Origin of the sequence: Corynebacterium sp. USCH3 (assembly GCF_037619475.1) — a bacterium.
GTDB lineage: Bacteria > Actinomycetota > Actinomycetes > Mycobacteriales > Mycobacteriaceae > Corynebacterium.
Window position 1 is genome coordinate 227,394 of record NZ_JAQPZT010000003.1, and the last position, 114,138, is coordinate 341,531.

Genomic DNA, 114,138 nt, shown 5'->3' on the forward strand with positions numbered 1-114,138 from the left:
CGGTCGTGTTCTCCCGCTACGGCGGCACCGAGCTCAAGTACGACGGTGAAGAGTACCTGCTGCTCAACCAGCGCGACATCCTCGCCGTCGTCGACTCCGCGAAGTAGGTCGGTGACGCATGGCTAAACTCATCGCATTCGACGAGGAGGCCCGCAAGGGGCTCCAGCGCGGTGTGGACACGCTGGCGGACTCGGTGCGCGTCACCCTCGGCCCCAAGGGCCGTAACGTCGTCCTCGACAAGGCCTTCGGCGGTCCGACCGTGACCAACGACGGTGTGACCATCGCCCGCGACATCGACCTCGAGGACCCCTTCGAGAACCTCGGTGCGCAGCTGGTCAAGTCCGTCGCCGTGAAGACCAACGACATCGCCGGCGACGGCACCACCACCGCGACGCTGCTCGCCCAGGCGCTCATCGCCGAGGGCATGCGTATCGTCGCCGCCGGTGGCAACCCCATCGCCGTCAACGAGGGCATCTCGGCAGCCGCCGAGAAGGTCATCGAGGCCCTGCAGAAGCGTGCGGAGCCGGTCGCCGACTCCGCCGCGATCGCCAACGTCGCCACCGTCTCCTCGCGGGACGAGGGCATCGGCGCGAAGGTCGCCGAGGCCATGGACAAGGTCGGCAAGGACGGTGTCCTCACCGTCGAGGAGTCCCAGTCCCTGGTGGACGAGCTCGTCGTCACCGAGGGCGTCTCCTTCGACAAGGGCTACCTGTCGCCGTACTTCGTCACCGACGAGGAGTCGGCCCAGGCTGTCCTGGAGAACCCGGCCATCCTGCTGGTGCGTGACAAGATCAGCTCCCTGCCCGACTTCCTGCCCGTCCTGGAGCAGGTCGCCAAGGCAGGCAAGGAACTGTTCATCGTCGCCGAGGACGTCGACGGCGAGCCGCTGCAGATGCTCGTGGTCAACTCCATCCGCAAGTCCATCAAGGCCGTCGCCGTGAAGTCCCCGTACTTCGGTGACCGTCGCAAGGCGTTCATGGACGACCTCGCCGTCGTCACCGGTGCCACGGTCGTGGACAAGGAAGTCGGCCAGTCGCTGTCCGAGATGACGCTGGAGCAGATGGGCACCGCCCGACGCATCACCGTCACCAAGGACGAGACCGTCATCGTCGACGGTGCCGGTACCGCCGAGGACCTGGAGGCACGACGCACCCAGATCCGCACGGACATCGAACGCACCGACTCCACCTGGGACCGTGAGAAGCTCGAGGAGCGTCTGGCGAAGCTCTCCGGCGGTGTCGCCGTCATCCGTGCCGGTGGCGCGACCGAGACCGAGGTCAACGAGCGCAAGCTGCGCGTCGAGGACGCCATCAACGCCGCCCGTGCCGCCGCACAGGAAGGCGTGATCGCCGGTGGCGGATCCGTCCTGGTGCAGATCGCCGCCGAGCTCGACGAGTTCGCCTCCGGGTTCGAGGGCGACCAGGCCGTCGGGGTGAAGGCCCTGGCACGCGCGCTGCGTCGTCCGGCCTACTGGATCGCCGACAACGCCGGACTCGACGGTGCCGTCGTCGTCTCGAAGATCGCCGAGATGGGCAACGGTGAAGGCTACAACGCCGCCACCGGTGTCTACGGGAACCTGCTGGAGCAGGGGATCATCGACCCGGTGAAGGTCACCCACTCCGCTGTCGTCAACGCGACCTCCGTGGCACGCATGGTGCTGACCACCGAGACCGCCGTCGTCGACAAGCCCGCCGAAGCGGCGGCAGCCGCCGGACACGGACACCACCACTAGGAGTCCGTGGGCACGTCTGAGGCCCCCGTCCCCGGTCAGTCAACTGGCTGGGGACGGGGGCCTTCGTCTGTCTTCCAGCCCGGGGCGCTCAGGACGCCAGCCGGCGGCTCTCCCGGGCGGAACGTCGGGCCGGGGGCAGTCGACGGGCCCGTCCGTTCTGGGCGGCCGCCCGCTCGGACTCGCCCATGCCGCCCCAGATCCCGTAGACCTCGCCGACACTGAGCGCATGCTCCTTGCACTGCGCCAGCACCGGGCACTCGTTGCAGATCGCCTTGGCACGGTGCTCCCGGAGCGAGCGGGCGCGGCCTCGTTCCCCGTCGGGGTGGAAGAAGACGGCGGACTCGGCGCCACGGCATGACCCGTGGAGCTGCCAGTCCCAGAAGGCGGTGGCGGGGCCGGGGAGGTCGCTCGTCTGCGGCATGGCTGTTCTCCTGTACGTCGGTGGTTCTCGTGTCCTTCACTGTTCTCCAGCAGGCCCCAGGGTCGTCCCCGTGTGTGAACAACAGGTGTCCGGCAGCTGTTCATGATGTGACATTTTCCGGGAGGGTAGTCCCGGGTAAGTCCCGGGCGCCTGGCCCGCTGTGGTAATTTCAGCCCACAGGCAGGCGAGCTTGACCCGCGACCCGACGGCCTGCCCTGACCGTGGTTTCACGAGGACTATGACAGCGACTGACGACATCGACGAGGCTCTGCCCCGTCTCGTGCCCTCCGCAGTGGAGGGGGACGGGCGGGCGCTCCAGCGCATCATCGACCTCATCCACACGCCGGTCGTCAGGTACTGCCGTGCCCGCGTCCCGTCGACGAAGTACCCCACCCCCGAAGACCTGGCGCAGGAGATCTGCCTCGCTGTGGCCCGCGCGATACCAGGGTACGAGGACCAGGGCAAACCGTTCATGGCGTTCGTGTACCGTATCGCCGCGAACAAGATCGTGGATGCACGGCGTTCACAGTCCCGTGACCTCGCTGTTCCCACCGACGAGGTGCCGGACCAGGAAGTGACGGGAAACACCCCTGAGTCGGTGGCGATCGACCTGAGTTCCTGTAACGAAGTCGCACAGTTGCTCGATACGCTCAGTGACAAGGCACGGCAGATCGTGACTCTCAGGGTCTTCGGCGGGTACTCCGCCGAGGAGACCGCGGACATCGTCGGGTCGACGGCAGGAGCGGTGCGGGTCGCACAGTTCAGGGCGTTGGCCAAGATGCGGGAGACCCTGGAATCCCGCGAGACCTCGAGGACGGAATGATGGACAAGCACAGGTGGGACCCGCAGGGTTTCGACGACGACACCGTGAATGGTGCCGACGTCGACGCCGTGCGCGCTGCCGACCGCATGCTGGACGCCATCGCCGCCGGAGGGAAGCTGGAAGGGGAGGCGGGGACGGACCCGCTGTACCGGCTGCTCGCGGACGCCCGTGCCGAGACCGACCGGGATATGCCGGACGCACCGTCCGTCGGCCCGGCGGACACGCAGGACGGGGCGGCGCCGGTGGTGCCGCTGTCGGGTCATCGCCGTCGTCGCGCGGTGCGCCGTGCCGGCGGGGTGGCTGCCCTGGGTGGTGTCTCGTTGACGTCGCTGGTGGTGGGCAGCGGTGTCGCGGCCGCACTCGTCGTCGGTGGCTTCACCGTCAACGCCCTGATCCCGGGTGGTTCCGGTGGCTCCGGTGGGTCGGACTCGATCGTCGCCGAGTCCGGGCAGCAGGGCGGCGAGGGTGCCGCGGACTCCTCCGCCCGTCCGGGTGACGCTGACCCGGAGCGGGAGACCTCCCGGGCGTCGGACGACGGTGCGCCGTCGGAGTCGGACACGGAGTCCGTGGACCGCGGCGCTGACGCCGGCGGCATGGTGCTTGCCGACCCGCAGTCGGGGAGCGGGGCGGACTCCGCCGAACCGACCGACACCACCGGCGACGGTGGTGCAGCGGTCGACGAGGGCGAGTCCGCGGGTGACGCGGAGGCGTCCGAGGCCCCCGTCGAGACCGCCGTCCCGGGTGGGCCGATGGTCATGGCCGAGCCACAGCGGGGAGCCGCCGCGCCGGCGAAGACCCCCTCCTCGACCTCGTCGACGAGTTCGACGACCCCGAGCAGCTCGCCGAAGGCGCAGCGCGACGGTGACGACGCGGACTCCCCCGCGGAGCCCACGCCCGGCCAGGCGCGTTAAGTCGCCGGCTCGGCGTCAGCGCCCCCACTTACGGAACGTCCGCGGTCCCCGGCTCAGCGTCAGCGCCCCCACTTACGGAACGTCCGCGGTCCCCGGCTCAGCCAGTCCGCGGCGTCGGCGTATCCCGCGCAGTAGTCCCAGGGGACGTAGAAGTCCGGGTCGGGGTCGGCGCCGGGCTCGTGGACCGGCACCGGCCCGTCGTTGAGCATCGTCGTGAGGTTGGACACCAGGATCGGCCAGTCGTAGTAGTGCAGTTCCCGGCAGTCGTCACAGGTCATCGACACACCCAGCACACCCCGGGGTTCCAGGAGCTCACGGAAACGGCGGACGTTGGCCAGGTCCTCGCGCAGGGCGGCACGCTCCTCGTCGGACAGGGGTTCGTCCACCTCGTCGTCGAACAGGGCCGCAGGGTCCTCCGGATCATCGGCGAACGGGTCCGGGGGCATCAGAGAATCGTCGAAGTCCACGCAGACGAGACTACCCGGTGGGCGCGGTGAGGGGAACAGCGCCGGTGCGCCACGGCGACCCCGGCGGACCCTCCGGGTACTGATGCCGGACAACCGCCGGTGACGGGTTATCCTGTCTGGTAGTACCCGACGGATGTCTTAGGATGCAGGAGGCCTGACCGGCATGACCGATGCCCAGCTTGTGACCACTGGTGGCGACGACCCGAGGAAGGTGGAGCTGGTCGGTCTGACCTTCGACGACGTCCTGCTGCTGCCCGCGGCGTCCGACATCATCCCCTCCGAGGTCGCGACGACCACGCAGCTGACCCGCAACATCACGCTGAACGTCCCGGTGATCTCCGCGGCGATGGACACCGTCACCGAGGCACGTATGGCCATCGGCATGGCACGGCAGGGCGGCATGGGCGTGCTGCACCGCAACCTGTCGATCGAGGACCAGGCCGAGCAGGTCGAGATCGTCAAGCGCAGTGAGGCGGGCATGGTCACCGACCCGGTGACCTGCTCGCCGGAGATGACGATCGGCGAGGTCGACGAGATGTGCGCGCGCTACCGCATCTCCGGACTGCCCGTCGTCGACGGTGCCGGACGACTCGTGGGCATCTGCACCAACCGTGACATGCGCTTCGAGGAGGACTTCTCCGCGAAGGTCGCCGACGTGATGACCCCGATGCCGCTCATCGTCGCGGAGAAGGGTGTCTCCGCCGACGCCGCCCTGCGCCTGCTGCGCGAGAACAAGGTCGAGAAGCTGCCGATCGTCGACGGTGAAGGTGTGCTCACCGGGCTCATCACCGTCAAGGACTTCGCCAAGCGGGAGAAGTTCCCCAACGCGGCGAAGGACGCCTCGGGACGTCTGCTCGCCGGTGCCTCCATCGGCACCGGCGAGGACTCCTGGCGTCGGGCCGGGGCGCTCGTCGAGGCTGGTGTGGACGCCCTGGTCGTCGACACCGCCCACGCCCACAACACCGGTGTGCTGGAGATGGTCTCCCGGGTGAAGAGGGAGTTCGGTGACCGGGTCGACGTCATCGGCGGAAACCTCGCCACCCGCGGTGCGGCCGAGGCGATGATCGAGGCCGGCGCGGACGCCATCAAGGTCGGTATCGGCCCCGGCTCGATCTGCACCACCCGCGTCGTCGCCGGTGTGGGCGCCCCCCAGATCACGGCGATCCTGGAGGCCGCTGTCCCGGCACGCAAGGCCGGCGTCCCGATCATCGCCGACGGCGGCATGCAGTACTCCGGTGACATCGCCAAGGCCCTGGCCGCCGGTGCGTCCTCGGTGATGCTGGGGTCCCTGCTCGCCGGCACCACCGAGGCGCCGGGTGAGATCACCGTGATCAACGGCAAGCAGTACAAGATGTACCGCGGCATGGGGTCGCTGGGCGCGATGAAGGGCCGCGGCCTGCACGGCGAACAGCGCTCCTACTCCAAGGACCGCTACTTCCAGGCGGACGTGACCAGCGAGGAGAAGCTCGTCCCCGAGGGCATCGAGGGGCGCATCCCCTTCCGCGGCAACGTCGACTCGATCATCTACCAGATGGTCGGCGGGCTGCGTGCCGCCATGGGGTACACCGGGTCACGCACTGTCGCGGACCTCAACGACGCCCACTTCGTCCGTATCACCGGTGCGGGCCTGCGGGAGTCGCACCCGCACGACATCCAGATGACCGTCGAAGCCCCGAACTACTACCAGCGTTAGGAAACCAGGCACCCATGCAGGAACAGGTGAACATCGGGATGGGACGGACGGCGCGCCGTGTCGTCGGATTCGACCAGATCAACATCGTGCCGTCGCGGCGGACGCGGTCGTCCCACGACGTCGACACGACCTGGCGCATCGACGCCTACCGCTTCGACATCCCGTTCATGGCGCACCCCTCGGACGCCGTGGTGACCCCGGAGTTCGCCGTCGAGTTCGGCCGTCTCGGCGGGCTGCCGGTCATCAACGCCGAAGGGCTGTGGGGACGCCACCGCGATCTCGACGGTGCGTTGGCGAAGGTCCGCGCAGCGGCCGGCGACTCTGACCCGCTCGGTCTTCCTGCACCGGACAACGCGGCACAGCGCGTGCTCCAGGAACTGCATGCGGCGCCGGTGGACCACGGTCTGCTGGCGGAGCGTCTGGCGGAGGTCCGCGACTCCGGGGTGACCTTCGGCGTGCGCGTGTCCCCGCAGAACGCCCGTGACTTCGCGCCGGCGCTGATCAAGGCGGGTATCGACCTGCTGGTGATCCAGGGGACGCTGGTGTCGGCCGAGCACGTGTACTCCAACGGTGAGCCGTTGAACCTCAAGGAGTTCATCGGTTCGGTGGACGTCCCGGTCATCGCCGGTGGGGTGGTGGACTACACCACCGCGATGCACCTCATGCGCACCGGCGCTGCCGGCGTGATCGTCGGTTCGGGTACCACGACGAACAGCCAGGCGCTGGGCATCGACGTCCCCATGGCCTCCGCGGTCGCCGACGCCGCCGCGGCCCGGCTGGACTACCTGGACGAGACCGGTGGCCGCTACGTCCACGTCATCGCCGACTCCCACCTGGAGGTCGCCGGTGACATCGCCAAGGCCATCGCCTGTGGCGCGGACGCGGTGTCCCTGGGTGCTCCGCTGGCGATGGCGGACAGCTCCGGCGGGCGCGGCCATTTCTGGCCCTCGGTCGCGGCGCACCCCAGTCTCCCGCGTGGCGAGGCGGAGGCGGTCTACGGCACCTTCGGTTCGCGTGAGACCCTGCCGCTGGAGAAGCTGTTGTTCGGGCCGACGGACAACCCCTACGGCGAGGAGAACCTCGTCGGCGGACTGCGGCGTTCGATGGCCAAGTGCGGGTACACCGACCTGAAGAGCTTCCAGAAGGTCCCGCTCGCGGTGCGCTGAGCCCGCACCCCGCCGTTTGTCAGGTGGCAGAGGTGACGGCCTTCTGTCAGAGGCACCGGTCGGTTTTCCCCGGAGAACCGACCGGTGCCTCTGCCGTTCAGCCGGTACCTCTGCCGTCGCCGTCCGCGGTGGTGTCACCGGGCTGGCGGTTCGCCCGCAGCTCCTCCACGAGGTCGTCGAGGAAGAGTCGCACATTCCCCCACTTCTCCGAGGAGGCGTTGAGCAGGTGGGGGAGTTGTTCGACGGCGTCGTGCTGTTCCCGCAGCCGACGGTGTTCGGCGAGTTCCTCACGCAGTGCCTGCAGGGCGCCTTCCGTGTCGACGAGGATGCGCTCGAGCTGGGCTTCGGTGGGGCCGGGCGGGCGGGTGTTCTCGGGGTCGGTCACAGGAGCACCGTCAGCAGGATCAGTGAGGCGGGCAGGACGAGGAAGACGCCGATGACCCAGCCGGCCACGTACAGCTTGTTCCTGGCGCCGAGGCGGGCCAGCGTGGTGGCACCGGCGAGGGGGATCCACCGCAGGAAGGGCAGTCCGTAGATCACGAGCAGCGCGAAGACGTTGTAGAGGACGTGGACCAGGGCGGCCTGCAGGGCGAACTGTGCGTCCGGACCGGTGAAGGCGAAGGCGGCGATCAGGGCGGTGAGCGTGGTACCGACGTTGGCCCCGAGGGTGAAGGGGTAGACCTGTCGGAGGGAGAAGGTGCCGGAACCGGCGAGGGGGACGATCAGTGAGGTGGTCGTCGAGGAGGACTGGACCATCACGGTGATCAGTGTGCCGGAGGTGATGCCGGAGATCGGGCCACGTCCGATGGCCGTGTGGAGGATCTGTTTCGCCCGCCCGACCATCACGACCTTCAGCAGCTTGCCGATGATGTTGATGACCGTCAGGATCATGGCGATACCCAGGATGATGAGGACGATGCCGTCCCAGGGACCGGGCACGGGGCCGACGGCTGCGGCGATGAGGTTTCCCAGCGGGTCCGTCACACCGGTGACGGCGTCGCCGAGGCCACCGAAGACGGCGGCGAGGACGCCTCCGTCACTGCCTGCCATGTGGCTGGACAGCCAGCGGGAGGTCTTCTCGAGGACGCCGAAGGCGAGTTCCAGCGGGAGGAAGATCACCACGGCGAGCAGGTTGTAGACGTCGTGGATGGAGGCGGCGGCGAAGGCCCGGCGGAAGGACTCCCGGTCGCGGACCATTCCCAGACTCACCAGGGTGCTGGTGACAGTGGTGCCGACGTTGGCGCCGATCAGCATGGGGATGGCCGTCGCCATCGGCAGTCCGCCGGCGCACAGTCCGACGATGATGGCGGTGACCGTGGTGGACGACTGGATCAGCGCGGTCGCCAGCAGTCCGATCATGAGGGCGACCAGGGGGTTGGACGCGAAGGCGAAGAGCTCCTCGGCCTGGCCTCCGGTGGCGGCCTTGAATCCTCCGCCGACCACGGAGACCGCGGTGATCAGGAGGTAGATGCCCAGCGCCACGCAGAACCAGTTCGCCCAGGCGAGGGGACGCCCGCGGAGTCCGAGGCGGGTGAGGGGGCTGTGTACCGGTTCGGGTGGGGTGGTGCTGGTGACCTCTCCGGCCTCCGTGGCGGTGGTGGTGGAGGCGGGTGAGCGGTCGGTGACCTCTGCCGGCACGTTGGGCTCCATTCATGGTCGACGACGTGTCGTTGGGGGTACTCCCTGAAAGTGTATGGGGTTCACCTCGACTCGTGAAGTCCGGAGGTGAACGGAGGGTGAATTCTCCGGACGCCGTGGATCCGAGGTGTCGGCGGGTTGTTCGCGACCGGCGGTAACGGCTGGTGGGGCGTTCGGTAGAGTGGGCGTCGTGACACATCAGCAGCAGGCCGGCGCAGGCGCCGGCAGTCCCCGTCCTGAACCCCGGCCCGTCCTCGTCGTCGACTTCGGTGCCCAGTACGCGCAGCTCATCGCACGTCGTGTGCGTGAGGCCCGGCTGTACTCCGAGGTTATTCCCCACTCCATGCCTGTCGAGGAGGTGGCCGCGAAGAACCCGGCGGCCCTGATCCTCTCCGGTGGGCCCTCCTCCGTCTACGCTGACGGCGCCCCGGCCCTGCAGAAGGAACTGCTGGAGCTCGGCGTGCCGGTCCTCGGTATCTGCTACGGCTTCCAGGCGATGACCCACGCCCTCGGCGGCACGGTCTCGCACACCGGTGACCGTGAGTACGGCCGTACCGAGATCTCGGTCGACGGCGGTTCACTGCACGACGGCTTCGAGGCCACCCACCAGGCGTGGATGAGCCACGGCGACGCGGTGAGCGAGGCCCCGGAGGGGTTCACCGTCACCGCGCACTCCGACGGTGCCCCGGTCGCCGCCTTCGAGTGCCTGGACAAGCGCATGGCGGGCGTCCAGTACCACCCGGAGGTCCAGCACTCCCCGCACGGCCAGGAGGTGCTGACCCGCTTCCTCTACGATGTCGCGGGCCTGGAGCCCACCTGGACCGCCGGCAACATCGCCGAGCAGCTCGTCGCCGCGGTGCGCGAGCAGGTCGGCCCCGAGGGGCGTGCGATCTGCGGGCTCTCCGGCGGTGTGGACTCCGCGGTGGCTGCCGCCATCGTGCAGGAGGCCATCGGTGACCGGCTGACCTGTGTCTTCGTCGACCACGGTCTGCTGCGTGCCGGCGAGCGTGAGCAGGTCGAGCACGACTTCGTCTCCGCGACCGGGGCGAAGCTGGTCACCCTGGATGAGCGGGCGGCGTTCCTGGACAAGCTGTCCGGGCTCACCGACCCGGAGGCCAAGCGGAAGGCCATCGGTGCGGAGTTCATCCGGTCCTTCGAGCGCGCCGTCGCCGGGGTGCTGGAGGATGCGCCGGAGGGCTCGTCGGTGGACTTCCTCGTCCAGGGCACCCTGTACCCGGATGTCGTGGAGTCCGGCGGGGGGACGGGGACCGCCAACATCAAGAGCCACCACAATGTCGGTGGTCTGCCGGACGACGTGGAGTTCACTCTCGTCGAGCCGCTGCGGCTGCTGTTCAAGGACGAGGTCCGTGCGGTGGGTCGGGAGCTGGGGCTGCCGGAGGTCATCGTGGGACGTCAGCCGTTCCCGGGACCGGGCCTGGGTATCCGGATCATCGGTGAGGTCACCGAGGACCGGTTGGAGACCCTGCGCGCCGCGGACGCCATCGCCCGCGCCGAGCTGACCGCCGCCGGACTGGACAACACGATCTGGCAGTGCCCGGTCGTCCTGCTCGCCGACGTGCGTTCGGTGGGGGTGCAGGGTGACCACCGTACCTACGGTCACCCGGTCGTCCTGCGCCCGGTGACCAGTGAGGACGCCATGACGGCGGACTGGACGCGGGTGCCCTACGAGACCCTGGAGCGGATCTCGACGCGGATCACCAACGAGGTCGAGGAGGTCAACCGGGTGGTGCTCGACGTCACGAGCAAGCCGCCGGGAACCATCGAGTGGGAGTGACCTTACACAGGTGACCCCCTTTCCCCGGCCGGTGCGCGGACGGGGAAAGGGGGTTCTGTGTTTCTCTGCCGGGTGTCGGCCAGTCGGTCCAGTCGGCCCAGTCGGCTCAGACGTCTCTGGCGTCGACCGCGGCGAGATCCTCGAGCTCGCGGGTTCCGTCGAGCCGCGGCACGATCTGCCAGGTGTACACGCCGGCGACGGCCCAGACGATGACGGCGATGGCCCAGTTGTCGAACTGGAAGGCGGGGATCAGCATCAACGCGAGCCAGACAGGGAACAGGGGGACGACCTGTTTGATGCGGGTGGTGTAGCGGTCCCCACGGGCTTCGACGGCGGCGCGGACGTCACGGCGGTAGGGGTGGCTGAAGAGCCAGAGCAGCCCGGCGGCGAGGAAGACCAGCATCAGTACCACGCGGACACCGGTCGAGGTGGGCGTCGCCAGTGCACCCACTCCGGCACCGATGAGGGCTGCGACACCGGCACGCAGGGGGCGTGGGGTGACGGGGGTGGGGTGGACGGGGTGGGTACCGGTGGGGTCCGTGCTGCGTGCCATGGCTGTCCATCGTAGCCGGAGGGCGGGGTTTGACGGTCACCCGAGGGAGGAATAACCTGACTTAACAAGAACAGGTGTTCTAATGGGTGTGGTCATCGGACGGCGCATGTCACGGCGCTCCCGTAGTGTTGCCGTGGCTGGAATGGTCGTGGAGTGCTGTGAGGGTAAGGAGGTGAGGGTCGTGGAGCAGCCGCAGGGAACGGGTGTGCGAGACCGGGGGGCGATCGTCGCTGAACTCCGGAGCAGGATCGCGACAATCGGTGACGGCGGCAGGGGCACCACCGGTGACCTGCCTGAGGTTGACCATGCCTCGCGCGTCCCGGTGCCCGGGTGGCTGTCGGATGCCCTGGTGGCCGGTGGCCTCCCGCGGGGGGCGGTGACTGCCGTGGACGACTGTCCCGCAGCCCTCGTGGATCTGCTGACCACCCTGACCGCGGACGGTGGGTGTGCGGCGGTCGTCGGGTATCCGCGTCTGGCGTTGGCGGCGGTGGCCGCCGGTGGTGGGGATCTGGAGCGGTTGATCCTCGTCCCGGATCCGACGCCGCATGCGACGGCTGTCGTGGGCACCCTGGTCGAGGGGGTGGACATGGTCGTGTACGCGGCTCCGGCGGCGGTGTCCCCGTCCGCTGCGCGTCCGGTGGAGGCACATCTGCGCAGGAGCCGGTGTGCCCTGGTCGTGTGTGCCGGTGTCCGCTCCTGGCCGGGGTCACGTCTCCACCTGTCCTGGCGTACCGACGGGGTCACCGGTCTCGGTGTGGGGTCAGGCCGGGTACGGGGTGTGTCGGTGGTCGGCCAGGCGTGGGGTCAGGCTCAGCCGCCGCAGATGTTCCGGGGCACTGTCGGGACGGATGATGCGGCAGTCGGTCTGCGACGGGCCCAGCTTCCGGAGGGGAAGGCACTGTGAGCGCGCATCGGGTGGTCGTCCTCTGGTTCCCCGACTGGCCGGTGTACACCGTGGCTCTGCGCCGGGGGTGGGACCTGCTTGCGCCGGCTGCGGTGGTGGATAATCACCGTGTTCACGCGGCGAACGCCGCGGCGCGTCGGGCCGGGGTGCACCAGGGCATGAAAGAGAGACACGCGGTGGGGACGTGCCCGTCCCTGCAGGTCGGTGAGGTGGAGGAGTCTGCGGAGGCGGAGGCGCACGAGGAGGTGCTCCTTGCCCTGGAGGCCGTCGCCGCCGGGGTGGAGACACTGCGGCCGGGCTTGCTCGCGTTCTCCGCTTCTTCCCTGGTGCGCTATTACGGTGACGAGGCCACGGCCGTGGAGTTACTGGTGGACGCCGCGGCCCGCGTCGGGGCGGACTGCCTGGCAGGGGCAGCCGACGAGGTGGTCACCGCGGTGTGGGCTGCCCGGCAGGGGCGGCAGGTGCCCACGGGAGAATCGAAAGGCTACCTGGCGCGCCTGCCGTTGCAGATCCTGGCTGCTGAAGGATCAGTGGGGCCTCCGCAGGACATGGTGTCGGTGCTGGCGCAGCTGGGTATCCGCACCCTGGGCGACTTCACCGCGTTGCCGGTCACCGATGTCGCGGGACGGTTCGGTGAGGAGGGGGTGCGGTGGCACCGGATCGCCTCCGGTGAGCCGGAACGCCCGGTATCCCCGGAGCGCACCGCGGTGCCGTTGGAGGTCCGGGTGGAACCGGACGAGCCGGTGGCGGACACCGGGACGGCGGCGTTCCTCGCACGCCAGGCGGCCGTCCGCCTGCATGAACGGTTGGCGGAGATGGGTCAGGTCTGTCTCCGGCTGGCGGTGCGCGCCCACCTGGACCCGCCTGCGGGATACCACGGACCTGTGGTGGTCGAACGTCTGTGGCGATGCCGGGAACCCTTGGCGGAGGAGGACACCGCCCAGCGGGTGCGGTGGCAGTTGGACGGATGGCTCACCCGGGTGCGGGTCCACCTCCCGGAGACACCGGACGGCGTCGGAGGGATCAGTGCGATCGACCTGGTGCCGGTGGAGTGTGTGCCGGCCGGCGAGGTGGCTGAGGCCCTCTGGGGAGGGCCGGACGTCGGGATCCGGGCGGCGCGGGCTGCTGCGGCGCGCGCCCAGGCATTGATCGGCACCCGTGGGGTGCTGCGTCCGGTGCACCGTGGTGGACGTGCCGTGGCCGGCCGGGTGGTGACGGTGCCCTACGGTGAACAGGACCCGGAGGAGGTCACCGCCGTGCACGACCGTGCCTGGGACGGGGAACTCCCTGCGCCGTTGCCTGCCCTCATCGGGGCGCCGGAGACGGTGGGCTCTGCGCAGTCTTCCGCCACTGACCGGCTCCGGGCGCCGGGGCCGCGTCATCCCGCGTCCTCTGTCCAGCTTCTGGACGACACCGGCGAACCGGTGTGGGTCACCGGTCGAGGGGTGATGAGCAGCCCACCGGCGGCGCTGCGGTGGGGTGGCAGGGTCCACCGTCTGACGGGGTGGGCCGGCCCCTGGCCGGTTGATGAGATGTGGTGGTCCGAGAGCGGTGCTGCCCGCAGGTACGCCAGGCTCCAGGTCACGACCGACGAGCCGGCGGCGTTCCTGCTGGTGTGTCGCGGCAGGGCATGGCGGATCGAGGCGACGTACTGAGCGCCCGGCGTACTAGAATCGGTGTCATGCCCACCACACGGAACCCCCGGTCGGGACTGTGTTCCGACATCACCCGGGAGCCTCTGCCCGGAACAGCGAAGACGGGACGGCTGATCGTCGCCGTCGAGTACCCGCAGGGGTGGGGGAAAGACATCCTGGACGGGGAGGCGTTGGGGAAGGACCTCGCGGGCCAGGTGAAACGCTGGCTCAAGAAGTACCGTGCGCAACTGCAGTTCATCCGACGCCCCGGCCGTGCCGGGCAGGGCGCTGCGGGGCAGGACGGTGCCGCCGTCGCCTTCATCGCCGATGCGGCCGCCACCCCACCGACCCTCGAACGTCTGGAACTGTCCGGTGGGGTGAAGGGGCTGCTGGACGTGGACCTGTCGACACCGGGGTCGGTGCCCGGTGCCACCCGGGTGGACCACCCCCTGTTGCTCGTCTGCACCCACGGCAAGCGCGACACCTGCTGTGCGGTGAAGGGGCGCCCCATGGCTGCGGCGCTCGCCGACCGTCACGGCGGGGAGACCGGTGAGAACGTCTGGGAGTCCTCGCACACCAAGGGACACCGGTTCGCCCCGTCGATGATCCTGCTGCCCCACAACTACTCCTTCGGGGACCTGGACGTGCCCGCTGCCTCGGCGATGATGGAGACCGTCGGGAGGGGGCGGGTACCGGTCGAGGGCAACCGGGGGAGGGGGACCTTCGACTCCCACGGACAGGTCGCCGAACTCGCCGTGGCGCGGCTGCTCACCACGCAGGGTGAGCCACCGGCGTTCGGTGAGCTGACTGTGGAGAAGTACGGGGAGAAGTACGGGGAGAAGTACGGGGAGAAGGACGCGGCACCGGAGATCGGCAGCTCCCGCAGTGAGGCCTACGCCGCCGTCTCCGAGGCGGTGGACCCGGAGCTGCGGCGGCGGGCGGGGGAACTGATCACCGAACGTATCGAGATGAAGGCCACGGGACGCTACCCGGAGCTCAAGGAGCTGTACCGCAGCGGGCACTTCCAGCCGGTCCGCGACTACGAACGTGCGGTGAAGGACGCGGCGGCGGCCCAGGGGCTCGGCAAGAAACACGACAGGAAAGACAGGAAGGACAAGCATGCGCGACGTAGCCCCGTGGTCCGGGTCCGCCGGGGAGGGGAGTCCTGGCTGGTGACCCTGGAGTCACAGACCTGCCACCCGGTCGTCTCGTCCTGCGGTGACCGTCCGAAGGACGGGAGATCCTGGGTCGCGGTGGAGGTACGCCGGGAGGTCAGCCCGGCCGGATGACGTCCACCACGATGCGCGTCGGCGAGTCCAGCAGGGTGACGTTGTAGGTGGGGGCGGCGCCGTCGAGTCCGATGACGATGCGCTGGGTCCCCTCGAACACGTTCTGGACGTCGACGGACCGCACGACCCCCTCAGCGGTGTCGTGGACCGGGGTGGGGTCCTCGGCAGAGTCGGACGGCAGCTCCACACCACGGACGTCGATCACCAGGGCGGTGTCCCCCTCGTAGCTGAGCGGGAGACCGGAGCCGTCGGCTGTGGGGTCGTCGTCGGTGGAGACGAACCACCCGGGCGCTCCGTCCCCGCTGAGCTCGACGACGATCCGGTCGAAGGCCTCGTAGCTGCCCGTCCGGACCTCGGAGACGGTCATCCTGGTCTCGTCCGCGGGGAGGACGTCCAGCGGCTGTGACCCGGTCAACGGGCCGGACTCGCTGGACGCCCGGGGGACCGGGGAACCGAGTTCCGCCCCGGGGGCGTCGAACTCGGCGGTGTCGGGGGCGGTGCCGGTGGCGGCGCTGACCGCTGTGACGTCTTCGGCGCGGGGGGCCCGGTCGGCGTCGGAACACGCCACCAGTGACACGCAGAGACACCCGCCGACCAGGGCGGTGCCGACGGTGGCGGCGCGGCGTCTGGTCCGGCGGGTGTCTGCGGGTGTACTCACGACGTCAGAGACTACAGGGAGCCCCAGTGAAAATCACCGCTTATGGCAGAGACTTCACGGATTGTGACCGGATTGTTACCGGCGCATGATCCTGCGCGCCAGCCAGTTACCGAACAGCTGCGCGGCCTGCACGATCACGATGATGGTGATCAGGGCGACGTAGGTGACGTTGTTGTCGAAGGCGCGGTAGCCGTACTGGATCGCGAAGTCGCCCAACCCGCCGGCGCCGATGTAGCCGGCCATGGCGGACATATCGATGATGGCGATGAACATGAACGTCGCACCCAGGATCAACGGGCCGAGGGCCTCCGGGATGATGACCGTGAAGATGATCCGGAGTGGACCGGCCCCCATCGACCGGGCGGCCTCGATGACACCGGGGTCGATGGACACGAGGTTCTGCTCCACGATGCGGGCGGCACCGAAGGAGGCGGCGATGATGATCGCGAAGGTCGCGGCGTTGATGCCCAGGATCGACCCCGTCACGATCTTCGTCAACGGTCCCAGGGCCGTGATCAGGATGATGAACGGGATCGGCCGGACCACGTTGACCAGGACGTTGAGTACCCAGAAGACCGGACGGTTGGCCAGTACCCCGCCGCCGCGGGTGGTGTACAGCAGGATACCGAGAACCAGTCCGACGAGACCGCCGATGACCAGGCCCCAGATCGCCATGTAGAGCGTCTCGACGATGGCGTCCTGGTAGATGGGGGTCAGGAACTCCCAGTTGGTGTCCTTGGCGAGGAGGAGGGTGTCTGCGCTGGTGGAGCTCATCGGATCTCCTCGATCTCGGTCGTGGCGGACAGGGTGCGGTAGAACGTCTCGACGGCGTCCTCACCCTCGGAGGTGGTGGCGGTCATGCGCACCGTGAGTCGGCCGAAGGAGTGGTTCTGCAGTGTGGTCACACCGCCGTGGACGATGTTCACGCTGACGTCGGCGCGCTCCACCTCGGAGATCGCGTGGAAGAACCCCGCGCCCTCCTTCATGGTCACGGTGAACAGGCGCCCGTTCTGGTTCTGCAGCGCCTCGGACTCCACCATGTCGGGGGTGTTGCGCAGGGAGGTGGCCACGAAGTTCGCCGCGGTGTCGGTCTGCGGTCGGGAGAAGACCTCGTACACCGACCCCTGCTCGACCACGTGCCCGTTCTCCATGACGACCACCCGGTCGCCGATGGTGCGCACGACCTCCATCTCGTGGGTGATGACCACGATGGTGATGCCGAGGTCCTCGTTGACCTTGCGCAGGAGTTCCAGGACCTCGCGGGTGGTGGTGGGGTCCAGTGCGGACGTCGCCTCGTCGGCCAGCAGCAGGGACGGGTTGGTCGCCAGTGCGCGGGCGATCCCCACACGCTGCTTCTGGCCGCCGGACAGCTGCTCGGGGTAGGAGCGGCCCTTGTCGGAGAGTCCGACGAAGTCGAGCAGCTCCGTCACCCGTGCCTCACGGTCGGCCTTGCCCATGCCCTGCAGCTTCAGCGGGTAGGCGATGTTGGCGGCGACGGTGCGCGAGCTCAGCAGGTTGAACTGCTGGAAGATCATGCCGATGTTGCGGCGGATCCCGCGCAGTTCCCGTTCGCTGAGCGGGACGATGTCCTGCCCGTCGAGCAGGACCTGGCCGCTGGTGGGCTTGTCCAGTCCGTTGATCTGGCGGACCAGCGTGGACTTGCCGGCACCGGAGTAGCCGATGATGCCCACGATCGATCCGGACGGGACGGTGATCGACACGTCCTCCAGGGCGGTGACGGACTTCTTCCCCTGGGTGAAGACCTTTCCGACGTTGCGGAACTCGACGGCGGTGCCGCTGGTTCCACTACTCATCCGAGCCCTCCGTGTCGTCCGGGTCACCCTGCTCGCGGATCTGGTCCTCGGTGGTGGAGAGGATCTCCTCGAGTTCCTCGGGGGTGAACTCAGCCTTGACCGCGCTTCCGCCGGTGTCGTTGGCGACGGCCTCCTGGACCTCGTCGGAGTGCCAGATCTCGACGAGCTTCTGGAAGTCCTCGTTGTCCTTGTTCTCCTGGGTGGTCACCCAGACGTTGATGTACGGCTGGGCGGCAGGATCGTCCGGGTCGTCCTTGTAGACGGCGTCGTCGGCGGTGACGTCCGCGTTGGCGAGGTAGTTGTTGTTGATGACCGACGGGGTGCCGTCGTTGTAGGCGACGGCGGTCTGGGCCGCCTCGACCGGGGTGACCGTGACGTCGGACTCGTCGGCGACGATGTCGGTGGGCCCCGGGGTCAGCAGGTTGTCGTCCCGCAGGGTGACGAGGCCCGCTGCGGCGAGGACCTTGATGGCGCGGCCCTGGTTGGTGGTGTCGTTGGGGATCACGACTTCCCCTGCTTCGGCGATCTCCTCGACGGTGCTGGCGTCCTTGGCGTAGACGCCCATCGGGAAGGTCTGGGAGGAACCGAAGGGGACGAGGTCGTCGTCGGCGTTCACGTTGTACTGGGCGAGGTAGAGGATGTGCTGGAACTGGTTGACGTCCAGCTCACCCTCCGACAGGGCGGGGTTCTGCCGGTTGTAGTCGGTGATCGACTCGATCTCGACGGAGAGGCCCTCCTCCTCGGCCTTCTCCTGGAACACCTGCCACTGGCTTTCATTGGCTTCGGTGGAGCCGATGCGGATGGTGTCTCCGTCGCCGTCGCTGCCGTCGCTCATGCAGGCGGTCAGGCCGGCGGCGGAGACAGCGGCGACGGCGCCGACGACGGCAGCCTTCTTCAGACGCGTGATCAAGGGGTCCTCCTGGGACGTCATGGGAGTAGCGGGGTTTCGCGCAATGGTAGTAGTAGTACAGGAGGATGAACCGCTCTGTCTAGTTGGTTTTCGGTGTCAGGTGCACCTTCTCCCCGCCGGGACTGCTGAGGCCGAGATACTCCACGGCGGTCTCCCCGCCGGCGCCGAACCAGTGGGGGACCGTGCACTCGAACTCGGCGACCTCCCCGGGGTTGATCAGGTACTCCCGCCCGTCGAGGACCAGGCGCAGTGTCCCCGCCAGGACGAACACCCACTCCCGTCCCGGATGACTGTGCTGCCGCGGTGCCGTGTCCGGACGGCGGTCGGCCGCGACGCCGGGGATCACGTGTTTGAATGCGGTGACGCCCTCGTCGCCGCCGAGGCGCAGGTGCACCGCACCGCCGCGGTAGAGCGGCCGGATGTCGATCCTGGGGTCGCCGGTCTGTGGGGCGCCGACCAGGTCGTCGAGTGCGACACGGTACAGCCGGGCCAGCGGCATGAGCAGTTCCAGGGTGGGACGACGTCCACCGTTCTCCAGTCGTGACAGGGTGCTCCGGGAGATGCCGGTCGCCTCGGCGGCGTCGGCGAGGGTCATCGAGAGCTGCTGGCGTGTGGCGCGCAGCCGGGCGCCGACCTGGTCGAGATCCTCTGCCGTGCTGTCCATGCCTACAGAGTCTGCCACGGTGCGCCGTGTCCGGCACCTGCGCTAGTATCGAACATGTGTTCAGTAACGGGAAAGCGCTCAGCTGGTCGCGCCTGGAACGTATCCTCTCCGGGATCGACGTGGGCCCGCTGCGGATCGTCGGGGAGGGACGCGGGCCGGACGCTGCGGCCACTATGGCCACCGCGCCGGAGGCCGGTGCCACGGTCCCTTTCGCCGAGCTCCACGCCGCCGGATCCTACAACTTCCTCCACGGTGCCGGCGACCCCGACGAGTACGTCGCCGCCGCCGTCGGTCTCGGCCTCACCGCCCTCGCCGTGGTGGACCGGGACGGGCTCTACGGGGCGGCCCGCCTGGCCACCGCCGCCGCAGAGGTCGCCTTGCCGACGGTCTTCGGCGCCGAACTCTCCGTCTTCGGCACGGATGCGGCACCGTTGACCGTCCTGTGCCGGGGGCAGGACGGCTACCGTCGGCTCTCCCGTGCCGTCACCGGTGCACGCATGGCCCGCCGGGACAAGGACGCGGCCGACTACCCGTCGTTGCCGGAGCTCGCGGACGCTGCCGGGGGACACTGGTACGTCCTGATCGACCACCACCACCTGCACCGGGCGCAGGAGGTGCTCGCCGCTTTCGGTACGGACACCTGCCTGGTGGAACTGGCGCAGACCGGGAGCCCGGCCGAGGTCGACCGGAACCAGGCCCTGCACGACCTCGCCCGGGACCACGGGCTCACCGAGATCGTCTCCACCGCCGCCACCTGCGCCACCCCGTCCCAGGCACGCCTCGCCGGGGCGAAGGCGGCGTTGCACGGCCGGGAGGACGTGCAGACCGCCATGCCGCGCACCCACCCGCTGGGTGGCTCCTGGCTGCGCTCGGGCGAGGAGATGGTGGCGTTGGCCGGTGACTGCGACTGGCTCACCGACGCCGTCGCCACCAGTGTGCGCGTCGCCGGGGAATGTGCCTTCACCCTCAACCTCATCGCACCGCAACTGCCGCACTTCCCCGTGGGGGAGGGGCACACCGAGATGAGCTGGCTGCGGGTGTTGACGGACGAGGGCGCGGAGAAGCGCTACGGCACCCGGGACGAGAACCCGAAGGCCTGGGCGACGATCGAGCATGAACTGGGGATCATCGAGACCCTCGGTTTCCCCGGCTACTTCCTCATCGTCCACGAGATCGTCGACTTCTGTCACCGGAACGACATCTTCTGCCAGGGGCGGGGCTCGGCGGCGAACTCGGCGGTCTGCTTCGCCCTGGGCATCACCAACGTCGACGCCGTCGGGGCCGACCTGCTCTTCGAACGGTTCCTCTCCCCGGAACGGGACGGGCCGCCGGACATCGACCTCGACATCGAGTCCGGACGGAGGGAGGAGGCGATCCAGCACGTCTACGCACGCTACGGACGGGAGAACGCCGCCCAGGTCGCCAACGTCATCAGCTACCGGAGGAAGGGGGCGTTGCGTGACGCGGCCCGTGCCCTCGGGTACGACCCGGGACGTGTCGACGCATGGACCCGCCGGCTGGAGGACCCGCCGGAGCCGGTGACGGCCCTGGCGAATTCCCTGAAGGGACAGCCCCGCCACCTGGGCATCCACCCCGGGGGCATGGTCATCTGCGACCGGGCCATCGCCGACGTCGTCCCCACCGAATGGGCCCGCATGGACGACCGTTCCGTGCTGCAGTGGGACAAGGACGACTGCGAGGCCGTCGGCCTGGTGAAGTTCGACCTGCTCGGTCTCGGCATGCTCGAGGCGCTGCACCACATCGTCGACCTCATCGAGGAGACCACGGGTGACTGTATCGAGCTGTGGAAACTCCAGCCCACCGAGCCGGAGGTCTTCGCCATGCTGGCTCGTGCGGACGCCGTCGGTGTCTTCCAGGTCGAGTCCCGCGCCCAGCTCACCACCCTGCCGCGGCTGAAGCCCAGGGAGTTCTACGACCTGGTCGTCGAGGTTGCGCTGATCCGCCCGGGGCCGATCCAGGGTGGTTCCGTGCACCCCTACATCCGCCGACGTAACGGGGTGGAGGAGGTCACCTACGACCCTCCCGAGCTCGGGCACGTCCTGGAACCCGTCCTGGGGCGCACCTACGGTATCCCGCTGTTCCAGGAACAGCTGATGCAGATGGCCGTCGCCGTCGCCGGTTTCACCCCCGCCGAGGCCGACACGCTCCGGCGATCCATGGGGTCGAAACGCTCCCCGGAGAAGATGGAGCGGCTGCGCGAGCGGTTCATCGGCGGTGCCTGCGACCTACACGGCATCGACCGGTCGGCGGGTGAACGGCTCTGGCGCAAGGTCATCGCCTTCGCGTCCTACGGCTTCCCGGAGTCGCACGCGCAGTCCTTCGCCTCCCTGGTGTACTTCTCCGCCTGGTTCAAGTACCACTACCCGGCGGAGTTCTGTGTGGGGCTGCTGCGCGCCCAGCCGATGGGGTTCTACTCCCCGCAGTCCCTGGTCTCCGACGCCCGCCGGCACGGTGTCGGTGTCCGCCCGGTGGACGTCAACGCCTCGCGGGTCGAGGCCACCGTGGAGGACGGTGACATCCGGCTCGGCCTGGGGTCGGTGAAGGGGATCGGCGCAGAGTCGGCGGGGCGGGTCGTGACAGCGCGTACGGACCGCGGGGGACCCTTCACCGCGATCGCCGACCTCTCCCGGGAGGCCGGCCTCACCGTGGACGAGGTCTCCGCCCTGGCCCGGGCCGGAGCATGCGACAGCATGGGGCTCACCCGCAGGCAGGCACTGTGGGCGGCCGGGGTCGCCGCCACCGAGCGCGCCGGGATGCTGCCGGGGACGTCGACGGTCTCCACACCTGCCCTGCCGGGGATGAGCGCCTTCGAACTCGCCGCGGCGGACGTCGCAGCCACCGGTGTCACCTCGGACGGTCACCCCGTCCGCCTGCTGCGTGCGCGGTTGGACGCCTGGCCGGGGAACTTCCCGGTCGTCCCGGCGTCGGACCTGCTGTCGGTGGAGAACGGCCGACGCATCATCGTCGCCGGTGTGGTCACCCACCGGCAACGCCCCATGACCGCCGGCGGGGTGACCTTCCTGGGCATGGAGGACGAGACGGGGCTGGTCAACGTCATGGTCTCCCCGGGACTGTGGCAGGCCCGGCGGAAGGTCGCGACCACGGCACGCATGCTGATGGTCCGGGGTATCGCCCAGAACGCCGACGGGGCGGTGACCGTCACCGCCGACGCACTGGAGCCGCTGGAGACGGCGGACGCCCTGGCCACCGCCTCGCGGGACTTCCGGTGAGTGTCACACCGCCGCGTGCCGGTGCCAACTGCCGAAATCCTCGGCCACCGTCGCCGCCAACTCCCGGTACGCCTGGGACGTCGTCGGGGCCAACCGGTCCAGGTCGACCACGCCGCCCTCCGACAGGTGCCGGTCGAACGGGACACCACGCACAGCCCGGGTCCGCGCGGAGAAGTGCGAGGTCAATACCTCCGGGTCCACCGCCGCCTGCCCCGGGTGCGCCCCGGACACCACGACCACCGCATTGGCCACCAGGTCGCCGTGACCGTGGTGGTCGAGCCAGTCGAGGGTGGCCTCCGCTGATCTCGCCCCGTCCAATGCCGGCGAGGTGACCAGCACCAGCATGTGCGCCAGGTCCAGCACCCCTGTCATCGCCGAGTGCATCAGGCCGGTTCCGCAGTCGGTGAGGATGATGTTGTAGTGGTGCTGGAGGACGTCCACCGCCCGTCGGTAGTCAGATTCGCTGAACGCCTCGGAGACCGCCGGGTCGCGGTCGGAACCGATGACCTCCAGGCGGCTCGACGCCTGACTCGTACATGACCTGACCTGTGGGTAGCGGGATGCATCGGGGAGGTCCAGCAGGTCGCGCACCGTCGGGGCGGCGATGGTGGAGTCGTCCACGACCCGCCTCGCCAGTGTCCCGAGGTCGGGGTTGGCGTCCACGGCGATGACCCGGTCGCCGCGTAGCGAGGCGAACATGCCGCCGAGGGCGACGGTGGTCGTCGTCTTGCCCACCCCACCCTTGAGGCTGAGTACCGCGATCCGGTAGTCGCCGCGCAACGGGGTGCGGATGCGCTCCCGGAGCTCACGCTCGGCACTCTGACCTGTGGTCTCCCCCGGATTCACCCGACCACCGGACATTCGGTGGACCAGCCGTCGCCACCCGGACGGCGGTGCGGCCTCCACGGCGCCGACCATCGTCGACGCGTGGAGACCGGTGGTGTGAGCAGGTTGTGCTGGTGCGGTCATGAATGAGTTCCCCCTGTGTGTCGTGTGTCCCGGGGTCCCCTTCTGATGTCCCCGGCCCAGCGTCGAGCGTAGCCGGTCATGTCCGTGGACGTGGAAGGTTCTGCGGGATATCGCACCCCATAAGTGCATCAAACATACAAAAAGCCAGGTCAGATTCCCTTCATGAGGTGAAGGGGTGCGAAATCTGACCTGGCGGCGGCGGGGAGTGGCGAGCTGAACCTAGAACCGTCCGCAGTTGCTCGGCGCCGGTGCGTCGTTGAAGCGGTCGACCAGGTAGCTCAGCGCCGGACCGGCGTTGGTGAGCATCGGTACCGCGTGGTTGACCGCGGACTTCGGCAGGATCGACGGCAGGGGGTCGGTGGTGAACTGGACGGTCCCGCCGGCCTTGCAGTACCGGTCGGCGGTGTCACGGGCCTGCTGCCAGGGGATCGTGTCGTCGTTCCGGCCGTTGGTGATCATGATCGGTGCGTTGAGGTCGGTGTAGGCGGTGGCGAGCTTGTAGCGCTCCAGGACGGTGCGCAGCCGGTCGTCGTCGCGGGCGAGCTCCCCGAAGGACCGGCCGTCCTTCGTCATCGTGCGGGTGTCGCTCAGACCCCAGCGCACCACCGAGTCGCCGATGCAGCGGTCCTTCGTGTCCGCGAGGAACTGCTTGCCGCGGTCGTTGAAGTACTCGTCCTCCAGTGGTGCGAGCTCCGGGTGCCGTTCCAGGGCTCCGTTGAGGGCGTACCCGAGGACACCGGTGATGGCGTGCCGGTCGACGGCGTCGACGACCTCCAGCAGGTCGGCGGGCGGTGCGCCGGCGAACGTGCCCTTGACGTTGAGTTCGGGGGCGTAGGACGACGCCATCTCGGCGGCCGCAGCCGCCGAGCCGCCACCCTGGGAGTAGCCGAAGAAGCCCACGGGGGAGTCGGACGGCAGCCCGAGCTGTGACAGTCCGGCGCGGGCGGCGTCGAGGGTGGCCTGCCCCTGCTCCGGGTTGTTGACGTAGGTGTGCTGGCCGGGTGTGCCGAGGCCGATGAGGTCGACGACGACCACGTTCATGCCGAGTGCACTGGCGGCGGCGTGGAAGGGGTACTCGTAGTTGAGGTTGACGGCGGCGTTGCCGGCGTCGAACCCGAAGAGCTGGTAGGAGCTGCGGGACGGTGCGCAGATGTCGCCGGAACCGCGGGTGCCCGGGGCGTACACGAGTGTCGGTGCCTCGCCTTTGCCGTGCCAGGCGCCGGCCGCCTTCAGCACGACGCCGCTGGTGGCGACCCGGTCCCCGTCCTCGGTGGTGGAGGTGTACAGGATCTTCTCGGCACTGCCGGGGCCGTCTGTGCCGGCGAGGTCGAGCAGTTGCGGGGCGTCCTGGCTCCGGATGACCTCGCCAGGGTCTGCGGGCAGGGTCTCCGGCGGTTGGTAGAAGGGGTCGGTGTCCGCCGACGGGGAGCCGGCGGGCGGCGGCCAGGAGACGCCCGGCACGCCGAGGGAGCTCTGGGCGTCGGCGGTGCCGATGCCTGGGACGGCCGCCGTGACGGCGATGAGTGCTGCGGTGGAGAGTGTCGCGGCCCGGGTCAGGATCCGCCTCGTGAAGTACGTCATAGAAGGTGAGCTTATCGGCACCGACGGTCGGTGTTGTCGTGTTCAATACAATTGAACGAAAGAACACGGAAATACGAGGGTGACCTGCGCGGCACGGTTGATTCTGAGGCTTCTGACCAGTAGAAATGGGAGGGTGCAACAGTCCACTCCGCAAGAGCTCCGAGACCTTCCCCCGGTTCGGCGGACATCGGCCCCCGTCCCTGATCCGCTCCCGGACCAGACCGACGACATCGCGCCTGACATGCCCGACAGGCCGGGCCACCGGCCGCTGCGCCGACGGCTCGGCCGGTCGTTGGCCGTGCTCACGGCCACGGTGATGGTCGGGGCACTGGTGTGGGTGGGTCATTCTCCGGCGGGGGAGAACGCCGCCGCGCTCGAGGAGTACCGGGAGCAGACGGTCCGTGAGAACGCGGTCGCCGCCTCGGAGAGCATCGTGCCGACCGCGGCGGAGGCGGAACTCGGCACCGGCCCGAAGCTCGACGGCCCCGCTCCGGGACAGTCGAAGAAGATCTCGCTGCGCAGCGGAGACCGGACCCGGGAGGGCGTCCTGTCGGTGCCGGCGGGGTACGACCCGGAGAAGGCCTACCCGGTCGTGCTGACCTACCACGGTTACCGCGAGACCGCCCAGGGCTTCCACGACTACGCGGGGTTCGACGAGAAGCCGGCGATCACGGTGTCGATGCAGGGCATCGGGGATGCGTGGGAGGGTGCGCCGTACTCACGGACGAAGGACGGCGAGGACGTGCGCTTCACCCGCGACATGCTCGCCGCGTTGAACTCGACGTACAACGTCGACCGGTCCCGGATCTACGCGGCAGGGATGTCGAACGGTGGTGGCATGGTCGCCAAACTGGCCTGCCGTGAACCGCGCCTGTTCGCCGCGGTCGCCGCGGTCGCCGGCGCGTACTACAGCGGGACGCGCACCAACTGCGTGGAGGACGCCGGTCGTGCCCCGTCCTTCCTGGAGATCCACGGGACCGAGGACGAGACGATCAACTACGGGGGCGGGTCGCGTCACGGCGGGACCTACATGGCCGCCCGTGACCTGGTGGAGGACGTCGCCAGCCGGAACCACTGCCAGAGCACCCCGGTGACCACGGCCCTGGCCGGCGACGTCCGCCGTCAGCAGTGGCCGATGTGTTCCCCGGGGACGTCGGTGGTGCATCTGCGTGTCGGCGACGGCGGGCACACCTGGCCCGGCGACGCCTCCGGGAAGTCGGGCGCGGCGTCGGACTCCGCCGAGGCGACGTCCTACTCGCTGGACGCCACCACGGAGGTGTGGGCCTTCCTCTCCGGCCACCACCTCACGTAACCGCTCAACGCGCCAGGGCGCCCATCGGGTCCCAGGCAGGCAGGACGTGCGGCTCGGTGGAGAGCGCCGCATGGTACTGCCGCGGCAGCCGGTCGCGGTGCACGGCGATCTCGAAGACGTACTGGTCGAACCAGTTGTCGTTCATCGTCCAGAAGCCCTTCTCCGCGGCCTTGGGGCCCCAGGAGTTCTCCACACGCCAGCGCAGGGGACGCCCGGAGTCGTCGACGTCGACACCGGTGAACACCATGGCGTGGGTCATCTGGGACTCCCCGGTGAGCAGGCGCTGTTCTTTGGACAGGTCCAGGTCCACACCGTAGAAGCCCTCGTAGTCGTGCAGTCGGGCGTCCCACACCCCGCGGTCACGGTGCGACTGTGCGGCGGTGTCGCACCCGAACCACACGGGGTGGCCGTCCTGCAGCGACTCCAGGACCGCGGCCTTGATGACCTCGACCGGGGCGTTGAGGTAGGTCACCGGGGCGCCGCCGACGACGTTGCCGAGGTGCTCGACGGTGAACAGCTCACCCTTGGGCGAGGACGTGCGCGGGTCGTCGACGACGCAGACGTGGTCGCCCAGGTCGTCGGGCAGGTACTGCGCGGCGAACTCGAGGGGGGTCATCTCCCCGGCGCGGTGGAACTCGTCCTTCCTGTCTCGGTACTGCCAGACGAACCGCTCCGGCGGGGTGCCGAGGTGCACGGTGAGGATCCGGTGGACGTCGGCGAGGGTCCGCCGGTGTACGGCCGTGATCTCCGCACCGGAATCCGCGGCCCGCATCCGGGACGCCCCGGCGCGCAGGGTGGTCGACAGGTCCCGGTTCATCGCCCGGGTGTCGGAGGACGAGCGGGTCTCCGGCATCGCGTACTGCGGCACGGCACCGTACTTCTCGACCAGCGCGACGAACATGTTCCACTGGCCGCCGTCCTCCACCGGGTCGGCGAGCAGGTGCTGGACGGTGCGGTCGTCGATGTCACGGTCGACGAGTTCCGCCATGGCACCGAGGAAGTGGTTGGCTTTCTCCAGTTTGTCCCAGTAGTGCAGGTAGGTCTGGGAGAGTTCGAGGTCCTTGACGCCGGTGGTGTCGATGACACCGCCGGTGCCGCCGCGCAGGGCGTTGAGTCCGGCGAAGATCCAGCAGCGTCCGGACTTCTTCTGGTCGGCGACCGCCCAGGAGTCCAGTTTCACCGAGGTGGAGCTGTCGGTGGTGGCCAGGACGTCGCGGTCGAGGGTGACGGTCTCGACGTTGGTGGCGGTCGCGGCGTTGCGTGCCATACGGAAGGACGGGTCCCGGCGCAGGTCGTCGCCGAGGGCGGCGAGTCGTGCGGGGTCGAGTCCGGCGAGTCCGGTGTGAGTCAGGTCAGTAGCAGTCGTCATCAGGCCATCGCATCCCAGATCGGAAGGTCAGTGGTGTCGCCGCGGTCCAGGGCGGCGAGTGCGTCGTGCAGGTCGGTGACGTCCGTGAGCCGGTGCCGGGGGACGACCACCTGGAAGACGTTGTCGGCGAACCAGTTGTCGGCCATCGTGCCGTAGCCGCCGCCGGCGAGTTCGGTGTGCTGGGCGTGGCTCTTGGTGCCCCAGGAGTTCTCCACCCGCCACCGCAGACCGCCGGAGGGGGAGCGGTCGTAGCCGGTGAAGACCATGCCGTGGGTCAGGCGTGATTCGGCGGTGCCCATCTGCTCGGCCTTCGTGGTGGCGGAGTCGGTGCCGTAGAGGGCGTCGAGTTCGAGCAGGTCGGCGTCCCACACCCCGGAGGTGGCGACGAACTGCCGGTTGACGTCGCAGGCGAACCACACCGGCTCCCCGGCGTCGAGGCTGTCGAGCACCAGCTGGCGCAGCGTGTCGATGCCGGCGGTGACGTAGCTGAAGTCGGGCGTGCCCCACATGTTGTTCTCGTGGGTGATGCTGTACGCCCCGCCGTCGGGGTGACGGGGGTCGTGCACGACGCTGACGTAGCTGTCGAGACTGTCGAGGCTGTCGGTGCCGTCGGTCCCGGTGGGCAGCATCTCGGCGGCGAACTGCCGCGGGGTGTAGGTGCCTCCACGGTGGAAGCCGTTCTCGGAGTCACGGTACTGCCAGGTGAACTCCGTCGGCGGCAGGCCGAGGTGGATCGCGGTGACGCGGTGGGCGTCCGCCAGCGTCCCGTCGATGATCTCCTCGGTCACCTCCGGGTCCGCCCCGGCGAGGACGGCCTCGCGCAGCCGCAGCGCGCCACGGCGCAGGACGGTGCGTAGGCGTCCGTCGAGCTGGGGGGTGCGTCCGGAGGCGAAGGTCTCGGGCATGGCGTAGGACGGGACGACACCGTACTTCGCCACGAGGTTGGTGAAGTAGTTCCACTGCCCGCCGTCCGACGCGGCTCCCTGCAGCAGTGCGGCGACGGTGCGGTCGTCCAGGTCGGTGACACCGTCGCGGAAGAGCTGTTCCAGTGTCCGCAGGACATGGTTCGACTTCTCGACCTTGTCGTGGAACTGCAGGTAGGTGTGGGAGAACTCGAACTCCGTGACGCCGAGTTTCTCCGCGACCCGGTGACGGAAGACGTTGTAGGCGGCGAACATCCAGCACCGTCCCGACTGCTTCTGGTCACTGACCCCGAGAGAGTCGAGCTTCACCTCGGTGGTGGGGTCCAGGGCCACGACGGCATCGCGGTTGAGCGCGACGGCGTTGACGTCGGCCGCGGTCACGGCGTTGCGGGCGATCCGCAGTGCACGGTCCGTGGTGGCCGTGCCGTGGAACTCGGAGAGGAGGTCGGGCGGTATGGGGGGTGAAGTGCTCATGCACCCGTTATACCCCTCGGCTAGCGTGGCACCATGGGCACCACCGTGAGAGTGGAAGAGGACCTGCGCATCGTCGACCGGACGGTCCGTGCGCCCGTCCCTCACGCTGCGGAGACCGTGGCACGGTTGGGGGACGCGGAACGGTTCTCGGTGCGGGGTGGCCCGGACCGGCTGACCGCCCGGACGGCACCGCACGCGGACCTGGCCGGGGTGATGACGGAACTCCGACGCAACAGACGACTGGTCGCCCGGGCTGCCGGGGAGGCCGACGGGGACTGCACGCCGGTCGCGGACGGCGGACTCCGCGTCACCGTGAACGGTACTGACGGTGCCGGGGTCGCCGATGTCCTGGCGGTGTGCCGTGGGGTGTCCCGGCACCTGCCGGCCCTGCTGGCGCTCAGCGCGTCCTCACCGTTCGACGACGTGGGCGTGGACACCGGGTACGCCAGTTCCCGGTCGGTGCGGGGACCGCGGCGGCCGGCGTCGGGCGCCTACCCCGCGGCCACGACCATGGGGGACTACCGGCGGGACATCGAGTTCCTGCGGCGTACCGGTGTGACACCGGGGCCGGAGATGCTGGACTACGACGTCCGACCGGCGCCGGGCCCTCCCGGCGGCGTCGAGATCCGACTGTGCGACGCCTGCTCCTCGACGGCGACGGTCGGCGTGATCGTCGCACTGTGCCGCGCACTGGTCTGCCGGGAGGCGGCGCTGGTGCGCCAGGGCACACCGACCCCACCGCTGCAGGTCCTGCAGCAGCGCACCGCGACATGGCAGGCCGCACGGTCCGGGCTGGAGGGTGACCTGCTCGATCCGTCGGGCCTGGACCTGGTTCCGGCGGAGGACGTGGTCACCGCGGTGGTGGACCTGCTCGCCGACGAGCTCGGGGAGGATCTCCGGTGGGTCCGTGACACGCTCCGACGGTTGCTGCGCGCCGGGTCCGGGGCGTACCGGCAGCGCAGGGCGTTGCGCCGTCGGGGCCGCCGTGATGACGTCGTCGGACTGCTCGCCGCCGAAACCCTCGACACCGTCGGGCTGGAGGACGCCACCGCGAGCACGCCGCTGGGTCTCGCGGCCTACCAGCCCAGCATCGTCGACGACCTGGGAGGGGCGTTCTGGGACGAGGCCGTCGACGCCGACGGGTCGCCCCGTCCCGACGCGGCCCCGGCGTTGGCGACGTTGGTGGGTATCGGGGCACCACGCCTACGGTCGCGCCTGCAGGCCTCCGGGGAGGAGCTCACCGGCCGTGGCGTCACCTTCCGCGCCCGCGGCACCGACCGGCACCGGGCGTTCCCCGTCGACCCGGTACCGAGGATCATCCCGGGGTCGGTGTGGGACACCCTGTCGTCCGGGGTGGAACAGCGGATGCGGGCGCTCAACGCCTTCCTCGACGACATCTACGGTGACCGGGAGATCGTCCGCGCCGGGGTCATGGACCTGGCCACGCTGGAACGCGCGCCGGGGTTCCGCAGGGTGGGGCGTCATGCGCCGAGGGGGCGCGTCCGCAACCACATCAACGGCGCCGACCTGGTGTGTTCCGACGGTGGGCGGTGGCAGGTCCTCGAGGACAATGTGCGCATGCCCTCGGGCCTGACGTTCGCCCTGGCCGCCCGCGACGTGACCCGCCACCATTTCCCGGAGATGCTCGACGCCACCGAACGGGAGGTCGGCGAGGTCGTCGACCCGGCCGGGTCCCTGGAGACGATGTGCGCCACCCTGCGTGCGGCGGTCCCGCCGGGGGTGGACCCGGACCGGGCGCACGTCGTCGTGGCCTCGGCCGGGACCGGTGACAGCACCTTCGCGGAGCAGTCCCTGGTCGCCCGTGCGGGCGGATTCGCGGTGTGCACCACCGACCAACTGCTGGTCGACGCCGACGACGACGGGACGCCCACGCTGTGGGACCTCTCCTGTGCGCCTGGGGTACCTGGGCGGCGCCGGCGGATCGACGTGGTCTACATGCGGATGGAGGAGGAGATGTTCCTGTCCTCCACCGGTGCCGACGGGGCCGTCCTGCGCGGGCCGTTCCAGAAGGCCCTGGCCGCGGGCACGGTCGCCGTGGCGAACGCCCTGGGGAACGGGGTGGCCGACGACAAGGCGATCTACGCCCACGTCCCGGCGATGATCGACTTCTACCTAGGCGAACGTCCCCTCCTGGAGCAGGTCACGACGTACCTGTGCTCGGTACGCGAACAGCGCGACCATGTGCTCGACCGGCTCGCCGAGCTGGTGGTCAAGCCGATCGACGGGTACGGCGGGGCGGGGATCACCGTCGGCCCGGAATGCACCGGGGAACAGCTGGCGGTGCGGCGCCGGGAACTGCTGACCCACCCCGACCAGTTCATCGCCCAGGAGGTCGTGCGGTTGTCGACGCTGCCCGCCTTCGACGGCGACGGGATCCAGCGTCGGCATGTGGACCTGCGCATGTTCTCCCACCTGAGGCAGTCCGGAGGCCCGGGGTCGGTGGTGGAGGCGTTGACGGTGCCGGCGGGACTGACCCGTGTCGCGCCCGCCGGGTCGATGATCGTGAACTCCTCGCGGGGCGGCGGCGGAAAGGACACCTGGATCCTGCGGGGCAGGTAGGATCACGGGCCTGTGAGACATACCTACGCCCCCAGCCTCGCCCCGGACGGTTCCGCCATCGCCTACGTCATGCACGACGGGGTCTCGCCGCGGGCGATGCAGTCGTTGCTCGACGGTGGCGAGCGTCCGGTGGTCATCCCCACCGAAGGGCCGGCCGTGGCGGTGAGGTACTCGCCGGACGGGCGCTGGCTGGCCGTCGAGGTGTCGCCCCGGGGCACCGAGCGCAACGAGATCTGGCTGGTCTCCAGCGACCCGGCTGATCCGTCGGCGGTGTTGGTCGGTGACAGCGGCGACGCGAAGACCTCGGTCGTGGAGTGGGACAACGGCCTGCTGGCCGTCGACGCGGTGGGCTCTGACGGCGTCGCGGAGGGGCGCCGGTTCGACCCGGAGACCGGTCGTACCGTGGTGGTCGACCGTCGGGCCGACGGGAAACTCGTCGCCGCGGAGAGCGGGTACGCGTTGATGCGGGTCGGTCCGCGGGGGAACCGCGAGCTGCTGCTGATCCGGCCCGACGGGTCCTGGCGGCCCGTCCTTTCCCCGCAGCCGGGGTCCACGACCGACGACGGGCACATCCTGCCTCCGGTGGGTGGGGAGCCGCCGGTACTGCTGGTCATCGGTGACCACGGTGCCGACCGTCGGCGGGTGATGCGTGTCCGGGAGCGTGACGGGGTGATGTCGGTGCGGGAGTTGATCGGGCACCCCCACGCCGACGTCGACGAGTTCATCGTCAGTGACGACCGCGGGACAGCCGCCGTGCTGTGGAACCAGGACGGGGTCTCCACCCTCGAGGTGTTCCTCCTGGACGCCCACGAGCGGGTGACCGTGCGACGCTCCGTCCGGCTGCCCGGCATGGTCGGACGGGGCGTGACCTTCACCGGCGACGGCCGACGGGCGGCATTGACGGTGGAGAGCCCGGATGTCCCTCCGGCGGTGCACCTGGTGGACTGCCGCAGCGGGGTGGTCACCCCGTTGAACGGGACCGGGGGAGGGGTGGACCGTCCCCTGCTGGCCCAGGTGCAGCAGCCCCAGCTGCTGCATTTCACCGCCCGCGACGGGGTCGAGTTGTCGGGTTGGCTGTACCGCGGGGCGAACCCGGAGTTCGAGCCGGCGCGGGGGTCGCGTCCGGTGCTGCTGCACTTCCACGGCGGCCCGGAGGGGCAGTCCCGTCCGGAGCACCATGACGTGCTGCGGGACGTCATCGACGCCGGGATCACGGTGTTCACCCCGAATGTGCGCGGCTCCTTCGGCAGTGGGCGCACGTTCATGCACGCCGACAACCGTTACGGGAGGTTCGCCGGGATCGACGACCTGGAGGACTGCGTCCGCTTCCTGGTGTCGATGGGGGTGGCGGACCCCGACCGGCTGGCGATCAGCGGGCGGTCCTACGGCGGCTACCTGACGAATATCGGCGTGACCTGGTTCCCGACGTTGTTCCGTGCGGCGGTGAGCGCCTGCGGCATGAGCGACCTGCAGACGTTCTACCGCGACACCGAGCCGTGGATCGCCAGTGCGGCGTACCCGAAGTACGGCTACCCGATCCAGGACGGCGAACTGCTGCGGGAGGTGTCGCCGCTGCACCGGGCGGACAGGGTGCGTACCCCGGTGCTGTTCATCCACGGTGCCAACGACACCAACGTGCCGCCGAGCGAGTACCGGCAGATGAAGGCGGCGCTGGACGCCAGCGGGGTTCCCACCGGGGAACTGGTGATGGAGGACGAGGGACATGAGTTCGTCAAGGCGGTGAACCGTCGCAGGATCGCCGAGCGGATGGTCTCCTTCCTCCGTGAGCACGGCGTGGCACCCTGACCTGAGCTGTCGGGTCAGAACGGAACCTCCGGATCACCGGTGTCCGGGAGGCGGGCGGTGTTGTGCCGCCGGACGACAGCGAACCGGCGGGAGGCCCGGTCAGCGAAGGTGGTCCGGGCGAAGCGGGCCAGGGGGCCGACGGGTTCGGTGAGATGACTGTGCCCGTCGTCGATACTGGTCCACATCACCGTCGCGTCGGCGGCGATCGTCGGGTCCCACCTGCCCATCGTCTTGAGCAGATGGTGCCTGCGGCACAGGCACTGCAGGTTGCGGGTGTCCGTGGGGCCGCCGGCGGCGGGGGCGGCGTGGTCGTAGCGCCGCACGTGGTCGATGTCGCAGTCGTCCGCGGGGACGTCGCAGCCGGGGAAGCGGCAGCTGCCGTCGCGACCGCGGACGAAGGCGCGGATCTGTTCGGTGGGGACGTAGTTCTCCACCCGGTCGTGTCCCGGCACACGCAGATGGGTGACCTGCTGCATGAACCGGGCCGTGGCGAAGTCGTCGAGCCAGTGGCCGGCGGCGGTGGTGACGGAGGGGCTGTCGATCTCGCGGTACAGGTTCAGCGTCACCGACACCGTGGCGCTGCCCCGTGCGAGGTGCATCAGCCCGTCCGCCCGGGAGCAGTCCCTGTCCTGGCAGACCGCGTCGAGGATGGTGAGGAACTCGTCGGCCTCGGCCGGGTGCAGGGTGGCGGCGATGGTGGTCGCCGCCGGGTCGTAGGTGTCGACGCTGACCCGCCGCTGGTCCCGGAGGGAAGGGTCCGTCGCCGGAGCGTCGGGGTCGATCGGACGGGCGAGCTTGTCGACCTCGCCGACGGCCGTCGCGAGTCGTCGGAAGAGGCTGCGGGGTCCGGGGACCGCCTGGCCGTGCCGTCGCGGGGTGAGTGCCGCGACCAGGGCTTCCTCGACGGCGGAGACCAGCCCGGCGTCGGAGTGGTCGACCCCGTCCGTGGCGCGGGTCAGCACCCGCAGGTGGTCGTAGCCGAGCATGCCGCCGTCGAGATGGTCGCTGAGCAGCGGCATCCGCCGGCACAGGATCCCGAGGTCGCAGAATATCTCCGCACGTCCACGGGGCAGTGCCAGCTGGGCCTGAATCCGCGAGCAGTGGTCGGCGACATCGGCGGACTCCTCCGGGGTCGACAGACGGGCGACCTCGACCATCGCCTGGTTCATCCGGCGCACGGCCCGGACGGCGGGGGCGGCGTCGACCTCGACGGCCCAGCGGGGGCGCGCACCGCCGTCGACGAGCAGCTCGGTCGCGGCCTGGTCGAGCTGCCGGAGGAAGCGGAGGTCCGCGTGCAGCGGGCTCTCCGGCGGATGTGGTGGGTGTGGTGGCGGTGGTGTGGTGTCCGACATATCGATCACCTTATCCAGAGTGACGGACACGGCATGCTCGAAAAGGAGAAACATAGAACGTATGTTCGATCACGATGGTAGCGGTGGCGTCCCGCAGTCACTCCGTGTCCCGGGCGGGTGGTTTACTGGGGTCCATGACAGAGTTCGCCCGCCGTTTCATCGACTTCATCGACGCCGCCCCCAGCAGCTACCACGCTGCCGCGGAGGTGGCGTCCCGGCTGGACGCGGCCGGTTTCGTCCGCCAGGACGAGAAGGCCCGGTGGGACGCCGCCCCCGGCGGTCACTACCTGGTGCGTGGTGGGGCTGTCCTGGCCTGGCGGACCCCGGAACCCGCCGGGGAGACCGGCCGGGCTCGGCACTTCCGCATCGTCGGGTCCCACACCGATTCGCCGGGGCTGAAGTTGAAGCCCGCCGGGGACATCGTCGGGCCGGGCGGGTGGCGGCAGGCCGCGGTCGAGGTCTACGGCGGTGCGATCCTGCCCGCCTGGCTGGACCGTGAACTTCGCCTCGCCGGCCGGGTCGTGCTGGCGGACGGCACCGACCACCTGGTACGCACCGGCCCGGTGCTGCGCGTCCCCCACCTGGCGATCCACCTGGACCGCAACGTCAACGACGGGCTCACCCTCGACCGGCAGCAGCACATGCAGCCGGTGTTCGCCGTCGGTGACGGCTCGCCGACGATCGGTGAGGTCATCGCCGGGGCGCTCGACGTGCCCGACGTACACGCCGACGACATCCTCGCCCACGACCTGATCACCGTCGACGCCCAGCGCGGAGAGGTGTTCGGGGCGCAGGACGACCTCCTCGCCGCCGGGCGGATGGACAACCTCAGCAGCGTCTTCACCTCCCTGGAGGCGTTCCTGGCACTGGGCCCGGACAGTCCCGACGGCGGCATCCCGGTGCTCGCGGCCTTCGACCACGAGGAGGTCGGCAGTGCGACCACCAGCGGGGCGGCGGGCCCGGTGCTGGAGGACGTGTTGACCCGCACCGCCGCCGCCCTGGGGGCCGACCAGGAGGAGACCCGGGCGATGTTCGCGCGGTCGTCCTGCGTGTCCGCCGACGCCGCGCACTCCGTCCACCCGAACTACGCCGGTAGGCACGACCCTGTGCACCGTCCGGTGGTCAACGGCGGCCCCGTCCTGAAGATCAACGCGAACCAGCGCTACGCCTCGGACGCCGCCACCTCCGCGGCGTGGCGTGCGGCCTGCCGCGCAGCCGGGGTGCCCGACCAGGTGTTCGTGGGGAACAACGACGTCCCCTGCGGCTCGACCATCGGGCCGGTCACCGCGACCCGGCTCGGCATCCCGACCGTGGACGTGGGGATACCGCTGCTGTCGATGCACTCCGCCCGCGAGATGGCGGGCGTGTCCGACCTCGCCTGGTTCACCGACGCGCTGCGGGCATGGTGGGAGCAGTGACCGGCATGGCCGAGACGACCGGAACGTCCCCCTACTGCCACATCCTCTTCGAGCACCCGGCGATTCCCGGCAACACAGGCAGCGCGATCCGCCTGTGTGCGGGTACCGGCGCCTCCCTGCACCTGGCGGAGCCCCTGGGCTTCAACTTCGACGACAAGCACCTCAGACGCGCGGGGCTGGACTACCACGACCTCGCCGACGTGCACGTCCACCCGTCGCTGGACGCCGCCCTCGACGCACTGCCCGGGGCGAGGGTCTTCGCCTTCACCACCCACGCCGAGACATGGCACACCGACGTCACCTACGAACAGGGGGACGTCCTGCTCTTCGGCACCGAACCCACCGGGCTGACGGAGGAGGCGCTCGCCGACCCGCGGATCACCCGGCAGGTGCGCATCCCGATGCTGCCCGGCCGACGCAGCATGAACCTCTCCAACGCCGCCTCGGTGGCCGCGTACGAGGCGTGGCGGCAGGCGGGGTTCCCCGGCGGACACTGAGGGTGCCATACTGGTGCACGTGACCACTGCGACAAAGCTGGACGGAAAACTGTACCGCGACGAGATCGTCGAGGACCTCACCCGCCGGGTGGCGGCGCTGAAGGAGAGGGGGGTCACGCCGGGACTGGCCACCGTCCTGGTCGGCGACGACCCCGCCAGCCACTCCTACGTGAAGATGAAACACCGCGACTGCGAGCAGATCGGGGTGAACAGCATCCGGCGCGACCTGCCCGCCGACGTGAGCCAGGAGGAGCTCAACGCCGTGATCGACGAGCTCAACGCCGACCCGGCCTGCACCGGGTACATCGTCCAGCTGCCGTTGCCGAAGCACCTCGACGAGAATGCGGTGCTCGAACGCATCGACCCGGCCAAGGACGCCGACGGGCTGCACCCGGTGAACCTCGGCAAGCTCGTGCTGATGGAACCCGCCCCGCTGCCCTGCACCCCCAACGGCGCGATCTCCCTGCTCCGCCGCTACGGAGTGGAGCTCGACGGGGCGAAGGCGGTCGTCATCGGTCGAGGCGTGACCGTGGGACGCCCCATCGGCCTGATGCTCACCCGCCGGTCGGAGAACTCCACCGTGGTGCTGTGCCACACCGGTACGAAGGACCTGGTCAAGGAGACCCGCGACGCCGACGTCATCATCGCCGCCGCCGGTAAGCCGCACATGCTCACCGCGGACATGGTGAAGCCCGGTGCGGCGGTGCTCGACGTCGGGGTCTCGCGTGTGGACGGCGCGCTCGCCGGTGACGTGCACCCGGACGTCTGGGGTGTCGCCGGGGCGGTCTCACCCAATCCGGGGGGAGTGGGGCCGTTGACCCGTGCCTTCCTGATCCACAATGTCGTGGAACGTGCGGAGCGGCTGGTGTGAGTGACGGGAGCGGTGGCGGCGGTGACGGTGACAAGGCGGACCTCGTCGAACTGACGCCGGCGGAGCGCAGGACGCTGCTGCGTAACCCACACGATGTCGCCGTACCGCACTCGCGGCTGAACCAGACGGTGCAGATGCTGCTGGTCGTCGGCTTCGTCCTGGTGATGCTCGTGGGGCTGGTGTTCCTCGTCGCCGACCGGTGGCGTCGGGGGACGGTGACGGTGGGCACGGGCATGCTCCTCCTCGGCGCCCTGCGCTGGGTGGTCGACGGGGAGATCCTGGGGGTCCTCTCCGTGCGCTCGCGGAAGTTCGACTCGTTGTTCTGCCTCGCGGTCGGTGCGTTGATGCTGCTGGTCGCGGTGTCCGTCGACTCGTTGGGGAGTTAGTGGTGACCTCCTGCCGCGACCTGCCCGGCATGCGCAGGACCTTCGCCGAGGGGGAGCTGACCCTGGGCCTGGGCCTGCCGGTCGGCGGGGACCCGGAGGACGTCACCCGTCAGGTCGCCCTCGTCCGGGCGGCGGAGGAGGCCGGCGTCGCCGCGGTGTGGGCGCGCGACATCCCGCTGCGGGTCGACACCTTCGGCGACGTCGGGCAGGTCCATGACCCGTTCATGTACCTCACCTGGCTGGCGGCGCACACGGAGACGATCGCTCTCGGCACGGCGGCGGTCGTGCTGCCGTTGGCGCACCCGTTGCTGCTGGCCAAGCGGTCGGCCGGTCTGGACCGTCTCAGCGGGGGACGCTTCCTCATGGGTGTGGCCAGCGGAGACCGTCCCGAGGAGTTCCCGGCGTTCGGCATGGAGAAGGGGGAGCGCGCCGCGGTGTTCCGGGAGAACCTGGAGGTGTTGGAGGCCGGCTGGTCGTCCACGGGACGTCCGGTGCGGTGGTCGCGGGGACGCATGGGTGGCGCGGACGTCGTCCCTAAACCGACGGTGGGGCGCGTGCCGGTCCTGCCGACGGGGTCGTGCCAGCAGAACATGGACTACAACGCCGCCCACGGCGACGGGTGGATCACCTACCACCGTCCCCTGCCGCAGCAGAAGGTGATGGTCGACCGGTGGCGGGCGTCGTGCCGGGACGGCTTCCGACCCTTCGCCGAATCGATGTGGGTCGACCTCGCCGAGGACCCCGGCCTGCCGGTCGAGGGGCGCGACTTCGGCTACCGGACGGGGCGGGACGGCCTGTCGGAGATCCTGCACTCCCAGCGGTCGATGGGGGTCAACCACGTGTCCTTGCAGCTCAGGAGCAGGGAGCGCGCCGCCGAGGACATGCTCGCCGAGGTGGCGACGTACGTGCTACCGGAGTTCCCGGCGCTGTACGGCTGATTTTATTCTCCGTGAATCGAACTCTGCGGGGTGGGCGGGGTCGACGGATAGTGTCTCCTGCGTAGTAGACAGATCAGTCTGTGCGGAAGAGAGGGAAGCGTCGTGGCGTTCAAACCGAGCCTGGGGGCGGTACTCGTCGGTGCCGGCCTGGTGGCGGCCGTCGGGGTGGCCGTCCTGCCCGGGGGGACCGTCGACGACCCTGACGTCGTCGACGTGTCCTCGGGCGACGACCGGCTGAACCTCGTCGCCTACGCCGTCCCGAAGCCGGGGTTCGAGGCCGTCATCCGCGGCTTCCGTGGCACCGCCGAGGGGAAGGACACCGGCTTCGCGGAGAGCTACGGTGCCTCCGGGGACCAGTCCCGCAAGGTCGCCCGGCACCTGCCGACCGACATCGTGAACTTCTCCGTCGAACCCGACGTGACCCGGCTCGTCGACGGTGGTCTGGTCGCCGGGGACTGGCGCGACGACGTGCCCGACGACGAGTCCGGACGCTCCGTCCCCTTCGGTTCCGTCGTCGCCTTCGTCACCCGCGAGGGCAATCCGCACGGGGTACAGAACTGGGACGACCTGCTGGAACCCGGGATCGAGGTCATCAGCCCGAATCCGGCCAGCTCCGGATCGGCGAAGTGGAACCTCCTCGCGCCGTACGCCAGCTGGTTCTTCCAGTCCCGCGACGCCGGCGCCGACACACAGGCGGCCCACACGGAGGCGCTGGACAAGCTCACCCGGCTCGTCGGCGAACACTTCACCGTGCGCCCGAAGTCCGGGCGCGAGGCCACCTCCGCATTCGGGGGAGGACAGGGAGACGTGCTGCTGTCCTACGAGAACGAGGCCATCGAACTGGACCGCAACGGTGGACGCATCGACTACACGGTGCCGGCGGACACCTTCCGCATCGAGAACCCGGTGGCCGTCGTCGACACCACCGACGACCCCGACGGGAACATGGGGAAAGCCACGCAGTTCCGCGACTACCTGTTCACCCCGGAGGCGGAGACGCTGTGGGCGTCCGAGGGGTTCCGGCCCGGCCCGGACCTGTTCTCCGACTCCACCGGGGTGATCGACGGCCTGCCCGCCGAGCAACGTGAGGCGTTCCGGCCGCTGGACACCGTGCACACCATCGACGAACTCGCCGCGGCGTTCCGGGACCTCGACCCGTCCCTGGACCCGGACGGTGACGCGGCGGACTGGGACATCGTGGACACCGTCCTGTTCAAGCGCGCCAAGCCGGGCAGCGGCGACACCGACGGCGCCGTCACGACGATCTACCAGGCGGTCTGAGATGGGTGAGATGAGAACGAAACTCAGCATGGGCACCGCCACGCTGTGGCTGTCCGTCATCGTCCTGCTGCCGTTGGTGGCCCTGACCACGGAAGCCTTCTCCGGCGGGCTCGGCGGCTTCTGGGACGCCGTCACGGCACCCGGTGCACGGGACACACTCTGGGTGACCGCGAAGGTCTCCCTCGCCGTGGCGCTGATCAACATGGTCACCGGCACCCTGATCGCCTGGGTGCTGGTGCGCGACGACTTCCCCGGGAAACGCCTCGTGGACGCGGTCATCGACCTGCCGTTCGCGCTGCCCACGATCGTCGCGTCCCTGGTGCTGCTCAGCCTGTACGGTCCGGACAGTCCGATGAACATCACCCTCAACGCGACCCAGCCGGCGCTGGTCATCGCGCTGGCGTTCGTCACCCTCCCGTTCGTCGTGCGGTCGGTGCAGCCCGTGCTCATCGAACTCGACCACGACGTCGAGGAGGCTGCGGCGTCCCTCGGCGCGTCCAACGCCACCGTCTTCCGGCGGATCATCCTGCCGGCACTGTGGCCCGCGGTGCTGTCCGGCACGGGACTCGCCTTCGCCCGGGCGATCGGTGAGTACGGCTCGGTGGTGCTCATCGGCGGGAACATCCCCGGGGAGACGCAGGTCGCCTCCCAGTACATCCAGGAGCAGATCGAGTCGGACGTCCCGTCCGCCGCCGCGGCGGTGTCCGTCGCCCTGCTGGCCGTCACCTTCATCGTCCTCCTCGTCCTCCGCCTCGTCGGGGAACGCAGCACCCGGAAGGAGCAGGACGCGTGAACCAGTCAAGAACCAGTGTCCTGACACTACGCACCCTCGCCCTGGTCTACCTGGCCGTGCTCGTCGCGCTCCCGGTCGGTACCATCCTGTGGCGCACCGTGGAACCCGGCGTCGGTCAGTTCTGGGAGTGGATCACCACCCCGGCGGCCGTCTCGGCACTGCAGACCTCACTGCTGATCGTGGTGATCACGGTGCCGTTGAACGTGGTCTTCGGCATCGTCGTCGCCCTCGGGCTGGTCCGGGGTCGCTTCCCCGGAAAGTCGCTGGTCCAGGCGGTCGTGGACCTGCCGTTCGCCGTCTCGCCGGTGATCGTCGGTGTCGCGTTGATCATGCTGTGGGGCACCGACGGGTGGTTCGGGGGTGTCGAGGACCTCGGCTTCCGGGTGATCTTCGGCCTGCCCGGCATGGTGCTGGCGACGGTGTTCGTCACCCTGCCCTTCATCGTGCGGGAGGTGGAGCCCGTCCTGCGGGAGATCGGCACCGAACAGGAGCAGGCGGCGTCCACCCTGGGCGCCTCCCCCTGGCAGACGTTCCGGCGCATCACCCTGCCGTCGATCCGCTGGGGCCTGTCCTACGGCATCGTGCTCACCGTCGCCCGCTCCCTGGGCGAGTTCGGCGCGGTGATCATGGTCGCCTCCGGATTCGCCGGCGGCGGGCAGACCCTGACCCTGCTGGTGCACTCCCGCTACCTCGACGACAACAACGTCTACGGCGCCTACGCCGCGGCGACCCTGCTGATGATCGTCTCGGTGATCGTCCTGGTCGTCATGACCCTGCTGCAGAAGAAGAAGGTTTCCTGACATGGCCATCTCCGTCTCCCACGCCGTGAAGACCTACGGGGACTTCACGGCCCTCGATGACGTCTCCCTCGAGATCCCGGAGGGGTCCCTCACCGCCCTGCTGGGACCGTCCGGTTCGGGCAAGTCCACCCTGCTGCGCACCATCGCCGGCCTGGAACGCCCCGACTCCGGCGCGGTGGTCATCGACGACCGCGACGTGACGCGGCTGTCGCCGCAGGACCGGGGCATCGGCTTCGTCTTCCAGCACTACGCCGCCTTCAAGCACATGACCGTGCGCGACAACGTGGCCTTCGGTCTGTCGGTGCGCAAACGCCCGAAGAAGGAGATCGACCGGCGGGTCGACGAACTCCTGGAGATCGTCGGTCTCGCCGGGTACCACACCCGCTACCCCTCGCAGCTCTCCGGCGGCCAGCGGCAACGGATGGCGCTGGCACGGGCGCTCGCCCCGAATCCCGGCATCCTGCTGCTCGACGAACCGTTCGGCGCATTGGACGCGAAGGTGCGCGAGGACCTGCGGACCTGGCTGCGCCACATGCACGAGGAGTTCACCGTCACCACCGTCCTGGTCACGCACGACCAGGAGGAGGCGCTCGACGTCGCCGACCGGATCGCCGTGATGGGTGACGGACGCATCGAGCAGGTCGGCACCCCGACCGACCTCTACGACGCCCCGGCCACCCCCTTCGTCCAGTCCTTCCTGGGGCACGTCACCACGCTGGACGGTCGCACGGTGCGTCCCCACGACATCAGGCTGGGACGTAACGTCGACCCGGAGGTGCCCGGCAACGAGGTCGCCGCCACCGACGTGCGCGAGGCCGTGGTCGAGCGGGTTGCCGTGCTGGGCTTCGAGGTCCGTGTGGAGCTGAGGGACGTGGTGGACGGCGAGCGGTTCACCGCGCAGATCACCCGCGGCGACGCCCGGACGCTGGGACTCGGTGCCGCCAGCGTGGGCGAGACCGTCTACGCCCGGGCGACGGAGGCCGCCGCGGCTGCCCGACCCCGGCGCTGAAAAGACACCGTCCTGTGCCCGCGATCCGGGCGATGTGCGTGCACAGGACGGTGCCCTTTCTACGGGTGTGGACGTGGGGCGCGCTACCGCTGCGCCAGCAACGCCGCCTTGGTGAGGAACTTGTCGAGGATGATCGTCATCTGACGGGTCTCCGTGAGGAAGCCGTCGTGCCCGGTGGGGGAGGTGATCTTCGACAGGCCGATGAAGTCCCCGAGGTTGCGGGAGAGGTGCTCCTGCTGGTGGTACGGGTAGAGGATGTCGGTGTCGATGCCGGCGACCATGGTGGGCACCTGGGACGACCCCAGGACCGCGTTCATGCCGCCGCGGCCGCGTCCGACGTCGTGCCGGTTCAGCGCGTCGGTGAGGATCACGTAGCTGCCGGCGTCGAACCGGGCCTCGAGCTTCTCCGCCTGGCGGTCGAGGTAGCTCTCCACGGCGAAACGCTCCGTGGGGGAGTTGTAGGGGCCGTACGGGTTCTCGCCCGGTTGCGGCTCGGTGGCGAACCGTTCGTCGAGTTCCAGCTCACCGCGGTAGGTCAGGTGGGCGATGCGTCGGGCCTGGCCGAGACCGTGGGACGGGATGCTCCCGGAGCCGTGGTAGTCGCCGTTCTGCCAGCAGGGGTCGGCGGTGATGAAGCGGATCTGGGCGGACTGGATCCCGATCTGCCACGCCGAGGCGCGGGCGGAGACGGCGACCGGCAGCGCGGCCTCCACGACCTCGGGGTACATGAACGTCCACTCCAGGACACGGGCGCCGCCCATGGACGCGCCGACCACACCGCGGATTCTGCGGATCCCCAGCACGTCGATGAGCAGGGTCTTCTCCGCGGCGACGAGGTCACGGATGGACAAGGCGGGGAAGCGTGACCCCCAGTGGCCGCCGTCGGGGTGCGCGGAGGACGGCCCGGTGGACCCCTGGCACCCACCGAGGCAGTTCGCGCAGAGCACGAGGTAGCGCTCGGTGTCGAGGGCCAGGCCGGGGCCGATCATGCCGGCCCACCAGTCGTCGGCGTCGCCGTCGGCGGTCAGGGCGTGCTCGATGACGAGGACGGGACGGGCCACGGCTTCCTCGGCGGCGCCCTCGTACCAGGCGAACAGACGCAGTTCGGCGCCGGGGACGTCCACCCCCGCCTCGGTGGTGAACGTGCCGATCGGCACCGTCACCGAGGAATGGGAGGCGGGCAGGGACCGGGGGTCGATGCTCATGCGGTGCCGGGCCTCAGCGGATCGCGTCGAAGCCGAGCTGGAGGTCGGCGAGGATGTCCTCGATGTCCTCGATGCCGACCGACAGGCGGATGGTCGCGAGGTTCACGCCGGCGCGGGTCAGACCCTTCCGGTCGGACTGGGAGTGGGTGGTGGTCGCGGGGTGGACCACCAGCGAGCGCACGTCGCCGACATTGGCCAGGTTGGAGTGCAGTTTGAGGGCGTCGATGAAGGCCCAGGCCTTCTCACGGGCCTCGTCGGACCAGACGTCGTCGACGGCGAGGTCGAAGGACAGCACCGAGCCGGTGTACTCCAGACCGAGCTTCTCCTTGGTGGCGTACCAGGGGGAGTCCGGCAGGCCGGCGTAGTTCACCGTGGCGACCGCGGCGTTCTCGGCGAGGGAGCCGGCGACGATCTCGGCGTTCTCGTTGTGCTTGCGCACACGCAGGGCCAGGGTGTCCAGGCCCTGGATCGTGATCCAGGCGTTGAACGCCGAGATCGCCGCACCGGTGTCGCGCAGCAGGCCCACGCGGGCCTTCAGCCCGAAGGCGGCCGCACCGAGGTCGGCGTACTTCAGGCCGTGGTAGGCGGGGTCCGGGGTGACGAAGGACGGGAAGACCGGTTCACCGTCGCGTTCGACGGTCCAGTCGAAGGAGCCGCCGTCGACGAGGATGCCGCCGAGTCCGGACCCGTTGCCGGTGTAGAACTTCGTCAGGGAGGCGACGACGATGTCCGCGCCGAGCTCCAGGGGACGTACCAGGGCCGCGGTGGCGACGGTGTTGTCCACGATGAGCGGCACGTTGTTGCGGTGCGCGACCTCGGCGACGGCCGGGATGTCCAGGACGTCGGCCTGGGGGTTGGCGAAGGTCTCGCCGTAGAAGGCCTTGGTGTTCGGCTGCACGGCCGCCTGCCAGGACTCGAGGTCGTCCGGGTCCTCGACGAAGGTGACCTCGATGCCGAGACGGGCGAGGGTGACACCGAAGAGCGTCTCGGTGCCGCCGTAGAGGCGTGGCGAGGTGACGATGTGGTCACCGGCACCGGCGAGGTTGAGGATCGCGGCGGTCTCCGCGGCCTGACCGGAGGCGAAGGCCACGGCGTGGACACCGCCCTCCAGGGACCCGATGCGGTTCTCCAGGGCCTCCTGGGTGGGGTTGGTCAGACGGCTGTAGACCGGTCCCAGGTCCTCGAGGGCGAAGCGCTGCTTGGCGTGCTCGGCGGAGTCGAAGACGTAGGAGGTGGTGAGGTAGATCGGCTGGTTGCGGGCGCCGGTGTCGGAGTCGACGGTCTGTCCGGCGTGCACGGCGCGGGAGGCGAAGCCCCAGTTGGCGGCGTCGGCGTTGTCGTACCTGGTGGTCATGTGTGGTGGTCCCTTCGGAAGCTGATGGAGTCGTTTCGCTGGGAACACGATAACCCACCGGAGGGTGAGCGGCAAACAGCTCGGTCTACTTTGAGTCAAAGGTGCAGGTGGGGCACCATTGCTCTGGTAGACCGAGCTGTTCAGTGGACGCCGCGGCGCGTCAGGAGTTGCGCGCGGTGAGTCCGTCGATCACGGCGTTGAAGGTGGCGGACGGGCGCATGACCTTCGTGGTCTTCTCCTCGTCCAGCCAGTAGTAGCCGCCGAGGTCCGCGGAGGAGCCCTGCCCGCCGCGCATCTCCTTCTTGACGGTCTCGTACTTCTCCTCCAGCTCCTGGGCGACCGGGCCGAAGATCTCGGCGAGCTCCGCGTCCTCGGTCTGCTTGGAGAGGTTCAGCGCCCAGTAGCGGGCCAGCCAGTAGTGGCTGCCACGGTTGTCGATCTCGCCGACGACACGGGCGGGGGAGAGGTCCTCGTTGAGGATGCGCTCGGTCGCGGCGTCGAGGGCGTCGGCCAGGATCGGGGTGCGCGGGTTGTTGTCGGTCTCGGCGAGCTTGCGCAGGGACTCGGCCAGGGCCAGGAACTCACCCAGGGAGTCCCAGCGGAGGTAGTCTTCCTCGATGAGCTGCTGGACGTGCTTCGGGGCGGAGCCGCCGGCACCGGTCTCGAACAGTCCGCCACCGGCGATCAGCGGCACGATCGACAGCATCTTGGCGCTGGTGCCCAGCTCCATGATGGGGAAGAGGTCGGTGAGGTAGTCGCGCAGCACGTTGCCGGACACGGAGATGGTGTCCTCGCCGGCCCGGATCCGGTCGACGGAGAGCTGGCAGGCTTCCTCGGGGGAGAGGATGCGGATGTCCAGGCCCTCGGTGTCGCCGACGAGCCCGGTGTCCTTGAGGTACTCCTCGACCTTGGCGGTCATGTTGCGGTCGTGGGCACGCTCCGGGTCGAGCCAGAACACGGCCGGGACGCCGGTGTCGCGGGCACGGCTCACGGCCAGCTTCACCCAGTCGCGGATCGGCACGTCCTTGGCCTGGCAGGCACGCCAGATGTCACCGGGGGCGACGGTGTGGGACATGAGGACCTCGCCGGAGGAGTCGACGACCTCGACGGTTCCCTCGGACTGGATCTTGAAGGTCTTGTCGTGGGAGCCGTACTCCTCGGCCTTCTGCGCCATCAGGCCGACGTTGGGGACGGTGCCCATCGTCGTCGGGTCGAAGGCGCCGTTCTTGCGGCAGTCCTCGATGACGGTCTGGAACACGCCCGCGTAGGAGGAGTCCGGGATGACGGCGAGGGCGTCCTGCTCCTTGTCGTCCTTGTTCCACATCTTGCCGCCGCCGCGGATCATGGCGGGCATGGAGGCGTCGACGATGATGTCGGAGGGGACGTGCAGACCGGTGATGCCCTTGTGGGAGTTGACCATCGCCAGGTCCGGGCCGTCCTCCAGGCCCTTGTCGAAGGCGGCACGGATCTCGGACGCCAGGTCGGCGCCGATCTCGTCGGCGTAGTCCTCGAGGCCGGAGTAGATGGCGGCGAGACCGTTCTCGCCGTTGAGCCCCTTGGAGAACAGGGTGTCGCCGTACTTCTCGAAGACGTCGGAGAAGTAGGCGCGCACGACGTGGCCGAAGATGATCGGGTCGGAGACCTTCATCATGGTGGCCTTGAGGTGTGCGGAGAAGAGGACCCCGTCCTCCTTGGCGCGGGCGACCTGGGCCTTGAGGAACTCGTCGAGGTCCGTGGCGCGCAGGACGGTGGCGTCGACGATCTCCTTGTCCAGCACCGTCAGCCCGTCCTTGAGGACGGTGGTCTCGCCGTCGGCGCCGACGAGGCGGATGGTGAGGGTGTCGTCGCCGTCGATGATGACGGACTGCTCGTTGTGGCGGAAGTCCCCGTCCGACATGGTCGCGACATTGGTCTTCGAGTCAGCGGACCACTCACCCATGTGGTGCGGGTGCTTGCGGGCGAAGTTCTTCACCGCCTTCGGTGCGCGACGGTCGGAGTTTCCCTCACGCAGGACCGGGTTCACCGCGGAGCCCTTGACGGAGTCGTACCGGGCGCGGGCGTCCTTCTCCTCGTCGGTGGACGGCTCGTCCGGGTAGTCGGGCAGGTCGTAACCGTGCTCCTGCAGCTCGCGGATCGCGGCCTTGAGCTGCGGCACCGAGGCGGAGATGTTCGGGAGCTTGATGATGTTCGCGTCCGGCTGCTTGGTCAGCTCACCGAGCTCGGCGAGGGCGTCGTGGACCTGCTGGTTCTCGGGGAGGACATCGTTGAACGCGGAGAGGATGCGGGCCGCCAGGGAGATGTCGCGGGTTTCGACGGCGACACCGGTGGTGGAGGCGAACGCCTCGATAACGGGCTTCAGTGAGTACGTGGCAAGCAGTGGGGCTTCGTCAGTACGGGTGTAGATGATCTTGGCCATGGGCCGGTGTCTCCCTCTTCGATAGTCAGTGCAGCGACGCGTCGGCCGTCCCCTCGTGAGGGACGGAGACGGGCGCACCTGCGATTATTCGTCTCGTTCTTCGGTGATGCCTTCGTGTGGAAGGGTGCCTCTCGGGCATCTACTATCGCGATAATACGGCAATGCCGGTCGCCCCGACGGTCGCGGGGCGCGGATACCCTACACCCGGGGAGAGACCGTTATCCGGATATCAATGAAATCGATCCCGACGAATCTCGGCCGACGATGGAATAGATCTGAATCGATACCGGTTGGCCTCTGCTGTGGCACGCGCCGAATTTTCGAGGAGTATCCCGTGACTGAATCACCCACCGGAACCAGAACCCGACTGCAACGTCTGGCGGACCTGCCCCGCCAGCCCCACCTGCCCGGTCGACGTCCCCTGCCGCGTCAGACGGAGATGGGGAGGCGTCGACGGCCGATCGCCATCCTCATGCTCGCGCTCGGCGGCTTCGGCATCGGCACGACCGAGTTCGTGGCGATGGGGCTGCTCAACTACATCGCGGACGACTTCTCGATCAGCGAGGCCACCGCCGGACACGTGATCACCGCCTACGCGCTCGGCGTGGTCGTGGGTGCCCCGGTGATCACGGCGTTCACCGGCTCGATGCCCCGACGACGGCTCGTCCTGATCCTCATGGGCGCCTTCACCGTGGGCAACGCGCTCAGCGTGCTCGCCGGCTCCTACGGGCTGCTGATGCTGTCCCGGTTCATCGCCGGCATCCCCCACGGCGCCTACTTCGCCGCCGCCGCGTTGATCGCCGCGTCCATGGCGGACGCCGGGCAGCGGGGGCGTGCGGTCGCCCAGGTCTCCATGGGACTGTCGGTGGCGACGGTCGCCGGCGTGCCCGCGGCCCAGTGGGTCGGTCAGACGCTGGGGTGGAACGCCGCCTTCGCCGTGGTCGCACTGATCGGGCTCGTCACGCTGGCCGGCCTGTGGTACTCGTTGCCGCACATGACCCAGATGCCGGCCACCCGGCCGATGACGGAGCTCAGCGCCCTGGTCAACCCCCAGGTGATGCTCACGCTGCTGCTCGGCACCGTCGGCTTCGGCGGTATGTTCTGCGTGTACACCTACATCTCCTGGACGATGACGGAGCGCGCCGGTTTCCCGGAGAACCTCATGTGGCTGGTCCTGATGGTCTACGGCGTCGGCATGGTCGCCGGCACGTTCGTCGGTGGACGGCTGGCCGACGTCAACGTGGAGGGCTCGATCTTCGGGGCCCTGATCGCGATGGTCGTCATGCTCGGTGCGTTCTACTTCACCAGTACGATCGCACCGCTGGCGATCGTGAACTTCGGGCTGGTCGCCATGTCCGGTTCCGTGATGACGATCAACCTGCAGACCCGGCTGATGGATGTCGCAGGCAAGGCACAGAACCTCGCGGCCTCGATGAACCACTCGGCGTTGAACCTCGCCAACGCCGCGGGTGCCGCGGTCGGTGGTGCGGTGATCAGTGCCGGTTACTCGTACTCGGCACCTGCACTGGCCGGCGTGGGGATGGCCCTGTGCGGTATCGCGGTCTTCATCCCGACCTACCTGCTGCGGCGCCGCAGCGATGCCCGCCGCTAGTCTGGACCGCATGACTGTCACCGTCGCCACCGTCAACGTCAACGGCATCCGTGCCGCAGCCAAGGTCCGCAACGAGGACAACCACGGGATCCTGCCGTGGTTGGAGAGCACCCCGGCGGACGTGGTGCTGCTGCAGGAGGTGCGTGCCACCCCCGACCAGACCGAGAAGGCGCTGGCCCCGGCGCTGGAATCCGGGTGGAACCTGGTGCAGGCCGAGGCCGCGGCGAAGGGGCGTGCGGGTGTGGCTATCCTGTCACGGCACGGGATCGAGGACGTCCGGGTCGGGTTCGGGGAGGGGTTCAGCACCGAGTTCGACGACGCCGGCCGCTACATCGAGGCCACCACCGTCGGCCTCCGGGTCGCCAGCGTCTACCTGCCGTCCGGGGCCGAGGGGACGGCCAAGCAGGACGAGAAGTTCCGGTTCCTCGACATCTTCGGGCCGTACCTCGACCAGCAGGCCGGGGTGCACGAGCAGATGGTCGTGGGCGGAGACTGGAACATCTGCCACCGTCGCCAGGACCTGAAGAACTGGCGTCCGAACCGGAAGAAGTCCGGCTACCTGCCGTCGGAACGGGCGTTCATGGACTCGGTGTTCGGCACCTTCCCGGACGACGCCACGCAGATCGGCGATCCGACGGATGCCGGGCGTACCGGCAACCCGGCGGGGGACCCGTCGGACTTCTTCGGTGCGGTGGAGTACACCCCCGGAGATGTGGCGGCGCAGCGCCTGGAGGACGGGGCGGTGGCGGAGCCCCGGTGGTTCGACGCACTGCGCCGCCTGCACCCGGACGAGGACGGTCCCTACTCCTGGTGGACCTGGCGCGGCCAGGCGTTCGACACCGGTGCCGGGTGGCGGATCGACTACCAGGCGGCGACGTCGGCGTTGATGCAGCGTGCGGAGTCCGCGTGGGTGGACCGGGCCGAGCACTACGACCTGCGCTGGAGCGATCACTCCCCGGTACTGGTCACGTACCGGTAGCCGAGCGCGCCGACCAGCCCTGCGGCGGCGACGGTCACGTGCAGGACCAGCAGGACGAGAAGCGCCGCGCTGACCCCGTCCAGCCAACCCGCACCGGTGCTGACGGCCAGTTGGTGGGTGCCCAGGCTGCAGGTGCCGACGGGGAAGGTGGCGGACCACCATGCCGGGCCGTAGGTCGCCGCGGACGCGACGGGGGAGTGTCGTAGCAGCGTCCCCCAGTGGTTCCGGAGGGCCCACAGTGCGGCGGGGACACCCACGGTGAGCATGACGGCGGCATACGTCCGGCCGGCGTCGGTGAGGTCGGTCCCGTCGGTGAGCAGCAGGGCCGCGGTGCTGCTCTGGCCGACGATGCCGAGGGGGATCCACGTCGTCGCGGCGGCGGGAGGCGCGGGGCGTCGTCCTGGCGACAGGTAGACGAGGATGAACGCGGGCACGCCGGCCGCCAGGGATGCGGCGAGGCAGAGGGCCCCGGGCAGCGGGTGCCCGAGCTGGGCGGCGTTGGTGGCGGCCACCATCGGGGTGACGAGGGGCAGGGTGGCGGGGAACGCGCGTGGCAGTGCACCCCGGACGAGCTTCCACGCCTGAGGCGTGAAGACCAGGACGGAGGCGATGGTCCCGAGTATCCAGGTGACACGGTGGACGGTGACGAGACCGAGGGTGCCGTCCGCGGCGGACCCGAGGGCGAGGATGCCCATGGTGACCATCGACCAGGAGGGGAGGTCTGTGGTGAGCCAGCTCCGTCCGCCGGCGGTGAGGACCAGCAGGACGGCGGTGGCCAGGACGGTGACGATGCCGCCGGTGGGCTGGCCCACGTGGACACCGAGCATCGCCGCGGTGATGGAGACACCCATCAGCACACCGCCCCAGGCGGGGCCGGGCGGCGGAAGCTCGGTCGTGGTGTCCATGATGCCGACCGTAACGCGGCCTGCCGCATGACGGGGATAACGGCGCAGGTGGAACGGGGTACAGTGAACGTATGTACCCTCTCGTTCCGCCGGTTGACCAGCTCGCCACGCTCATCGCCGTGGACGAACGCCGCAGCATCGCCGCCGCCGCGCGTGACCTGGGGCTGAGCCAGCAGACGGTGAGTGCACGGGTGGCGGCCGCGGAGAGGACGCTCGGGGTCGCTGTCTTCCGGCGGGGGGTGGGGGGATCGGAGCCCACCGACCGTGGGCATGCCGTCCTGGCGGCGGCCCGCGACCTGCTCGCGGCGGCGGGGGAGTTTTCTCGTGCCGTGGTTGCGGCGACTCAACCGGATGCCGTGCGGTCGCTGCCGGTCGCCGTCTCCAATACCGTCGCGGAACTGTACTTCCCCTCGTGGGCGGCGCGGTTCCACCGGGAGAACCCGTCGGTCCGGCTGCAGTTGCGCTCGCGCAACAGTGCGGAGGTGTGTGACGCGGTGGCCGGAGGCGAGTGTGTGCTGGGCTTCGTGGAGGGGGCGGAGGTGTCGCACGGTCTGGCGTCGGACGTGGTGGGGGTGGATGACCTGATCCTCGTTGTCCCGCCGTCGCACCCCTGGGCCGGCTCCGAGGTGGACGCTGCCCGCCTGCGACGCACCCCGCTGGTCACGCGGGAGCGAGGGTCCGGCAGCCGGGAGATCGTGGAGGCGGCCCTGGGGACGATCGCCGAACCGGCAGGGGAGTTCGGGTCGTTGTCGGCCCAGCGGGCGGCGGTGACCGGGATGGGGGAGCCGACGGTCATCGCGGCCCGCGCGGTGGAGGCGCAGGTGGCGTCCGGCGAGCTGGTCCGTGTGCCGGTGACAGGGGTGACCTTCCGGCGTCTGTTACGGGCGGTCTATCCCCGGGGACGGCCGCTGGAGGTCAGCGACCCGGATGCCGAGGCACTGCTGCAGATCGCGAAAGTGCCCGGGTAACATGACTGTCCATGAGCGATGAAGCACAGATCAAGCGCGTCCTGTCCGGCATTCAGCCCACGGCGGACTCCTACCACCTCGGGAACTACCTGGGTGCGGTCAAGCAGTGGATCGACCTGCAGGACGGGTACGACGCCTTCTACTTCATCCCCAACCTGCACGCCATCACCGTGGACCAGGATCCGACGGAGCTGAAGGAGCGGACGCTGGCCGGCGTCGCGCAGCTGTTGGCGTTGGGCATCGACCCGGAGAAGTCCACGATCTTCGTTCAGTCCCAGGTGCCGCAGCACGCCGAGCTGGCGTGGGTGCTGACGTGCCTCACCGGCTTCGGTGAGGCGTCGCGGATGACGCAGTTCAAGGACAAGTCCGCCAAGCGTGGCGCCGAGCGGACCTCGGCCGGTCTGTTCATGTACCCGATGCTCATGGCCGCGGACATCCTGCTCTACCGTCCGCAGCTGGTGCCGGTGGGTGAGGACCAGCGCCAGCACCTGGAGTTGACCCGCAACCTGGCTGAGCGTTTCAACGCCCGTTTCGGCGAGACGTTCGTGGTGCCGGACGGGTTCATCCCGCAGGGTGCGGCGAAGATCTACGACCTGCAGGACCCGACCTCGAAGATGAGCAAGTCCGGGGACAACCCGAAGGGCATCGTGAACCTGCTCGACGAGCCGAAGACCTCGGCGAAGCGGATCAAGTCGGCGGTGACCGACAACGACGGCGAGATCCGCTACGACCGGGAGGAGAAGCCGGGGGTGTCGAACCTGCTGGTGATCCAGTCCGCGCTGACCGGGCGGAGCGTGGATGAGATCGTGGCCGACTACCAGGCTGCCGGGGCGCAGTACGGCGCACTCAAGGTTGACACCGCCGACGCGCTGCAGGCGTTCACCACCCCGCTGAAGGCCCGGTACGACGAGTACATGGCTGACCCGGCGGAGCTGAAGCGGATCCTGGACCGTGGGGCGGAGAAGGCCGGCGTGGTCGCGGAGTCCGTGGTCGCCGACGTGTACGAGAAGATGGGGCTGCTGCGGTAGGGGTGGGTTATTCCCCGGGGAGCCGCGGAAATGAATTAGGGTAGGGCCAGCGCTCACTGACTGATGTGGGGCACTGACGACATAGAGACACACAAGAGGAGTCCTCTGATGGCTCGCACGATCACCGCCTCCGACCGGGACAAGTTGGACGACCACGGCATCGAACGGTCCACCGACGACTCGCCGGGGGCGATTGACCGGTACCGTGACAAGTGGCCCTGGTTCGACCACGTGATGCGCATGAACGAGCGCTACACGGATCAGGGCGGCAACAACTTCGCCGCCGGCATCACCTACTTCTCCGTCCTCTCGATCTTCCCGCTGATCATGCTGTGCTTCGCCACCGTCGCCATGGTGGTCGCCGGAAACCAGGAACTGATCGACAAGATCACGGAGACCGTCACCGACTCCGCCGGCGGTGAACTCGGGGACACCCTCAACGACATCATCATGCAGGCGATCGACCAGCGCGGCAGCGTCTTCGGTATCGGTCTTGTGCTGGCGCTGTGGACCGGTCTCGGGTGGATGAAGAACCTGCGTATCGGCGTCTCCAGCATGTGGAAGGTCTCCGGCCAGGCCGACAACGCCGTCAAGGGCAAGATCAGCGACCTCATCGGACTCATCGGTCTGCTCCTCGCCCTGGTGGTCGCGTTCGCCGTCACCGCGTTCGGAGGCGGTGGGTTCACCAGCAGCGTCCTGGAGACGATCGGGCTGGGTGACGTGCCCGGCATCCGCATCTTCACCTGGCTGGCGGCCCTGGTCGTCGCGCTCATCGCGAACTGGATCGTCTTCTTCTGGTTGATGCTCTACCTCCCGCGCACGCGCGTCCCTCGTCCGGCTGCGGCACGTGCCGCGGTGATGGGTGCGCTGGCGTTCGAGGTGATCAAGCAGATCGCCACCCTCGTCTTCTCCAACGCACTGTCCAACCCCGCAGGCGCGGCATTCGGCCCGGTCATCGGAGTGATGGTCGTGCTGTACCTGGTCTGGCGCGTGACCCTGTACCTGGCCGCCTGGACCGCGACCACCCCGGAAGCCCTCGCCGCGATGGTTCCCGACGCACCGCCGGCGGCGGTGATCCGCGTCCGGCAGGAGGTCCGTCCCGGCGCCCGCGACATCAGTACCGCCGGACTCGTCGGTATCGGCACCGCGCTCGGTGCCACCGCAGTGGGGCTGCTCAGCCGGGCCTTCCGGGGGAAGTAGGGGAGAGACCCCGATCTACCGCCGGCGGAAGCGTGCCGCTCCGACGGCGAGACCGACCAACAGCAGGACCGCGACGCCCGCACCCACGACGGCGCGCATGTCGATGCCGGAGGGGCCTGCCTCGTCAGCCTCGGCAGGGGCAGAATCCGGGGCGGGGACGTCAGACGGGGGAGCGGAGTCAGTGGTGTCGGTGTCTGCGGTGTCGAGCGTGCCGATGCTCGATCCTGCCGGTGTCGCGAATGCCGCGTCGAGGACGGCGCTGGCCTGCTCCGCGGGACGGCCTGCGGCGATCGTGGAGTTCAACAGCACCATGCCCAACGTCCGGCCGTCCCGCTCAGCGGCGACCGAGAACGTGTGCCGGGCGTTGTCGGTGAAGCCGGTCTTGCCGCCGACGGTGCCGGGATAGTTGAAGAGCATCTCATTGTCGCTGGAGAGCTCGAAGCCCTCCATGTCCCCGTAACCGGGGAAGTCCATCGTCTCCTCACCGAGAAGTTCCCGCACGTCCTCGCGCTGGAACGCCGCCCGGTAGATCAGCGCCATGTCGTAGGCGGTCGTCTGCACCCCGGGGCTGTCGAGCCCGTGTACGGTCACCACCCGGGTCGCCTGGGTGCCCAGCGAGTCCGCGAGGTCCTGCATACGCGTCACCGTCTCGTCCTGGCCTCCCATCGCCTCGGCAAGCGCGATGGCGGCGTCGTTACCCGACCGCATGACCAGGCCGAGCAACAGCTCGCGCGCGGTGTAACGGCCACCGGGGCCGACACCGACCTGTGACCCGTCGATCGCCACCGCCTCGTCGCTGACGGGGACGACATGGTCGAGGTCGAGCTCATCCAACGCGGTCATCAGCAGCAGCGCCTTGATGATGGAGGCCGGGCGGTAGAGACCGTAGGGGTCCTTCGCCGCCAGGACATCGCCCGAGTCGACGTCGTACACGAGGTAGCTTCCCAGGCTGAGCCGGTCGGGGACGTCCATGCCGGGCACCGACACCGGGGCACAGGTGTCGAGCGCTTCTCCACCCGGTCCGGGGTGGTCCACGGTGACAGGAGCCGGGGCGTCCTCACCGTCCGCCGGCAGGGCGTCCTCGTCGAATGCGGGGGGAAGCTCATCGGCGAACGGGCAGTCGTCGGTGTCGAGGAAAGGGTCGTCCGGCAGCGGCGCCCCCGGGTCGACGGTCAACGGGAGCCAGTCGTCCTTCTCGACGTTGTTGCGGCCGGTCTCTGCGTCAGCGGGGACGATGAGGGGGCCGGTGAGACTCATGGTCAACGTCGCGGCCAGGGTGGTGGCCACAAGCGCCCGGCGTCGGGGGAGAGTATGTGCAGTCATCAGTTGTCAGAGTCTATCGGTAGCGGGGTCCGGCACGGACAGGAACCGGGAGCAGCGGTATCGTGGTCCACCATGAGCGACAGTGAATTCAGCGAAGCCGAAGCCATCTCCACCGTCGACCCGGACGTCGTCCGGCGTCTGCCCAAGGTCGAGCTCCACGACCACCTCGACGGTGGGCTGCGACCACAGACCATCATCGACATCGCCGCGGAGACCGGGTACGAGGGCCTGCCGACGACCGATGCCGCGGAGCTGGAGAAGTGGTTCTTCGACGCCGCGAACTCCGGGGACCTGCCGACCTACCTCACCACCTTCGACCACACCACCGCCGTGATGCAGACCCGTGACTCCCTGGTGAGGGTGACCCGGGAAGCCGTCGAGGACCTCGCCGCCGACGGTGTGTGCTACGCCGAACTGCGCTACGCCCCGGAGCAGCACCAGGCCAAGGGGTTGGGTCTCCAGGACGTCGTCGAGGCGACCGTCCAGGGCGTCAAGGAGGGCGAGCGGATCGTCGCGGAACGTGGTGGACGCATCCACGTCCGACTGCTGCTCTGCGCGATGCGGCATGCCGACCGCGCTGCGGAGATCGCCCAGCTGATCGTCGACAACCACGGTGAGCACACCCCGGGCGAGGGCTACGTCGTCGGATTCGACATCGCCGGTGCCGAGGACGGCTTCCCCCCGTCGAACCATGTCGAGGCGTTCCGGATCCTGCGCGAGAACCTGGTGCCGGTCACCGTCCACGCCGGTGAGGCAGCCGGAGTGGAGTCCATCGCTGACGGTCTGCGGCAGGGTGCGGTGCGTATCGGCCACGGGGTCCGGATCTACGAAGACCTGGACGCCACCATGAACGGCATCGAGCTCGGGGAAGTCGCCAAGTTCGTCCGGGACCGGCGCATCCCCCTGGAGATCTGCCCGACCTCCAACACCCAGACCGGTGTGTGCGACTCTGTCGCCGACCACCCGTTCAACCTGCTCTACGAGCTGGGCTTCACCTGCACCGTGAACACGGACAACCGCCTGGTGTCGGGGTGCACGATGACCGGCGAGATGCTGGCGCTGGCGGAGAACTTCGACCTGGAGTACTGGCAGTTCCTGGAGCTGACCACGAACGCCCTGGACAACGCCTTCTGTGACCAGCCGCTGCGGGAGTCACTGGAGCGGGAGGTCATCTACCCGGCCTACGCCGAGCTCGGCGGGACGCTGGGCTCCGACGCGGGAGACTCGGAGGGGCTGGGCGAACTCCACGCCGAGCACGGCCACGTGCACGGTGCCGGCACGGAGGAAGTGCAGCTGTCGATGGAGAACCTGCGCGCCGAGCTGGCCGAGCTCGGGCTGAGTCTCGATGATGACGGGGACGAGGACTCCGAGGGTTCGGAAACTCCGGAGGACAAGTAGCCGGTCTAGCCGGACAACCAGTCCCACCAGCTCTTCTTCAGGGGGACGCCGGGTTCCGCGACGGTGATCTTCACGTCGCCGAACGTGGTGTGGCCGGTGAGGACGACGACGGGCGCACCGGGGCTGAGGCGGGGGCCCTGATCGGCCTTGACGTCGCCGAAGACCAGCGACATCCGGTTCTCCACCCGGATCCCCGGGGGGACCGTGATCTTCACGTCCCCGAATATCGAGGTGACGTTCAGCGTTGTCGCCGGTGCGGACAACGAGGCCTCGCGGAGGTCGAGATGGAGGTCCCCGAACAGCAGGAAGAAGCTCTCCTGTGCGGCCAGCTGCATGTCGCCGCCACGTCTGAGGTCGCCGAACCAGAGGTTCTGGGAGGGCGGACTGACCTGGGGGACTGTTGGAGGACGTGAGAACTCCGGCACCGGAGCCGCAGCCTTGGCCGCGAGTTCCTCGAGGTCCCGGCGCCCGTTGTTTCCCATGACGAGGGTCTCGAGCCGTTCGAACCGTGCCACGTCAGTGGTGGACCAGACCTCGTCACTGAGTTCGGAGAACTCCGTGAGGTCGATGCGACCCTGCCCGACGGCGAGTGTCAGGGCGTCACTGAGACGGTGGCGGCGGTCGTCAGGGATACGGTCGGGGAGGTGGGGGCCGTCGGGATTGAGGTCCATGGGGTTCAGGATAGCGCCTACCATTGAGGGCATGAGTTCTTTTCCACGGTTCACCTACTTCCCTGAACCGACTGAGTCCTTCCGGGAGACCAGCGAGGAATGTTCCTGCTGCGGACAGGTGAGAGGATGGGAATACAAGCGGAACGTCTACTGTATGGGCGAGAAGCCGAAGCACGTCTGTCCCTGGTGTATCGCTGACGGAAGCCTTTCCGAGAAGTATGCGGACGAGCGTGGTCGCAAAGCCCTTCTCATTGACACCGTGTATGAGATTGTCCGTGACACAGACGGGGTGATCACTGGAGTGCAGCCGGACTTCCTGCCGGGGTGTACCGTTCCGGCGGACCTGCAGGCTGAGGTCACCTACCTGACTCCGGCCTTCCTTACATGGCAGGATCCGCAATGGTTGGCATGTTGCGCTGTGCCTGCGCAGTACCTCGGTCAGCCGACCGGTAGTGAACTGGAGGAACGGGTGGGAGTTCAAGGCTTAGTAGATGTAGTGGAATGTCTGACTGCTACGTCGAATTGGGATCCGTCGACTGTGCAGGAACAGCTGATGTCCGTAGGGCAGGGGGCGCAAGAGAGCCTGTACCTATTTTCCTGCAAGAACTGCGGGCGGTATCTCGCCTACTCGGACATGGCATGAAGCCCTAGAGGGCGGGACAGCTTCTTGCTGATGTCTGCACTTGGGGCTCCTGATTTTCTGAGCTGACCGAGCTACCCGCAGGTAGACCCACCTGAACCGATCAACTGTATCGGTAAAGTCGCAGGTCAGCTGGTTTGACTTAACCGCTTCAGACGCATTGACTTGCGGTTTGTGACTTTCAAGATGCGCCTCCGTCCCGTCCTGACCGCCGCCGTGACAGCGGTCGGGCTGACCACCGCCCTCGCCGCCGCCGGCTGCTCCGCCACCGGCGGGGCACCCCGCGCCTCCGACGGGGACGGTGGCGGCGGCACGGTCGACACCCCGCGCTACGTGGTGTCGATGATCAGCCACGGCGCCCCCGGCGACACCTTCTGGGACCTCGTCCGTAAGGGGGCCGAGGACGCGGCCAGGAAGGACAACATCGAGCTGCGCTACAGCTCCGACCCGCAGGCGCCGAACCAGGCCAGCCTCGTGCAGTCCGCCATCGACTCCGACGTCGACGGCATCGCGGTCACCATGCCCAACGCCAACGCCATCGGCCCGGCAGCCCGGCGTGCCGTCGACGCCGACATCCCGGTCGTCGGTCTCAACGCCGGCATGGAGGACTACGAGGACTACGGACTCACCGGGTTCTTCGGCCAGGAGGAAGGCGTCGCCGGGGAGAAGGCCGGCGAACGTCTCCAGGAGGAAGGTGCGAAGAAGGCCCTCTGCGTGATCCACGAACAGGGCAACTCCTCCCAGGAGGCGCGGTGCGACGGCATCCGCCAGGGCCTCACCGGAGGCTCCGTGGAGATCCTCTACGTCAACGGCCAGGACCTCACCTCCGTCAAGTCGACCGTGCAGTCCAAGCTCGCCCAGGACAGCTCCATCGACTGGGTCATGGGCCTGGTCACCCCGGTCTCCCTCGTCGTCGCCGACGCCGCCGAATCCACCGGCTCGGACGTGAAGGTCGGCACCTTCGACACCAACGCCGAACTCGTCCCCGCCATCCAGAACGGGCGGATCAGCTTCGCCGTCGACCAGCAGCCCTACCTGCAGGGCTACATGGCCGTCGACGCACTCTGGCTCGCGAAACGCAACGGCACCACCGTCGGCGGCGGACGCCCGGTCTACACCGGCCCCAGCTTCGTCGACGAGAGCAACATCGACACCATCGCCGACGCCGCGAAGGAGGGCCTGCGATGAGATCCGCTGCACTGCTGCGGCGCCCGGAGTTCGCCAGCCTCGTCGGTGCGGTCGCGATCTTCGTCCTGTTCATGGTCGTCGCACCGAGCTTCCGTTCGATGGACGCCGTCGCGACCGTGCTCTACACCTCCTCGACCCTGGGCATCGTCGCCCTGGCCGTCGGCCTGCTGATGATCGGGGACGAGTTCGACCTGTCCACCGGCGTCGCGGTGACCACCACGGCCCTGGCCGCGACGATGATCGCCTACAACTTCCACCTGCAGACGTGGGTCGGCTCCCTGCTGGCCCTGGCCATCGCCCTGGCCATCGGGTTCTTCAACGGGTGGATGGTCACCCGCACGGGCATCCCCAGCTTCCTGATCACCCTGGCGACCTTCCTCATGCTCCAGGGGCTCAACCTGGCGGTCACCAAGCTGGTCAACGACCAGGTCGCCACCCCGGTGATCTCCGACATGCAGGGCTACGAGTTCTGCCGTCGCCTGTTCGCCGGCTCGTTGACGGTCTTCGGTGTCACGGTCCAGGTCACGGTGTTCTGGTGGATCCTCTTCGTCGCCGTCGCCAGCTGGGTGCTGTTCAAGACCCGCTTCGGCAACTGGATCTTCGCCGTCGGCGGGGACAAGGACGCCGCCCGGGCCGTCGGTGTGCCGGTGGACCGGGTGAAGATCATCCTGTTCATGACCGTCGCCGCCTCCTGCTGGTTCGTCGGTCAGCACAACCTGTACCAGTTCGACTCCATCCAGGCCGGCCAGGGTGTGGGCAACGAGTTCCTCTACATCATCGCCGCCGTCGTCGGTGGCTGTGCGATGACCGGCGGCAAGGGCACCGCCGTGGGAACCGCCATCGGTGCGCTGATCTTCGGCATGACGAACCAGGGCATCGTCTACGCCGGCTGGAACCCCGACTGGTTCAAGTTCTTCCTCGGCGGCGTCCTGTTGCTCGCCGTGCTGGCCAACAACTCCTTCTCGAAGTACTCGGAGGCCCGACAGTGACTACCCGCGAGACCACCCCCGTCATCGAGCTCCGCGGCATCGGCAAGACCTACGGTGCCTTCCGCGCACTCGACGACGTCAACCTCTCCGTCCAGGAGGGTCACGTCACCTGCGTCCTCGGCGACAACGGCGCCGGCAAGTCCACCCTGATCAAGACGCTGGCGGGCCTGCACCCCCCGACGGACGGCGAGATCCTCGTCGACGGCGAGCCTGTCACCTTCGCCAACCCGCGCGACGCCCTGAACCACGGTATCGCCACGGTCTACCAGGATCTCGCCGTGGTCGGGCAGATGCCCGTGTGGCGCAACTTCTTCCTCGGGCAGGAGATGACCGGACGGTTCGGCGTCCTGCGGGAAGCCGAGATGCGCGAGATCACCGCCGACCGCCTGCAGCGCATGGGCGTGGACCTGCAGGACGTCTCGGTACCGATCGCCTCGCTCTCGGGCGGGCAGCGTCAGGTCGTCGCCATCGCCCGCGCCGTCTACTTCGGTGCCCGCGTGCTGATCCTCGACGAGCCCACGGCGGCACTCGGCGTCAAGCAGTCCGGCATGGTGCTGCGCTTCATCGCCGCGGCCCGTGACGAGGGTATCGGTGTCATCCTGATCACCCACAACCCGCACCACGCACATCTGGTGGGGGACCATTTCGTCCTGCTCAACCTGGGACGCAGCGTGCTCGACGCCGCGCGGGACGACGTCACCCTCGAACAGCTCACCCTGGAGATGGCCGGAGGCGGAGAACTCGATTCTCTGGCGCACGAGCTCGAACGCTAGGAAGATGTCGGGTATGACGTTTCCCCGCCAGTCTCCGGGCCTGTTCCCCGGACAGGTCCTCATCGACGACCAGATCGGCCGCCGCGTCGCATTGAACCCGGGCCAGTCGCTCACGCTCGGGCGGGCGGCGGACTTCCCCCTGGGCCCGGACGACGAGTTCATGCACCGCATCTTCCTCCAGGTCTGGGACTCCGACGGGACCTGGATGATCACCAACCGGGGCGGGCGGCTCGCCGCCAGCATCCAACCGCGGGCGGAGAACTCCTTCAGCCAGAGCAGACTCGGCCCCGGTGCCAGCCTGCCGTTGCCGTTGGGGGAGTCGGCGGTGGTCTTCTCCACCTCGGTGACCACCTACGAACTCGACTTCACCGTCGCCGCGACCTCGCGTCCACCGACGGGCACCGTCGCCGGAGTCGTCCACAGCGCCCCGATGACCGTCGGCGAACTCATCTTCAACGAGGAACAGGTCGACCTTCTGCGCGCACTCGCCGCGCCACTGATCCGCAGGCCGGGGACCGACCTGTCCGAGGTGCCGACCGTGCGCGACCTCGAGCAGACCCTGGGCTGGTCGCAGAAGAAGGTCAACACCAAGATCGACTACCTCGCCAAGGCGCTGGAGAACAGCGGTGTGACGGGATTCTCGTCGCGCAACGGCAACGCACCCACCCGACGACTTGCCCTCGCCAGGTATGCTCAGGAAAACTACTGGTCCCTGAGGAAACAGGCATAGGGAGACAAGAACCGGCTGGATGTGGCCGGAGGTAGACGGAGGACTGCACGTGGGGAACAACGAGTGGGGCGCGCCGGGGCCGGCAGGCAACCCGTGGCGTCAGGAGGATCCGTCGCCGTCGAGGGCCGGCGGCCTCGCCACCGGGATCATCGTGGCCGTGGTCGCCGTCCTCATCGTCGTCGTCGGTCTCGTCGCTGCGGGGGTGTGGATGTGGAGTAGTCAGGACGACGGGGCCGAGTCCGGTGCCCCGATGTTCACGGCGGTGCCCGGGACTACCGTCACCAGTGAGGCAGCGTCGTCGGACGCACCTGCGTCGTCTGAGCCGTCCGGGTCGTCGCCCTCGCCGTCCGCGCCGTCCCCGTCCACCCCGACCGGGACATCCACCACGTCGCCGTCCCCGTCCGACGCGCCGTCCACCCTGACCAGCCAGGGATGGCGCGGAGTCAGCGCGGCGACGTGCAACGCGTCCGACCGCTGGGTGTTCGCCGGCACCAACGGTGACGACCACGCTGTGGTCTGCCGCGTCGGGGAACGCGGCGACCTGTACTACCGCGGCCACTACAACGACCGGGCCGCCGAGTACGACATCGACATGCAGCGCGTCGGACCCGGGAGGTGGGTCACGCGTTCCCTCGACAATGACGGTTCGCGCGTGGAGATCACCGGTTCCGGGGTCCGCGTCATCGACGGTGACGGTGACTCGGTCTCATCGCGCGACTTCACCTGGAGTTCCGAGGACGACCGGTGAGCGGCAGCACACGGCCGGACAGCCCTGACATTGCCGAGCTCGCGGCCGAGCTCGAGGCGCGCCGAAACCTCACGGACCTGACGCTGATCGGTCAGGGCGGCATGGGCCACGTCTACCGGGCCTACGACCGGGGACTGCACCGGTGGGTCGCGGTGAAGGCCATCCGTCCGGACGTCGTCGGCACCGGTGGGGAAGGGTACCGGCGCTTCCTCGCGGAGATGCGGACGCTCGCCACCATCCGACACACCTCCGTCGTCAACATCCACTACGCCGACACCGTGGCGTCCGACGGCACCGCCGCCTACTTCGTCATGGACTACGTCGACGGCGGCGATCTGGAGGACGCCCTCCGGGAACGGCGCCGGACGGGGCAGAAGTTCACCGTGGACGAGGTCGACCGTATCGTGCGCCCCGTCGCCGAGGCCCTCGACCACATCCACCACCGTAACCCCCCGGTGGTCCACCGTGACCTGAAGCCGGCGAACATCCTGCTGCCGCACGACCCCCACAGCGGGTCCGGGACCACCGCCGTGCTCACCGACTTCGGCATCAGCATCGCCGGCGACGACACCCGGGTCACGTCCACCGGCCTGGTCATCGGCACCGAGAAGTACATGGCACCGGAGATCTTCACCGTCGCCAGCACCTACGGTGCCCACCTCGTCGACTACAGTCCGGCGACCGACCGTTACGCCCTGGCGCTGATCGTCCTGGAGATGCTCACCCTCACCGCGTTCCGCGACACGATGTCGACGGCGGCGTGGCGGGGTGAACGCACACTCCCGCGACTCACGGCGGACGCGCTGGCGGGACAGGACGCGACCGTCGCACCACAGGTCGCCGCAGTCCTCCGCCGGGCACTGGACAACGACCCGTCCCGACGGTTCCCGTCCGCGGTGGCGTTCCTTGACGCCCTGCACGAGGCGTCCCGCGGCCGGGTCGGGGACACCCGGGAGGTTCCGGTGGCGTGGCAGACGGTGACGGCGCCGCCACCGGACACGCGTCGACGGAGGACACCCGTCGCTCTGCTCGCCGTCCTGGTCGTGCTCGGGGCCCTCGGCGCCCTCGGTGCGGTGGGGTTCGTCGGATACCGCCAGATCGCGACCCCGGCGTGGGACGCGCCCGACGCCAGGATCGTCAACGCGTTCCCCGACCTGCTGCCGTCGCGTCAGGGGCAGGAGGGATGGGAGGGGATGACCTGTGACGGTGCCGAGCCACACGGTGCGGAGACCGCCAGGGTCACCTGCCACAGCGACGCGTTGACTCTCGCTGTCGTCGACTTCGGGAGCGAGGACGCCCGGTCCGCCTACGTTCCCGCCGGCGGTCTCCAGCCGTTGGAGGCGGACGGCTGCCGAATCCGGGTGGCCGAGGCGACGGAGCCCGGCGGGGCGATGAGCGTCTTCCCCGACAGTGGCGACCGGACACGCTACGCCATGCTGCTGACCGGGCAGACGGTCGATGCCTCGGTCTCGGCCACTGACGTGGTGGGGACCATTCCCGTCTGCTGATCCCGTCCCGGTCCACCGGTAACAGGAGACCTCCGGGGCCGATGGATCCTGTACGGCCGGCCACGCCGGTGAGCACGCAGGTGTCCGGGCATCCGCCTGATGTATTAAGGTGCCCCTGAACGCTCCTCAATGCTTCAGCGCGGTTCCCGGGGCGTGTTTTCCCGGGAGCTTCTCCACAGAGACAAGGACGACAAGGACCCCCATGGCGAACTACGACCTCTACACCGAACTCCAGCTCGACAAGGACATGCCGCCGTACGAGATGGCGGAGGTTCTCGGATCCCGAGCCGCTGACCTGCGGAACCAGGGGTACAGTGATGATTCCCCGGAACTCGACCAGGTGGAGACGGCCCGTGCGATCCTGGGCGACCCCTACAAGCGCGACACCTACGAGGCCGCCCTCTACGGTCCGGAGGACGACGTGGTGAACATCCGGTGGCTGCATGACCTGGCAGACTCCCGGACGCCTGGTCCTCTCGGTGCCCGGCCCGGGGTCATGGGTGGCTCCCCGTCCTTTGAGGCCTCCCCGTCCTCTGCGACGCCGGACGCGGAGGGCGGGCTCGAGCAGCCGGAGCCTGCCGGGCCTTCCGCCGACGTGACTCGCGCGCAGAGGGTCGACGACACCTACGCGTCGTCGGACGACCTGGAGGCGACGCGGGTGAACGCCGCGGTTCCGGAGGTCGGTCTCCCGTACTCCGTGTCCCCCGGTGACCAGACTCCCGGTGAGCTGACGTCCGGCGACCACCTGACTTACGGCGACGTGGCGTCCGGTGGTCCGGGTGAGCCCGACCGCGTCGTTCCGGACGCTGGCGCAGGTGCCGACCCCACCACCGGCGACGGGTCCGTTCACCAGGCGCCGACGCAGAACGCCTGGCAGCAGCCCACCCAGTTCTCCCAGCCCCAGCATCAGCAGCAGGGGCCGCGGCAGGAGGGGCCTTCTGCTCAGCTGGACATGAGCACCTGGGGTGTCGGAGGCCGCAGCCGCAGCGAGTCGAAGGTCTACCTCGCGATTCTCGCTGTCATCGTGGTGGGGATGATCTACCCGCTCATCGTTCTGCTCACCGCTGACCCGAATGACATGGGCTCCGGACTCTCGGTGCTGAAGGCTACGCTGTTCACCCTCGCCCACGTGGCGGCCTGGGTCAGCATCAACGAGATTGTCTGGGGAGTGCGGAAGATCGTGGCGCCGGACAAGCCGACGGAGAAGTAGGCCGCGCCATGCCGAGACCACGGTATGTGCACGCTGTGGTGACTCATCCGCTGATCGCCGCGGTCATCACGGTGCTGCTCTCGCTCGCGACGCTCGTGGGCCTGGCACTGCCGTGGGCACGGGCGGTCGTCGGCGCCGGTTCAGCGGACACCGGCGATGCCGACATGATGTTCCGGATCTCCGGTTTCGGCGTTGTGACGAGGGCGTTCGGTGCCCCTGCCTTCCGGGAGAACTGGGTCGAGCCGACGGTTCTCTCGATCGCGGTGGTGCTGCTTTTCCTTGCTCTGGTGAGCGCAGTGCTCATCGCGTTCACTGCGCTCCGGCGTATCGCCGCGGTGGTCGTGGCCGCCACCGGTGCAGGGTTCGCTGCGTATGCGGTCTACGGCCTGATGAGCGGGATGGGGCTCGTGGACCGGGTGTTCGACCACGATGCGGAAGGCGTGGGGGAGCAGGGGGCCGCCCTCATCCGGTCGGTCCTCGACTCGATCGCCACGTCGACGGGCCCCGGGGTGTTCGTCGTGCTGGTGACCGGCATGCTGCTGTTCGTGTTCGGCGGATACGTCGCCGCCCGGTCCGGATACCCGTGGCTGCCGACCGCTGCCCGTGACGCTGCTGACCGGTAGCGGTGCCATCACCACCGGCCCTGACACCGTCACGGTGTCAGGGTGCTGCGTGATAGTCGTCGTGACGTACGGCAGCGGTCACGGTGGGGTGTCGGTTTCGCGGAACTGTCGCCGTCGGCCATCGCCCGGGTGACGCCGGGTCGTGGGGTGGTCGTTGTGGACGGGACGTCGTTTCGGGTCCACGGTGGAAGGCGGGATCCAGTGGACCCGGCGTCCGGTTCCCCGGGGTGCCGCGACGGTCCACCACCGGTCTGCCTGTCCACGGGAGTCGTCCACCTGGGCGTGCATGCCAGGGGAGACGAGGGTCAGGTTGTCGAGGTCCGTCGCACCTCCGTGGCTCCATCCGTCGATGTGGTGGACGTGGCAGTGTGCGGGAGCGGCGTCGGAGCCCGGGGCGGAACTGATGCCTTCCTCTCCGACGAGCGCGAGGTACTGGTCGAGGTTCGCGAGTCGCCGGGACCGTCCGAAATTCAGCGTGCGTCCCTCGACGTCGAGGATCTGCAGGTAGGTTTCCACGGTGGAGGCGTCGTTGAGCAGCGTCGTCGCGGGGACGTGCGTGCCGACGTCGGTCAGTGCGGTGCCTGTCCGGTTGACGAGTTGCTCGACCGGCATGACGGCGACGATGGTGGTCGCTCCGCGGCCCGGGGTCAGTGCACGGCCACGCCCGTAGCCGGCGTGGACTGCCGCGGCAAGCGCGTCGTGCCGACGCTGCTCGGGCGTACGGTCGTCGACGGTGGTGTTGGCGGCGCCGTCGGCGCCGTCGGTGTCTGCGATCAGGTCGCCGGTCCTGGCGTAGTCCGCCATCAGTCGTTGCATGGACGCGGCGAGTTCCGGTGTGAGTGTCCCCCGGACCGGTGTCATGCCGTCCGCGCCCTGTCTCCCGAGTGTGAAGGACCGCATGCGCTGGTGGTCTTTCTCGGTGTAGGGCTCATCCACGCCGACGAGGTCGAGCAGGAAGGTGCGCAGTGCGTCGAGGACGTCCGGCCCCTGCTTCCTGCCGAGGTCGGCGATCGGTCCGTCGGCCGCTCGGGTGACATCCGCCTGGACGTCGGCGGGGAGTGCACGGATCTGCCGGTCCGCTTTCTCCACCCCTTCGGCGTCAAGACCTCCTTCGGCAACCAGCGCGGTCACCTGCGGCATGTGGTCCGCGTGTGGTGCGGCGGGGTCCGCACTCCAGGGGTCAGGTCGTTCGGCGATACGGGACCAGGCGGCGATCCGGCTACGTGCGTCCCGCACGGTCGTGGTGAGGATCCTGCTGACGGCGCGTGCCTGTCGCTGTGTACCGACGGGAAGCGCGGCCTGGTGGCTCTGCAGGAACGCGGCATCCGCCACCGTCAGCTTCTTGCGGCTGCGCTCCATCTCCGCGACAGCCCGCAGCCTGTCCTGCTCCTCGAGGCGTGACCAGGTGTCCGGGCCGTGTGCGATGATGTCCTCCACGGCGGAGTCCAGCCGGGACAGTGCCTCCAGGAGGTCCGCTGTGGAACCGACCGGTGGCAGCGGTGGATGTTGCTGCGACATCGTCTCCCCCTCCCGGTGAACATGTGTTCTCGTAGTCCCGCCCTACATACATCATCTCCGCGATGTCGACGATACCGTTCGAATGTTTGTTCGTCAAGACATTTTCGGTGCCGTCACTAGTGCTCCCTGGGACGGGACATGACAGAACGAGGCCAGCAGTGCCGTGGGGCACCCGGAAGGCGGCGGAACATGGACAGATGTCATCCGACCCCCGGCCGGACAACTCCGTGTCCCCGGCCCGACGCAGGTGTTGCGCCGGGCGCTTCGGCTACGACGCCACGGCGTGGGCGCCGTGAGCCGTCAGAACACCGTCAGAACACCGTCAGAACACCGTCAGAACTTCGTGAAGCGGGCGGTCAGGTTCTCCTCCAGCTGGGTCCAGCCGTTCGCCTCCTCGTCGAAGGGGGCGGTCGGCGTCGCCGCCGACGGCGACCCGAGCATGTAGGCGATGTAGTCCTGGAGACGGGGGTAGGCGAGAAGAACCTTGTTGACGCCGTCGTCCTGGGCCCAGTCGGCGGCGTCGGCGAGCAGCTCGTACGCCCGGCCGAGTTGCTCGGTGTCCACGACGTCCACGCCGGCGGCGATGTCGCCGTGCAGGCCGGTGAACCCGTAGACGTTGGACGGGTGGACGTCGACCTCGAGCTCGCCGGCGTTGGCGAGTGTCACCAGGTCACCCCAGGTCTCCATGTCGGCGAGGTCATGGTCCTTCGCGTCGACCATCCAGCGCACCAGGGAGCGTGCCGAGGTGAAGGTGTTGATCTCGCCGCGGTGGCCGAGGAAGACCGGGGAGCGGTTCCCCACGTAGCACCGCAGTGTGTAGACGGTGGTCCCGTCCACCGTGACCCGGATCGGGTCGATGCCGGCGTTGCCCCACGGGGTGGAGTCGTACGGGTCGTTGTCCGCGTCGCCGGTCTCGTCGGCGCCGTCTGCGGGGGAGGACGCGGCCGCCGATCCTGCCGGTCCGGTCACGTCCGCCTCGTCCAGCGAGGACGTGTCCGGGGCGTCCGGGGTGACCGCGGTCGCTGCGGCGTCCGCCGCGTCGATGCGTTCCTGGGCCTCCGCGACGAGGCGGTCGGCATCCTCCCCGAGGTCGGGGGTGACCAGGGCGGCGTCGACGGCGTCGAGCAGTTCCACCCAGTTGTCGCGCACCGTGTACCCCACGCTCGACCACTCGGCGAGCCCGTTCTCGCCGGCGTAGTGGTCCTGGCCCCGGCTGACGTTGGACAGTACGGAGTAGGACCGGAACCACCGGTTGATCCGGTCGATTCCGCACACCGTCCCGAAGGACCGCAGGACCTGGAAGGCGTTGGAGACCGTCCGGGTGTTCTCGAAGGAAGGACGGCCGGCGAGGTTGTCCGGCAGCTCGACGAGGTTGATCGTGCCACCCTTGCGGGGCGTCACCTTGGTCTCGGCACCGTCCATGAACGCCCGCCAGTCGGGGTGCGAAGCCAAGTCGTGTGCGGAGGACGCCGTGATGCAGGCAAGGAGCGCGGCGGGCGACTCGAACGCGAAAACCCCGGAGTCGTCGCCGAGGAATGCCTGCCACTGTTCGCCACGGGAGACCCAGCCCGGGGCCCAGAGCGTGTAGTACGTGCCGGCGGTTGTCTCGAGCTCGAGGGTGACGATTCCGTTGTCTGCCATGACGTCAGATTTTAGCGGGAAGGACGACCGTGGTCGATGACCGCACCACCGTGTGCGCCCGGCGGCGAGAACAACTCGGCCTTGAGTACGGGCGGCACCGTCGGTGGCGGGGCACCGAGGAACTGTTGGACGTTGTAGTCCGGGGCTGGTGGGGCGGTGGTGATCCGGGCGAGGCCGCGTCGGGCAGGCATGGGTGTTCTCCTCTGGTCAGGCGGTGGGGCGGTAGAAACCGAGGAACCCCATGCCGATGTTCTCTGTCCGGACCGGGTTGATCTGGACAGGGTCGCCGGCCTCGATCATCTGGCCGTCCCCGGTGACCATGGCGACGTGCCCGTCCCACACCACCAGGTCGCCGGGGGCGAGCTGGTCGGCGCTGACCCGGGTGCCGACGGCCTGCTGGTCGGCGGTGCGCGGAATGTCGACGCCCGCCTGCGCGTAGGCCCACTGGGTCAGCCCGCTGCAGTCCACCCCGGTCGACGGGGACGTCCCGCCCCACACGTACGGGGTGCCGAGCGCCGATGTCGCGGCGTCGACTGCGGCCGCGGCCTGCGGGGTCGGTGCCCCGGGCACCGCGTCGTCGGACGCGTCCGCCGTGGGCGGGGATTCGGACGCGGCCCCCGGTGCGGAGGCCGTCGACGGAGGCGCAGCCGGCGCCTCCTGCGCTGTAGGCCCCGTCGGAGTTGTCGGCAGGGCGGTGTCCGCAGCCTCCACGCGAGCGATCATCGGTTCGAGTTCGGCGCCCAAGTCCTCCAGCCGGGCCTGGGCGCGGGCCAAGTACGTGCATGCGATCTGCAGTGCCGCGACGGGGGCGGCGGGAGACAGCGGCGCACCGACCACGGAGCCGACGAGATGGCGGATGCACTGTCCGGCGATGTCGAGGATGTCCGCGGCCGCGCGGTCGACGGCGGCGGCCCCGTCCCGGGCGACGGCATCGATCTCGGCGGACGAGCGCAGGAGTTCTGCGGTGTCGTTCCCTGCCGCAGCCAGGCGCTGAACGGCTGCTGTGCCGGCGGTGCCACCCAGGACGGCGTCCACCTCGGACGGGATGCGCCGGATCAGGTCGGTGACGACCGTGTCGGACAGGCCCGTTCCCGCCCCCGTCAGCACCGACAACGGGTGGAGACCGGCGGAGGCGCTGTCGGGGACGAGCCTCCGGACGGGTTCGACCAGCGCGAGCAGGTCCGTCATCCGACACTCCCGGCGTGCAGCGTCCGGAAGGAGTTGACGGAGTCCTCTTCGGTGGCGGCCAGGCCACGGGCCGTGGCGGTCAGGGCCGCAGCACTCGTCCGGTAGAACCCGGCGAAGCCGGCGAGGCGGTCCGTCTGGCGGCCACGCGCCTGCGCAAGCACCGCGGCGAGTCGGGCGGCCTGGGGCACGACGGCGGGCAGGACGGCGGGGCGCGACGGGCCGCAGGTGGACAGCCGGTCGGCGAGGTCGTCGACGCGGGACGCCACAGAAGAGAGAGCCTCGGCGTCGGCCGTGAGTACCGCCGCCGGTCCGGTCGGGGACGCTTTTTCGATTGCCATGGTGAGAGAGACTCCCCGGGGGCCCCGGAGGTTCCCGTGACAGTGCGGGAATTCTTCGCGGTCTGCCGGATTCACGACGGAGCCGGTGGACTCGGTAGACTCGGCGGCCATGGAGATCATCGAGGTCAACCACCCGCTCGCCGCCTCCCGGCTGACGATCATGCGGGACGCGCGCACCGACAACGTCGCCTTCCGGGGCGCGCTGGCGGATCTCGGGGCGATGCTGGTCTACGAAGCGGCCCGGGACCTGGCCACCGAGGAGTTCGTGGTGGAGACCCCGGTCGCACCGGCGACAGGACGACGGCTGGCTGATCCGCCGATCATCGTGCCGATCATCCGCGCCGGACTGGGCATGATCGACCCCGCGCTGTCGATGATCCCGGACGCCCAGGTCGGATTCCTGGGCATGGCGCGTGACGAGGCGACCCACGAGCCGGTGCCGTACCTGGAGGCGCTGCCGGACGACCTGTCGGGGCGGACCGTCTTCCTCGTCGACCCGATGCTGGCCACGGGTGGGTCACTGCTGCACGGGCTGCGTCTGCTCACCGAGCGGGGCGCGACGGACATCGTGGTGGTCTGCATGGTGTCGGCGGTACCGGGCGTCGAGGCGGTACGGGCCTCCGGGTACCCGGTGAAGCGACTGGTCACCGCCACCATCGACCCGGAGCTCGATGACAACGCCTACATCGTCCCGGGTCTGGGGGACGCCGGAGACCGGCTCTACGGCCCGCGCAACATCGATCTGTCCGATGGGCGCTAGTTACGGTAGTTGTTCGGATTCCGCAGGGTGATGACCGTCGTTCCTTCCGCGGTTTCCCCGTCGCCGGACTCCACGGTGACCCGGACGGTGAGCGGGACCTCGCTGCCCTGCGACGGCAGAGGGCTCCTGTCCAGCCACTCGTAGTTCTTGGCCGACGAGCCTTCCGGTGATGAGCTGGAGCAGTCGGTCGTCCGGTACTGGGCGATCTCGGTCCCGTCCTCGCTGAGGTAGCTGATAACGGTGGAGCAGTCCTTGAGCGTGTCGGCGGGCTTCCAGCTGACGGCCGGCAGGGTCGTCGCGGAGCGCTGGGACGCGTAGTCGGAGGTCATCTCGTAGGTCGTCTGTCCGGTCTTGATGATGTTCTGCCAGCCGCTGTCCGGCGCAGTCACCGTGACCTCGACATCGCCGCTGTGCCCGTCGGCTGCCGTCTGCTGTGGCGAGGGTTCGCCAGACGTCTCGGATGCGTCGGATGCGTCGGATGCGTCGGAGGTCTCCGCGGTGCCGGAGCCCGTCGTCGAACGCTCCGTGGTTTCCGTGGCGGACATGTCCGAGGACTGTGTGGTGAAGGCCGGGTCCGTGTCGTTGCCGTCGTCGCTGCCGCCGTCGTCACCGCAGGCGGTGAGCGACAGGGCTGTGACTGCGGCGACAGCGGCAGCGGTGGTGCGCAGAGCTGAACGCATGTGCAGGTACCTCTCGGTGTGACGTCAGGGAATCTTCAGCCGGGATTCTATCTGACCACGGGTACGGTCCGGGGCCGGACGGGAACTATTCCCCGCTGCGGGTTATCCCCGGACGACCGCCGCGAGACCCTCCAGAGCCGCGACGACGTCAGCGACGTCGGTGCCGACGCCCCCGGCGACCTGGAGGTAGAACTTCGCCTTCGGCTCCGTCCCGGAGGCGCGTGCCACCACGCGGCAGGCCAGGCCAGGGGCACCGACAGTCGCCGTCGTTCCCGTCGTTCCCGTCGGCCCCATCGTCCACGTCACCCGCACACCGGAGGTCGGGTCTTCCCCGTCCAACGGCTCTGCCGTGACGGGCCTCCCCGAGGTGAGCGCGTCCGGGGGTGACTGTGCCCAGTCGGCGACGAGCTGAGCGGCGTCCGCGGCGGAGTCACAGCGTACGGGGATCTGGGCGGTGCGTACCGGGCCGAACTCCTCGTCCAGTCGGTCGAGCTCCTGCTGCAGGGACCCACCCTGCGCCTTGAGCTCCGCCGCCCAGGTGGCGGCGAGCAACGCGGTGGCGAAACCGTCCTTGTCGCCCACGATCCAGGGGAAGGGGCACGTCCCGATGGCCTCCTCGTAGGCGTAGGCGAGGTCACCGGGCGCATCATCGGCGGCGCGGGCGAGGTTCTTGAAACCGGTCATCGTCTCACGGAAATCCCACCCCCGGGCGCCGGCGATGCGCCCGAGCAGGCTGGACGACACCACCGTCGTCGCGACGACCGACGCCGGTCCGTCGCCGTGGGAGCGGACGGCGACGGCACGCTGCGCCAGCAGCGGCCCGGTCTCGTCACCGCGCAGCATGCGGTAGCCTGCGGCCGCGTCGGGGTCAGGGACGCCGATCATGCAGCGGTCGGCGTCCGGGTCCAGGGCGATGAGCAGGTCCGGGCCGTTCCCCGATGCGGCAGCGGCGCCAGCCTGGGCCAGCAGCAGGTCGCAGGCTCCGGGCTCCTCAGGGTTCGGGAAGTCCACGGTGGGAAACTCCGGGTCAGGCCAGCGCTGCGGGACGACGGTGTCGGGACGGTGGAAGCCGGCCCGCCGGAACGCCTCCTCCAGGGTGCTGCCGCCGACGCCGTGCAGCGCGGTGTAGAGCACCGTGAGGTCGCGCCGCGCCGCCAGCACCTGCCCGTCACCGGAGGACAGCGGGGCAGCCACGGCCGACACGTACCCGTCGACCGCGCCGAGGTCGAGCGACACGGTGGTGGAGCGCGGGACGTCCGGTGCGTCCGGCTGCCGGTCGATCAACTCCTCGATCTCACGGTCCGCCGGACTGACCAGCTGGGACCCTCCAGCGAGGAAGAGTTTGTAGCCGTTGTCGTCCTTGGGGTTGTGGCTGGCGGTGATCTGGACGCCGGCATCCAGTCCCCGGTGCTTCACGACCCACGCGATGACGGGCGTCGGCGCGGGGTGCGCGATCAACGTCACGTCGAACCCCGCACCCGCGAACGTCTCGGCCGCCGCGCGCGCCATGGCGTGGGACCCGTACCGTGAGTCGTACCCGACGGCGACGCTCACCGGTGTGTCGCGGGTGTGCCGGGCACGCAGCCAGGCGGCGACGCCACCGGTCGCCCGCGTCACCGTCGACACGTTCATCCGGTCCGGCCCCGGTCCCACCGGGGCACGCAGGCCCGCGGTCCCGAACCTCAGTACCCCTCTCATCGCTCCTCCTCCGTGGCCAGGCGTTCCAGCAGTGTCCTCAGCAGGGTCCCCACCTCCGTGGCGGAGGCGGCGCCGGCGGCGAGGACCTCCTCATGGTTCAACGGTTCACCGGTGACCCCCGCAGCCAGGTTCGTCACCAGGGACAGGCCCAGTACCTCGACGCCCTCGGCCCGGGCGGCGATGGTCTCGTACACCGTGGACATGCCGACCAGTCCGGCGCCGAGGGTACGCAGCATCCTGATCTCCGCGGGTGTCTCGTACTGCGGTCCGGGCATCATCGCGTACACCGCCTCCCGCATGCCCGGTCGCAGCTCCTGCATCAGCGCACGCAGTGTGGGGGAGTAGGCGTCCACCAGGTTCACGAAGTCGGCACCGACGAGGGGAGTGCGTGCGGTCATGTTGAGATGGTCACTGATCAGCACCGGCTCGCCGACGGTCATCCCCTCGGTGAGCCCACCGGCGGCGTTCGTGAGGACGAGCCGTCGGACCCCGGCCGCAGCCGCGGTGCGTACCGCGTGCACGGTCCGCCACAGCGGGTGTCCCTCATAGGCGTGCGTGCGCCCCAGCAGGACGAGTACCCGCAGGCCCCCGACCTCCAGACTGCGGACGGTCCCGCCGTGCCCCTCCGCGGTCGGCGGCAGGAAGCCGGGGAGGTCGGACACAGGGAACTCGACCACGCCCTCACTGCCCTCACCGTCCTTACTGTCGCCACCGCAGAGCACGTCCGCCGCAGGACGCCACCCGGACCCGAGGACGACGGCGACGTCGTGGGCGTCGCGGCCCGTCCGACGGGCGAGTTCGGCGGCGGCGTCAGCAGCGGTGCCGGTGGCAGTGGCGGTGTCTGGCACTGAATCAACCATGGCACCAGCATAGGACGCGGAGCCACCGCCGTGGGCCTGATGCCACCCGTGGTGGGTCCGCGGGGGTGGGGTGACTAAGATGGCCGGGAACGGCCTTCTCTCCGGTCCCCGGACCGGACCGGACCTGCCCGAACGTCCTCCCTCCCTCTCGTCTTCACTAAGGAGCACCGCTGCAGTGAGCACTCTTGGTTCCGCCGACTCCGTCCCGGTGGTTGACGCCGTCGCCGCCTGGACCGTCGACAACCACGACACGGTGCTCGGCTGGCGACGCCACCTGCACGCCCACCCGGAGCTGTCCCACCAGGAGACCGGGACCACACAGTTCATCGTCGAGAAGCTGACGGAGGCGGGGCTCACCCCCCGCCGCCTGCCGGGCACCGGGGTCACCGTCGACATCGGCGGGGACGGCGGCCGACCCGCCGTCGCCTTCCGCGCCGACATCGACGCCCTCCCCCTCACCGAGGTCACCGGGCTGGACTTCGCCTCCCGCACCCCCGGGGTGATGCACGCCTGCGGTCACGACATCCACACCACCGTGGTCCTCGGCCTGGCGTGCGCCCTGGCGGAGTACGACCGGGAACACGGGCTCGGCCAGCAGGTACGGTGCATCTTCCAGCCTGCCGAGGAGGTGCTCGACGGCGGGGCGACCGACGTCATCCGCGCCGGTGCACTGGACGGTGTCAGCCACATCTTCGCGGTGCACGCGGAGCCGAAACTGCGCGCCGGGCAGATCGGGGTACGCACCGGTGCGATCACCTCGGCCACCGATGTCGTCGAACTCGTCGTGCGCGGCCCCGGCGGGCACACCAGTCGCCCGCACCTCACCGCTGACGTGATCTACGCTGTCGGCCTGCTGATCACCCAGCTGCCCGGTCTGCTGTCGCGGCGGGTGGACCCGCGTACCGGCACGGTCCTGACGTTCGGCGCCGTCAACGGGGGGTCGGCGTTCAACGCCATCCCCCAGGAGGCCACCTTGCTGGGGACGCTGCGCACCGGCAGCCCGACCGTGTGGCGTGAACTCGACACGGTGTTCCCCCGTCTCGTCGAGCAGATCCTGGCTCCGACGGGAGCCACCGCGGAAATCAGGTACACCAAGGGTGTCCCACCGGTCACCAACGACGACGCCTGCACCGCCATCATGGCGCAGGCGGTGAAGGACGTCGACCCGCACGCCCTGCAGGAGGCACCGCAGTCCTCCGGTGGCGAGGACTTCAGCTGGTACCTCGAGCACGTCCCCGGTGCCATGGCACGGCTGGGTGCCTGGACCGGCTCTGGGGAGAAGCCGGACCTGCACCAGCCGAACATCGTGCTCGACGAGGCCTGTCTGCCGGTGGGCATCCGGATGTTCGCCGGCGTCGTGGACCAGTTCGCCCGGTTCGGACTGCCGGCCGGCTCAGGGCACCCCGGACACCAGGGCCGGGGCTCCTTCACCGACTAGCGGCCACCGGCCTTCCCGCCGTCGCGGCCGAAGCGACCGGCCGCCCCTTTCATCGCCCGTTGGGCGAAGTCCATCGCGTCACCGGTGATCTCGGAGGTGCGTAGTTTGCGGCGGGCCTTCTGCTCCTCCAGTGCGAGCTGCTGGGAATGCTGCTGCTCTTCCAACGCCAGCCGGTGCTCGCGGCGCAGCCGGCGCACCCGGGCACGCTCCAACGCCTCCGGACTGGGGGTGTGCCAGGACTCCGGGCCGATCTTCAGCACGTACAGCAGGACCGCCATCGCCGGGATGAGCAGCAGGATGATCGGGGAGAGTGCGCCGTTCACGGCGATCGCCCCGCCGAAGGCTCCGAGGGTGGTGAGGGCCATGATCCCGGCCCGTGGCCGTGATCCCCGCCGGTGCTGCTCGGCGAGTTCCCCGGCGGAGTAGACCGAGACGTCCGTCCCCGGTGCGACGGACTGCCCCGGCGGGCCGGGCTGGTTCGGCAACGTCGGCAGGTCGGTGAACAGCACGTCCAGCTCCCGGCGGGTCTGCGCCGCGGCGGCGTCCCGGCACCGCTCGTCGTACTCGGTCAGGGTGATGCGGCCGTCGGCGAAGTGGACGGCGAGGACGGACAGCGCGGCTTCGCGGTCGGCGTCGCCGACACGGACGACTCCGGCGGCGGGGTCGCGGGGGTCACGGGACATGGGACCCAGTGTAGAACAGATGCCCCTACGCCCAGTCGAGTGTCCGCCCGACGGCCTTGTTCCACAGTGCGTAGGCGCCGTCCCGTTCGGCGGCGGAGACGTCCGGGGAGTAGGAGTGCTCCTCCTGCCAGAGTCGGCGGATCTCGCCGACGTCGTCGAAGAAGCCGGTCGCCAGGCCGGCGGCGTACGCGGCCCCCAACGCGGTGGTCTCGGTGATCTTCGGGACGGTGACCGGCACGCCCAGCTGGTCGGACTGGAACTGCATCAGCAGTGAGTTGGCGACCATGCCGCCGTCGGCGCGTAGGTGTGTCAGCGGGACCCCGGAATCGGCGTTCATCGCGTCGACGACCTCGCGGGTCTGGAAGGCGGTCGCCTCCAGGGCGGCACGGGCGATGTGGGCCTTGGTGACGTAGCGGGTCAGCCCGGCGATCACGCCTCGCGCATCCGGTGCCCAGCGTGGCGCCAGCAGGCCGGAGAACGCCGGGACCACCACGCAGCCACCGTTGTCCTCGACGCTGCGGGCCAGGCCCTCGACCTCGGAGGACGAGGAGATGAGGCCCAGGTTGTCGCGCAGCCACTGGATCAGCGAGCCCGTCACCGCGACAGAGCCCTCCAGGGCGAACACGGTCGGCTGGTTCCCGAGCCGGTAGGCCACGGTGCTGAGCAGACCGTGGGAGGACGTCTCCAGGGTGGTGCCGGTGTTCATCAGCAGGAAGTTGCCGGTGCCGTAGGTGCACTTCGCCTCACCCGGCTCGGTGCAGGCCTGCCCGAAGGTCGCGGCCTGCTGGTCGCCGAGGATCCCGGCGATGGTCACGTTGTTCACCGGACCGGAACGTTGCACCCGTCCGACCTGCTCGGAGGAGCTGACGATCTCCGGCAGCAGCGACATCGGCACACCCATCGCCTCGCAGAGCTCCGGGTCCCACTTCTGGGTCCGCAGGTCCATGAGCATGGTGCGCGAGGCGTTCGTGACGTCCGTGATGTGCCGGACGCGGTGGCGACGGTTGGCGGGGCTGCGCCGTGAACGGCGTGTCAGCTCCCAGATGATCCAGGTGTCCATCGTCCCGAAGGCGAGCTCGCCCCGTTCGGCGCGTTCCCGCACGCCGTCGACGTTGTCGAGGATCCAGCGGATCTTCGGTCCCGCGAAATAGGTCGACACGGGCAGACCGGTGCGCTCGCGGAAGAGCTCACCGTGCTCGGCGTCGAGCCGGGAGCAGAAGTCGCCGGTGCGGGTGTCCTGCCACACGATGGCGTTGTAGACGGGTTCGCCGGTCTCCCGGTCCCAGACCACCGTCGTCTCCCGCTGGTTGGTGATGCCGAGCCCGGTGAGGTCCTCGGTGCCGATGTCCGCCCGCGCCACGGCGTCGGCGATGACGCGGCGGGCGTTGAGCCGGATCTCCTCCGGGTCGTGTTCGACCCACCCGGGCTTCGGGAAGATCTGCCGGTGCTCCAGCTGGCTGACCGTGTGCACCGCCCCGGCGGCGTCGAAGACGATCGCGCGGGTGGACGTCGTGCCCTGGTCCAGCGAGAGGACGTACCCCCGGCCCTGCCCGCCCGACCGCCCCTGGCGGCCGGAACGGAAGAAACTGCTGAACCGGTCGACCATCAGACGATCTTCAGCAGCGGTTGCGACTTGGTGACACCGTCCCCGGCGGACACGCCGAGCTCGCACACGGTGCCGGCCTTGTGCGCCTTGACGGCGTTCTCCATCTTCATCGCCTCGATGACCAGCAGCTGGTCACCTTCGGCGACTTCCGTGCCGTCCTCGACCAGGACGGTGACCACGGTGCCCTGCATCGGGGCGACCGACGTGTCGCCGGAGACCTTGACCTCACGGCGACCGGTGTTCTTGCGGGCACGACGGCGCGTGCCGCCGGTCCCGACGAGGTCTCCCGGCACGGCGACCTCGACCCGACGACCGTCGACCTCCACGGCGATACGGCGGGCGGGCACGGCGTCGGCCGCCTCGGCCCCGGCGGAGGCCGTCGCGTCGTCGGCGGGTGCCAGCCGGTTGTCCCACTCCTCCTCGATCCAGCGGGTGTAGACGTCCAGCGAGTCACCGGTGAAGGCGGGGTCGTCCAGCACGGCCCGGTGGAAGGGGATCACCGTGGGGAGACCCTCGACGACGTACTCGTCGAGGGCGCGGCGGGCGCGGGCCAGCGCCTGCTCGCGGTCCTCACCGGTGACGATGAGTTTGGCGAGCATGGAGTCGAACTGGCCGCCGACGACGGCGCCCTGCTCCACCCCGGAATCCACCCGCACGCCCGGGCCCGACGGCTCACGGTAGGAAGCCAGCACGCCGGGGGCGGGCATGAAGTTCGCCGCAGCGTCCTCGCCGTTGATCCGGAACTCGATGGAGTGGCCGCGCAACTCCGGGTCACTCGTGCGCGAGAGCTCGCGGCCTTCGGCGATGCGGAACTGCTCACGCACCAGGTCCCAGCCGGCGACCTCCTCGGTGACGGGGTGCTCGACCTGCAGGCGGGTGTTGACCTCGAGGAAGGAGATCAGGCCGTCGGAACCGATGAGGAACTCCACCGTCCCGGCACCCTGGTAGCCGGCGGCGCGGAGAATGTCCTTGGCGGAACTGCGCAGGCGTTCGTCCTGCTCCGCGGTGAGGAACGGCGCGGGGGCCTCCTCCACGAGTTTCTGGAACCGACGCTGCAGCGAGCAGTCGCGGGTCGACGCCACCACGACGTTGCCGTGTGCGTCCGCCACCACCTGGCACTCCACGTGCCGGGCACGGTCCAGGTACCGCTCCACGAAGCATTCGCCCCGGCCGAACGCCTTCTCGGCCTCACGGGTCGCGGAGTCGAAGAGCTCCGGGATCTCGTCGACGGAGTGGGCGACCTTCATGCCGCGACCGCCGCCGCCGAAGGCGGCCTTGATGGCGACGGGCAGGCCGTGTTCGTCGGCGAAGGCGATGATCTCCTCGGCGTCGGCGACCGGCTCGCTGGTGCCGGGGACCATGGGTGCGTCGACCTTCTGCGCGTAGTGGCGGGCGGTGACCTTGTCACCGAGCTCGGCGATGGCGCTCGGGGACGGGCCGATCCAGGTCAGTCCGGCCTCGACGACGGCCGCGGCGAAGTCGGCCCGCTCGGAGAGGAAGCCGTAACCGGGGTGGACCGCGTCCGCACCGGAGCGCACCGCGGCGTCGACGACCTTGCCGATGTCGAGGTAGGAGTCCGCCGGGGTGGAGCCGCCCAGGGCGAAGGCCTCGTCAGCCATGCGCACGAAGGGGGCGTCGGCGTCCGGCCCGGCGTACACGGCGACGGAGGCGATCCCCTCGTCCCGGGCAGCCCGGATCACCCGGACGGCGATCTCGCCACGGTTGGCGATCAGCACCTTCGACAACTTCCGGGTCTCTACCGGCACGTTCACTCCTCATCAACAACAGGTCACCTACGTGACTCACACAAGACTCTACGACGTTACTACGTCAACCAGCGTCGGTCACAGACGGAATGTTTCAGGCACCCGTCGCGATCGGCATCCGGACCATGTTGCCCCACTCCACCCACGAGCCGTCGTACGCACGGACGTCGTCCCAGCCGAGCAGGTGGTGCAGCACGAACCACAGGTGCGCCGCCCTTTCGCCGGCGTGGCAGTAGGGCACCGTGACACCGGACGCGTCCAGGGCCGAGAAGATCCCGTCAAGCTCGTCACGCGTGCGGAAACGGTGGTTCGGATGCAGCGTCGCACGCTGCGGGATGTTCACCGCCCCGGGGATGTGACCGCTGCGGCACACCGGGATGTGGGACGTCGCCTCGGCGTTGTCGGACGGCTCGGCGCTCTCGGCCGGGCTGCCGTACTCCGAGGGACGGATGCCGATGAAATCCTCGGGGTCGCGCAGGTCGACCAACTGCAGCTGCTCGTGCCGGGAGCGCACCTCGTCGACGAAGATGCGGTGGGAGACGTCGTCGCGCTCCACCACCGGGTAGCCGGTGGTGGGCTCCGGCGGGGCGTCGTAGGACGTCTCGCGTTCGTCCTGCATCCACGCCTCACGGCCGCCGTCGAGCAGCCGGACGTCCGGGTGGCCGAACAACTCGAAGACCCAGAGCGTGTAACTCGCCCAGAGGTTCGAGTCATCGCCGTAGAGCACCACGGTGTCGTCCCGGGTGATCCCCTTGGCGTCCATGAGGCGTGCGAAGCCCTCCCCGTCGAGGAAGTCCCGGGTGACGGGGTCACCGAGGTCCTCGTGCAGGTCGATGCGGATGGCGGTCGGCAGGTGGCCGATGTTGTAGAGGATGGGGTCGGAATCCGACTCCACCACCTTCAACCCGGGGCCACCCAGTTTCGCGCCGAGCCAGGAGCTCGTCACGAGCTTGCCTGGATGGGCGTACTGCCGAAGATTCGGGCTGGGGTCCAGTTCGATTCCCACGGGTGAGGGCACCGCCTTTCATGTCGTCACATGAAGTCTAGCGTCCGCGGGGCGTTGACTCGCGACTGTCCCGGGAAACCGGGGCGAAAATCCCCGGGGACGCCGGAACCGAGGGTGGTGCGGCACCCGCCGTCGTATGGTCGTCGGTACGGACCGGGCAGGCGGGGACTACCGGTTCCAGAAGTCCGAGACGTCGAACCCGAACCCTGCCAGTGTCCGCCGGACCAGGGGGAGGGACAGCCCGATGACGCTGGACGGATCCCCCTCGATCCGGTCGATGAACCAGCCACCCAGGGCCTCAAGGGTGAACGCCCCGGCACACTGGAGCGGTTCGCCCGTGGCGGCGTAGGCCTCGATGTCGCGGTCGGAGGCGTCGGCGAAGTGCACCACGGTCTCGCTGGCACCGGTGACGGTACGCCCGCGGCAGGTCACCGCATGCCCGGTGATCAGCGTCGCCGCGGCACCGCGTTGCTGGCGCCATCGTTCGACGGTGCGTTCGGCGGTCAGGGGTTTGCCCTGAAGTTCCCCGCCGAGCAACAGCATGGAGTCGGCGGCGATGATGACGCTGGCACCGTCGACACGGTCGGCGTACTGGGTGTGCACCGCCTGCGACTTCGTCTGTGCCAGGTGGCAGACGACCTGGGCCGGTGTGGGGTCGGGAACCCGGGAGCGCAGGTCGGTGGTGGCGGCGTCCTCGTCCACACCGGGGACCAGGACCTCGGGTTCCACACCGGCGGAACGGAGCACGGACAGCCGGGACGGGGAGGACGACGCCAGGATGAGGCGGGCGCGGCGGTCGTCAGCCACGGAAGCCCGTCGGGTTGAAGTTCCGTGGCCGGGCGAGTTGCTCGGCGGGCGAGCCGAACAGGCCGCGGGACGTCGTGCGGGCGCGGTGGCGGGCGACGTCCCGCGGGTCGGCGGCCGCGGTGGAGGTGGCGGCTTCGGCGACGACCAAGGCGAGCGCGCGGCCGATGGCCGCGGTCTCGGTGTCGTCCGGACGGCCCTTCACCACGGTGAACGGGACGGAAGAGCCGGCTGGGTCAGTCACAGGGTCGGTCACAGCGTCAGTCATGGATTCTCCTCCTACAGCGGCAGGTTGCCGTGTTTGCGGGCGGGCGAGTCGACGACCTTGCGTTCCAGCAGGCCGAGTCCGTCGATGACGCGGGCGCGGGTCTGGGACGGGGGGATCACCGCGTCGACGTAGCCACGCTCGGCAGCGGCGTAGGGGTTGACCAGGTTCTTCTCCACTTCGTCGGTGAGCTCGACGGTGAGGGCGGCGACGTCCTTCCGGCGTCGTTCCGCCTTCGCGAGTGTGTCGGCGTGGACGGCGGCGACGGTGTTCCCGGCGTCGGCGTTGGAGATCTGGGCGCTCGGCCAGGCGAAGACGAGGTCGGCGCCGATGTTCTTCGAGCCCAGCGCGATGTAGGACGTCCCGTAGGCCTTACGGGTCACCACGGTGACGATGCCGACGCTCGCCTCCGCCACGGCGTACAGCAGCGACGCCGAGCGGCGGAGCAGGCTGCCGCGCTCTTCGTCGCTGCCGGGCAGGAACCCGGGGGAGTCGACGACGAACACGACGGGGAGGTTGAAGGCGTCGCAGGTGCGGATGAACCGCGCGGCCTTCTGGGCGGCGGCGGCGTCCAGTGCGCCGGCGAGGACCGTCGGCTGGTTGGCGACGACGCCGACGCCGCGGCCGCCGATGCGGGCGAATCCGGTGAGGATGTTGTCCGCGAAGTCGGGCTGCAGCTCCAGGAAGGAGTCCGTGTCGACGATGCCGGCGAGCACGTCGGCGACGTCGTAGCCGGCGAGGGGGGAGTCGGGGATCACGGAGTCCAGCCGTTCCACGACGGAGGGATCCGTGTCCGGGCCCCCGGCGAACGGCACCGTGGACCGGTTGTTGGACGGGAGCTGGCCGAGCAGCGTCTGCACGAAGTCCAGCGCCGCGCGGTCGTCCGCCGCGGTGTGGTGGGAGGTGCCGGTGACGGCGGCGTGGGTGGTGGCCGAGCCGAGGTCGTCGGCGGTGACGTCCTCACCGACGACCCGGCGGGTGATCTCCGGATCGGTGAGGTAGAGCGACGAGGTGCCCTCGACCATGACGACGACATCGGCGAGGACCGGCTGGTGCGCCTCGGTGCCCGCCGTCGGCCCGGCGATCACGGAGATCTGGGGGACCACCCCGGACATCCGGGTACGCAGCCGGTACAGGCGCGCCGCCATGCCCAGTGACACCACACCCTCCTTCACCCGCGCACCGGTGGAGTCATGCACGCCCACCAGCGGCACCCCCGAGCGCAGGGCGAGCTCCATGACCTTGACCAGCTTCTCGGCGTGCACCTCGCCGACGGTGCCGTCGAAGACGGTGCCGTCCTGGGAGAAGACGCAGACCTGACGGCCGTCGACGGTGCCGTAACCGGTGACCACACCGTCGGACACCGGGCGCGACCGGTCCATGCCGTAGGCGTTGGCGCGGTGGCGCGCCAGGGCGTCGATCTCGACGAAGGACCCGTCGTCGAGGAGGTGCTCGACCCGCTCGCGGGCGGTGAGCCGTCCGGACCCGTGGACGGTGGCGACGGCGTCCTCGCCGACCGGGGCCGACGTCTCCTCGAGACGGATCCGCAGATCCTCGAGTTTCCCTGCGGTGGTAGACGTGTCGACCTGGCGGGGGGCGGGGGTGGGTGAAGTCATGGCCTACAGTCTAGGAGGAAACGGTCCGGGCGTCGCCACAGAGGTCGCCCGTGCGCGTGGGGGCGTTATCCTTGTGCCCATGACCGACTCCCGTGCCCCCTTCGACCCGTCCCGATTCTCCGCGCTCGCCCGGCAGTGCTCGCACGACGGGGACGACACGACCGGCGGCCCCGGCCCGGTCACCGTCGTCGGGACGACGGGGTCGACCAACGCCGATCTGGCGGACGCCTTCCGGGCCGACCCGGGCCTCGCCGACCGCACCGTGATCGTGGCGGAGGAGCAGGTGACGGCCCGTGGCCGCCTGGGGCGCCGCTGGTCGGCACCGGCGGGGGCGCAGGTGATCATGAGCGTCCTGCTGCGTCCGTCGGTGCAGGACGTCCCGCCCGAACGGTTCGGGGAACTGCCGCTGCTGATCGGGGTGGCCGTCGCCGAGGCGGCCCGGGAGACCGGGGTGGACGCGCGCCTGAAGTGGCCCAATGACGTGATCGTGAGCGACGGCACCGACGGCACCCCGCACGGGTACCGCAAGCTCGCCGGCATTCTCGTCGAGGCGGTGAGCCTCGACCCGGTGGCGGTGGTCGTCGGTGTGGGGGTGAACGCGTCGATCACCGACGCGGAGTTCACCGACGCCGGGATCGAGGCGGGGACCTCCCTGACCTCGCAGGGGGCCAGGTTGGACTCGGTGGAGGACCGGGAGGCGTTCGCCGCCGCCGAGTTGGCGCGGATCATCGCCGCCGACACCGCGTGGCGGCGCGGTGGCGCGGACCTGGACCGGCTGCGTCGGTGCTACCGGGAACTGTCGGCGACGCTGGGCACGCGGGTCCGCGCCGAACTGCCGGACGGCGAGGAACTCACCGGCACCGCCGTCGACCTCGACGGGCAGGGTGGCCTGGTGCTGGAGACGGAGAGGGGGCAGCGTCGTACGGTCACCGCCGGCGACGTCGTCCACCTGCGTCCCGTCCCTGCCACGCTGCCCGACCCGGACCCGGCAGGCTAGGGTCACTGTCGTGCCGAAGATCAATTTCGCCCCGGACGAGGAGGTCCTCGCCGAGCTGAGCCCCTCGCGACGCAGCACCCTGTTCCCCGTCCTGGAGATGGTGGTGCTCACGGGGATCGTGTGGCTCGTCGTCGGGCTGCTCGACTCCTACCTGGGGGGTCTGGCCACCACCTGGGCCGGGTACGTGCCCGACAACGTGGCAGAGGTACCGCAGCTGGTCGGCGACGCGGACGCCGGTACCGCCACCGCGGCACTGTGGGCGCGCCGGCTCGTCCTGGTGCTGTGGGTCTGGCTGAGTTGGCGCCGGTGCCTGCGCCACCTGCTGTTCCGGACCCGCAGCAGGATGATCCTCACGGACTCCCGGCTGATCACCGCCACCGGACACATGCGCAGCCACGTCGGGGAGGTGCCGCTGGCGCAGATCGTGGACGTGCGGACGCACAAGTCGGAGGTGCGGGTGTTCCTGCGCGGCGGCGGCCGGCCGCTGGTGCTGCGGGACGTGCCCTTCACGAAGAAGTTCGCCCGCCTGCTCCATTCCCGTATCCCGGTGCACCTGCCACGGCCGCTATACTGAACCACCGTGACTGACGCGCAGAAAGCCCCGGAAGAACCGTTGGACCGATCACACGCGCGGCCGGAGGCGCATTCCCCGGACATGCCGCTGGTCACCGTCATCGGTGACGGCCAGTTGGCCCGGATGATGCAGCAGGCGGGCATCGAACTCGGCCTCACCGTCCGGCTGCTCGCCGGGTCGACCGGTGCGTCGGCGGCGCAGGCCACCGCGGACGTGTGGCTGGGTGACTACACCGGGGAAGAGGTCGTCCGGGCGGTGTCCGCGGGGGCGGACGCGGTGACCTTCGACCATGAGCACGTGCCCAACGCCTACCTCGAGGGCCTCATCGCCGAGGGCGTCAACGTGCAGCCGCAGCCGTCCGCGCTGATCAACGCGCAGGACAAGCTGGTGATGCGTCGGCGAATGCGGGAGATCGGCGCACCGGTGCCGCCGTTCCTCGCCGTGGAGACCGTGGAGGACGCCACCGGGTTCTGGGACGCCACCGACGGCGCGGTCTGCCTCAAGGCGCGTCGGGGCGGGTACGACGGCAAGGGGGTGTGGTTCCCGGACTCGCGGGGGGAGACCGCCGAGCTGGTCGAGGACCTGCTCGCGAAGGGCGTGCCGCTGATGGCGGAGAAGAAGGTGCGGCTGGTCCGCGAGTTGTCCGCGATGGTCGCCCGGACGCCCTCCGGCGAGGTCGCCTCGTGGCCGGTCGTGGAGTCGGTGCAGGCCGACGGGATCTGCTACCTCGCGGTGTCCCCGGCGCCGGTGGAGTCGGAGGGGCAGCGGCGCGTCGTCGACCAGGCTCACGAACTGGCCCGGCAGGTGGCCGCGGAGCTGGGTGTCACCGGTGTCCTCGCCGTCGAGCTCTTCGAGACCGTCGACGAGGCCGGTCAGCCGGAGATCATCGTCAACGAGTTGGCGATGCGCCCGCACAACACCGGCCACTGGACCCAGGACGGGTGTGTGACCAGTCAGTTCGAGCAGCACCTGCGGGCCGTCCTGGACCGGCCGCTCGGGTCGACGGCACCGCTGACCGGCACGACGGTGATGGCGAACGTCCTCGGCGACGACACCGCCGACCCGGGGATGCCCATGCCGCGGCGCATGGACGAGGTGTGGCGCCGGTTCCCGGCGGCGAAGATCCACCTCTACGGCAAGGACTGGCGGCCGCGGCGCAAGATCGGCCACGTGAACATGTCCCTGCCGCTGGGCACCGCGGCGACGCCGGAGGCGGTCGAGGCGCTGCGCCGTGACGCGCGCCTGGCGTCGGACTTCCTCGTGACCGCACACTGGACGGACTCCTGAGCGCCCCGGAGGTGGTCACGGCCGGGTAGAGTTGCCTGCGTGACTTCCGAGAGCAGCGCAGAGAACATGACCGGACCGGCCCCCCTCGTCGGCATCGTGATGGGGTCGGACTCCGACTGGCCGACCGTGGAACCCGCCGCGCAGGTCCTGGCGGAGTTCGGTGTCCCGATGGAGATCGGTGTGGTGTCGGCGCACCGGACCCCGGAACGCATGCTGGACTATGCGCGTGCCGCGCACACCACCGGGGTGAAGGTGATCATCGCCTGCGCCGGTGGTGCCGCACACCTGCCGGGCATGGTCGCCGCGGCGACACCGTTGCCGGTCATCGGTGTCCCGCGTGCCCTGAAGAACCTGGACGGGCTCGATTCGCTGCTGTCGATCGTGCAGATGCCGGCCGGGGTGCCCACCGCGACCGTGTCCATCGACGGCGCGAAGAACGCCGGGCTGCTGGCGGTGCGGATGCTGGGTGTGGCGGACCCGCGCCTGCTCGAGGGCATGGTCGCCTACCAGGAGCGGATGCGTGACGAGGTCCTGGAGAAGGACCACCGTCTCAAGCAGCAGCTGATGGGCGAGTAGGGGGCGGGCGCCCGGGAGGAATCTGAGGATGTCGGGGATTCTGCTCGTCACGCTTCTCGTGGCGCTGATCGCCGGGGCCACCGCGTGGAGCGTGAAGTCGCGTTCCCGGTGGGGTGGCAACGGGCTGATGGTGCTGCTGGTCGCCGAGTTGTCGTGGGCGTGGCTCATCGTCGCCGCGCACGGGGGCGGGTTCCCGCTTCCGGTGTGGCTGGCGTGGGGGTTCTCGCAGCTCGTGGTTGCCGGGGTCGGTTGGGTCGTCGCCCGGTGGATGGGGGACGCCTTACCTGGCGTCGACGGTCGGGGCTGGTTCCACCTGAGCACCGTCGTCGCCGCGGCGATGATGCTGACCCTGGGGCTGGGCAGCGCGGTACTCGCGCTGTGCGCCTGGAACGGGTGGCGTGGCGGAGGGGTCGGGGGCGAGGGGGTCACCGACGCTCTCATCGTCCTCACCGTGCTCGGTGCCCTGGGCGTGCTCCTGTGGTTCGCGGCCGTGGGGTCGATGGTGCAGTTCCTGGTGCAGGTCCGCCGTGGACGGCACCGCCGGGCACCGTCGGAGGCGGACGCGGTGGTCGTCCTGGGCGCGGGCCTGGCCGGGGACCGGGTCAGCGCCCTGCTCGCCTGCCGTTGTGACCGCGGTGCCGCCGCCTGGCGCACCCTGGAGCAGGCCGACCCGACGACCGGTGCGCCGCTCATCGTCTCCGGCGGGTGCGGCGACGACGAGCCCTGCACCGAGGCCGAGGCGATGCACCGCTACATCGCCGGACGCGGCTTCCCCCGCGAGGTGGTCCTGGAGGAACGTGAGGCGACCGACACCACGGAGAACCTGCATTTCAGCCTGGACCTGCTCGCCGGGCAGGGGGTGCAGGACCCGACCGTGGTGGTGTGCACCTCGGACTTCCACGTGATGCGCACCGAACGCATCGTGGAGATGCTCCGGGAGGAGCGGGGCACCGACGGGCGGCCCTTCGACGCGGTGGTGCTGGGGGCGCCGACGCCGAAGCCGTCCCTGCCTGCGGCGTACCTGCGTGAGTACGTGGCCCTGATGATCCACCGGGTGCTCGGGCGCGCCTGAGGCGTCAGAACCGCGCCGACCCGCCGCCGCCGGCGAAACCACCGCTGAAGGACACGTTCGTTCCGGAGGACGAGGAACTCTGGGCTGCCTGGACGTCCGCGGAGTGCCAGGAGCTGATGAGGGCGAAGGGGATCCAGTTCCCGTACCCGGCCCCGACCCGGTACCCGGTGTCGTAGATCCGGGGTGCGTGACGCTCCTCGGCGTCCATGGAGAGTTCGCTCATCTCCTGCTCCCGGACCAGGGACAGCACGTGCCCGTAGGAGCGGACGGTGGTGGCGTAACGGTCCATGAAGTCCCGGGCGTCGAGGTCACCGGACAGTGCGTCGATCTCCGTGACGATGTCGGACAGCATCTCCTGCAGGACGGTCGACGTCGTGCCCGCGCGGGCGGAGGTGGCGTCCTCGGCCAGTGCGGTGAGTTCTCTGCGACGCACACCGGCGTCACCGTGTTCCATGGCGAAGATCCGGTCGATGGTGTCCTCCGCCCGGACCGTCCTGGTCATCGCCAGGTGCGCGTCGGCGAGGGTTGTGGCATGCGAGCGGAAGGCGTTGTCGTCGGACTCCTGCGACAGGCCCGTCGAGGAGAGCGCGGTGTCGACGGCGAGGAAGGAGTCGCGGCATTCCTGCCACTGTCGACGCAGTTCGTCGTCGGCGATGGGCGAGGTCAGCGAGTTCGCCCGTACGTCGATCTGGTCCAGTCGGAGCGCGACATCGGCGTACCGGTCACTGATCTCGGTGTACTGTCCGCGGGCGGTGGCCGCCTTCTTCCTCCGGTAGGCGGCGACCGCCCACCATGCCCCGCCGCCTCCGACGACGGCGAGCACGCCGGCCCCGGTGAGGACCTGGGACCGCGAGGGGCCGGAATCTTCGGCGACGAGGGACGGGTCCGCGGCGGTGCGGGCGCCGTCCAGCATGGCGACGGCCCAGTTCCCGCGCTGCAGGGCGGGCCGCATGTCGGCGAGCGTCCGGTCCAGGTGGCTGCCCTCGAAGAGGTCCAGGGCACTGCAGACATCGTCACCGCAGTACACCCCGTATCCCCGTGACGAGACGCCGACGGCGACGATGAGGCTCCCCGGAGCCCAGGTGGCACCTTCCCCGGTACCGTCGGGGACGAGACGTTCCTCATGGTCGCCGACCCAGTCGAGGATGCCGTCGTTGAACTGTTCGTCGGTGCCCAGTCCGTCCTCCGAGGAGTCCAGAACGATGTAGGTGACGTCCCGGACCTGTTCGGGAAGGTCGATCCGGGGTGTCTCCGTGGTGAGGGTGTCTTCGCCGGAGGGGGAGAGGACGCCGTCGGGGTCGGTGACGGTCACGGTGGGGCCGGCGTCCGGGACGTCCGGCGCAGCCGGGGTGGCCGGGGTGAGGACGACGGTGCCGAGGCCGGCGAGCAGGACGGTGGCGGTGCGGCGCAGTGGTGTCATGGTGGGTTCCACGTTACCGGGGCACCGACGTCTAGTCGTAGCGGCGCCACCGACGCCACACCATCCAGGTGGGGAGGAGGAGACCTGCCAGCAGCAGTGAGGGCCACACCGCCGGGTCATCCTGCAGGACGTTCCACACCGCCTGGACGAGAGCCAGGACGGTGAAGAACGACAGGAACCCCAGGACCGCCTCGAGGACGGTCCGCCGCCGACGGTACTCGGAGAGGTCCGGGGTCTGTCCGGTCACTTCACGCCACCGGCGGTCAGCCCGGAGACGATGCGACGCTGGAAGACCAGCACCATGATCACCAGTGGGACGGTGACCAGCGCACCGGCGGCCATCGTCGCCGCGTACGGGAACTGGAAGGCACTCGCACCGGTGAACCGGGCGATGGCCACGGTCACCGGTTCGGTGGAGGTGGTGGAGAGCTGCTTGGCGAGCATGAACTCGTTCCACGTGGCGATGAACGCCAGGATCGCGGTGGTGAACAGGGCGGGGGCCGCCAATGGCAGGATGACCTTGCGGAACGCCAGGCCGCGGGACGCACCGTCCACGCGGGCCGCCTCCTCCAGTTTCCAGGGCAGCTCCCGGAAGAAGGACGTCAGCGTGTAGACGGTGAGCGGCAGGACGAAGGAGATGTTCGGGATGATCAGTGCCTGGTAGGTGCCGATCCAGCCGATGTTGCTGAACAACTGGAACAGTGGCGTGACCAGAGCGATCCCGGGGAACATCGACGCGGCGAGGATGATGCCGGTGACGAACCCCTTGCCGCGGAAGTCGACACGCGCCAGGGCGTAGGCGGTGAAGACACCGACGACCAGGGCGATGGCCGTGGTGGCGACCCCGATGATCAGGCTGTTGCCGATGGCGCGCAGGAAGTTGTTCCCGGCGTCGGTGGCGAGTGCATCCTTGAAGTTGTCGAGGGTGAGGTGGCTGGGTACCGGATTTGTGGAGAAGGTGTACGCCTTGTCGCGGAACGCGGTGACCACCATCCAGTAGAACGGGGCGAGCGCCCAGATCAGGATGATGATCACGGGCAGGTAGTTGCGGATGACCTTCATCATCGGGTGCCCTCCGGTGTCTCTTCTGGGGTCAGGGCTGTGGTCCGGTCAGCGCCGACGCCGGGGGGATCGGAAGGGGCCCGACGTCTCCGGAACCTCCGGGTCCGCGCCGACCGAGGCATGTTCTGGGTTCCGGCCACGTCGGCACCGAGGAACTTCACCATGACGAAGGCGACGCCGAAGATCAGCAGGAAGATCAGGGTCGACACCGCCGAGGCGGAGTTGAAGTTGCCGGACTTCGTGTCGGTGATCACCAGCTGGCTGATCACCGCCGTCGGCGAGTTCGTCGACTCGCTGATCATGATGACCGGCAGATCGTACATGCGCAACGCGTCAAGGGTGCGGAAGAGCACGGCCACCATCAGGGCGGGTCGGATCAACGGCAGGGTGATCCGGGTGAACTGCTGCCAGCGGGACGCGCCGTCCACCCGGGCGGCCTCGTAGACCCCGCCGGGGACCATCTGCAGCCCGGCGAGGATGAGCAGTGCCATGAACGGCGCGGTCTTCCACACGTCGGCGATGATCACCGCGAACCGGGCGGCCCACGGGTCGGTCGTCCAGGCGACGTCCAGGCCGAACAGGGAGTTGATGATGCCGTTGGGGGCGAAGATGAACTGCCACAGCTTCGCGGTCACGGCCGTGGGGATGGCCCACGGAATCAGGACGGCGGCGCGTAGCAGGCTGCGGCCCCAGAAGGTCTTCGACATGGTGATCGCCATCCACAGACCGAGCGCGGTCTCCAGTGCGACGGTGACGACCACGAAGAACAGGGTGACCCACAGAGCGGGCCAGAAGTCCGTGGCCAGGTTGCCCGGGGCACAGGTCGTCGCCTCGCCGGTCGGGGACAGACACCGTTGGGTCAGCCAGTACAGGTAGTGGTCGAGGCCGGCGAATCCGCCGTCGACGAACATTCCGGTGTCCGGGTCCAGGTGCCGGTCGGCCTGGAAGGAGAGGTAGATCGCACGCAGGATCGGGTAGCCGATCACGACGGCGAGGAGCGCGAGGCTGGGGCCGACGAACCACAGGGCTCGCAGATCACGTCTCTTCTGAGGGGGAGCGGAAGTCACAGGATGAACCTTATCGGTAAAGCACGACGCCCGGAATACCGTCGACAGGGGACGGCAGCCGGGCGTGACTGCAGGTGGAGCCGGTCTTAGCCGGTCACGTTCGCGATCGCGGACTCCATGTCACTGGTGGCGTCGTCCACGCTCTTGCCGCCGGTGATGGCTGCGTAGGCGTTGTCCTGGACGGCCTTGGACAGCGCGTCGTAGGACGGGGACACCGGGCGCGGCTTCGCGTTCTCCAGGGACTCCTTCAGGGCCGGGAGGTACGGGAACTCCTCGATGAGGGACTCGTCGTCGTAGATGGAGGCGAGCACCGGCGGGAAGGACTCCTCGGCGAAGGACCGCTGGTTCTCGTCGCTGATGATGAACTGCATGAAGTCCAGGGCCGTGGCCTTGTTCTCCGAGTTGACGTTGATGCCGTTGTTGTAGCCGCCGAGGGTGGAGACACCGACACCGTCCTTGCCGACGAGCGGCTGGACCTCGACCTTGCCGGCGACGGCGGAACCCTCGGCCTCCGCCTCCCCGTACATGTACGGCCAGTTGATGGCCATGGCGTTCTCACCCTCGGTGAAGCTCAGGTTCGTCTCTTCCTCGGACGCACCGGTGGAGGACCGGGAGATGGTGCCGTCCTCGTAGGCGTCGACCAGGGCCTGGAGACCTTCGCGGGACTCGTCCGAGGTGACCGTGACCTCGCCCTCGTCGTCGAGGATGCCGCCGCCCCAGCCGTTCATGAAGCCTGCGGTGGAGACCGTCAGTCCCTCGTACTGCTTGAGCTGGGTGATGAGGCAGTTGTTGTCGTCGGCGGTGACCTCCTCACAGGAGTCGATGACGTCCTGCCAGTTCTCCGGGGCCTCCGGCACCATGTCGGTGTTGCGGTACAGCAGCTGGCCGTTGGTGTTCTGCGGCAGGGCGTAGAGGGTGTCGTTGTAGGTCGCGGACTCCACCGTGGCATCCAGCAGGCCGTCCGTGCTGACCTCGAGATCGTCCTGCAGCGGTGCCAGCCACCCCTGCGCGGCGAACTGTGCGGTCCAGACCACGTCGAGAGCCATGACGTCGATGTCGGAGGACCCGGCCTGGAGGGACTGCACGAGCGTGTCCCGCTGGGCGTCCGCCTCGCCGGCGAGCTCCTGCAGCGTCACCTCCTCGTCCGGGTTCTCCTCGTTCCACCTGTCGATGATCGGGCGGAGCTTGTCGGTGTCGTTCTTGCCCATCGCGAACGTGATGGGGCCACGGCCGTCGGAGCCGCCACTGCCCCCGTTGCCACCGTCGTCGCCGCCTCCGTCATCGGAGGAACACGACACCAGTGCCGCACTGAGCCCGACGGCCGAGACACCGGCCAGAATCTTCTTTGAGAGGTTGGCCATGGCCCGAACCTTTCTACCTAGGTCCGGTTCTGCAGGGACGATGCCGCCGGAACCGAACATTGACACTGAACACTGACACTCGAGAATGAAACGTCACCGCGCCGTGACGGACGCGGATGAGGCGGCCCGGCGGGTTCTTCGGTTGAGTGTAGTATCTGCGTCCCTGATCCGGGGGAGATCGGGGGTGTCAGTGCACCCGCTGTCCGGACACCGCGTCAAAGAAATGCACCCGGGCCGCGTCGGTGAGGGTGAAGGTCACACTGCCCCCGATCGACGGGAGGTCCTGCGCCACCGCCTGGGACTTCGCGGTGACCTGGCCCGCGGCGGTCTCGGCGTAGATGTTGGAGTCTGCGCCGAGTTCCTCGACCAGGCTGACGGTGCCGTGCAGGCCGTGTAGGCCGTCGGCCGTCCGCTCCCCGGTCTCGGCGACCGTGAGGTGCTCGGGACGTACCCCGACCAGCAGTGCGCCGTCACCGGCGGCCTCCGGACGACGCACCCCCAGGCCCTCGAGGACGTCGACCCCGGCGGGCAGGTCGAGCAGGTTCATCGCCGGCGAGCCGATGAAGCCGGCGACGAAGGCGTTCACCGGTTCGTTGTAGAGCTTCTGCGGCGTGTCGACCTGCTGGAGGAGACCGTCCTTCAGTACGGCGACGCGGTCGCCCATCGTCATCGCCTCGACCTGGTCGTGGGTGACGTACACCGTGGTGACACCGAGGTCGTGCTGCAGCTTCACGATCTGGGCGCGGGTCTGCACCCGTAGCTTCGCGTCCAGGTTGGACAGCGGCTCGTCCATGAGGAAGACCTGGGGCTCACGGACGATCGCGCGGCCCATGGCCACACGCTGACGCTGACCGCCCGACAGGTCCTTGGGCTTTCGGTCCAGGTAGTCGCCGAGGTCGAGCAGGTCGGCGGCACGCTCCACCCGCTCGGTGATCTCGGTCTTCGGGCGCTTGGCGATCGTCAGCGCGAAGCCCATGTTCTCCCGCACCGACATGTGCGGGTAGAGGGCGTAGTCCTGGAACACCATGGCGATGTCCCGGTCGCCGGGCTCGACACCGGTGACGTCACGTCCGCCGATGGTGATCGCCCCGGCGCTCGTCGGCTCCAGGCCCGCCAGGGAGCGCAGGATCGTCGACTTGCCGCAGCCGGACGGTCCGACCAGGACGAGGAACTCGCCGTCGCCGATACTGAGGTTGAGATCCGGGACGGTGGGGGAGTCCGCACCCGGGTACCGGATGTCCACATGCGAGAATTCGACGTCTGCCATGGTGGGGAATCATACCGCAGGTCGATCCGTCACAGGTGGAGACTGCCGTAGGATCTGTGGCTGTGATGGATACCGTGACCGCACCGCAGGCCCAGCCGGGACCCTTCTGGAGGGACCGGGGGCTCTGGCTCCAACTGGTGATCCAGTCGGCCGTGTTCTTCCTCTTCGGGGCCATGGACGCGGGGAACGCCTTCTCCTTCGGCCCGGTCATCCCGTCGTGGGTCCTTGTCGCCGGGTACACGCTGGTGTTCGTGGGTCTGCTGATCCAACGCTGGCGTGCGGAGACCGGTCTGACCGTCGTCGCCGTCGGTCTGGTCACCGCGGCGGGAAGCCTCGCCGGCATCTACCTCCTGGCCTACCTCGTGGTCTGCTACGAGGCGTGGTTCATCTCCGCCTTCGTCCGTCGCCGCCGGGGAATGTGGCTGGCGTCGCTCGCCGGCGGTTCCGTCGCCGCGGTGGCGCTGGTCAGCGTCGTGTCGGGGTCCGGGCGGGCGTGGGGTGCCTCGACGACGGCGGTGGACCCGGCCGGGGAACCCTACACGCCACCGGACGCCCAACTCATCATGATGGGGGTGGTCCTCAGCCTGCTGGCGTTGATCTCGATCGGGCTGTTCTGGCAGCTGGGGATGACCACCCGCCGCCAGTACGAGCGGATGGAGTCCCTCGCAGCGCGGGTGGAGCTCGCCGCCGTGGCCGAGCGCACCCGTATCGCCCGGGAGATGCACGACATCGTCGCGCATTCGCTCACCGCGGTCATCGCACAGGCGGACGGCGGCCGCTACGCCGGGCGCCGGGACCCGGACACGGCGATCGAGGCTCTCGACACCATCAGCAGGACCGGCCGGGACGCCCTCGCCCAGATGCGGCAGCTGCTCAGCGTGCTGCGCAGCGACCGCAACGGCAGCGGCATGTCCGACGCGACCCGGGACACCGGCGCACCACCCGGTGTGTCCGGTGTACCGGGGCTGGTCGAGGACGCCCGACGGTCCGGGGTGTCGGTCGACTACGAGGTGCTCGGTGTCGCCGGCCCGGTGGACGTCGCCGCCGGGCTGACGGTGTACCGGACGGTGCAGGAGTGTCTGACGAACATCCTCAAGCATGCCGGGCCCACCCGTGCGCAGGTCATCCTGGACTGGAATGTCCCGGGGAAGTTGCGGATCACGGTGGACAACGCCCCCGGTGACGGCCTCATCGACGCCGACGACTCGGCGGACGGGCGCGGACAGGGGCTGGTGGGGCTCCGTGAACGTGCCAGGATCCACGGCGGCACGGCAGAATGGGGTGCGTCGGAGACGTACGTCGGTGGCTGGTGCGTCGATGTCGTGCTCGGCGTCTGACAGGACGCCGGCACAGGGTGGTATGCACCGGTGCACACGGGAGAACAGGGAGAACGGCGAGATCATGGACGACGCAGGCTCAACATCGACCATCACGGTCGGGCTGGCTGACGATCAGCAGCTGGTACGCGCCGGTTTCGGGATGGTGCTGGATTCCCAACCGGACATCACCGTGGTCTGGCAGGCCGTCGACGGCGCGGAGGCGGTGAACCTCGCCGGCTCGCAGCCGGTCGACATAATCCTCATGGATGTCCAGATGCCGGAGCTCGACGGTATCGCCGCCACCAGGAAGATCGTCGAGGCCGGGATCACCGGGCCGTCAGGAGAACCGACCCGTGTGGTGGTTCTGACGACCTTCGACAACGACGACTACGTGATGGGGTCGATCACCGCCGGTGCCAGTGGTTTCCTGCTGAAGGACGCCGATCCCGAGGAACTCATCGACGCCGTCCGGACGGTCGGCGAGGCTGAGGCGGTGATCTCCCCGAAGGCCACCGCCCGGTTGCTGCGGCAGGTCAGGGGAGGAGTCGGTGGCGAGGCGGGGGTCAGGGAGCAGGGCGCGGGTACCGCTTCCCCGCGCCAGGCCGAGCCGGAGCAGGACGCCGGCCCCGACGTCGCCACCGCCGCTGCTGAACTGGGCCTCCCGGACCCACTCACCCCCCGTGAACTGGAGATCCTCGTCCTCGTGGCGCGGGGGTACTCCAACCCGGAGATCGCACGACGTCTGTTCGTCTCCCTGCCCACCGTGAAGACGCACGTGGGCAGGATCCTGGCGAAGACGGAGTCACGGGACCGGGTCCACGCGGTACTCTTCGCCTTCAGCAACGGACTCGTCGACCCGGTGCGGGTGCTGGAGGAGTGACCGGAGGCCGGTAGCCTGTGGGCCATGGACATCGCAATCGGGGACTCCGGACGCACACTGACACTGCCGGACCACTGGCAGGAACTCGACACCGTCCCGGAGGACGCGCCGGGCACCGTGGCCTTCGGGTACCGCACCGCGGGGAGTTTCGCCGCCGTCACCCTCGCCCCGCTGGACGGCCAGATGATGCCGGTGGACCGGGACGACGTCATCACGGGGATCCGTCCTGCGCTGGAGGAGGCGCAGGCGAAACTGGTGGACGTCGACGCGGGGGAGACACCGTCCGGCGACCTGCTCGTCTACACGATCGTGAGGACGCCGGAACCGGAGGAGGGTGAGGGCGCCGGTGACGGCGACCAGCTCAACCTCACCCTCCACTTCGCCGTGGAGAACGGCGACTACATGGCACCGTACATGGTGCAGGGCTTCCTGACCGGGGAGCAGGAGGAGGCGCTCGACCAGGCCAGGGACCTGGTCACCAGGATCATCACCGCCGAGTGACGGTCACGGTGCCGTGTTCGGTGTCGGCGAGGTGCCCGAGCCGGTCGGCGGCGTCGTCGGTGGAGACGACCACCGATCCCGCCGCGAACAGGGGGAGGAGTGCGGTGACCAGTCCGTCGGTGTCGGCCCAGGGTCCGGTCACGGACCGGGTCCCGGAACTGAACTGTTCTGCGGCCCGGTGCCGCAGGTCGGCACCGGTCACCGGCTCACCGTCGACGGTGTACAGCAGCACGGCCTCCTCACCGGACTCCGGCCCGGCGTAGCGGTCCCCCTGGACCCGCAGTTCGGGTGACAGGTCCGTGACCCCGAACTCCACGTCGCCACCGGCCTCGGCGACCCCGCGTCCGAACGGGTCGGTCGAGAGCTGGAGGATCTCGGTCTCCCAGTCCGGGTGGGCGTCCGGATCGGTGGTCATCAGTGCCGCCGCCGACGCCGCAGCCGGCGAGGACGGGGAGCACACCGCCACTCCCGCACGCCAGCAGCCCACCACGAGGGCGGCGGGCATCCAGTCGGTCGGGGCGTCGAGGGCGACGGTGTCACCGGGGCCGAGGCCGAGGTGGTTGACCATCAGGTTCCCACCTTTCGCGGCCCAGTTCGACAGTGTCGCGGCGGACAGCTCCATCCGCCCGGCACCGGTGTAGGTCGTCAGGCGGGGTGAGGCGGCGTCGGTGGCGAGGAACGGGGACAGGAGATCCATGGCGACCAGACTATCCGGGTCAGCCGCCGACGACCTTGTCCGGGTCGCCGAGACTCGGCCCCAGGATCACCAGCACCACGAAGACGAGTACCGCGAGCCCGACCACGGTGGTGAGCACGGTCTGCCAGCGCCTGGACCAGGTGGGGTTGCGGGAGAACCAGCATGCGATCCAGGCCCCCACGGCGGCGCCGACCGTGTTGCAGATCAGGTCCGTCACGTCGGTGCGGCCCAGGGAGAAGATGTACTGCGTGGTCTCGATGCCGAGGCTGAACACGGCAGCCACCCCCACCGCCCACCGCCACCGTCCGGTCAGGATCATCAGCAGCATGCCCAACGGGACGAAGAAGGCGACGTTGCCGAGGATGTCGAACACCCAGCCGAAGGTCGTCGAGGAATCGCCGACGATGCCGAAGGGCATCAGTCGCAGCTCCCGGACCCGCTGGTTCTCCGGTTTCCACAGCAGACCGATGGTGTAGAAGGACTTCAGTGTGGTCAGCGCGACCACCACTGCGGCGTAACCGACGAGCGTGGCGGTGACCCAGGTCCGCCACGGGGTCCGCACAGCGCGTGCGACAGGGGCGGGCGAGGCAACGACGGGAGTCTCCATGCGAACACACCCTAGCGGTCCGTAACGTGAGGGTATGAATAGCAGCACCGGCAGCGGGATCGCGGCCCACCTCCGTGCACAGGTCTTCACCGTCGAACAGATCCGACGGGCCGAACAACCGCTGCTGGAGGCGCAGACGGAGACCGACCAGCTGATGCGCTCCGCCGCTGCAGGCGTGGTTGAGGCGGCGGAGGTGATGCTGAAGCGCCCGCCGGCCACACCGGTGCAGACGACGGTCCTCCTGGCGGTGGGTGCGGGCGGCAACGGGGGCGACGCGCTCTACGCAGGAGCCGCCCTCGCCGGGCAGGGGTGGCCGGTGGAGGCCGTGCTGCTGGGACGTGGCGGGAGGGCCCACGCCCGCGCGCTCGATGCCTTCCGGGACGCCGGTGGGGCGGTCATCGACATCGACGAGGTGTGGCAGACCCCCGCCCGGCACCGTCTCGTCGTCGACGGCGTGCTCGGCATGGGTGGTGACGGCGGCCTGGGGGAGGACGCCGCCGTCCTCTTCGCCTACGCCTCCGCCTGGTTCGTCCCGGTCCTCAGTGTCGACGTGCCGTCGGGTATCGGGGCGGACTCCGGCCGCACCCCGCCGATGATCGGCGTCGATGACCCGGTAGATCCTGCCGCGGAGGAGAAGAACCTTCCGGGTCTGACCGTGCTGCACCGCGACCGTGTGCCGGCCCACGTCATCGCGGATGTGACGGTCACCTTCGGCGGACTGCGTCGCGCGCACGCGGTCAACGCCTACTGCGGGCAGGTGATGCTCGCGAACCCGGGGCTGGGCGACGGGCACACGCAGACCATCGGTGGTCGGCTGGAGCAGGAGTGGGCGGGAACCCGGCGGGGCGGGGGATCGCTCGACGTCCGCGCCGGGCGGGCCGTCGTGCCTCCGCGGGACCCGCGCACCCTGCCGGACGGGACGCAGGGGGCCGTCGACCCGGCAGGGGAGTTCGACTTCACCGCGACCGGTCTGACGCCCGTGCCACGGTCCCATGCCGGGGATATGAGGGCACCCGGCCCCTACGACGACAAGTACTCCGGGGGAGTTGTGGGGGTCTGCGCGGGGTCCGGGACCTACCCGGGCGCGGCGGTTCTGACGACGACGGCGGCGGTGCGTACCACCGGCGCGATGGTGCGTTACGTCGGAGGAGCGTCCGGGGACGTGGTCCGGGCCTGCCCCGAGGTCGTGTGGGCACCGGACGTCGCCGGGTCAGGTCGGGTGCAGGCCTGGGTGGTGGGGCCCGGGCGGGGGACCGGCGACGAGGCGGCGGAGGAACTGGCGACGCTGCTGGGACGTCCCGAACCCCTGGTGGTCGACGCCGACGCCCTCACTCTGGTCGCCGGACGGGAGGACCTGCGCCGACTGCTGCTGGCCCGGGGCGTCGAGGGGGAAAGTCCTGCCCCGACGGTGCTGACCCCGCACGCCGGGGAGTTCCGGCGCCTGGCGGACGCCGTCGGTGGTGTCCCGGACCCGGACGACGACCGGATCGGCGCGGCGGTGGCGTTGTCGCAGGCGCTGGGATGCGTGGTGCTGCTGAAGGGGCGTCACACCGTGGTGACGGACGGGGAGGAGGTGGAGTGCACCGACGCGGGCACCTCCTGGGCGGCGACCCCCGGATCGGGTGACGTCCTCTCCGGCATGATCGGCGCACTGCTCGCGGAGAGCACGGCGGGGGTCGTCGGAGGTGTCGGGGACCTCGACTGGCAGGTGCGGGCGGCACGCCTCCCCGCGAACCAGGCGGTCGCGCTCCACGCCATCGCAGCGTCGATTGCGGCCCGGACTCCGGAGGGGGAGGCCCCGACCTCGGCGTCACGGATCGCCGAGGCGATCCCGCGGGCACGGGCGGCGTCGGGCCGGCCGTACGCACGGCGGACCTACTGACGGTGTGCAGGGCGGCCGGTGCCCGGTCACCCCGCCGTCACGGGTGGTGGGGCGTTCCTAGTTGATGCACATCGGGCCGTCGCCGCCGGCGTCGATGGCGCCACGGTCGCTGGTCGACGACGAGCTTCCGGACCGTTCCGGGGTACCGACGGCACCGACGGATTCCCCGCCGCCACCGTTGCCGCCGTCGGCGTCCTCGTTCTCGCCGAGGACGTCGCCGCCGGTCGCGTCCGTGCCGGGGGTGCCGACGTTCTCCGACGAGGAACCCGACTCGCCCGACCCGGATTCGCCGACCGCCGGGAGCGGCTCGTCGACCCCGGACTCGGAGGTCCCGGGACCGTTGTAGGTGCCGGACAGGGTAACCCGGATCTCCCCGGGCTCGAGGCTGGAGTCCTCCACCACGTTCAACCCGCCGAGCTGCTCGGCCAGACCGCGTGCCGCCGGGTCGTTCTCGTCGGCGACGTTGACCTGGCTCTCCGAGATCCCGGTCTCCGCCGCGTTGCCGACGTCGCCCATGCCGTAGCCGGCACCGGAGATGAGGTCGCCGACGCGTGAGGCGAGGCCTCCGACCTGGCTGGCGTTGTACACCGAGACCGTGGACTCGGCCGGATCGTAGTCCTCGATGTCGCTGGACTTCTCGTCACCGTCGGAGTCGGAGTCATCGGAGCCGTCCTCCTCCGCATCGTCGCCGAGGAGGTTGTCGAAGAAGCCGTGGACCTGGTTCTTGTCGATGGTCACCACGGACTCGCCGTAGTCGCCGGTCCCGTCGATGCTGGTGACCGGGATGGTCTGGAAGGTGACGTTGCCTCCGGCGAGGTTCTGCATCTGTGTCGCCAGGCCCATGACGTCCCATCCCTCGTCGAGCACCACGGAGTCCTCGATCGCGCTGCGCAGCTTGCTCAGCGACGAGGGGTTGGTGAGGGTGGAGGTGCTGAGCACCTTGTTGGCGAGGCTGGCCATGTAGACCTGCTGGCGGGTGATACGGTCCAGGTCGCCGCGGGGCAGCTCGTGGCGCTGGCGGACGAAGCTCAGCGCGTCCTGCCCGCTGAGTGTCTGTTCGCCGGCGGGGAACTTGGCCCCGGACAGCGGTTCGTCGACCGCGTTGTTCAGGCAGACGTCGACGCCGCCGACGGCGTTGGTGAGCTTGACGAAGCCGAGCAGACCGACCTCGGCGTAGTGGTCGACGGTGATGCCGGTGACGTCGGCGACGGTGCTGACGAGTGCCTCCCGTCCGGCCTGTGAGGATTCCTTCTCGATCTTGCGTTCGTCCGGTGTTTTCCCTGACGCTGCGGCCTCATCTTGAAGATCCTTTGTCTTGTAGAACTTCGTCTGCCCGTAGATCGCGTTGATCTTCTGGTTGCCGAGGTCGGAGCCGCCGTCGACGTAGGTGTCGCGGGGGAGGGACACTGCCGTGGCGGAGGACCCGTCGTCGGGGATCCGGATGAGGATGATGGTGTCGGTGCTGGTCGTCTCCTCCTCGCCGGCGCGCAGCATGTCGATGTCCTCCTGCGACAGTGCCTCGCCGTGGGCGTTGGTGCGCGAGTCGATGCCGACCAGGAGGATGTCGGTGGCGCCGTCGGACTGGCTGCCGAGGTTCAGTCCGCCGGCCTGGCTGATGTCGGAGCCGAGGTTGCCGAAGGTCGTGTACCCGTAGGCACCGCCGGCGAGCATGATGGTCGACAACAGGGCGAGGACGACCTTGACCGGTGTGGAACCGATCTGCCGGTGTCCGGGCGCGGACGCGCGGGAGGAACGGGAGGTTCGTGCGCCCGACGACGGGGTGCCGGGGGCGCCGGACGCACCGTGGACGGTGCGTGACGTGCGCTCCGGTGAGCGGCGTTGCCCGTCGGCTGCGCCGGTCCGGCGTCCGGCGCCGGCACCGGCCGCGCCGCCCGCCGGGCGGCTGTGGCGGGCGCGCTGCGGGGACTGCCGTTGCCGCTCGGGACGCGGGGTCAGCTCGTCACGGCGGTGGTGGCGCCCACCGCGACCAGACGATTCTCCACGTCCGTTGCGCGGAGACCTGTCAGAGTCGCTCATTCCAGACCTTTCGGCGGTGTTCGGGTATGCACGGGGACAAGAGGGGACTCTACTAGTTGTCCGGGCGGTTACCGTGATTCCGCCGAGCTGTGCGGGTCCGGCGGACGTGGGCGGCGGCGTACAGTCGGTGCGGACCGCAGGGCCGGGGTCATTCGCTGACACACGGGTGTCCGCCCCCGGCAGGCAGGAGGTTCACGGGTCGTGACGGTAGTGGTGACGGGTGCGCAGGGGCAGGTCGGGCGGTGTCTGGTGGCGCTGGGCGGCGACGGGCTCGGGCGCGGCGACCTGGACCTGTCGGCCGCGGGGACCGCGGGCTTCCGTCGGGCGGCGGACGAGGTGTTCGCCCACGGGAATGCGCCGGACGTGATGATCAACACGGCGGCGTGGACGGACGTCGACGGCGCCGAGGACGTGACGAACCGTCGCACGGTCGAGGCCGTGAACACGACCGCCCCCGGGGAGCTCGCCCGTGCGGCACGGCGGGCGGGGGCGCGCTTCATCCACGTCTCCACGGACTACGTGTTCTCCGGCGGTGCGCCGGACGGTGGTCGTGGATGGCGTCCGGACGATCCCGTGCACCCGGCCAACGAGTACGGGCGGACGAAGGCCGAGGGTGAGCAGGCCGTCCTGGCGGCCGGAGGTACCGTCGTGAGGACGTCGTGGGTGTGGTCGGGGCCTGACGCACCCGGACGGGACTTCGTCTCGGTGATGGCGACGCTGGCGCACAACGGGGTCGATCCCCGCGTCGTCGACGACCAGGTAGGCCGGCCCACCTACGCCGCCGACCTCGCGGGTGAGCTGTGGGCGCTGGCGGAGGGGCTGGCTGACCCGTCCGGCACAGCGCGGCCGGCTCTCCTCCACCTCAGCAACTCCGGCGACCCCGTCTCCTGGTGCGGACTCGCCCGGGAGGTCTTCCGGTTCACCGGGCACGACCCGGCCCGGGTGACCGCCTGCACCACCCGGGACTGGCCGACCCCGGCCGCCCGGCCGCCGTGGTCGGTCCTGGACCTGGAACGGTGGTCCGCCGCGACAGGGCGTACCCCGCCGGACTGGCGTGACAGTCTGCGACGGGGACTCGGGGACGCTTTTCGGCTAGGGTGAACTCCCGTGAAACCGATCGCCGTCATCACCGTGACCTACTCGCCGGGGGAGTACCTCACCCGATTCCTGGACTCCGTCCCCGCGGCCACCGGGCAGGGGGCCGTCGTGGTGATGGCGGACAACGGGTCGACGGACGGGGCGCCGGAGGCCGCCGCAGAGCGGGACGGGGTCGAACTGCTCCGCACTGGCGGGAACATCGGGTACGGGGCCGGCATGAACGCCGGGGTCGAGGCGCTGCGTGCACGTCGCGAGGCCGGTGAGATCGACGGGGAGTTCCTGGTGATCTCCAACCCGGACGTCGTCTTCGACGAGGAGGCGATCGACCGGATGGTGGAGGCGGCGCGGCGTCACCCGCGTGCCGGCGCCGTCGGTCCGTTGATCCGTGAGGTGGACGGGAGCGTGTACCCCTCGGCGCGGTCGGTCCCCACGTTGGGGGCGGGGATCGGCCACGCTCTGCTGGCGCCGGTGTGGAGGAACAACCCGTTCACCCGCCGGTATCTCGCGGACGCGGTGATGGATGAAGAGAGGACGTCCGGGTGGCTGTCCGGTTCCTGCCAGCTGCTGCGGTGGGAGGCCTTCGACGCCGTCGGCGGCTTCGACGAGCGCTACTTCATGTACATGGAGGACGTCGACCTGGGGGACCGGCTGGCGCGGGCCGGCTGGGAGAACGTCTTCACCCCGACGGCGGAGATCACCCACGCCAAGGGCCACTCCGCAGGCAGGCACCCCGAGATCACCCTGCCGGCACATCACGACAGCGCCTACCGCTTCCAGGCCGACCGCCTGTCGGCGTGGTGGCAGGCACCGGTGCGTCTGGCGTTGCGGGTGGGGTTGTCGCTCAGGGGGAGGGTCGCCGTCGCCCTGGCGAAGAGGGCGCGCCGTTGACGGTGGAACTGCGTTCCGTCCGATAACCTCCCAAGGGTGAACAGTGACGAACGAGACAACCCCTCACCCTCGACCCCTGACACGACAGATCTGGCCGCCGGGACGGACGCCGTCATTCTCGTCGGTGGCAAGGGCACGCGCCTGCGGCCCCTGACCAACTCCATCCCCAAGCCCATGCTGCCGGTGGCGGGCTATCCCTTCCTCCAGCACCTGCTGGGCCGGATCCGGGACGCCGGCATGACCCACGTCGTGCTCGGGACCTCCTTCAAGGCGGAGGTCTTCGAGGAGCACTTCGGGGACGGTTCCGAGCTCGGCCTGGAGATCGAGTACGTCGTCGAGGACTCTCCCCTCGGCACGGGCGGCGGCATCCGCAACGTGCTGCCGCATCTGCGGCACGACCGGGCGATGATCTTCAACGGTGACATCCTCGGTGGCACGGACCTCAACGCCGTGTTGCGCACCCACGTCGACAACGCCGCGGACGTGAGCCTGCACCTGCTCCGGGTGGCGGACCCGCGTGCGTTCGGTTGCGTGCCGACGGCGGACGACGGTCGGGTGGAGGCGTTCCTGGAGAAGGCGGAGGATCCGCCCACCGACCAGATCAACGCCGGCTGCTACGTCTTCCAGCGCGACATCATCGAGTCGATCCCGGAGAACCGGGTCGTGTCGGTGGAGCGTGACGTGTTCCCCGACCTGCTGGAGAAGGGACGTCGCCTCTACGGGCACGTGGACCAGGCCTACTGGCGCGATCTGGGGACACCGGACGACTTCGTCCGGGGCTCCTCCGACCTGGTGCGGGGGATCGCCCCGTCACCGCTGCTGGCGGGACGCCACGGGGAGGCACTGGTCGACGAGTCCGCCGCCGTCGCCGGTGGTGCGTTGCTGCTCGGCGGCACGGTGATCGGTCGTGGCACCGAGATCGGTGCGGGGGCCCGGGTGGACACCTCGGTCGTGTTCGACGGCGTGGAGATCGAGGCGGGCGCGACCGTGGAGCGGTGCGTGATCGCCGCGGGGGCCCGGATCGGGGCACGGGCCCATCTGCGGGATGCCGTGGTGGGCGAGGGGGCCGTGGTGGGTGCGCGGTGCGAACTGCAGGGCGGGGCCCGGGTCTGGCCCGGTGTCACGTTGCCCGACGGCGGGCTGCGCTTCACCAGCGACGTCTGACCCCCGTACGGGGCAGGACCGGTCCGGAAGAAAATATTTCGATATCTTGTGCCTCAGGGGCCGGTTTCCGGCCCCTGATGTCTATATGTAGTGTTTCGACTGCGTCGTTCCGGCTCATGTCGTGGCTGTCAGGATGCTGTGAATGCGTCGTCGGGTGCGCAATCCGTAACTGGTGTGACTGGTGTGACGTATGGGGTTCGTCTCGCTGGCCGAAAGGTTGACGCTATGGAATTACCCGTGTGTAATCTTCCGTGTAGGTAGAGGCCGGTGGGACGACCGGTACGGCGGATTTCAGTGAGGAGACAACGGTGGACAACCCGGCGGACGCCTTTCGTGGTCCCTTCTCGGAGGGGTCCGCAGCCGTGGACGGTGACGACGCCCGTTCCGGCCACGTGGGCGGCACCGGTGCGTCCGGGGAGCTGCCTGACCTTCTGCGGGGCGGCATCGACAATGTCTCCCCCGGGGGGTTCTCGGACCTGACGGAGGATTTCGACCTCCTCTTCGACGCCGTCGAACAGGACTGGCAGGAGCAGGCACTCTGCGCCCAGACCGATCCGGAGGCCTTCTTCCCCGAGAAGGGTGGCTCCACCCGCGAGGCCAAGCGCATCTGCCGTGCCTGCGGCGTGCGCGACGAATGCCTCGAGTACGCCCTCGAGCACGACGAACGCTTCGGTATCTGGGGTGGGCTCTCCGAGCGCGAGCGCCGACGGCTCAAGAAGCGCCTCGGCTGAGGTCGCCCCTCAGTCCCAGTGGAACCCGGGGTCGATGACCTCCGGAGCAACATTGAGGTAGGTGGCGACGAGGCGTGCGATGACGAACCTCAGCCATTCCTCCGTCTCCAGCCGGTCGGTCGCGCGCTGTTCGACCGGCCGGCGGAAGATGATCAACCGGGGACGGGTCGGTGCCCCGGTCTCGTCCACGCCGGCGGGCACGAGACGGCCGAGGGGGACGGGTCCGTCGGCGGCCACCTCATCCGACCACCGTGCCGAGGTGGAGTCCAACCTCATACGGGGGACCAGGTCGATCGCCACGTCCAGCCCGTCCAACCGGTCGCCGAAACGGTCGAGTACCGGTGCGTAGGCGTCCAGGACCGCCGAGTCGAAGAGTTCGGCGCGGGTGGCGTACCGGGGCAACCTGGGCATCAGCACGCCCCGGAGGCCGCGTCCGCGGGTGTCCCTGTCCAACGACCTGGCGGAGTCCCCGGGGGTGGCCGGACGCCCGGACGTGGCGGGGTCCGCCGCCCCGCGACGGGGCGGTCGCGGCGACGGGGACGACGGTGAGGTGGGGCGCGTCATGACACCGATCCTAGACCGGTGCGTGGGGCGGGCCCGTATCCGACAGGCGGAGACCGAGTCGTCCGGCGCTCCGGCGGCCGCGCGGACTAGGATGGTGGCCGTGACTGACTACCGACAGTGTTCCAGGCCCGGCTGCGGCAACCGTGCGATCGCCACCCTGCGATACAACTATGCCGCTCGCACGGCCACCGTCAACCCCCTGGAGCCCGGGGACGATCCGCACAGCTGGGATCTGTGCGACCGTCACCTCTCCAGGCTGACGGTCCCCGAAGGATGGGGGCTGCAGCGCACGGAGGATCCGTCTCCGGAGGTTGCTGTCCCGGTGGCCGCGTTCGCTGACCCTGATTTTCCCGACGTCGCGGACGAGGACTTCACCGACGAGGAGATGCAGGCCCTCGCCGCGGCACTCGAGGACGGTGCCGACAGCAGATACCTGACCGACGGCGGACTCGGTCGGACCGGTGCGGCGCAGCACCGGCCGGTGTCCCGGGTCGTCCGACGCACCGACATACCGCAACCGTCCGGTCACCACCCCTCACGGCGGAATCTGCCGGGACGAGCCCCACAGCGCCATCTGCGCGCAGTGCGCTACGACGGCGAATGATCCACGAAGAACACCAGGAGAGTTGACATGACACAGCGTGACCCGGAGGCCATCGCCTCCGTCATCAAGGCATACGACGTCCGCGGCGTCGTGGGGGACGGCATCGACGCCGACCTCGTGCGCGACACCGGAGCGGCCTTCGGCCTGCTCATGAGAGGCGAAGGGGCGACCAGGGTCGTCGTCGGCCACGACATGCGTGACAGCTCGCCGGGGCTGTCCGAGGCCTTCGCCGAGGGAGTGCGCAGCCAGGGCCTCGACACCGTCGCCCTCGGCCTCACCTCGACCGACGAACTGTACTTCGCCTCGGGAACGATGGACTGCCCGGGTGCGATGTTCACCGCGTCCCACAATCCGGCCCGCTACAACGGCATCAAACTGTGCCGCGCAGGCGCCCGCCCCGTCGGACAGCAGACGGGACTCGGGGACATCTCGGGCATGCTCGTCGAGGGTGTGCCGTCCTACGACGGCACGCCGGGCACGGGGACCACCCGCGACGTGCTCGCCGACTACGCCACTTTCCTCCACGACCTCGTGCCCCTGGACATCCGCCCGCTGACGGTCGCCGTCGACGCCGGCAACGGCATGGGCGGGCTCACCGTCCCCGCCGTCCTGGGGGAGGGCTCCGGTCTTCCGCTGACCATCCGGGACCTGTACTTCGAGCTCGACGGGACCTTCCCGAACCACGAGGCCAACCCGTTGGCGCCCGAGAACCTCGTCGACCTGCAGAAGTACACGGTCGAGCAGGGTGCGGACCTCGGCATCGCCTTCGACGGCGACGCCGACCGCTGCTTCATCGTCGACGAGCTCGGCGAGCCGGTGTCCCCGTCGGCGATCTGCGGCATCATCGCCGAACGCTACCTGGACCAGCATCCCGGCGCCACGGTCATCCACAACCTGATCACCTCCAAGGCCGTGCCCGAGATCGTGCGCGAACACGGTGGAACACCGGTGCGGACCCGCGTGGGGCACTCGTTCATCAAGGCGCAGATGGCCGAGGAGAACGCCATCTTCGGCGGGGAGCACTCCGCCCACTACTACTTCTCCGACTTCTTCAACGCCGACTCCGGCATGCTCGCGGCCCTGCACGTGCTCGCCACCCTCGGCGGGCAGGACCGTCCCCTCTCCGAACTCAAGCAGGCGTACGGCCGGTACCAGGCCTCCGGCGAGGTCAACTCCGAGGTCGAGGACCAGGAGGGACGGACCGCTGCGGTGGTCGAGGCCTTCGCCGGGGAGACCTCGGGGACCGACGAACTCGACGGGGTGACGGTGGAGCTGACCGACGGCTCCTGGTTCAACGTCCGTGCGTCGAACACCGAACCGCTGCTCCGCCTGAACGTGGAGGCGGCGACCGACGCCCGGGTCGGGGAGATCCTGGACAAGGCACTGGCGGTGATCCGTGCCTGAGGCCGCGGCATCGAACGACACACGATCGGCCGGTTCCGGGGCATCCCGGCCCGCGCAGTCGGACGTCGCTCTTCTGGAGGGTCGGCTGCGTCCCTACCCCTGGGGGTCGCGGACGGCGCTGGCGGAACTGACCGGGCGACCGTCTCCGAGCCCCCGCCCGGAGGCGGAACTCTGGTTCGGTGCCCATCCGGAGGCGCCGAGCATCCTGGCTGACAGTGGGGCCGGTGGAACCGACGGTACCGAGTGCGCCGACCTGCTGACACGTATTTCCCTGGATCCTGCCGGTCAGCTGGGCGAGACGGCTCCGGACGGGCGGCTCCCGTTCCTGTTGAAGCTGCTCGCCGCGGACCAGTCCCTGAGTCTGCAGGCGCACCCCACCAGGGAGCAGGCGGTCGAGGGTTTCGCCCGGGAGAACGCGGAGGGGATTCCGACAGGGTCGCCGAACCGTAACTACAAGGACGACAACCACAAACCTGAGCTGCTCGTCGCCCTGACCCGGTTCGAGGCACTGGCCGGGTTCCGGCCCGTGGAGCGTACCCGGGCGCTGCTGGAGGCCCTGGGCGTGGCGGAGCTGGAGCGCTATACCGATCTGCTCAGCGGCACCGTCGGCGATGCCGAAGGGCTGCGCGCGGTGGTGACGACGTGGATCTCCCTGCCGGTGCACCGCCGACTGGAGCTGATTGAGGTCGTGCTCGACGCCTGTCGGGCACTGGCGGCGCGCTCCGACGTCGCCCCGTGGATGACCGGATCGGCCCGCGCCGCGCTGGAACTGTCGGAGCAGCATCCCGGGGATGCGGGAATCCTGGTGTCGCTGCTGCTCAACCATGTCGTCCTGTCACCGGGTGAGGCGCTGTTCCTCTCTGCCGGAAACCTTCACGCCTACCTGCGTGGTACCGGTGTGGAGATCATGGCGAACTCGGACAATGTGCTGCGTGGGGGCCTGACGACCAAGCACGTCGATGTGCCCGAGTTGATGAAGGTCGTCGATTTCACGCCGGTGGCGGATCCGGTCCAGCTGCCCGGCGAGGACGGCGTCTTCGCCACGCCCGTGCCGGAGTTCGAACTCCGGTCGGTGGGCGGACACGGGGCCGATCGCTCCGATGGTTCCGACAGGGCCGGAGACGCCGTGGCTGTCCACGGTCCGGCGATCGTCCTCGCCGTGTACGGGAATGTCGAGGTCGCCTGGTGCGATGCGGCACCGTTGACCCTCACTCCGGGGCAGGCGGCGTGGGTGCCGGCGTCAGCGACGGAGGTCACCGCCACCGGGGCGGGGCACTACTTCGTCGCGACGGTCGGCTGACCGACCCGCTCAGGGGGTGGGGCCGGTGGTGTCGGTGACCGTCTGACCCGACGAGTCACCGTCTCCGCGGGAACTGGTGTCCGGGGTGTCACCGCGTTCTCCGGCCTCCTCCGAGGGGCGCGGGGGCGGGGAGGTCTCACCGGACCCGGAAGGTTCTGCCGGTTCTGCGGGCTCTGTGGATTCGGGGGATTCGGGGGATTCGGGGGATTCGGTCTCCTCCGTACCGTCTGTACCGTCCGGGCTCTCTGTCGTTCCACCCTGTCCGGGGATCGAGGGGAAGCCGGGGATCGACGGGATGAGGTCGGTGATCGCCGGCCGGTCCGCCGAGCTGCCGTTGCCGTCGGTGGCGTCCTCCGGGGCGGTCGTGCTCCGCGTGTCTCCAGGTTCGTCGGCGTCGGCCCCGTTGTCCGTTGCCGGGGCCTGCGGGGTGTCGTCCCCCTCATCCTGCGGGTACTGGCCGGGTGTGACGAACTGGTCGCCGCTCCACGCATTCGGCGGGGCGTACTGGTCGGCGGTCAGCGGGGTGGCACGGTCGTTCCGCAGGATGGACGACCGGCCTGTGCCGTCATCACCGGTGTCGCGACCGTCGTCGTCGGTGCCCGGGGTCGTGCGGGCGGACGAGTGACGGTCCTCCCCGGCAGTGGTGGAGCTCCCGTCCGGGGACAGGGAACCGTCGGCGGCGGCCTCCTCGACGGGGACCGGGCCGTCGTCGTGTCCGGGACTCGCGTTCTGCCAGGTGACGACGCCGACAACGGTTGCCGCGGCGAGCCCGGCGACCACGAGTGACCCGAGCAGGCGGTTCGCTCTCGACGCCCGTGCAGCCTCGGCGCGGAGCAGTGACTCGTGGTGTTCGGTGGAGCGCTCGTCGGCAGCCGGGGAGTTGTCCGTCGGCTGTTCGGGTTCCAGTTCGTAGTCCACGGTGTCCCTCCTTTCGTCCGAGGTTGTCGACCATGTGAATGTCACGGTTAGATCACGATCAGGCGCAACCCTATCATCCGTTATCAACGGAGCGGAAGACCCGGACGTTACTGGAATTTATGTGAACGGGCCGTTGCCGTGCGGTTTTGGTGGACACGTCATGTAGTTCCCCGACCGACGTGGTGCATCGGTGCCGTCGAGTGTCCCGGTGGCCGGGCAGGCGGAATTGAAACCAAACCGTGATCTTCCACGTCGGCACCACGCCCGTGCCGGGCACGGCGACCGGCCTGTGCCGAGGACGCACCGACGGGGTACGGGTGCTCCCGCTATTCTCAGGGATAGGACACACCGCACGAGAGGGTCGAGAGGGTAATGACATGAGCACCTGGGACGAAACCGTTTTCGCGGACGACACCAACACCGACTTCCTGGCCGACTGCGACGATCTGGAGGGCGACGCGCTGGCCAGCGCGCTGCAGGACGCCTGCACGCTCGCACTGGACTCCGGCGCCCGCGGACAGGGCGGCGCAGGGACGGCGGGGACGGCGGGGACGACGGTGGACCCTGACTACATCAACGGCCTGTGCGCGGCGACGGTCGCCGCCATCTGGTCGGGGGCACCGTTCACCTCCGCCGCCGTCGCCGACGAGCACCCGTTCATCCGGGAGGGGATAGGCCAGTGCCCCGACGCCCTGCAGGAGGCGGCGCTGGAACTGCTGGACGGCGAACTCGAGGCCGCCGGGGACGAGGCACCGGACGGCCTGGAGACCGCCGTGGAAGCGTTGAGCTGACCTGTTCCCGGGTGCGCGCCCACCCCTCCGTGAGCGCCGCCGCACGGTCGGGGGATAGGGTTGACACATCGTCATCACGGTCATCACCGTCCCCCGAAGCTTGAGGAGCATCACCCCATGGCAGATTTCGTCGCACCGTCCGTCGACACCCACGACGGTGCCGGTGCCAACGGCACCCCCCTGCAGTACAAGGTCCGGGACCTGTCGCTCGCGGAAGCGGGACGCCACCAGATCCGCCTCGCCGAGTACGAGATGCCCGGCCTGATGGAGCTGCGCCGTGAGTACACCGAGGAACAGCCGCTGGCCGGTGCGCGGATCGCCGGGTCGATCCACATGACCGTGCAGACCGCCGTGCTCATCGAGACACTCACCGCGCTGGGCGCCGAGGTCCGCTGGGCGTCCTGCAACATCTTCTCCACCCAGGACGAGGCCGCGGCCGCGGTCGTCGTCGGTCAGGGCACCCCGGACGCCCCGCAGGGTGTGCCGGTGTTCGCCTGGAAGGGCGAGACGCTCGACGAGTACTGGTGGTGCCTGGAGCAGATCTTCGCCTGGGGCGACGTGCGCCCCAACATGATCCTCGACGACGGCGGGGACGCCACCATGGCCGTCATCACCGGCAGCGAGTTCGAGGGTAACGGCATCGTCCCGGAGCCCTCCGCCGAGGACTCCGACGAGTACCAGGCCTTCCTGGGGATGCTGGGGCGTGTCTTCAGCGAGGACGGCACCCGGTGGACGGAGGCGGCGGCGTCGGTCAAGGGCGTCACCGAGGAGACCACCACCGGCGTGCACCGGCTCTACCACTTCGCCGAGCAGGGCACCCTGCCGTTCCCGGCGATGAACGTCAACGACGCCGTCACCAAGTCGAAGTTCGACAACCGCTACGGCACCCGGCACAGCCTGCTGGACGGCATCAACCGGGCCACCGACATGCTCGTCGGCGGCAAGTCGGTGCTGGTCTGCGGCTACGGTGACGTGGGCAAGGGCGTCGCCGAGGCGTTCAAGGGCCAGGGCGCGCGGGTGAAGGTCACCGAGGCGGACCCGATCAACGCGCTGCAGGCGCTGATGGACGGGTACCCGGTGGTCACCGTCGACAACGCCATCGGTGACGCGGACATCGTCATCACCTCCACGGGCAACCTGGGCATCATCACCTTCGACCAGATGCGCATGATGAAGAACCACGCCCTGCTCGGCAACATCGGTCACTTCGACAACGAGATCGACATGGCGGCCCTGCTGCACCGCGGGGACGTCTCCCGCACCACCATCAAGCCGCAGGTCGACGAGTTCACCTTCCCGCGCACCGATGCCGAGGGCAGCGACGTCGTGAGCATCGTCGTGCTCTCCGAGGGGCGCCTGCTCAACCTGGGCAACGCCACCGGCCACCCCAGTTTCGTGATGTCGAACTCCTTCGCCGACCAGACGATCGCCCAGATCGAGCTCTACACCAACGGCGACCAGTACGACAACCAGGTCTACCGCCTCCCGAAGATCCTCGACGAGAAGGTGGCGCGCATCCACGTGGAGGCCCTCGGCGGCGAGCTGACCACGCTCACCAAGGAGCAGGCCGAGTACATCGGTGTCGATGTCGAAGGCCCGTTCAAGCCCGAGCACTACCGGTACTGAGCGACAGGTACCGCAGATGATCATCGCGTTCGAGGGAATCGACGGTGCAGGCAAGAACACCTGCGTGACCGCCCTGGAGGCGGAACTGGTGTCCCGGGAGATCCCGGTCGCCAGGCTGGCGTTCCCCCGCTACGAGCAGTCCGTGCACGCCCAGCTGGCGTCTGCGGCCCTGCACGGGGAGATGGGCGACCTGGTGGACTCCGTGCACGGCATGGCGACGTTGTTCGCCCTGGACCGTGCCGAGGTCGCCGCCGACCTCGCGGATTTCGACGCCGACGGGTACGTCGTGCTGCTGGACCGCTACGTGGCGTCCAATGCGGCGTACTCGGCCGCCCGGCTCGGTGTGCCGGGCGACGAGGTCCCCGCCAGTGACGTCGTCCGGTGGGTGGATGACCTCGAGTTCACGGAACTGGGGGTCCCGGTCCCC

106 protein-coding genes (2 of these 106 running past the window's edge) are annotated in these 114,138 nt (G+C 69.5%); 59 read left to right on the forward strand and 47 right to left on the reverse strand.

The window, feature by feature from the left end:
* Together groES and groL are read left to right on the forward strand one after the other, a co-directional pair.
* Positions 1-107: the end of a co-chaperone GroES gene (gene groES, locus PQI66_RS07260; RefSeq protein WP_339997112.1), read on the forward strand. The gene continues 199 nt to the left of window position 1, outside the view; only the last 107 of its 306 coding nucleotides appear in the window; its start codon lies off the left edge, out of view; it ends in the stop codon at positions 105-107.
* A gap of 11 nt (positions 108-118) precedes the next feature.
* A complete protein-coding gene (groL, locus tag PQI66_RS07265) occupies positions 119-1,732 on the forward strand; it encodes a chaperonin GroEL (protein ID WP_339997113.1) in 1,614 nt (537 codons plus the stop codon).
* An 88-nt stretch (positions 1,733-1,820) separates the two neighbouring features.
* Here groL and PQI66_RS07270 read toward each other — a convergent pair whose 3' ends face one another.
* Entirely contained in the window at positions 1,821-2,153 is a 333-nt protein-coding gene (locus tag PQI66_RS07270; RefSeq protein ID WP_339997115.1) for a WhiB family transcriptional regulator, read from the reverse strand.
* 238 nt (positions 2,154-2,391) lie between these two features.
* Between PQI66_RS07270 and PQI66_RS07275 the strand changes: the two genes are divergently transcribed.
* Positions 2,392-2,976 carry a sigma-70 family RNA polymerase sigma factor gene (locus PQI66_RS07275; protein WP_339997116.1) on the forward strand — a complete coding sequence of 195 codons (585 nt, stop codon included), beginning with the start codon at positions 2,392-2,394 and terminating at the stop codon, positions 2,974-2,976.
* Positions 2,976-3,887: a hypothetical protein gene (locus PQI66_RS07280; protein ID WP_339997117.1), complete on the forward strand. Its 912-nt coding sequence runs from the start codon at positions 2,976-2,978 to the stop codon at positions 3,885-3,887. Before PQI66_RS07275 ends, PQI66_RS07280 begins: the two co-directional genes overlap by 1 nt.
* Positions 3,888-3,946: 59 nt before the next feature.
* Here PQI66_RS07280 and PQI66_RS07285 read toward each other — a convergent pair whose 3' ends face one another.
* Positions 3,947-4,354, reverse strand: a complete 408-nt coding sequence (locus tag PQI66_RS07285; protein ID WP_339997119.1) for a DUF5319 domain-containing protein — start codon at positions 4,352-4,354, stop codon at positions 3,947-3,949.
* Positions 4,355-4,517: 163 nt separating this feature from the next.
* On the opposite strand from PQI66_RS07285, the gene guaB reads away from it, so the two are divergent.
* Positions 4,518-6,047, forward strand: coding sequence for an IMP dehydrogenase (guaB, locus tag PQI66_RS07290; protein ID WP_339997121.1), 1,530 nt, complete (start codon positions 4,518-4,520; stop codon positions 6,045-6,047).
* Positions 6,048-6,061: 14 nt separating this feature from the next.
* A complete protein-coding gene (locus tag PQI66_RS07295) occupies positions 6,062-7,213 on the forward strand; it encodes a GuaB3 family IMP dehydrogenase-related protein (RefSeq protein ID WP_339997123.1) in 1,152 nt (383 codons plus the stop codon).
* Between the two features lie 97 nt (positions 7,214-7,310).
* Here the strand turns inward: PQI66_RS07295 and PQI66_RS07300 are convergent, their stop codons facing one another.
* Both PQI66_RS07300 and PQI66_RS07305 read right to left on the reverse strand, forming a co-directional pair.
* The gene (locus PQI66_RS07300) at positions 7,311-7,598 is read right to left on the reverse strand and encodes a hypothetical protein (RefSeq protein WP_339997125.1); all 288 of its coding nucleotides are present in this window, start codon (positions 7,596-7,598) and stop codon (positions 7,311-7,313) included.
* Positions 7,595-8,851: a Na/Pi symporter gene (locus PQI66_RS07305; RefSeq protein ID WP_339997127.1), complete on the reverse strand. Its 1,257-nt coding sequence runs from the start codon at positions 8,849-8,851 to the stop codon at positions 7,595-7,597. Before PQI66_RS07305 ends, PQI66_RS07300 begins: the two co-directional genes overlap by 4 nt.
* A gap of 190 nt (positions 8,852-9,041) precedes the next feature.
* Here PQI66_RS07305 and guaA point away from each other — a divergent pair, with 190 nt between their 5' ends.
* Positions 9,042-10,646 carry a glutamine-hydrolyzing GMP synthase gene (gene guaA, locus PQI66_RS07310; protein WP_339997128.1) on the forward strand — a complete coding sequence of 535 codons (1,605 nt, stop codon included), beginning with the start codon at positions 9,042-9,044 and terminating at the stop codon, positions 10,644-10,646.
* 106 nt (positions 10,647-10,752) lie between these two features.
* Here the strand turns inward: guaA and PQI66_RS07315 are convergent, their stop codons facing one another.
* Positions 10,753-11,199, reverse strand: coding sequence for a hypothetical protein (locus PQI66_RS07315; RefSeq protein WP_339997129.1), 447 nt, complete (start codon positions 11,197-11,199; stop codon positions 10,753-10,755).
* Between the two features lie 181 nt (positions 11,200-11,380).
* Here PQI66_RS07315 and PQI66_RS07320 point away from each other — a divergent pair, with 181 nt between their 5' ends.
* From PQI66_RS07320 to PQI66_RS07330, 3 genes are read left to right on the forward strand one after another with little or no spacing between them, the layout of a single operon-like run.
* Positions 11,381-12,103: a hypothetical protein gene (locus tag PQI66_RS07320; RefSeq protein ID WP_339997131.1), complete on the forward strand. Its 723-nt coding sequence runs from the start codon at positions 11,381-11,383 to the stop codon at positions 12,101-12,103.
* Entirely contained in the window at positions 12,100-13,758 is a 1,659-nt protein-coding gene (locus PQI66_RS07325) for a Y-family DNA polymerase (protein ID WP_339997132.1), read from the forward strand. The genes PQI66_RS07320 and PQI66_RS07325 overlap by 4 nt, the downstream gene beginning before the upstream one ends.
* A 26-nt stretch (positions 13,759-13,784) precedes the next feature.
* Positions 13,785-15,026 carry a sucrase ferredoxin gene (locus tag PQI66_RS07330; protein ID WP_339997134.1) on the forward strand — a complete coding sequence of 414 codons (1,242 nt, stop codon included), beginning with the start codon at positions 13,785-13,787 and terminating at the stop codon, positions 15,024-15,026.
* On the opposite strand, the gene PQI66_RS07335 is transcribed toward PQI66_RS07330, so the two are convergent.
* The 5 genes from PQI66_RS07335 to PQI66_RS07355 form a co-directional block, all read right to left on the reverse strand.
* A complete protein-coding gene (locus tag PQI66_RS07335) occupies positions 15,010-15,684 on the reverse strand; it encodes an AMIN-like domain-containing (lipo)protein (protein WP_339997136.1) in 675 nt (224 codons plus the stop codon). The genes PQI66_RS07330 and PQI66_RS07335 overlap by 17 nt on opposite strands.
* A gap of 75 nt (positions 15,685-15,759) precedes the next feature.
* Entirely contained in the window at positions 15,760-16,458 is a 699-nt protein-coding gene (locus tag PQI66_RS07340) for a methionine ABC transporter permease (RefSeq protein WP_339997137.1), read from the reverse strand.
* Positions 16,455-17,498 carry a methionine ABC transporter ATP-binding protein gene (locus PQI66_RS07345; RefSeq protein ID WP_339997139.1) on the reverse strand — a complete coding sequence of 348 codons (1,044 nt, stop codon included), beginning with the start codon at positions 17,496-17,498 and terminating at the stop codon, positions 16,455-16,457. The genes PQI66_RS07340 and PQI66_RS07345 overlap by 4 nt, the downstream gene beginning before the upstream one ends.
* On the reverse strand, positions 17,491-18,408 hold the full coding sequence (locus PQI66_RS07350; RefSeq protein ID WP_339997140.1) for a MetQ/NlpA family ABC transporter substrate-binding protein: 918 nt from the start codon (positions 18,406-18,408) through the stop codon (positions 17,491-17,493). The genes PQI66_RS07345 and PQI66_RS07350 overlap by 8 nt, the downstream gene beginning before the upstream one ends.
* A 79-nt stretch (positions 18,409-18,487) precedes the next feature.
* Positions 18,488-19,072, reverse strand: coding sequence for a helix-turn-helix domain-containing protein (locus PQI66_RS07355; RefSeq protein WP_339997141.1), 585 nt, complete (start codon positions 19,070-19,072; stop codon positions 18,488-18,490).
* 56 nt (positions 19,073-19,128) lie between these two features.
* Here PQI66_RS07355 and PQI66_RS07360 point away from each other — a divergent pair, with 56 nt between their 5' ends.
* On the forward strand, positions 19,129-22,323 hold the full coding sequence (locus PQI66_RS07360) for an error-prone DNA polymerase (protein ID WP_339997145.1): 3,195 nt from the start codon (positions 19,129-19,131) through the stop codon (positions 22,321-22,323).
* 3 nt (positions 22,324-22,326) lie between these two features.
* On the opposite strand, the gene PQI66_RS07365 is transcribed toward PQI66_RS07360, so the two are convergent.
* On the reverse strand, positions 22,327-23,292 hold the full coding sequence (locus PQI66_RS07365) for a MinD/ParA family ATP-binding protein (protein ID WP_339997146.1): 966 nt from the start codon (positions 23,290-23,292) through the stop codon (positions 22,327-22,329).
* Positions 23,293-23,511: 219 nt separating this feature from the next.
* On the reverse strand, positions 23,512-24,873 hold the full coding sequence (locus PQI66_RS07370) for a lipase family protein (protein ID WP_339997147.1): 1,362 nt from the start codon (positions 24,871-24,873) through the stop codon (positions 23,512-23,514).
* A 241-nt stretch (positions 24,874-25,114) separates the two neighbouring features.
* On the opposite strand from PQI66_RS07370, the gene PQI66_RS07375 reads away from it, so the two are divergent.
* On the forward strand, positions 25,115-26,185 hold the full coding sequence (locus PQI66_RS07375) for an alpha/beta hydrolase family esterase (protein ID WP_339997148.1): 1,071 nt from the start codon (positions 25,115-25,117) through the stop codon (positions 26,183-26,185).
* A gap of 4 nt (positions 26,186-26,189) precedes the next feature.
* On the opposite strand, the gene PQI66_RS07380 is transcribed toward PQI66_RS07375, so the two are convergent.
* Positions 26,190-27,554: a C1 family peptidase gene (locus PQI66_RS07380; RefSeq protein ID WP_339997150.1), complete on the reverse strand. Its 1,365-nt coding sequence runs from the start codon at positions 27,552-27,554 to the stop codon at positions 26,190-26,192.
* Complete coding sequence (locus PQI66_RS07385) at positions 27,554-28,951, reverse strand: C1 family peptidase (protein WP_339997153.1); 1,398 nt, start codon at positions 28,949-28,951, stop codon at positions 27,554-27,556. The genes PQI66_RS07380 and PQI66_RS07385 overlap by 1 nt, the downstream gene beginning before the upstream one ends.
* Before the next feature lie 33 nt (positions 28,952-28,984).
* Here PQI66_RS07385 and PQI66_RS07390 point away from each other — a divergent pair, with 33 nt between their 5' ends.
* Both PQI66_RS07390 and PQI66_RS07395 read left to right on the forward strand, forming a co-directional pair.
* Positions 28,985-31,531, forward strand: coding sequence for a carboxylate--amine ligase/circularly permuted type 2 ATP-grasp protein (locus PQI66_RS07390; protein ID WP_339997154.1), 2,547 nt, complete (start codon positions 28,985-28,987; stop codon positions 31,529-31,531).
* A 12-nt stretch (positions 31,532-31,543) separates the two neighbouring features.
* Positions 31,544-33,337 carry a S9 family peptidase gene (locus tag PQI66_RS07395; RefSeq protein ID WP_339997156.1) on the forward strand — a complete coding sequence of 598 codons (1,794 nt, stop codon included), beginning with the start codon at positions 31,544-31,546 and terminating at the stop codon, positions 33,335-33,337.
* A 14-nt stretch (positions 33,338-33,351) separates the two neighbouring features.
* Here the strand turns inward: PQI66_RS07395 and PQI66_RS07400 are convergent, their stop codons facing one another.
* Positions 33,352-34,689, reverse strand: coding sequence for an HNH endonuclease signature motif containing protein (locus tag PQI66_RS07400; protein WP_339997158.1), 1,338 nt, complete (start codon positions 34,687-34,689; stop codon positions 33,352-33,354).
* Positions 34,690-34,823: 134 nt separating this feature from the next.
* Here PQI66_RS07400 and PQI66_RS07405 point away from each other — a divergent pair, with 134 nt between their 5' ends.
* From PQI66_RS07405 to PQI66_RS07445, 9 genes are all read left to right on the forward strand, one after another.
* Entirely contained in the window at positions 34,824-36,107 is a 1,284-nt protein-coding gene (locus PQI66_RS07405; RefSeq protein ID WP_339997161.1) for a M18 family aminopeptidase, read from the forward strand.
* Positions 36,108-36,112: 5 nt separating this feature from the next.
* Positions 36,113-36,604: a tRNA (cytidine(34)-2'-O)-methyltransferase gene (locus PQI66_RS07410; RefSeq protein ID WP_339997164.1), complete on the forward strand. Its 492-nt coding sequence runs from the start codon at positions 36,113-36,115 to the stop codon at positions 36,602-36,604.
* A gap of 19 nt (positions 36,605-36,623) precedes the next feature.
* Positions 36,624-37,475, forward strand: a complete 852-nt coding sequence (locus PQI66_RS07415) for a bifunctional methylenetetrahydrofolate dehydrogenase/methenyltetrahydrofolate cyclohydrolase (protein WP_339997166.1) — start codon at positions 36,624-36,626, stop codon at positions 37,473-37,475.
* Complete coding sequence (locus PQI66_RS07420) at positions 37,472-37,861, forward strand: DUF3017 domain-containing protein (RefSeq protein ID WP_339997168.1); 390 nt, start codon at positions 37,472-37,474, stop codon at positions 37,859-37,861. The genes PQI66_RS07415 and PQI66_RS07420 overlap by 4 nt, the downstream gene beginning before the upstream one ends.
* Positions 37,862-37,890: 29 nt before the next feature.
* Positions 37,891-38,799 (forward strand): TIGR03571 family LLM class oxidoreductase, encoded by a 909-nt coding sequence (locus tag PQI66_RS07425; RefSeq protein WP_339997663.1) that lies wholly within the window; start codon positions 37,891-37,893, stop codon positions 38,797-38,799.
* Between the two features lie 102 nt (positions 38,800-38,901).
* Positions 38,902-40,080 (forward strand): extracellular solute-binding protein, encoded by a 1,179-nt coding sequence (locus PQI66_RS07430; RefSeq protein WP_339997169.1) that lies wholly within the window; start codon positions 38,902-38,904, stop codon positions 40,078-40,080.
* A gap of 10 nt (positions 40,081-40,090) precedes the next feature.
* Complete coding sequence (gene cysT / locus PQI66_RS07435) at positions 40,091-40,873, forward strand: sulfate ABC transporter permease subunit CysT (RefSeq protein WP_339997171.1); 783 nt, start codon at positions 40,091-40,093, stop codon at positions 40,871-40,873.
* Entirely contained in the window at positions 40,870-41,673 is an 804-nt protein-coding gene (locus PQI66_RS07440; protein WP_339997172.1) for a sulfate ABC transporter permease, read from the forward strand. The genes cysT and PQI66_RS07440 overlap by 4 nt, the downstream gene beginning before the upstream one ends.
* Before the next feature lies 1 nt (position 41,674).
* On the forward strand, positions 41,675-42,682 hold the full coding sequence (locus PQI66_RS07445) for a sulfate/molybdate ABC transporter ATP-binding protein (protein WP_339997173.1): 1,008 nt from the start codon (positions 41,675-41,677) through the stop codon (positions 42,680-42,682).
* A gap of 83 nt (positions 42,683-42,765) precedes the next feature.
* On the opposite strand, the gene metX is transcribed toward PQI66_RS07445, so the two are convergent.
* The 3 genes from metX to PQI66_RS07460 form a co-directional block, all read right to left on the reverse strand.
* Complete coding sequence (gene metX / locus PQI66_RS07450) at positions 42,766-43,887, reverse strand: homoserine O-acetyltransferase MetX (protein WP_339997174.1); 1,122 nt, start codon at positions 43,885-43,887, stop codon at positions 42,766-42,768.
* A 13-nt stretch (positions 43,888-43,900) separates the two neighbouring features.
* Positions 43,901-45,241: an O-acetylhomoserine/O-acetylserine sulfhydrylase gene (locus PQI66_RS07455; protein WP_339997175.1), complete on the reverse strand. Its 1,341-nt coding sequence runs from the start codon at positions 45,239-45,241 to the stop codon at positions 43,901-43,903.
* A gap of 160 nt (positions 45,242-45,401) precedes the next feature.
* A complete protein-coding gene (locus tag PQI66_RS07460; protein WP_339997176.1) occupies positions 45,402-47,657 on the reverse strand; it encodes an NADP-dependent isocitrate dehydrogenase in 2,256 nt (751 codons plus the stop codon).
* 439 nt (positions 47,658-48,096) lie between these two features.
* On the opposite strand from PQI66_RS07460, the gene PQI66_RS07465 reads away from it, so the two are divergent.
* Together PQI66_RS07465 and PQI66_RS07470 are read left to right on the forward strand one after the other, a co-directional pair.
* Positions 48,097-49,269 carry an MFS transporter gene (locus PQI66_RS07465; protein ID WP_339997665.1) on the forward strand — a complete coding sequence of 391 codons (1,173 nt, stop codon included), beginning with the start codon at positions 48,097-48,099 and terminating at the stop codon, positions 49,267-49,269.
* 10 nt (positions 49,270-49,279) lie between these two features.
* A complete protein-coding gene (locus PQI66_RS07470; RefSeq protein ID WP_339997177.1) occupies positions 49,280-50,248 on the forward strand; it encodes an exodeoxyribonuclease III in 969 nt (322 codons plus the stop codon).
* Here PQI66_RS07470 and PQI66_RS07475 read toward each other — a convergent pair.
* Positions 50,218-51,153 carry an SLAC1 family transporter gene (locus PQI66_RS07475; protein WP_339997178.1) on the reverse strand — a complete coding sequence of 312 codons (936 nt, stop codon included), beginning with the start codon at positions 51,151-51,153 and terminating at the stop codon, positions 50,218-50,220. The genes PQI66_RS07470 and PQI66_RS07475 overlap by 31 nt on opposite strands.
* A gap of 71 nt (positions 51,154-51,224) precedes the next feature.
* Here PQI66_RS07475 and PQI66_RS07480 point away from each other — a divergent pair, with 71 nt between their 5' ends.
* From PQI66_RS07480 to yhjD, 3 genes are all read left to right on the forward strand, one after another.
* The gene (locus PQI66_RS07480) at positions 51,225-52,121 is read left to right on the forward strand and encodes a LysR family transcriptional regulator (RefSeq protein ID WP_339997179.1); all 897 of its coding nucleotides are present in this window, start codon (positions 51,225-51,227) and stop codon (positions 52,119-52,121) included.
* Positions 52,122-52,132: 11 nt separating this feature from the next.
* A complete protein-coding gene (trpS, locus tag PQI66_RS07485) occupies positions 52,133-53,149 on the forward strand; it encodes a tryptophan--tRNA ligase (protein WP_339997180.1) in 1,017 nt (338 codons plus the stop codon).
* 108 nt (positions 53,150-53,257) lie between these two features.
* Complete coding sequence (gene yhjD, locus PQI66_RS07490; protein ID WP_339997182.1) at positions 53,258-54,349, forward strand: inner membrane protein YhjD; 1,092 nt, start codon at positions 53,258-53,260, stop codon at positions 54,347-54,349.
* Between the two features lie 15 nt (positions 54,350-54,364).
* On the opposite strand, the gene PQI66_RS07495 is transcribed toward yhjD, so the two are convergent.
* Complete coding sequence (locus PQI66_RS07495; protein WP_339997183.1) at positions 54,365-55,672, reverse strand: D-alanyl-D-alanine carboxypeptidase family protein; 1,308 nt, start codon at positions 55,670-55,672, stop codon at positions 54,365-54,367.
* Between the two features lie 72 nt (positions 55,673-55,744).
* Between PQI66_RS07495 and PQI66_RS07500 the strand changes: the two genes are divergently transcribed.
* Positions 55,745-57,070 carry an adenosine deaminase gene (locus tag PQI66_RS07500; protein WP_339997184.1) on the forward strand — a complete coding sequence of 442 codons (1,326 nt, stop codon included), beginning with the start codon at positions 55,745-55,747 and terminating at the stop codon, positions 57,068-57,070.
* Positions 57,071-57,075: 5 nt separating this feature from the next.
* Here the strand turns inward: PQI66_RS07500 and PQI66_RS07505 are convergent, their stop codons facing one another.
* On the reverse strand, positions 57,076-57,741 hold the full coding sequence (locus PQI66_RS07505; RefSeq protein WP_339997185.1) for a LiaF domain-containing protein: 666 nt from the start codon (positions 57,739-57,741) through the stop codon (positions 57,076-57,078).
* A gap of 31 nt (positions 57,742-57,772) precedes the next feature.
* Between PQI66_RS07505 and PQI66_RS07510 the strand changes: the two genes are divergently transcribed.
* The 9 genes from PQI66_RS07510 to PQI66_RS07550 all read left to right on the forward strand — a co-directional run bounded on the left by PQI66_RS07510 (position 57,773) and on the right by PQI66_RS07550 (position 66,150).
* The gene (locus PQI66_RS07510) at positions 57,773-58,384 is read left to right on the forward strand and encodes a CbrC family protein (protein ID WP_339997186.1); all 612 of its coding nucleotides are present in this window, start codon (positions 57,773-57,775) and stop codon (positions 58,382-58,384) included.
* Between the two features lie 183 nt (positions 58,385-58,567).
* Positions 58,568-59,569 (forward strand): substrate-binding domain-containing protein, encoded by a 1,002-nt coding sequence (locus PQI66_RS07515; protein ID WP_339997666.1) that lies wholly within the window; start codon positions 58,568-58,570, stop codon positions 59,567-59,569.
* Positions 59,566-60,558 carry an ABC transporter permease gene (locus PQI66_RS07520; RefSeq protein WP_339997187.1) on the forward strand — a complete coding sequence of 331 codons (993 nt, stop codon included), beginning with the start codon at positions 59,566-59,568 and terminating at the stop codon, positions 60,556-60,558. Before PQI66_RS07515 ends, PQI66_RS07520 begins: the two co-directional genes overlap by 4 nt.
* Complete coding sequence (locus PQI66_RS07525) at positions 60,555-61,331, forward strand: ATP-binding cassette domain-containing protein (RefSeq protein ID WP_339997189.1); 777 nt, start codon at positions 60,555-60,557, stop codon at positions 61,329-61,331. The genes PQI66_RS07520 and PQI66_RS07525 overlap by 4 nt, the downstream gene beginning before the upstream one ends.
* A gap of 13 nt (positions 61,332-61,344) precedes the next feature.
* On the forward strand, positions 61,345-62,061 hold the full coding sequence (locus PQI66_RS07530) for a hypothetical protein (RefSeq protein WP_339997190.1): 717 nt from the start codon (positions 61,345-61,347) through the stop codon (positions 62,059-62,061).
* A 49-nt stretch (positions 62,062-62,110) separates the two neighbouring features.
* Complete coding sequence (locus PQI66_RS07535; protein WP_339997191.1) at positions 62,111-62,809, forward strand: hypothetical protein; 699 nt, start codon at positions 62,111-62,113, stop codon at positions 62,807-62,809.
* Complete coding sequence (locus PQI66_RS07540; protein WP_339997192.1) at positions 62,806-64,317, forward strand: serine/threonine-protein kinase; 1,512 nt, start codon at positions 62,806-62,808, stop codon at positions 64,315-64,317. The genes PQI66_RS07535 and PQI66_RS07540 overlap by 4 nt, the downstream gene beginning before the upstream one ends.
* 202 nt (positions 64,318-64,519) lie before the next feature.
* Positions 64,520-65,527 carry a hypothetical protein gene (locus tag PQI66_RS07545; RefSeq protein WP_339997193.1) on the forward strand — a complete coding sequence of 336 codons (1,008 nt, stop codon included), beginning with the start codon at positions 64,520-64,522 and terminating at the stop codon, positions 65,525-65,527.
* Between the two features lie 8 nt (positions 65,528-65,535).
* A complete protein-coding gene (locus tag PQI66_RS07550; protein ID WP_339997194.1) occupies positions 65,536-66,150 on the forward strand; it encodes a hypothetical protein in 615 nt (204 codons plus the stop codon).
* Between the two features lie 78 nt (positions 66,151-66,228).
* Here the strand turns inward: PQI66_RS07550 and PQI66_RS07555 are convergent, their stop codons facing one another.
* From PQI66_RS07555 to PQI66_RS07575, 5 genes are all read right to left on the reverse strand, one after another.
* On the reverse strand, positions 66,229-67,668 hold the full coding sequence (locus PQI66_RS07555) for an HNH endonuclease signature motif containing protein (RefSeq protein ID WP_339997195.1): 1,440 nt from the start codon (positions 67,666-67,668) through the stop codon (positions 66,229-66,231).
* Between the two features lie 333 nt (positions 67,669-68,001).
* Positions 68,002-69,309 carry a hypothetical protein gene (locus PQI66_RS07560; RefSeq protein WP_339997196.1) on the reverse strand — a complete coding sequence of 436 codons (1,308 nt, stop codon included), beginning with the start codon at positions 69,307-69,309 and terminating at the stop codon, positions 68,002-68,004.
* An 11-nt stretch (positions 69,310-69,320) separates the two neighbouring features.
* A complete protein-coding gene (locus PQI66_RS07565) occupies positions 69,321-69,500 on the reverse strand; it encodes a hypothetical protein (RefSeq protein WP_339997198.1) in 180 nt (59 codons plus the stop codon).
* 16 nt (positions 69,501-69,516) lie between these two features.
* Complete coding sequence (locus PQI66_RS07570) at positions 69,517-70,497, reverse strand: C40 family peptidase (protein WP_339997199.1); 981 nt, start codon at positions 70,495-70,497, stop codon at positions 69,517-69,519.
* Entirely contained in the window at positions 70,494-70,835 is a 342-nt protein-coding gene (locus PQI66_RS07575) for a hypothetical protein (RefSeq protein WP_339997200.1), read from the reverse strand. Before PQI66_RS07575 ends, PQI66_RS07570 begins: the two co-directional genes overlap by 4 nt.
* A 109-nt stretch (positions 70,836-70,944) precedes the next feature.
* Here PQI66_RS07575 and upp point away from each other — a divergent pair, with 109 nt between their 5' ends.
* Entirely contained in the window at positions 70,945-71,595 is a 651-nt protein-coding gene (gene upp / locus PQI66_RS07580) for a uracil phosphoribosyltransferase (protein ID WP_339997201.1), read from the forward strand.
* On the opposite strand, the gene PQI66_RS07585 is transcribed toward upp, so the two are convergent.
* The 3 genes from PQI66_RS07585 to PQI66_RS07595 form a co-directional block, all read right to left on the reverse strand.
* Entirely contained in the window at positions 71,592-72,275 is a 684-nt protein-coding gene (locus tag PQI66_RS07585; RefSeq protein ID WP_339997203.1) for a hypothetical protein, read from the reverse strand. The two genes, upp and PQI66_RS07585, sit on opposite strands and share 4 nt — an antisense overlap.
* 102 nt (positions 72,276-72,377) lie before the next feature.
* Positions 72,378-73,973 carry a phospho-sugar mutase gene (locus PQI66_RS07590; protein WP_339997205.1) on the reverse strand — a complete coding sequence of 532 codons (1,596 nt, stop codon included), beginning with the start codon at positions 73,971-73,973 and terminating at the stop codon, positions 72,378-72,380.
* Positions 73,970-74,833, reverse strand: a complete 864-nt coding sequence (locus PQI66_RS07595; RefSeq protein WP_339997207.1) for a purine-nucleoside phosphorylase — start codon at positions 74,831-74,833, stop codon at positions 73,970-73,972. The genes PQI66_RS07590 and PQI66_RS07595 overlap by 4 nt, the downstream gene beginning before the upstream one ends.
* Positions 74,834-75,008: 175 nt before the next feature.
* Between PQI66_RS07595 and PQI66_RS07600 the strand changes: the two genes are divergently transcribed.
* Entirely contained in the window at positions 75,009-76,271 is a 1,263-nt protein-coding gene (locus PQI66_RS07600) for an amidohydrolase (protein WP_445228011.1), read from the forward strand.
* Here PQI66_RS07600 and PQI66_RS07605 read toward each other — a convergent pair.
* The 7 genes from PQI66_RS07605 to PQI66_RS07635 form a co-directional block, all read right to left on the reverse strand.
* The gene (locus PQI66_RS07605; RefSeq protein WP_339997209.1) at positions 76,268-76,954 is read right to left on the reverse strand and encodes a DUF1707 SHOCT-like domain-containing protein; all 687 of its coding nucleotides are present in this window, start codon (positions 76,952-76,954) and stop codon (positions 76,268-76,270) included. The genes PQI66_RS07600 and PQI66_RS07605 overlap by 4 nt on opposite strands.
* A gap of 25 nt (positions 76,955-76,979) precedes the next feature.
* On the reverse strand, positions 76,980-78,560 hold the full coding sequence (glpK, locus tag PQI66_RS07610; protein WP_339997211.1) for a glycerol kinase GlpK: 1,581 nt from the start codon (positions 78,558-78,560) through the stop codon (positions 76,980-76,982).
* The gene (locus PQI66_RS07615) at positions 78,560-80,326 is read right to left on the reverse strand and encodes an acetyl/propionyl/methylcrotonyl-CoA carboxylase subunit alpha (RefSeq protein ID WP_339997212.1); all 1,767 of its coding nucleotides are present in this window, start codon (positions 80,324-80,326) and stop codon (positions 78,560-78,562) included. The genes glpK and PQI66_RS07615 overlap by 1 nt, the downstream gene beginning before the upstream one ends.
* Before the next feature lie 94 nt (positions 80,327-80,420).
* Positions 80,421-81,332 carry a sulfurtransferase gene (locus PQI66_RS07620; RefSeq protein ID WP_339997213.1) on the reverse strand — a complete coding sequence of 304 codons (912 nt, stop codon included), beginning with the start codon at positions 81,330-81,332 and terminating at the stop codon, positions 80,421-80,423.
* Positions 81,333-81,500: 168 nt separating this feature from the next.
* Positions 81,501-82,112: a Maf family protein gene (locus PQI66_RS07625; protein ID WP_445228015.1), complete on the reverse strand. Its 612-nt coding sequence runs from the start codon at positions 82,110-82,112 to the stop codon at positions 81,501-81,503.
* A 19-nt stretch (positions 82,113-82,131) separates the two neighbouring features.
* Positions 82,132-82,404 carry an acyl-CoA carboxylase subunit epsilon gene (locus tag PQI66_RS07630; protein ID WP_339997215.1) on the reverse strand — a complete coding sequence of 91 codons (273 nt, stop codon included), beginning with the start codon at positions 82,402-82,404 and terminating at the stop codon, positions 82,132-82,134.
* 11 nt (positions 82,405-82,415) lie between these two features.
* Positions 82,416-84,017: an acyl-CoA carboxylase subunit beta gene (locus PQI66_RS07635; protein WP_339997217.1), complete on the reverse strand. Its 1,602-nt coding sequence runs from the start codon at positions 84,015-84,017 to the stop codon at positions 82,416-82,418.
* 79 nt (positions 84,018-84,096) lie between these two features.
* On the opposite strand from PQI66_RS07635, the gene PQI66_RS07640 reads away from it, so the two are divergent.
* The 5 genes from PQI66_RS07640 to PQI66_RS07660 all read left to right on the forward strand — a co-directional run bounded on the left by PQI66_RS07640 (position 84,097) and on the right by PQI66_RS07660 (position 88,523).
* Positions 84,097-85,014, forward strand: coding sequence for a biotin--[acetyl-CoA-carboxylase] ligase (locus PQI66_RS07640; RefSeq protein WP_339997219.1), 918 nt, complete (start codon positions 84,097-84,099; stop codon positions 85,012-85,014).
* Between the two features lie 10 nt (positions 85,015-85,024).
* Complete coding sequence (locus PQI66_RS07645; RefSeq protein WP_339997221.1) at positions 85,025-85,588, forward strand: hypothetical protein; 564 nt, start codon at positions 85,025-85,027, stop codon at positions 85,586-85,588.
* A 6-nt stretch (positions 85,589-85,594) separates the two neighbouring features.
* Positions 85,595-86,875: a 5-(carboxyamino)imidazole ribonucleotide synthase gene (locus tag PQI66_RS07650; RefSeq protein WP_339997223.1), complete on the forward strand. Its 1,281-nt coding sequence runs from the start codon at positions 85,595-85,597 to the stop codon at positions 86,873-86,875.
* Between the two features lie 66 nt (positions 86,876-86,941).
* Positions 86,942-87,451: a 5-(carboxyamino)imidazole ribonucleotide mutase gene (gene purE / locus PQI66_RS07655; RefSeq protein ID WP_339997670.1), complete on the forward strand. Its 510-nt coding sequence runs from the start codon at positions 86,942-86,944 to the stop codon at positions 87,449-87,451.
* A 28-nt stretch (positions 87,452-87,479) separates the two neighbouring features.
* The gene (locus tag PQI66_RS07660) at positions 87,480-88,523 is read left to right on the forward strand and encodes a YdcF family protein (protein WP_339997224.1); all 1,044 of its coding nucleotides are present in this window, start codon (positions 87,480-87,482) and stop codon (positions 88,521-88,523) included.
* 4 nt (positions 88,524-88,527) lie between these two features.
* On the opposite strand, the gene PQI66_RS07665 is transcribed toward PQI66_RS07660, so the two are convergent.
* The 6 genes from PQI66_RS07665 to PQI66_RS07690 all read right to left on the reverse strand — a co-directional run bounded on the left by PQI66_RS07665 (position 88,528) and on the right by PQI66_RS07690 (position 94,700).
* Positions 88,528-89,943 carry a DUF5129 domain-containing protein gene (locus PQI66_RS07665; protein ID WP_339997226.1) on the reverse strand — a complete coding sequence of 472 codons (1,416 nt, stop codon included), beginning with the start codon at positions 89,941-89,943 and terminating at the stop codon, positions 88,528-88,530.
* A 31-nt stretch (positions 89,944-89,974) separates the two neighbouring features.
* The gene (locus tag PQI66_RS07670; RefSeq protein ID WP_339997228.1) at positions 89,975-90,190 is read right to left on the reverse strand and encodes a hypothetical protein; all 216 of its coding nucleotides are present in this window, start codon (positions 90,188-90,190) and stop codon (positions 89,975-89,977) included.
* Complete coding sequence (locus PQI66_RS07675) at positions 90,187-91,005, reverse strand: carbohydrate ABC transporter permease (RefSeq protein WP_339997672.1); 819 nt, start codon at positions 91,003-91,005, stop codon at positions 90,187-90,189. The genes PQI66_RS07670 and PQI66_RS07675 overlap by 4 nt, the downstream gene beginning before the upstream one ends.
* Positions 91,005-92,039, reverse strand: a complete 1,035-nt coding sequence (locus tag PQI66_RS07680) for a carbohydrate ABC transporter permease (protein ID WP_445228016.1) — start codon at positions 92,037-92,039, stop codon at positions 91,005-91,007. Before PQI66_RS07680 ends, PQI66_RS07675 begins: the two co-directional genes overlap by 1 nt.
* Before the next feature lie 119 nt (positions 92,040-92,158).
* Positions 92,159-93,433: an ABC transporter substrate-binding protein gene (locus PQI66_RS07685; RefSeq protein WP_339997231.1), complete on the reverse strand. Its 1,275-nt coding sequence runs from the start codon at positions 93,431-93,433 to the stop codon at positions 92,159-92,161.
* A 187-nt stretch (positions 93,434-93,620) separates the two neighbouring features.
* Positions 93,621-94,700, reverse strand: a complete 1,080-nt coding sequence (locus PQI66_RS07690) for an ABC transporter ATP-binding protein (protein WP_339997233.1) — start codon at positions 94,698-94,700, stop codon at positions 93,621-93,623.
* Between the two features lie 65 nt (positions 94,701-94,765).
* Here PQI66_RS07690 and PQI66_RS07695 point away from each other — a divergent pair, with 65 nt between their 5' ends.
* The 3 genes from PQI66_RS07695 (at position 94,766) to PQI66_RS07705 (ending at position 97,400) form a co-directional block, all read left to right on the forward strand.
* A complete protein-coding gene (locus tag PQI66_RS07695) occupies positions 94,766-96,037 on the forward strand; it encodes a sensor histidine kinase (RefSeq protein ID WP_339997235.1) in 1,272 nt (423 codons plus the stop codon).
* 64 nt (positions 96,038-96,101) lie between these two features.
* Positions 96,102-96,899 (forward strand): response regulator transcription factor, encoded by a 798-nt coding sequence (locus PQI66_RS07700; protein WP_339997674.1) that lies wholly within the window; start codon positions 96,102-96,104, stop codon positions 96,897-96,899.
* A gap of 24 nt (positions 96,900-96,923) precedes the next feature.
* Positions 96,924-97,400, forward strand: a complete 477-nt coding sequence (locus PQI66_RS07705) for a hypothetical protein (RefSeq protein WP_339997236.1) — start codon at positions 96,924-96,926, stop codon at positions 97,398-97,400.
* Here PQI66_RS07705 and PQI66_RS07710 read toward each other — a convergent pair.
* On the reverse strand, positions 97,387-98,097 hold the full coding sequence (locus PQI66_RS07710; RefSeq protein WP_339997237.1) for a TIGR03089 family protein: 711 nt from the start codon (positions 98,095-98,097) through the stop codon (positions 97,387-97,389). The genes PQI66_RS07705 and PQI66_RS07710 overlap by 14 nt on opposite strands.
* Before the next feature lie 19 nt (positions 98,098-98,116).
* Positions 98,117-98,704 (reverse strand): VanZ family protein, encoded by a 588-nt coding sequence (locus PQI66_RS07715; protein ID WP_339997239.1) that lies wholly within the window; start codon positions 98,702-98,704, stop codon positions 98,117-98,119.
* 34 nt (positions 98,705-98,738) lie between these two features.
* Here PQI66_RS07715 and PQI66_RS07720 point away from each other — a divergent pair, with 34 nt between their 5' ends.
* Positions 98,739-100,586 carry a bifunctional ADP-dependent NAD(P)H-hydrate dehydratase/NAD(P)H-hydrate epimerase gene (locus tag PQI66_RS07720; protein ID WP_339997240.1) on the forward strand — a complete coding sequence of 616 codons (1,848 nt, stop codon included), beginning with the start codon at positions 98,739-98,741 and terminating at the stop codon, positions 100,584-100,586.
* A gap of 57 nt (positions 100,587-100,643) precedes the next feature.
* Here PQI66_RS07720 and PQI66_RS07725 read toward each other — a convergent pair whose 3' ends face one another.
* Positions 100,644-102,623 (reverse strand): LCP family protein, encoded by a 1,980-nt coding sequence (locus PQI66_RS07725; protein WP_339997242.1) that lies wholly within the window; start codon positions 102,621-102,623, stop codon positions 100,644-100,646.
* A gap of 201 nt (positions 102,624-102,824) precedes the next feature.
* On the opposite strand from PQI66_RS07725, the gene PQI66_RS07730 reads away from it, so the two are divergent.
* The 4 genes from PQI66_RS07730 (at position 102,825) to PQI66_RS07745 (ending at position 106,504) form a co-directional block, all read left to right on the forward strand.
* Positions 102,825-103,724, forward strand: coding sequence for an SDR family oxidoreductase (locus PQI66_RS07730; protein WP_339997244.1), 900 nt, complete (start codon positions 102,825-102,827; stop codon positions 103,722-103,724).
* 6 nt (positions 103,725-103,730) lie between these two features.
* Positions 103,731-104,609 (forward strand): glycosyltransferase family 2 protein, encoded by an 879-nt coding sequence (locus PQI66_RS07735; RefSeq protein ID WP_339997245.1) that lies wholly within the window; start codon positions 103,731-103,733, stop codon positions 104,607-104,609.
* Positions 104,610-104,645: 36 nt separating this feature from the next.
* Positions 104,646-105,773: a sugar phosphate nucleotidyltransferase gene (locus PQI66_RS07740; RefSeq protein ID WP_445228012.1), complete on the forward strand. Its 1,128-nt coding sequence runs from the start codon at positions 104,646-104,648 to the stop codon at positions 105,771-105,773.
* A gap of 431 nt (positions 105,774-106,204) precedes the next feature.
* A complete protein-coding gene (locus PQI66_RS07745) occupies positions 106,205-106,504 on the forward strand; it encodes a WhiB family transcriptional regulator (RefSeq protein ID WP_420099805.1) in 300 nt (99 codons plus the stop codon).
* Positions 106,505-106,513: 9 nt separating this feature from the next.
* Here PQI66_RS07745 and PQI66_RS07750 read toward each other — a convergent pair whose 3' ends face one another.
* A complete protein-coding gene (locus PQI66_RS07750; RefSeq protein ID WP_339997679.1) occupies positions 106,514-106,915 on the reverse strand; it encodes a metallopeptidase family protein in 402 nt (133 codons plus the stop codon).
* Between the two features lie 244 nt (positions 106,916-107,159).
* On the opposite strand from PQI66_RS07750, the gene PQI66_RS07755 reads away from it, so the two are divergent.
* The 3 genes from PQI66_RS07755 to manA are packed head-to-tail and all read left to right on the forward strand — an operon-like array spanning position 107,160 to position 110,376.
* Positions 107,160-107,672, forward strand: a complete 513-nt coding sequence (locus PQI66_RS07755) for a DUF3499 family protein (RefSeq protein WP_339997680.1) — start codon at positions 107,160-107,162, stop codon at positions 107,670-107,672.
* Between the two features lie 27 nt (positions 107,673-107,699).
* On the forward strand, positions 107,700-109,076 hold the full coding sequence (locus tag PQI66_RS07760) for a phosphomannomutase/phosphoglucomutase (RefSeq protein ID WP_339997248.1): 1,377 nt from the start codon (positions 107,700-107,702) through the stop codon (positions 109,074-109,076).
* The gene (gene manA / locus PQI66_RS07765; RefSeq protein ID WP_339997250.1) at positions 109,069-110,376 is read left to right on the forward strand and encodes a mannose-6-phosphate isomerase, class I; all 1,308 of its coding nucleotides are present in this window, start codon (positions 109,069-109,071) and stop codon (positions 110,374-110,376) included. The genes PQI66_RS07760 and manA overlap by 8 nt, the downstream gene beginning before the upstream one ends.
* Before the next feature lie 9 nt (positions 110,377-110,385).
* Here manA and PQI66_RS07770 read toward each other — a convergent pair whose 3' ends face one another.
* Positions 110,386-111,294, reverse strand: a complete 909-nt coding sequence (locus PQI66_RS07770) for a hypothetical protein (RefSeq protein WP_339997251.1) — start codon at positions 111,292-111,294, stop codon at positions 110,386-110,388.
* A gap of 377 nt (positions 111,295-111,671) precedes the next feature.
* On the opposite strand from PQI66_RS07770, the gene PQI66_RS07775 reads away from it, so the two are divergent.
* The 3 genes from PQI66_RS07775 to PQI66_RS07785 all read left to right on the forward strand — a co-directional run.
* On the forward strand, positions 111,672-112,085 hold the full coding sequence (locus PQI66_RS07775; RefSeq protein WP_339997253.1) for a DUF4259 domain-containing protein: 414 nt from the start codon (positions 111,672-111,674) through the stop codon (positions 112,083-112,085).
* Between the two features lie 117 nt (positions 112,086-112,202).
* Positions 112,203-113,711, forward strand: a complete 1,509-nt coding sequence (gene ahcY, locus PQI66_RS07780) for an adenosylhomocysteinase (protein ID WP_339997255.1) — start codon at positions 112,203-112,205, stop codon at positions 113,709-113,711.
* A 16-nt stretch (positions 113,712-113,727) separates the two neighbouring features.
* Positions 113,728-114,138 carry the 5' portion of a dTMP kinase gene (locus PQI66_RS07785; protein WP_339997257.1) on the forward strand. It continues 264 nt past the right edge of the window, so only the first 411 of its 675 coding nucleotides appear in the window; it begins with the start codon at positions 113,728-113,730; its stop codon lies beyond the right edge, outside the window.

Excerpts from the sequence above, each read along its gene's own strand:
- PQI66_RS07505 (WP_339997185.1), bottom strand. The coding sequence starts at position 57,741 with ATGGACCTCAATCCCGACGGCCCCCACCTCCCCGACCGTATCCCTGAC.
- PQI66_RS07755 (WP_339997680.1), top strand. The coding sequence starts at position 107,160 with ATGGTGGCCGTGACTGACTACCGACAGTGTTCCAGGCCCGGCTGCGGC.
- PQI66_RS07375 (WP_339997148.1), top strand. The coding sequence starts at position 25,115 with ATGCCCGACAGGCCGGGCCACCGGCCGCTGCGCCGACGGCTCGGCCGG.
- PQI66_RS07675 (WP_339997672.1), bottom strand. The coding sequence starts at position 91,005 with ATGAAGGTCATCCGCAACTACCTGCCCGTGATCATCATCCTGATCTGG.
- PQI66_RS07400 (WP_339997158.1), bottom strand. The coding sequence starts at position 34,689 with ATGTCGGACACCACACCACCGCCACCACACCCACCACATCCGCCGGAG.
- PQI66_RS07370 (WP_339997147.1), bottom strand. The coding sequence starts at position 24,873 with ATGACGTACTTCACGAGGCGGATCCTGACCCGGGCCGCGACACTCTCC.
- PQI66_RS07380 (WP_339997150.1), bottom strand. The coding sequence starts at position 27,554 with ATGACGACTGCTACTGACCTGACTCACACCGGACTCGCCGGACTCGAC.
- PQI66_RS07510 (WP_339997186.1), top strand. The coding sequence starts at position 57,773 with ATGAGTTCTTTTCCACGGTTCACCTACTTCCCTGAACCGACTGAGTCC.
- PQI66_RS07345 (WP_339997139.1), bottom strand. The coding sequence starts at position 17,498 with ATGAGTAGTGGAACCAGCGGCACCGCCGTCGAGTTCCGCAACGTCGGA.
- PQI66_RS07295 (WP_339997123.1), top strand. The coding sequence starts at position 6,062 with ATGCAGGAACAGGTGAACATCGGGATGGGACGGACGGCGCGCCGTGTC.
- glpK (WP_339997211.1), bottom strand. The coding sequence starts at position 78,560 with ATGGTCGACCGGTTCAGCAGTTTCTTCCGTTCCGGCCGCCAGGGGCGG.
- PQI66_RS07475 (WP_339997178.1), bottom strand. The coding sequence starts at position 51,153 with ATGGACACCACGACCGAGCTTCCGCCGCCCGGCCCCGCCTGGGGCGGT.
- PQI66_RS07355 (WP_339997141.1), bottom strand. The coding sequence starts at position 19,072 with ATGGACAGCACGGCAGAGGATCTCGACCAGGTCGGCGCCCGGCTGCGC.
- PQI66_RS07575 (WP_339997200.1), bottom strand. The coding sequence starts at position 70,835 with ATGGCAATCGAAAAAGCGTCCCCGACCGGACCGGCGGCGGTACTCACG.
- PQI66_RS07760 (WP_339997248.1), top strand. The coding sequence starts at position 107,700 with ATGACACAGCGTGACCCGGAGGCCATCGCCTCCGTCATCAAGGCATAC.
- PQI66_RS07315 (WP_339997129.1), bottom strand. The coding sequence starts at position 11,199 with ATGGCACGCAGCACGGACCCCACCGGTACCCACCCCGTCCACCCCACC.
- PQI66_RS07515 (WP_339997666.1), top strand. The coding sequence starts at position 58,568 with ATGCGCCTCCGTCCCGTCCTGACCGCCGCCGTGACAGCGGTCGGGCTG.
- PQI66_RS07690 (WP_339997233.1), bottom strand. The coding sequence starts at position 94,700 with ATGGCAGACGTCGAATTCTCGCATGTGGACATCCGGTACCCGGGTGCG.
- PQI66_RS07280 (WP_339997117.1), top strand. The coding sequence starts at position 2,976 with ATGGACAAGCACAGGTGGGACCCGCAGGGTTTCGACGACGACACCGTG.
- PQI66_RS07775 (WP_339997253.1), top strand. The coding sequence starts at position 111,672 with ATGAGCACCTGGGACGAAACCGTTTTCGCGGACGACACCAACACCGAC.
- PQI66_RS07470 (WP_339997177.1), top strand. The coding sequence starts at position 49,280 with ATGACTGTCACCGTCGCCACCGTCAACGTCAACGGCATCCGTGCCGCA.
- PQI66_RS07710 (WP_339997237.1), bottom strand. The coding sequence starts at position 98,097 with ATGGATCTCCTGTCCCCGTTCCTCGCCACCGACGCCGCCTCACCCCGC.
- PQI66_RS07545 (WP_339997193.1), top strand. The coding sequence starts at position 64,520 with ATGGCGAACTACGACCTCTACACCGAACTCCAGCTCGACAAGGACATG.
- PQI66_RS07480 (WP_339997179.1), top strand. The coding sequence starts at position 51,225 with ATGTACCCTCTCGTTCCGCCGGTTGACCAGCTCGCCACGCTCATCGCC.
- PQI66_RS07715 (WP_339997239.1), bottom strand. The coding sequence starts at position 98,704 with ATGGAGACTCCCGTCGTTGCCTCGCCCGCCCCTGTCGCACGCGCTGTG.
- PQI66_RS07555 (WP_339997195.1), bottom strand. The coding sequence starts at position 67,668 with ATGTCGCAGCAACATCCACCGCTGCCACCGGTCGGTTCCACAGCGGAC.
- PQI66_RS07275 (WP_339997116.1), top strand. The coding sequence starts at position 2,392 with ATGACAGCGACTGACGACATCGACGAGGCTCTGCCCCGTCTCGTGCCC.
- PQI66_RS07385 (WP_339997153.1), bottom strand. The coding sequence starts at position 28,951 with ATGAGCACTTCACCCCCCATACCGCCCGACCTCCTCTCCGAGTTCCAC.
- PQI66_RS07595 (WP_339997207.1), bottom strand. The coding sequence starts at position 74,833 with ATGGTTGATTCAGTGCCAGACACCGCCACTGCCACCGGCACCGCTGCT.
- PQI66_RS07665 (WP_339997226.1), bottom strand. The coding sequence starts at position 89,943 with ATGACACCACTGCGCCGCACCGCCACCGTCCTGCTCGCCGGCCTCGGC.
- yhjD (WP_339997182.1), top strand. The coding sequence starts at position 53,258 with ATGGCTCGCACGATCACCGCCTCCGACCGGGACAAGTTGGACGACCAC.
- PQI66_RS07590 (WP_339997205.1), bottom strand. The coding sequence starts at position 73,973 with ATGAGAGGGGTACTGAGGTTCGGGACCGCGGGCCTGCGTGCCCCGGTG.
- PQI66_RS07700 (WP_339997674.1), top strand. The coding sequence starts at position 96,102 with ATGGACGACGCAGGCTCAACATCGACCATCACGGTCGGGCTGGCTGAC.
- PQI66_RS07630 (WP_339997215.1), bottom strand. The coding sequence starts at position 82,404 with ATGACTGACGCTGTGACCGACCCTGTGACTGACCCAGCCGGCTCTTCC.
- PQI66_RS07340 (WP_339997137.1), bottom strand. The coding sequence starts at position 16,458 with ATGAGCTCCACCAGCGCAGACACCCTCCTCCTCGCCAAGGACACCAAC.
- PQI66_RS07635 (WP_339997217.1), bottom strand. The coding sequence starts at position 84,017 with ATGACTTCACCCACCCCCGCCCCCCGCCAGGTCGACACGTCTACCACC.
- cysT (WP_339997171.1), top strand. The coding sequence starts at position 40,091 with ATGAGAACGAAACTCAGCATGGGCACCGCCACGCTGTGGCTGTCCGTC.
- upp (WP_339997201.1), top strand. The coding sequence starts at position 70,945 with ATGGAGATCATCGAGGTCAACCACCCGCTCGCCGCCTCCCGGCTGACG.
- PQI66_RS07720 (WP_339997240.1), top strand. The coding sequence starts at position 98,739 with ATGAATAGCAGCACCGGCAGCGGGATCGCGGCCCACCTCCGTGCACAG.
- ahcY (WP_339997255.1), top strand. The coding sequence starts at position 112,203 with ATGGCAGATTTCGTCGCACCGTCCGTCGACACCCACGACGGTGCCGGT.
- PQI66_RS07640 (WP_339997219.1), top strand. The coding sequence starts at position 84,097 with ATGACCGACTCCCGTGCCCCCTTCGACCCGTCCCGATTCTCCGCGCTC.
- PQI66_RS07560 (WP_339997196.1), bottom strand. The coding sequence starts at position 69,309 with ATGGCAGACAACGGAATCGTCACCCTCGAGCTCGAGACAACCGCCGGC.
- groL (WP_339997113.1), top strand. The coding sequence starts at position 119 with ATGGCTAAACTCATCGCATTCGACGAGGAGGCCCGCAAGGGGCTCCAG.
- PQI66_RS07405 (WP_339997161.1), top strand. The coding sequence starts at position 34,824 with ATGACAGAGTTCGCCCGCCGTTTCATCGACTTCATCGACGCCGCCCCC.
- PQI66_RS07500 (WP_339997184.1), top strand. The coding sequence starts at position 55,745 with ATGAGCGACAGTGAATTCAGCGAAGCCGAAGCCATCTCCACCGTCGAC.
- purE (WP_339997670.1), top strand. The coding sequence starts at position 86,942 with ATGACCGGACCGGCCCCCCTCGTCGGCATCGTGATGGGGTCGGACTCC.
- PQI66_RS07695 (WP_339997235.1), top strand. The coding sequence starts at position 94,766 with ATGGATACCGTGACCGCACCGCAGGCCCAGCCGGGACCCTTCTGGAGG.
- PQI66_RS07705 (WP_339997236.1), top strand. The coding sequence starts at position 96,924 with ATGGACATCGCAATCGGGGACTCCGGACGCACACTGACACTGCCGGAC.
- PQI66_RS07270 (WP_339997115.1), bottom strand. The coding sequence starts at position 2,153 with ATGCCGCAGACGAGCGACCTCCCCGGCCCCGCCACCGCCTTCTGGGAC.
- trpS (WP_339997180.1), top strand. The coding sequence starts at position 52,133 with ATGAGCGATGAAGCACAGATCAAGCGCGTCCTGTCCGGCATTCAGCCC.
- PQI66_RS07585 (WP_339997203.1), bottom strand. The coding sequence starts at position 72,275 with ATGCGTTCAGCTCTGCGCACCACCGCTGCCGCTGTCGCCGCAGTCACA.
- PQI66_RS07520 (WP_339997187.1), top strand. The coding sequence starts at position 59,566 with ATGAGATCCGCTGCACTGCTGCGGCGCCCGGAGTTCGCCAGCCTCGTC.
- PQI66_RS07465 (WP_339997665.1), top strand. The coding sequence starts at position 48,097 with ATGGGGAGGCGTCGACGGCCGATCGCCATCCTCATGCTCGCGCTCGGC.
- PQI66_RS07685 (WP_339997231.1), bottom strand. The coding sequence starts at position 93,433 with ATGGCCAACCTCTCAAAGAAGATTCTGGCCGGTGTCTCGGCCGTCGGG.
- PQI66_RS07365 (WP_339997146.1), bottom strand. The coding sequence starts at position 23,292 with ATGACCGCACCAGCACAACCTGCTCACACCACCGGTCTCCACGCGTCG.
- PQI66_RS07495 (WP_339997183.1), bottom strand. The coding sequence starts at position 55,672 with ATGACTGCACATACTCTCCCCCGACGCCGGGCGCTTGTGGCCACCACC.
- PQI66_RS07410 (WP_339997164.1), top strand. The coding sequence starts at position 36,113 with ATGGCCGAGACGACCGGAACGTCCCCCTACTGCCACATCCTCTTCGAG.
- PQI66_RS07530 (WP_339997190.1), top strand. The coding sequence starts at position 61,345 with ATGACGTTTCCCCGCCAGTCTCCGGGCCTGTTCCCCGGACAGGTCCTC.
- metX (WP_339997174.1), bottom strand. The coding sequence starts at position 43,887 with ATGAGCATCGACCCCCGGTCCCTGCCCGCCTCCCATTCCTCGGTGACG.
- guaB (WP_339997121.1), top strand. The coding sequence starts at position 4,518 with ATGACCGATGCCCAGCTTGTGACCACTGGTGGCGACGACCCGAGGAAG.
- PQI66_RS07445 (WP_339997173.1), top strand. The coding sequence starts at position 41,675 with ATGGCCATCTCCGTCTCCCACGCCGTGAAGACCTACGGGGACTTCACG.
- PQI66_RS07750 (WP_339997679.1), bottom strand. The coding sequence starts at position 106,915 with ATGCCCAGGTTGCCCCGGTACGCCACCCGCGCCGAACTCTTCGACTCG.
- PQI66_RS07550 (WP_339997194.1), top strand. The coding sequence starts at position 65,536 with ATGCCGAGACCACGGTATGTGCACGCTGTGGTGACTCATCCGCTGATC.
- PQI66_RS07330 (WP_339997134.1), top strand. The coding sequence starts at position 13,785 with ATGCCCACCACACGGAACCCCCGGTCGGGACTGTGTTCCGACATCACC.
- PQI66_RS07460 (WP_339997176.1), bottom strand. The coding sequence starts at position 47,657 with ATGGCCAAGATCATCTACACCCGTACTGACGAAGCCCCACTGCTTGCC.
- PQI66_RS07425 (WP_339997663.1), top strand. The coding sequence starts at position 37,891 with ATGCGCAGGACCTTCGCCGAGGGGGAGCTGACCCTGGGCCTGGGCCTG.
- PQI66_RS07660 (WP_339997224.1), top strand. The coding sequence starts at position 87,480 with ATGTCGGGGATTCTGCTCGTCACGCTTCTCGTGGCGCTGATCGCCGGG.
- PQI66_RS07605 (WP_339997209.1), bottom strand. The coding sequence starts at position 76,954 with ATGTCCCGTGACCCCCGCGACCCCGCCGCCGGAGTCGTCCGTGTCGGC.
- PQI66_RS07570 (WP_339997199.1), bottom strand. The coding sequence starts at position 70,497 with ATGACGGACCTGCTCGCGCTGGTCGAACCCGTCCGGAGGCTCGTCCCC.
- PQI66_RS07565 (WP_339997198.1), bottom strand. The coding sequence starts at position 69,500 with ATGCCTGCCCGACGCGGCCTCGCCCGGATCACCACCGCCCCACCAGCC.
- PQI66_RS07455 (WP_339997175.1), bottom strand. The coding sequence starts at position 45,241 with ATGACCACCAGGTACGACAACGCCGACGCCGCCAACTGGGGCTTCGCC.
- PQI66_RS07390 (WP_339997154.1), top strand. The coding sequence starts at position 28,985 with ATGGGCACCACCGTGAGAGTGGAAGAGGACCTGCGCATCGTCGACCGG.
- PQI66_RS07725 (WP_339997242.1), bottom strand. The coding sequence starts at position 102,623 with ATGAGCGACTCTGACAGGTCTCCGCGCAACGGACGTGGAGAATCGTCT.